This is a genomic window from Aequorivita viscosa (genome assembly GCF_900106795.1).
Classification (GTDB): domain Bacteria; phylum Bacteroidota; class Bacteroidia; order Flavobacteriales; family Flavobacteriaceae; genus Aequorivita; species Aequorivita viscosa.
The window spans coordinates 57,672-173,014 of record NZ_FNNS01000006.1; the positions used below are offsets into that span (position 1 = coordinate 57,672).

At 36.8% G+C, this 115,343-nt stretch carries 103 protein-coding genes and 1 pseudogene (2 of these 104 cut by a window edge); 50 read left to right on the forward strand and 54 right to left on the reverse strand.

The window, feature by feature from the left end; translation table 11 throughout:
* The 5 genes from gcvP to BLW28_RS04815 all read left to right on the forward strand — a co-directional run.
* Positions 1-1,451, forward strand: the 3' portion of a protein-coding gene (gene gcvP, locus BLW28_RS04795) for an aminomethyl-transferring glycine dehydrogenase (protein WP_073215923.1). 1,399 nt of this gene lie to the left of the window's left edge; only the last 1,451 of its 2,850 coding nucleotides appear in the window; its start codon lies beyond the left edge, outside the window; it ends in the stop codon at positions 1,449-1,451.
* Positions 1,452-1,590: 139 nt separating this feature from the next.
* Positions 1,591-2,649, forward strand: coding sequence for a 3-oxoacyl-ACP synthase III family protein (locus BLW28_RS04800; protein WP_073215920.1), 1,059 nt, complete (start codon positions 1,591-1,593; stop codon positions 2,647-2,649).
* A gap of 33 nt (positions 2,650-2,682) precedes the next feature.
* Positions 2,683-3,648, forward strand: a complete 966-nt coding sequence (locus tag BLW28_RS04805; RefSeq protein ID WP_073215917.1) for a T9SS type A sorting domain-containing protein — start codon at positions 2,683-2,685, stop codon at positions 3,646-3,648.
* A 92-nt stretch (positions 3,649-3,740) separates the two neighbouring features.
* Positions 3,741-4,595 carry an FkbM family methyltransferase gene (locus BLW28_RS04810; RefSeq protein WP_143036839.1) on the forward strand — a complete coding sequence of 285 codons (855 nt, stop codon included), beginning with the start codon at positions 3,741-3,743 and terminating at the stop codon, positions 4,593-4,595.
* A gap of 5 nt (positions 4,596-4,600) precedes the next feature.
* On the forward strand, positions 4,601-5,473 hold the full coding sequence (locus BLW28_RS04815) for a glycosyltransferase family 2 protein (RefSeq protein ID WP_073215908.1): 873 nt from the start codon (positions 4,601-4,603) through the stop codon (positions 5,471-5,473).
* A gap of 11 nt (positions 5,474-5,484) precedes the next feature.
* Here BLW28_RS04815 and BLW28_RS04820 read toward each other — a convergent pair whose 3' ends face one another.
* Both BLW28_RS04820 and BLW28_RS16045 read right to left on the reverse strand, forming a co-directional pair.
* Positions 5,485-5,850: an ORF6N domain-containing protein gene (locus BLW28_RS04820; protein WP_073215905.1), complete on the reverse strand. Its 366-nt coding sequence runs from the start codon at positions 5,848-5,850 to the stop codon at positions 5,485-5,487.
* A gap of 254 nt (positions 5,851-6,104) precedes the next feature.
* A complete protein-coding gene (locus BLW28_RS16045) occupies positions 6,105-6,248 on the reverse strand; it encodes an ORF6N domain-containing protein (RefSeq protein WP_262481098.1) in 144 nt (47 codons plus the stop codon).
* Between the two features lie 143 nt (positions 6,249-6,391).
* Here BLW28_RS16045 and BLW28_RS04830 point away from each other — a divergent pair, with 143 nt between their 5' ends.
* The 3 genes from BLW28_RS04830 to BLW28_RS04840 all read left to right on the forward strand — a co-directional run bounded on the left by BLW28_RS04830 (position 6,392) and on the right by BLW28_RS04840 (position 9,186).
* Complete coding sequence (locus BLW28_RS04830) at positions 6,392-7,504, forward strand: alkaline phosphatase (RefSeq protein ID WP_073215902.1); 1,113 nt, start codon at positions 6,392-6,394, stop codon at positions 7,502-7,504.
* 180 nt (positions 7,505-7,684) lie between these two features.
* A complete protein-coding gene (locus BLW28_RS04835; RefSeq protein ID WP_073215899.1) occupies positions 7,685-8,422 on the forward strand; it encodes an MlaE family ABC transporter permease in 738 nt (245 codons plus the stop codon).
* The gene (locus tag BLW28_RS04840) at positions 8,422-9,186 is read left to right on the forward strand and encodes an ABC transporter ATP-binding protein (RefSeq protein ID WP_073215897.1); all 765 of its coding nucleotides are present in this window, start codon (positions 8,422-8,424) and stop codon (positions 9,184-9,186) included. The genes BLW28_RS04835 and BLW28_RS04840 overlap by 1 nt, the downstream gene beginning before the upstream one ends.
* Here the strand turns inward: BLW28_RS04840 and BLW28_RS04845 are convergent.
* From BLW28_RS04845 to BLW28_RS04855, 3 genes are all read right to left on the reverse strand, one after another.
* Positions 9,183-10,616 (reverse strand): DUF389 domain-containing protein, encoded by a 1,434-nt coding sequence (locus BLW28_RS04845; RefSeq protein WP_073215894.1) that lies wholly within the window; start codon positions 10,614-10,616, stop codon positions 9,183-9,185. The two genes, BLW28_RS04840 and BLW28_RS04845, sit on opposite strands and share 4 nt — an antisense overlap.
* A complete protein-coding gene (locus tag BLW28_RS04850; protein WP_073215891.1) occupies positions 10,617-11,699 on the reverse strand; it encodes a mannose-1-phosphate guanylyltransferase in 1,083 nt (360 codons plus the stop codon).
* Between the two features lie 169 nt (positions 11,700-11,868).
* Entirely contained in the window at positions 11,869-12,465 is a 597-nt protein-coding gene (locus tag BLW28_RS04855) for a SprT-like domain-containing protein (RefSeq protein ID WP_073215888.1), read from the reverse strand.
* A gap of 247 nt (positions 12,466-12,712) precedes the next feature.
* On the opposite strand from BLW28_RS04855, the gene BLW28_RS04860 reads away from it, so the two are divergent.
* Both BLW28_RS04860 and BLW28_RS04865 read left to right on the forward strand, forming a co-directional pair.
* Positions 12,713-15,091, forward strand: coding sequence for a TonB-dependent receptor (locus tag BLW28_RS04860; protein WP_073215886.1), 2,379 nt, complete (start codon positions 12,713-12,715; stop codon positions 15,089-15,091).
* A gap of 134 nt (positions 15,092-15,225) precedes the next feature.
* Positions 15,226-16,377 (forward strand): PepSY-associated TM helix domain-containing protein, encoded by a 1,152-nt coding sequence (locus BLW28_RS04865; RefSeq protein ID WP_073215883.1) that lies wholly within the window; start codon positions 15,226-15,228, stop codon positions 16,375-16,377.
* Here the strand turns inward: BLW28_RS04865 and BLW28_RS04870 are convergent.
* From BLW28_RS04870 to porU, 7 genes are all read right to left on the reverse strand, one after another.
* Positions 16,367-17,047 (reverse strand): SDR family NAD(P)-dependent oxidoreductase, encoded by a 681-nt coding sequence (locus BLW28_RS04870; protein ID WP_073215880.1) that lies wholly within the window; start codon positions 17,045-17,047, stop codon positions 16,367-16,369. The genes BLW28_RS04865 and BLW28_RS04870 overlap by 11 nt on opposite strands.
* 133 nt (positions 17,048-17,180) lie before the next feature.
* Positions 17,181-18,845, reverse strand: a complete 1,665-nt coding sequence (locus BLW28_RS04875) for a pyruvate dehydrogenase complex dihydrolipoamide acetyltransferase (RefSeq protein WP_073215877.1) — start codon at positions 18,843-18,845, stop codon at positions 17,181-17,183.
* 3 nt (positions 18,846-18,848) lie between these two features.
* On the reverse strand, positions 18,849-19,847 hold the full coding sequence (gene pdhA / locus BLW28_RS04880) for a pyruvate dehydrogenase (acetyl-transferring) E1 component subunit alpha (RefSeq protein WP_073215874.1): 999 nt from the start codon (positions 19,845-19,847) through the stop codon (positions 18,849-18,851).
* A gap of 345 nt (positions 19,848-20,192) precedes the next feature.
* A complete protein-coding gene (cdd, locus tag BLW28_RS04885; protein WP_073215872.1) occupies positions 20,193-20,678 on the reverse strand; it encodes a cytidine deaminase in 486 nt (161 codons plus the stop codon).
* 18 nt (positions 20,679-20,696) lie between these two features.
* Positions 20,697-21,257 (reverse strand): outer membrane beta-barrel protein, encoded by a 561-nt coding sequence (locus BLW28_RS04890; RefSeq protein ID WP_073215869.1) that lies wholly within the window; start codon positions 21,255-21,257, stop codon positions 20,697-20,699.
* A 60-nt stretch (positions 21,258-21,317) separates the two neighbouring features.
* On the reverse strand, positions 21,318-22,532 hold the full coding sequence (gene porV / locus BLW28_RS04895) for a type IX secretion system outer membrane channel protein PorV (protein ID WP_073215866.1): 1,215 nt from the start codon (positions 22,530-22,532) through the stop codon (positions 21,318-21,320).
* 34 nt (positions 22,533-22,566) lie between these two features.
* Positions 22,567-26,421: a type IX secretion system sortase PorU gene (gene porU, locus BLW28_RS04900; protein ID WP_073215863.1), complete on the reverse strand. Its 3,855-nt coding sequence runs from the start codon at positions 26,419-26,421 to the stop codon at positions 22,567-22,569.
* 209 nt (positions 26,422-26,630) lie between these two features.
* Between porU and gldJ the strand changes: the two genes are divergently transcribed.
* Both gldJ and BLW28_RS04910 read left to right on the forward strand, forming a co-directional pair.
* Entirely contained in the window at positions 26,631-28,307 is a 1,677-nt protein-coding gene (gene gldJ / locus BLW28_RS04905; RefSeq protein WP_073215861.1) for a gliding motility lipoprotein GldJ, read from the forward strand.
* Between the two features lie 67 nt (positions 28,308-28,374).
* Entirely contained in the window at positions 28,375-29,655 is a 1,281-nt protein-coding gene (locus BLW28_RS04910) for a UDP-N-acetylmuramoyl-tripeptide--D-alanyl-D-alanine ligase (protein ID WP_073215859.1), read from the forward strand.
* A 207-nt stretch (positions 29,656-29,862) separates the two neighbouring features.
* Here BLW28_RS04910 and BLW28_RS04915 read toward each other — a convergent pair whose 3' ends face one another.
* From BLW28_RS04915 to BLW28_RS04930, 4 genes are all read right to left on the reverse strand, one after another.
* Positions 29,863-30,408 (reverse strand): NUMOD4 domain-containing protein, encoded by a 546-nt coding sequence (locus BLW28_RS04915; protein WP_073215855.1) that lies wholly within the window; start codon positions 30,406-30,408, stop codon positions 29,863-29,865.
* 87 nt (positions 30,409-30,495) lie between these two features.
* A complete protein-coding gene (locus tag BLW28_RS04920; RefSeq protein ID WP_073215852.1) occupies positions 30,496-30,747 on the reverse strand; it encodes a hypothetical protein in 252 nt (83 codons plus the stop codon).
* Positions 30,748-30,852: 105 nt separating this feature from the next.
* A complete protein-coding gene (locus tag BLW28_RS04925; protein ID WP_073215849.1) occupies positions 30,853-31,065 on the reverse strand; it encodes a hypothetical protein in 213 nt (70 codons plus the stop codon).
* Between the two features lie 274 nt (positions 31,066-31,339).
* Positions 31,340-31,855 (reverse strand): DUF6646 family protein, encoded by a 516-nt coding sequence (locus BLW28_RS04930; protein WP_073215845.1) that lies wholly within the window; start codon positions 31,853-31,855, stop codon positions 31,340-31,342.
* Between the two features lie 521 nt (positions 31,856-32,376).
* Between BLW28_RS04930 and BLW28_RS04935 the strand changes: the two genes are divergently transcribed.
* The 13 genes from BLW28_RS04935 (at position 32,377) to BLW28_RS05005 (ending at position 50,842) form a co-directional block, all read left to right on the forward strand.
* Positions 32,377-33,129, forward strand: coding sequence for a hypothetical protein (locus tag BLW28_RS04935; RefSeq protein WP_073215842.1), 753 nt, complete (start codon positions 32,377-32,379; stop codon positions 33,127-33,129).
* 172 nt (positions 33,130-33,301) lie between these two features.
* Positions 33,302-35,263, forward strand: a complete 1,962-nt coding sequence (locus BLW28_RS04940) for a tetratricopeptide repeat-containing sensor histidine kinase (protein WP_073215840.1) — start codon at positions 33,302-33,304, stop codon at positions 35,261-35,263.
* Between the two features lie 17 nt (positions 35,264-35,280).
* Positions 35,281-36,042, forward strand: coding sequence for a LytR/AlgR family response regulator transcription factor (locus tag BLW28_RS04945; RefSeq protein ID WP_073215837.1), 762 nt, complete (start codon positions 35,281-35,283; stop codon positions 36,040-36,042).
* Positions 36,043-36,127: 85 nt separating this feature from the next.
* A complete protein-coding gene (locus tag BLW28_RS04950; RefSeq protein WP_073215834.1) occupies positions 36,128-38,239 on the forward strand; it encodes a T9SS type A sorting domain-containing protein in 2,112 nt (703 codons plus the stop codon).
* Between the two features lie 1,531 nt (positions 38,240-39,770).
* Positions 39,771-41,045 carry a ribonucleotide-diphosphate reductase subunit beta gene (locus tag BLW28_RS04960; protein ID WP_073215827.1) on the forward strand — a complete coding sequence of 425 codons (1,275 nt, stop codon included), beginning with the start codon at positions 39,771-39,773 and terminating at the stop codon, positions 41,043-41,045.
* Positions 41,046-42,836, forward strand: a complete 1,791-nt coding sequence (locus BLW28_RS04965; RefSeq protein WP_073215824.1) for a ribonucleoside-diphosphate reductase subunit alpha — start codon at positions 41,046-41,048, stop codon at positions 42,834-42,836.
* Positions 42,837-43,138: 302 nt separating this feature from the next.
* Positions 43,139-44,425 carry a hypothetical protein gene (locus BLW28_RS04970; protein ID WP_073215821.1) on the forward strand — a complete coding sequence of 429 codons (1,287 nt, stop codon included), beginning with the start codon at positions 43,139-43,141 and terminating at the stop codon, positions 44,423-44,425.
* A gap of 322 nt (positions 44,426-44,747) precedes the next feature.
* Complete coding sequence (locus tag BLW28_RS04980) at positions 44,748-45,848, forward strand: CNNM domain-containing protein (RefSeq protein WP_073215816.1); 1,101 nt, start codon at positions 44,748-44,750, stop codon at positions 45,846-45,848.
* Entirely contained in the window at positions 45,848-46,324 is a 477-nt protein-coding gene (locus BLW28_RS04985) for a methylated-DNA--[protein]-cysteine S-methyltransferase (protein WP_073215813.1), read from the forward strand. The genes BLW28_RS04980 and BLW28_RS04985 overlap by 1 nt, the downstream gene beginning before the upstream one ends.
* Position 46,325: 1 nt before the next feature.
* Positions 46,326-47,477 (forward strand): serine hydrolase domain-containing protein, encoded by a 1,152-nt coding sequence (locus tag BLW28_RS04990; protein WP_073215810.1) that lies wholly within the window; start codon positions 46,326-46,328, stop codon positions 47,475-47,477.
* 315 nt (positions 47,478-47,792) lie between these two features.
* Positions 47,793-48,506 (forward strand): 3'-5' exonuclease, encoded by a 714-nt coding sequence (locus BLW28_RS04995; protein WP_073215807.1) that lies wholly within the window; start codon positions 47,793-47,795, stop codon positions 48,504-48,506.
* A gap of 84 nt (positions 48,507-48,590) precedes the next feature.
* Positions 48,591-48,998, forward strand: coding sequence for a hypothetical protein (locus tag BLW28_RS15695; RefSeq protein ID WP_073215804.1), 408 nt, complete (start codon positions 48,591-48,593; stop codon positions 48,996-48,998).
* A 155-nt stretch (positions 48,999-49,153) separates the two neighbouring features.
* Positions 49,154-50,842, forward strand: coding sequence for an ABC transporter ATP-binding protein (locus BLW28_RS05005; protein ID WP_073215801.1), 1,689 nt, complete (start codon positions 49,154-49,156; stop codon positions 50,840-50,842).
* Positions 50,843-51,099: 257 nt separating this feature from the next.
* Here the strand turns inward: BLW28_RS05005 and BLW28_RS05010 are convergent, their stop codons facing one another.
* The 6 genes from BLW28_RS05010 to trhO form a co-directional block, all read right to left on the reverse strand.
* Complete coding sequence (locus BLW28_RS05010; protein ID WP_073215798.1) at positions 51,100-51,756, reverse strand: CoA transferase subunit B; 657 nt, start codon at positions 51,754-51,756, stop codon at positions 51,100-51,102.
* A gap of 90 nt (positions 51,757-51,846) precedes the next feature.
* Entirely contained in the window at positions 51,847-52,545 is a 699-nt protein-coding gene (locus tag BLW28_RS05015; protein ID WP_073215795.1) for a CoA transferase subunit A, read from the reverse strand.
* A 133-nt stretch (positions 52,546-52,678) separates the two neighbouring features.
* Positions 52,679-54,994, reverse strand: a complete 2,316-nt coding sequence (locus BLW28_RS05020; RefSeq protein WP_073215792.1) for a penicillin-binding protein 1A — start codon at positions 54,992-54,994, stop codon at positions 52,679-52,681.
* Positions 54,995-55,003: 9 nt separating this feature from the next.
* Positions 55,004-55,489, reverse strand: a complete 486-nt coding sequence (locus BLW28_RS05025) for a gliding motility lipoprotein GldH (protein ID WP_073215787.1) — start codon at positions 55,487-55,489, stop codon at positions 55,004-55,006.
* Complete coding sequence (locus BLW28_RS05030; RefSeq protein ID WP_073215783.1) at positions 55,482-56,735, reverse strand: PSP1 domain-containing protein; 1,254 nt, start codon at positions 56,733-56,735, stop codon at positions 55,482-55,484. The genes BLW28_RS05025 and BLW28_RS05030 overlap by 8 nt, the downstream gene beginning before the upstream one ends.
* Before the next feature lie 362 nt (positions 56,736-57,097).
* The gene (gene trhO, locus BLW28_RS05035) at positions 57,098-58,129 is read right to left on the reverse strand and encodes an oxygen-dependent tRNA uridine(34) hydroxylase TrhO (RefSeq protein ID WP_073215780.1); all 1,032 of its coding nucleotides are present in this window, start codon (positions 58,127-58,129) and stop codon (positions 57,098-57,100) included.
* 314 nt (positions 58,130-58,443) lie between these two features.
* Here trhO and recA point away from each other — a divergent pair, with 314 nt between their 5' ends.
* The 3 genes from recA (at position 58,444) to BLW28_RS05050 (ending at position 61,729) form a co-directional block, all read left to right on the forward strand.
* Entirely contained in the window at positions 58,444-59,451 is a 1,008-nt protein-coding gene (recA, locus tag BLW28_RS05040; protein ID WP_073215777.1) for a recombinase RecA, read from the forward strand.
* 128 nt (positions 59,452-59,579) lie between these two features.
* A complete protein-coding gene (locus BLW28_RS05045; protein WP_073215774.1) occupies positions 59,580-60,116 on the forward strand; it encodes an RNA polymerase sigma factor in 537 nt (178 codons plus the stop codon).
* A gap of 56 nt (positions 60,117-60,172) precedes the next feature.
* Entirely contained in the window at positions 60,173-61,729 is a 1,557-nt protein-coding gene (locus tag BLW28_RS05050; RefSeq protein WP_073215771.1) for a porin family protein, read from the forward strand.
* A gap of 203 nt (positions 61,730-61,932) precedes the next feature.
* Here BLW28_RS05050 and BLW28_RS05055 read toward each other — a convergent pair whose 3' ends face one another.
* The 3 genes and pseudogenes from BLW28_RS05055 to BLW28_RS05065 form a co-directional block, all read right to left on the reverse strand.
* Positions 61,933-62,691, reverse strand: coding sequence for a hypothetical protein (locus BLW28_RS05055; RefSeq protein ID WP_073215769.1), 759 nt, complete (start codon positions 62,689-62,691; stop codon positions 61,933-61,935).
* 395 nt (positions 62,692-63,086) lie between these two features.
* Positions 63,087-63,860: pseudogene (locus BLW28_RS05060) on the reverse strand (glucose 1-dehydrogenase).
* A gap of 14 nt (positions 63,861-63,874) precedes the next feature.
* Positions 63,875-64,621, reverse strand: a complete 747-nt coding sequence (locus BLW28_RS05065; protein ID WP_073216071.1) for an SDR family NAD(P)-dependent oxidoreductase — start codon at positions 64,619-64,621, stop codon at positions 63,875-63,877.
* A 322-nt stretch (positions 64,622-64,943) separates the two neighbouring features.
* On the opposite strand from BLW28_RS05065, the gene BLW28_RS05070 reads away from it, so the two are divergent.
* On the forward strand, positions 64,944-66,986 hold the full coding sequence (locus BLW28_RS05070; protein ID WP_394331654.1) for an amino acid carrier protein: 2,043 nt from the start codon (positions 64,944-64,946) through the stop codon (positions 66,984-66,986).
* Between the two features lie 292 nt (positions 66,987-67,278).
* Here the strand turns inward: BLW28_RS05070 and BLW28_RS05075 are convergent, their stop codons facing one another.
* The 8 genes from BLW28_RS05075 to BLW28_RS05110 all read right to left on the reverse strand — a co-directional run bounded on the left by BLW28_RS05075 (position 67,279) and on the right by BLW28_RS05110 (position 75,330).
* Complete coding sequence (locus BLW28_RS05075; RefSeq protein ID WP_073215763.1) at positions 67,279-67,917, reverse strand: HdeD family acid-resistance protein; 639 nt, start codon at positions 67,915-67,917, stop codon at positions 67,279-67,281.
* A gap of 229 nt (positions 67,918-68,146) precedes the next feature.
* Positions 68,147-68,440: a hypothetical protein gene (locus tag BLW28_RS05080; protein WP_073215761.1), complete on the reverse strand. Its 294-nt coding sequence runs from the start codon at positions 68,438-68,440 to the stop codon at positions 68,147-68,149.
* 171 nt (positions 68,441-68,611) lie between these two features.
* Positions 68,612-69,355 (reverse strand): succinate dehydrogenase/fumarate reductase iron-sulfur subunit, encoded by a 744-nt coding sequence (locus BLW28_RS05085; protein ID WP_073215758.1) that lies wholly within the window; start codon positions 69,353-69,355, stop codon positions 68,612-68,614.
* 7 nt (positions 69,356-69,362) lie between these two features.
* Positions 69,363-71,273, reverse strand: coding sequence for a fumarate reductase/succinate dehydrogenase flavoprotein subunit (locus BLW28_RS05090; protein ID WP_073215756.1), 1,911 nt, complete (start codon positions 71,271-71,273; stop codon positions 69,363-69,365).
* A 7-nt stretch (positions 71,274-71,280) separates the two neighbouring features.
* Complete coding sequence (locus BLW28_RS05095; protein ID WP_073215751.1) at positions 71,281-71,934, reverse strand: succinate dehydrogenase cytochrome b subunit; 654 nt, start codon at positions 71,932-71,934, stop codon at positions 71,281-71,283.
* A 348-nt stretch (positions 71,935-72,282) separates the two neighbouring features.
* The gene (locus BLW28_RS05100; protein WP_073215749.1) at positions 72,283-73,659 is read right to left on the reverse strand and encodes a flavin-containing monooxygenase; all 1,377 of its coding nucleotides are present in this window, start codon (positions 73,657-73,659) and stop codon (positions 72,283-72,285) included.
* 269 nt (positions 73,660-73,928) lie between these two features.
* The gene (locus tag BLW28_RS05105; protein ID WP_073215747.1) at positions 73,929-74,345 is read right to left on the reverse strand and encodes a DUF2141 domain-containing protein; all 417 of its coding nucleotides are present in this window, start codon (positions 74,343-74,345) and stop codon (positions 73,929-73,931) included.
* Between the two features lie 169 nt (positions 74,346-74,514).
* On the reverse strand, positions 74,515-75,330 hold the full coding sequence (locus BLW28_RS05110; protein ID WP_073215743.1) for an META domain-containing protein: 816 nt from the start codon (positions 75,328-75,330) through the stop codon (positions 74,515-74,517).
* A gap of 228 nt (positions 75,331-75,558) precedes the next feature.
* On the opposite strand from BLW28_RS05110, the gene BLW28_RS05120 reads away from it, so the two are divergent.
* Positions 75,559-77,127 (forward strand): serine hydrolase, encoded by a 1,569-nt coding sequence (locus BLW28_RS05120; RefSeq protein ID WP_073215737.1) that lies wholly within the window; start codon positions 75,559-75,561, stop codon positions 77,125-77,127.
* A gap of 97 nt (positions 77,128-77,224) precedes the next feature.
* Here the strand turns inward: BLW28_RS05120 and BLW28_RS05125 are convergent, their stop codons facing one another.
* Complete coding sequence (locus BLW28_RS05125) at positions 77,225-77,725, reverse strand: GreA/GreB family elongation factor (protein ID WP_073215734.1); 501 nt, start codon at positions 77,723-77,725, stop codon at positions 77,225-77,227.
* A gap of 93 nt (positions 77,726-77,818) precedes the next feature.
* Positions 77,819-78,031 (reverse strand): hypothetical protein, encoded by a 213-nt coding sequence (locus tag BLW28_RS05130; RefSeq protein WP_073215731.1) that lies wholly within the window; start codon positions 78,029-78,031, stop codon positions 77,819-77,821.
* 177 nt (positions 78,032-78,208) lie between these two features.
* Between BLW28_RS05130 and BLW28_RS05135 the strand changes: the two genes are divergently transcribed.
* The gene (locus BLW28_RS05135) at positions 78,209-78,787 is read left to right on the forward strand and encodes a GNAT family N-acetyltransferase (protein WP_073215728.1); all 579 of its coding nucleotides are present in this window, start codon (positions 78,209-78,211) and stop codon (positions 78,785-78,787) included.
* 50 nt (positions 78,788-78,837) lie between these two features.
* On the opposite strand, the gene recO is transcribed toward BLW28_RS05135, so the two are convergent.
* Together recO and porZ are read right to left on the reverse strand one after the other, a co-directional pair.
* Entirely contained in the window at positions 78,838-79,557 is a 720-nt protein-coding gene (recO, locus tag BLW28_RS05140) for a DNA repair protein RecO (protein ID WP_073215725.1), read from the reverse strand.
* On the reverse strand, positions 79,557-81,854 hold the full coding sequence (porZ, locus tag BLW28_RS05145) for a type IX secretion system anionic LPS delivery protein PorZ (RefSeq protein ID WP_073215721.1): 2,298 nt from the start codon (positions 81,852-81,854) through the stop codon (positions 79,557-79,559). Before porZ ends, recO begins: the two co-directional genes overlap by 1 nt.
* A gap of 413 nt (positions 81,855-82,267) precedes the next feature.
* Here porZ and BLW28_RS05150 point away from each other — a divergent pair, with 413 nt between their 5' ends.
* On the forward strand, positions 82,268-83,053 hold the full coding sequence (locus tag BLW28_RS05150; RefSeq protein ID WP_073215718.1) for a THC0290_0291 family protein: 786 nt from the start codon (positions 82,268-82,270) through the stop codon (positions 83,051-83,053).
* Positions 83,054-83,147: 94 nt separating this feature from the next.
* On the opposite strand, the gene BLW28_RS05155 is transcribed toward BLW28_RS05150, so the two are convergent.
* Entirely contained in the window at positions 83,148-84,329 is a 1,182-nt protein-coding gene (locus BLW28_RS05155; protein WP_262481099.1) for a cystathionine gamma-synthase, read from the reverse strand.
* Between the two features lie 109 nt (positions 84,330-84,438).
* On the opposite strand from BLW28_RS05155, the gene BLW28_RS05160 reads away from it, so the two are divergent.
* From BLW28_RS05160 to BLW28_RS05170, 3 genes are read left to right on the forward strand one after another with little or no spacing between them, the layout of a single operon-like run.
* Positions 84,439-85,197: a DUF3298 and DUF4163 domain-containing protein gene (locus BLW28_RS05160; RefSeq protein WP_073215716.1), complete on the forward strand. Its 759-nt coding sequence runs from the start codon at positions 84,439-84,441 to the stop codon at positions 85,195-85,197.
* A 30-nt stretch (positions 85,198-85,227) separates the two neighbouring features.
* Positions 85,228-85,584 (forward strand): arsenate reductase family protein, encoded by a 357-nt coding sequence (locus BLW28_RS05165; protein ID WP_073215713.1) that lies wholly within the window; start codon positions 85,228-85,230, stop codon positions 85,582-85,584.
* Positions 85,584-86,486, forward strand: coding sequence for a DMT family transporter (locus tag BLW28_RS05170; protein ID WP_073215710.1), 903 nt, complete (start codon positions 85,584-85,586; stop codon positions 86,484-86,486). Before BLW28_RS05165 ends, BLW28_RS05170 begins: the two co-directional genes overlap by 1 nt.
* Before the next feature lie 15 nt (positions 86,487-86,501).
* Here BLW28_RS05170 and BLW28_RS05175 read toward each other — a convergent pair whose 3' ends face one another.
* Complete coding sequence (locus tag BLW28_RS05175) at positions 86,502-86,975, reverse strand: acyl-CoA thioesterase (RefSeq protein ID WP_073215707.1); 474 nt, start codon at positions 86,973-86,975, stop codon at positions 86,502-86,504.
* Positions 86,976-87,060: 85 nt separating this feature from the next.
* On the opposite strand from BLW28_RS05175, the gene BLW28_RS05180 reads away from it, so the two are divergent.
* The 5 genes from BLW28_RS05180 to BLW28_RS05200 all read left to right on the forward strand — a co-directional run bounded on the left by BLW28_RS05180 (position 87,061) and on the right by BLW28_RS05200 (position 91,533).
* Positions 87,061-88,026, forward strand: coding sequence for a YheT family hydrolase (locus tag BLW28_RS05180; RefSeq protein ID WP_073215704.1), 966 nt, complete (start codon positions 87,061-87,063; stop codon positions 88,024-88,026).
* A 67-nt stretch (positions 88,027-88,093) separates the two neighbouring features.
* Complete coding sequence (locus BLW28_RS05185; RefSeq protein WP_073215702.1) at positions 88,094-88,951, forward strand: YicC/YloC family endoribonuclease; 858 nt, start codon at positions 88,094-88,096, stop codon at positions 88,949-88,951.
* Positions 88,952-89,036: 85 nt separating this feature from the next.
* The gene (gene gmk, locus BLW28_RS05190; RefSeq protein WP_073215699.1) at positions 89,037-89,621 is read left to right on the forward strand and encodes a guanylate kinase; all 585 of its coding nucleotides are present in this window, start codon (positions 89,037-89,039) and stop codon (positions 89,619-89,621) included.
* 32 nt (positions 89,622-89,653) lie between these two features.
* The gene (gene nadD, locus BLW28_RS05195) at positions 89,654-90,277 is read left to right on the forward strand and encodes a nicotinate (nicotinamide) nucleotide adenylyltransferase (protein ID WP_073215696.1); all 624 of its coding nucleotides are present in this window, start codon (positions 89,654-89,656) and stop codon (positions 90,275-90,277) included.
* Positions 90,278-90,528: 251 nt separating this feature from the next.
* Positions 90,529-91,533, forward strand: a complete 1,005-nt coding sequence (locus BLW28_RS05200; RefSeq protein WP_073215692.1) for an NAD(P)H-dependent glycerol-3-phosphate dehydrogenase — start codon at positions 90,529-90,531, stop codon at positions 91,531-91,533.
* A gap of 12 nt (positions 91,534-91,545) precedes the next feature.
* On the opposite strand, the gene BLW28_RS05205 is transcribed toward BLW28_RS05200, so the two are convergent.
* From BLW28_RS05205 to BLW28_RS05220, 4 genes are all read right to left on the reverse strand, one after another.
* Positions 91,546-92,022: a hypothetical protein gene (locus BLW28_RS05205; RefSeq protein WP_073215689.1), complete on the reverse strand. Its 477-nt coding sequence runs from the start codon at positions 92,020-92,022 to the stop codon at positions 91,546-91,548.
* A 170-nt stretch (positions 92,023-92,192) separates the two neighbouring features.
* Complete coding sequence (locus tag BLW28_RS05210; RefSeq protein ID WP_073215685.1) at positions 92,193-94,340, reverse strand: prolyl oligopeptidase family serine peptidase; 2,148 nt, start codon at positions 94,338-94,340, stop codon at positions 92,193-92,195.
* Between the two features lie 118 nt (positions 94,341-94,458).
* Entirely contained in the window at positions 94,459-94,839 is a 381-nt protein-coding gene (locus BLW28_RS05215) for a DoxX family membrane protein (RefSeq protein WP_073215682.1), read from the reverse strand.
* Between the two features lie 190 nt (positions 94,840-95,029).
* A complete protein-coding gene (locus tag BLW28_RS05220) occupies positions 95,030-96,019 on the reverse strand; it encodes an aspartate-semialdehyde dehydrogenase (protein ID WP_073215680.1) in 990 nt (329 codons plus the stop codon).
* Positions 96,020-96,225: 206 nt separating this feature from the next.
* Here BLW28_RS05220 and BLW28_RS05225 point away from each other — a divergent pair, with 206 nt between their 5' ends.
* Both BLW28_RS05225 and BLW28_RS05230 read left to right on the forward strand, forming a co-directional pair.
* Positions 96,226-96,486: a UPF0175 family protein gene (locus BLW28_RS05225; protein WP_073215676.1), complete on the forward strand. Its 261-nt coding sequence runs from the start codon at positions 96,226-96,228 to the stop codon at positions 96,484-96,486.
* Entirely contained in the window at positions 96,486-96,980 is a 495-nt protein-coding gene (locus BLW28_RS05230) for a PIN domain-containing protein (RefSeq protein ID WP_073215674.1), read from the forward strand. Before BLW28_RS05225 ends, BLW28_RS05230 begins: the two co-directional genes overlap by 1 nt.
* Positions 96,981-97,179: 199 nt before the next feature.
* Here BLW28_RS05230 and BLW28_RS05235 read toward each other — a convergent pair whose 3' ends face one another.
* The 4 genes from BLW28_RS05235 to BLW28_RS05250 form a co-directional block, all read right to left on the reverse strand.
* On the reverse strand, positions 97,180-97,770 hold the full coding sequence (locus BLW28_RS05235; protein ID WP_073215671.1) for an N-acetylmuramoyl-L-alanine amidase family protein: 591 nt from the start codon (positions 97,768-97,770) through the stop codon (positions 97,180-97,182).
* Between the two features lie 141 nt (positions 97,771-97,911).
* Positions 97,912-98,322 (reverse strand): large conductance mechanosensitive channel protein MscL, encoded by a 411-nt coding sequence (mscL, locus tag BLW28_RS05240; protein ID WP_073215668.1) that lies wholly within the window; start codon positions 98,320-98,322, stop codon positions 97,912-97,914.
* 83 nt (positions 98,323-98,405) lie between these two features.
* Entirely contained in the window at positions 98,406-99,515 is a 1,110-nt protein-coding gene (alr, locus tag BLW28_RS05245) for an alanine racemase (RefSeq protein WP_073215666.1), read from the reverse strand.
* A 54-nt stretch (positions 99,516-99,569) separates the two neighbouring features.
* Positions 99,570-100,250, reverse strand: a complete 681-nt coding sequence (locus BLW28_RS05250; RefSeq protein WP_073215664.1) for a thymidine kinase — start codon at positions 100,248-100,250, stop codon at positions 99,570-99,572.
* Between the two features lie 268 nt (positions 100,251-100,518).
* Here BLW28_RS05250 and BLW28_RS05255 point away from each other — a divergent pair, with 268 nt between their 5' ends.
* A complete protein-coding gene (locus BLW28_RS05255) occupies positions 100,519-101,346 on the forward strand; it encodes a hypothetical protein (protein WP_073215663.1) in 828 nt (275 codons plus the stop codon).
* A 20-nt stretch (positions 101,347-101,366) separates the two neighbouring features.
* Positions 101,367-102,038, forward strand: coding sequence for a 16S rRNA (cytidine(1402)-2'-O)-methyltransferase (gene rsmI / locus BLW28_RS05260; protein ID WP_073215662.1), 672 nt, complete (start codon positions 101,367-101,369; stop codon positions 102,036-102,038).
* Positions 102,039-102,354: 316 nt separating this feature from the next.
* Here the strand turns inward: rsmI and BLW28_RS05265 are convergent, their stop codons facing one another.
* The gene (locus BLW28_RS05265) at positions 102,355-102,999 is read right to left on the reverse strand and encodes a carboxymuconolactone decarboxylase family protein (protein ID WP_073215661.1); all 645 of its coding nucleotides are present in this window, start codon (positions 102,997-102,999) and stop codon (positions 102,355-102,357) included.
* A gap of 300 nt (positions 103,000-103,299) precedes the next feature.
* Here BLW28_RS05265 and BLW28_RS05270 point away from each other — a divergent pair, with 300 nt between their 5' ends.
* A complete protein-coding gene (locus tag BLW28_RS05270; RefSeq protein ID WP_073215659.1) occupies positions 103,300-104,496 on the forward strand; it encodes an ATP-binding protein in 1,197 nt (398 codons plus the stop codon).
* 292 nt (positions 104,497-104,788) lie between these two features.
* Positions 104,789-106,480 carry a single-stranded-DNA-specific exonuclease RecJ gene (recJ, locus tag BLW28_RS05275; RefSeq protein WP_073215656.1) on the forward strand — a complete coding sequence of 564 codons (1,692 nt, stop codon included), beginning with the start codon at positions 104,789-104,791 and terminating at the stop codon, positions 106,478-106,480.
* A 97-nt stretch (positions 106,481-106,577) separates the two neighbouring features.
* Here recJ and BLW28_RS05280 read toward each other — a convergent pair whose 3' ends face one another.
* Positions 106,578-107,336 (reverse strand): UDP-2,3-diacylglucosamine diphosphatase, encoded by a 759-nt coding sequence (locus BLW28_RS05280; RefSeq protein ID WP_073215654.1) that lies wholly within the window; start codon positions 107,334-107,336, stop codon positions 106,578-106,580.
* A gap of 54 nt (positions 107,337-107,390) precedes the next feature.
* Positions 107,391-107,840, reverse strand: coding sequence for a 6-pyruvoyl trahydropterin synthase family protein (locus BLW28_RS05285; protein WP_073215651.1), 450 nt, complete (start codon positions 107,838-107,840; stop codon positions 107,391-107,393).
* Between the two features lie 164 nt (positions 107,841-108,004).
* Here BLW28_RS05285 and BLW28_RS05290 point away from each other — a divergent pair, with 164 nt between their 5' ends.
* The gene (locus BLW28_RS05290; RefSeq protein WP_073215648.1) at positions 108,005-108,640 is read left to right on the forward strand and encodes a 2OG-Fe(II) oxygenase; all 636 of its coding nucleotides are present in this window, start codon (positions 108,005-108,007) and stop codon (positions 108,638-108,640) included.
* Between the two features lie 29 nt (positions 108,641-108,669).
* On the opposite strand, the gene BLW28_RS05295 is transcribed toward BLW28_RS05290, so the two are convergent.
* Together BLW28_RS05295 and BLW28_RS05300 are read right to left on the reverse strand one after the other, a co-directional pair.
* The gene (locus BLW28_RS05295) at positions 108,670-108,993 is read right to left on the reverse strand and encodes a hypothetical protein (RefSeq protein WP_073215645.1); all 324 of its coding nucleotides are present in this window, start codon (positions 108,991-108,993) and stop codon (positions 108,670-108,672) included.
* Between the two features lie 90 nt (positions 108,994-109,083).
* Positions 109,084-110,412, reverse strand: a complete 1,329-nt coding sequence (locus tag BLW28_RS05300; protein ID WP_073215642.1) for an MATE family efflux transporter — start codon at positions 110,410-110,412, stop codon at positions 109,084-109,086.
* Positions 110,413-110,771: 359 nt separating this feature from the next.
* Between BLW28_RS05300 and atpD the strand changes: the two genes are divergently transcribed.
* The 3 genes from atpD to BLW28_RS05315 all read left to right on the forward strand — a co-directional run bounded on the left by atpD (position 110,772) and on the right by BLW28_RS05315 (position 113,790).
* Entirely contained in the window at positions 110,772-112,277 is a 1,506-nt protein-coding gene (atpD, locus tag BLW28_RS05305) for a F0F1 ATP synthase subunit beta (RefSeq protein ID WP_073215638.1), read from the forward strand.
* Positions 112,278-112,352: 75 nt separating this feature from the next.
* A complete protein-coding gene (locus BLW28_RS05310; RefSeq protein WP_073215635.1) occupies positions 112,353-112,628 on the forward strand; it encodes a F0F1 ATP synthase subunit delta/epsilon in 276 nt (91 codons plus the stop codon).
* A 295-nt stretch (positions 112,629-112,923) separates the two neighbouring features.
* A complete protein-coding gene (locus tag BLW28_RS05315) occupies positions 112,924-113,790 on the forward strand; it encodes a cupin-like domain-containing protein (RefSeq protein WP_073215631.1) in 867 nt (288 codons plus the stop codon).
* Positions 113,791-113,854: 64 nt separating this feature from the next.
* Here the strand turns inward: BLW28_RS05315 and BLW28_RS05320 are convergent, their stop codons facing one another.
* Complete coding sequence (locus BLW28_RS05320; protein ID WP_073215628.1) at positions 113,855-114,331, reverse strand: regulatory protein RecX; 477 nt, start codon at positions 114,329-114,331, stop codon at positions 113,855-113,857.
* A 197-nt stretch (positions 114,332-114,528) separates the two neighbouring features.
* Positions 114,529-115,343 carry the 3' portion of an Rne/Rng family ribonuclease gene (locus BLW28_RS05325; protein ID WP_073215624.1) on the reverse strand. The gene runs 730 nt beyond the window's last position, so only the last 815 of its 1,545 coding nucleotides appear in the window; its start codon lies beyond the right edge, outside the window — the gene reads right to left on this strand; its stop codon occupies positions 114,529-114,531.

Sequence of the window (115,343 nt, forward strand, 5' to 3'; positions counted from 1 at the left end):
AACAAGACGTTTTTAATAGCTACCACAGTGAAACCGACTTAATGCGTTACATTAAGAAATTGGAGCGCAAAGATCTTTCATTAACGCATTCTATGATTTCATTAGGTTCTTGTACTATGAAACTGAATGCCGCAGCCGAAATGCTTCCTTTAAGCGATCCAATGTGGGGCAATATGCACCCTTTCGTACCAGTAGAACAAGCAGAAGGCTACCAAATAGTTTTGAAAAAGCTTGAAAAACAACTTACCGAAATTACAGGATTTGCAGCTACTTCCCTTCAACCAAATAGTGGTGCACAAGGTGAATTTGCTGGCTTGATGGTAATTCGAGCCTATCATGAATCAAGAGGAGAAGCACACCGGAATATTTGTTTAATTCCAGCATCAGCCCACGGAACCAATCCTGCAAGTGCCGTTATGGCTGGAATGAAAGTAGTTGTTACAAAATCGACTGCCGAAGGAAATATCGATGTTGACGACCTTCGTGAAAAAGCACTTAAACACAAAGACAATTTATCTTGTTTGATGGTTACCTATCCATCAACACATGGCGTTTACGAATCTGCAATTCGCGAAATCACAAGTATAATTCACGAAAATGGCGGACAAGTTTATATGGATGGCGCCAATATGAATGCGCAAGTTGGTTTAACAAATCCAGGCGCTATTGGAGCCGATGTTTGCCATTTAAATCTACATAAAACCTTCGCAATACCACACGGTGGTGGAGGCCCAGGGGTTGGTCCAATTTGTGTTGCCAAACAATTGGCTCCTTTCCTACCATCAAATCCTATTATAAAAACAGGTGGCGAACAAGCTATTACTGCTATTTCTAGCGCACCTTACGGAAGTTCGTTAGTTTGCCTTATTAGCTATGCTTACATCTGTATGCTAGGCGTAAATGGATTGAAAAAAGCGACTCAATATGCCATTCTCAATGCCAACTACATCAAAGAACGCCTAAACGGACATTACGAAGTTCTTTATGCAGGAGAACGAGGCCGTGCAGCTCACGAAATGATTGTAGATTGCAGACCTTTTAAAGAAAAAGGAATTGAAGTTACCGATATCGCAAAACGATTAATAGACTACGGTTTCCACGCACCAACAGTCTCCTTTCCAATTGCAGGGACTTTGATGATAGAACCTACGGAAAGTGAAAGTAAAACCTCACTTGATCAATTTTGTGATGCAATGATTTCAATCCGAAAGGAAATTGAAGAAGCAGATAAAGATCATCCAAACAACGTTTTGAAAAACTCGCCACATACATTACAAATGCTTACTGCCGATAATTGGGAATATCCATATACAAGGCAGGAAGCAGCTTTCCCAATGGATTACATTGCGGATAACAAATTTTGGCCATCGGTAAGACGAGTTGATGATGCTTATGGAGATAGAAATTTAATTTGTACTTGCGATCCAATTGAAAGCTATATGGATGCTTAATTGTGTTGTGAGTTGTAACCAAAAGTCATAATAACCGAAAATTGAATTTCAAAAACTGATTTCTGTTCACTGCTTACTCATTTACTTGACACTAAATATTAGTTAACAAAAATTCCGTATTTTTAATAAAATTTCCCGTATGAATATAAAAATAACAGGAATAGGCAGTTACATCCCTAATACCATTGCCAAGAATGAAGCGTTCGGTTCTCACGAATTTTATAACTCAGACGGCACGCCTTTTGGGCAAGAAAATGAGACTATAATTGAAAAGTTTAAAGCAATTACAGGAATTTCGGAACGAAGATATATTCCTAAAGAGCACAGCACTTCAGACATAGCAACTTTTGCCGCTGAAAAAGCAATTATTAATGCTGGAATAGATAAGGAAGAGCTTGACTATATTATCGTCGCTCATAATTATGGCGATATAAAACACGATTCGGCTCAAAGCGACACAGTACCGAGTATTGCCACACGCGTTAAACATAATCTAAAAATCAATAAACCCACTTGCGTGGGATATGACATGCTTTTTGGCTGTCCAGGATGGATTGAGAGCATGATTCAAGCCAATGCTTTTATAAAATCTGGGATAGCCAAAAAGTGCTTAGTCATTGGCGCCGAAGCACTTTCACGCGTAATAGATCCGCACGATCGCGACTCCATGATTTATAGCGATGGTGCTGGAGCAGCAATAGTCGAGGCAACAGACGAAGAAGGTGGAATTCTATCACACTTCAGTGCAACCTACGCTTTTGAAGAAGCCCATTTTATCTTTTTTGGCGAAAGCAATAATTTAGAAAAGAAAGATAATCGACGTTATATTAAAATGTACGGCAGAAAGATTTATGAGTTTGCTTTAAACCACGTTCCCGACGCCATGAAAACTTGTTTGGAGCAAAGCGGCCAAGAAATTGATGATGTAAAAATGATTTTCATACATCAAGCCAACGAGAAAATGGACGAAGCTATCATAAACCGTTTCTACAAGCTTTTTGACAAACCTACACCAAACAACATCATGCCTATGAGCATAAACAAACTAGGAAACAGCAGCGTGGCTACCGTTCCTACTTTGTACGACATGGTTCTAAATGGCAAAATTGAAGGATATTCAGTAAAAAAAGGTGACGTTGTTATTTTCGCGAGCGTTGGAGCCGGAATGAATATTAATTCAATAGTCTATAAAATGTAAAGTTTTTGTTATATTTAATAAAATTTTGCACTCATGAAGATTATTACTTTCCTTTTTATTTTAATGTCAATCTCTTGCTTCTCTCAAATAGAAGAAAATTTGTTGGTGCATTATAAATTTGATGGGAGCACGCTTGACGAAACTGAAAACGGTTTTGATGGCACTGCAAACAACATCACTTACACTGCCGATCGTTTCGGAAATGAAAATTCCGCCGCCTATTTTAACGGAGTAAACAGCTTTATAGATTTACCAAACCTTGTGGAACTTAAACCACAATTACCCGTTACATTTGCATTTTGGATTGAGTACGACAGCAGCGACTACCAGGACAGAGCGGTTTTCAACACTTCTTTTGAAGATGACGTTAGTTCTGGCATATACTTTAACACACAAATTGCCACTGGCAATTATGCTGTAAACTTTGGTGATGGCTCACCTTTCTATAATCCAACTTCTCGCAGATCATATACAAGCAACCATACTATTGAAAATCATAAATGGGTTCACGTTACAGTAATTGTAAAAACCGCTTTGGATATGGATATATACATCGATTGCAAGGAAGATGGCGGAACTTATTCTGGAGAAGGAGATGATATATTTTATTCATTAACCCCAGGGAGCATTGGACGAAATGACAGAAACTTAAATGTTCCAGCACATTATTTTAAAGGATCAATTGATGATTTTAGATATTGGGACAGAGCTTTAAGTGAAGATGAAGTCGTTCACAACCTATGTTCTGTACTTCACACTTCAGAGTTTTTGGAAAGTAAATTTCTTGTTTACCCCAACCCAGCACAAAATATTTTAAATGTACAGTCAAATTCCAAAACTGATTTTCATCTTAACATTTTTAATAACGTCGGTAAACTTGTTTTATCAACATACTCAACCAATGAAATCAACATCGGAAATTTATCAAATGGCCTCTATTTTTTACAATTTACTTCAGAAAAAAACACCCAAACAAAAAAATTAATCATAAACAGATAAGTAAGCACATCCTAATCTTTCTAAAAATTCATTAATTGAGTTTAACTAATTTTTTCTTCAAGATAATTTATAACGGTCAAATCAATTTTCTTTTGAGGAATACAATGTATCCGTTTCATAAACTTCTCAAACCATCCATCCAAATCCCTCCATCAGGAATAATTAGTTTAAAAACTGATTCTGGACATATTAAAATTGCCACAAATCAAACAAGTTATCTTACAAAGTTACTATTTTGGGAGGGCTATAAAAGTTTCGAGTATTCTGAAATATTTGAAACGCTTTCAAAAAAAGCAGATTGTTTTTTCGATATTGGTGCAAATATAGGTTACTACTCGCTTCTTGCTTCAAAAGCAAACCCAAGCCTAAAAATTTTTGCTTTCGAACCCGCAACTGGACCGAAGTATTATTTAAAAAAAAATATTTCTTTAAATAATTTAAATAACAGCATTATTCCTGTCGAATATGCACTATCCAAAGAATCCCACGATATTGATTTCTATGAAGTGAAAAGTAGTAAATACGACTATCTGGATAAAAATTTATCAGGAGAACACAATACAGGTACAAAAACGAAAACAAGGAATTTTGTAAAAACCACGGTTAAGGCAATAAGCTTAGTCAATTTCATAAAAGACAAAAACATACAAAAAATCGATTTAATAAAAATTGATACTGAAGGAACAGAAGTCGAAATTTTGGAATCGGGAAAGGAATATATTGAGAGGTTTAAACCCATTGTAATCTGTGAAACGCTATTTAATACAACTGAAAATCTATTGACTGATTTTTTCACTAGGATTGGTTACGATTTCTACAATCATTCCAAGAATGGATTAAAAAAGGTTGATACATTATACAGGTTGCAAGATGATGGAATTAGGAATTGTTTTTTTGTGCCAAAAGAGAAAAGTCATTTAATAGCTGAGTTTCTGTCCGAAAATTAATTCATTTGGATTTCCACATCATCATACCTGCCCATAACGAAGGAGCATATTTACTTCAAACGCTTCAATCTTTAGTAGAACAAACTTTTCTTCCGAAGAAAATTACGATAGTAAACGATGGTTCAACTGACGGAACCCAGAGAATAATCGACAGCTTTTCTGAAGAGTATAGTTTCATCAAAGGCATTTATCACAACCTGCCCATCCAGCAGACGGGTTCAGAAGAAGCGCATGCTCCTGGAAGTAAAGTAATCAATGCCTTTTATCGCGGTTTAGAGGCAAATAATGACAATTTCGATATTATTTGCAAGTTTGACGCCGACCTAATTTTCCCAACTAATTATTTAGAAAAAATTGCTACTATTTTTGAAAGTGATCCCAAAATCGGAATGGCCGGAGGTTTTTGTTATATCGAAAAATCTGGGCAATGGGTTTTAGAAAATCTAACCAATAAAGACCACATTCGCGGTGCGCTGAAAGCATATCGAAAAGCTTGTTTTAAAGAAATTGGAGGTTTGAAAAACGCAATGGGCTGGGACACCGTAGACGAACTTCTAGCTCAATATAACGGCTGGAAAATAAAAACGGATACTTCGCTTCACGTAAAACATCTGAAACATACAGGGAAAGTGTATACCAAAGCCGCAAAATTTAAGCAAGGTGAAGCTTTTTACAAATTGCGTTATGGCTTTTGGCTTACCTTTATCGCTTCAGGAAAATTGGCTTCCAGAAAAAGAAGTTTGCGATTTTTTATGGATTGTATGAAAGGATATTACAAGGCAAAAAAAGATAATCTGGAGTTTATGGTTTCAAAAAAAGAAGGCGAGTTTATCAGAAAACTGCGTTGGCAGAATATTTTACGGAAGATTGGGATTTAACTTTTGACGACTTATTCTGTATCAGGCTTGTAACCTATTTGCTTTCTTGGTTTCTCATTATCTTTCTTTTCAATCAGTTCGTCCAAGTAATTAAAGACCAATTCTATATTTTTAGAATGGCTCGTCAGCTTCTTTTTTATTTCTTCGATATCAAGTTTCAAGCTCAAATTATCAATCAAGGCTTCTCGCATTTGCGCAAAAACTTCAATAATCCTAATACTCATTTGTGTAGCTCTTTCTCCTGTCAGCACTTTGGCTAAGTGCAATACACCGTGTTCTGTAAATACGTAAGGCAATGAACCACCTAGGTGTTGTTTGAAAGGTATCGCATTTTGCGATACCATAAAATCTGTTTCTATTTCCGTCAACCTGAACATTATACCCTGTAAAATAATCACGACATTGTATACTCAAATTAATATTAAATGCTGTGGAAACTTTTCTTTATTTCTTTTTGATTGTCCGCAACACATCATAATGCTGTGAATTGTGACATTATAACAACTTTTATATGTAGTCTCAAATAGTAAATACTTTTTTTATTCTGCATTAATCACCGTAATCTGTGGGATATCTTTCACATTCTCAGATTTTTGGTTCCCGCTGATCTCACAGATACTCGCAGACTTTTTTACTTGTATGGCAAAAAGCGGATATACAAATTTCTTTTTACCAGTTCCCGCAATCGGATGTTCTTTACATCATAAAGCTCCACTAAATCCTTATCTAACATAACTTTCTGACCTCTAACCAAAAAAATTTTATTTCTAATCACTTCATTGGGTATAATATCTCAAATTTAACAATCTTCAATTAGACCCCACAATTTCACCATTTACATTTAACGGACAACAATTCACCAATCCTTCCCGCTCCAAACCCTTCTTATTCCTTATTTTTACAAATAAAAATTTCAGTATGAAAATCAAGGTATCTTTCTTTCTATTTGCGTTATCTTTTAGTCTACTTACGTCCTCCTGTATTTCAGTTAAAGTAAGTGAAAACACAGTTACGGCAGCAGAAACATCGGTCAATGTAAAGATGCCCAAAAACATCATCCTACTTATCGGTGATGGCATGGGATTAAGTGAAGTTTCTGCAGCTATTTATTACAAAGATGGCAAACCAAATTTTGAACGATTTTCAACTATAGGACTTAGCAAGACTTCATCAGGATCTGAATTGATAACTGATTCGGCTGCAGGAGCAACGGTTTTCTCGACTGGCGTAAAAACCTATAATGGCGCCATTGGAGTGGATCGCGACACCATTCCAGTACCAACCATTGTGGAGCAACTTTCTAAGGATGGTTATAGCACAGGTATTGTTGCCACATCCTCAATACAACACGCTACTCCTGCCTCTTTTTATGCACACGTAGAGCACAGAAGAATGTACGAGGAAATCACTGAGTTTGCGCCAAATTCTGGAGTTGATTTCTTTGCGGGTGGTGGACTTAAATATTTTAATGACCGAAAAGACAAGCGGGATCTTTTAGAGGATATGCCCGCGGCTGGCTACACCGTCATCACGGATAAGTTGCCAACCACTAATGTAAGAGGAAAGGAACTCATCCTCTTGGCTGAAAATGGCATGCCCAAAATGAGCGAAGGTCGTGGTGATTTTCTACCGGATGCCACCAAACTGGCTTTGGAAAAACTCTCCAAAAATGAAAAAGGTTTTTTCCTGATGGTTGAGGGAAGCCAAATAGATTGGGGCGGCCACGACAACGATGCAGATTATTTGATCGAAGAATTACTGGACTTTGATAAAACCATAGGCGTGGCGTTGGATTTTGCAAAACATAATGGCGAAACCTTAGTAATTGTTACCGCAGATCACGAAACAGGCGGCTTTACATTGGCCGCAGATGGAAAGGATTACAACAAGATTAAACCTGTATTTTCCACCACAGGCCATTCTGGAACAATGGTTCCCGTTTTTGCCGAAGGTCCAGGCGCATTCTTGTTTAATGGTATTTATGAAAGTAATGAGATATATTTTAAAATGATGGAGGCTATAGGAAAATAGCAAAACCTACTCTCAATAAACTTTTTCATTAAAAGCCAACATTCTCATTATAAGTTGATATTATTACAATTTAGAAGTATAAGAAGACTATTTTTGACCTCATCGCTTAGCGTGTTGTTAACTTTTTTTTATCTAAAAACAGTGAACTAAATTTAGTACTTTAGCCCGAGCAATCATTTTATGAAGTATTTACACGATATTGGCTCCTATTTCTTAATGTTGAAAAGGGTGTTTGGCAGTTTCACCAAAACATCTGTGCTTCGGCATTTAATACTTAAGGAAATCAACGACCTCATTATCACCTCGTTACCTATTGTAGCATTTATCAGTTTTTTCGTAGGTGGGGTTGTAGCAATACAGACTGCACTAAATATGGATAATCCGATTATTCCTAAAACTTTGATTGGTTTTGCTACGCGACAATCGGTTATTTTAGAGTTTGCACCTACTTTTATGTCTATTATTATGGCAGGGAAAGTAGGATCATTTATTACTTCCAGCATAGGCTCTATGCGTGTAACAGAACAAATAGATGCGTTGGAAGTAATGGGAATTAACTCATTAAACTACCTAGTTTTTCCAAAAATTGTAGCTTTAATGTTCTACCCTTTTGTAATTGTGGTTTCCATGTTTTTAGGAATTATGGGCGGATGGGTTGCTGGTGTTCAAGGTGGTTTTGTAAGCTCTTCCGATTTTCTAGCTGGAGTTCAAGAAGGTTTCATTCCGTATCAACTTTTTTACGCCTTCTTTAAAACCTTAGTCTTCTCATTCATATTAGCAACTGTTCCATCGTGGCAGGGGTTTTACATGAAAGGTGGAGCACTCGAAGTGGGTAAAGCAAGCACCAATTCGTTTGTTTGGACTAGTGTACTCATTATCGCTGCAAACTATATAATTACCCAACTCTTACTAAGCTAATGATAAAAGTTGAAAATGTACATAAAAGTTTTGGGGATGAGAAAATTCTCAAAGGAATTAATACCGAATTTGACAAGGGTAAAACCAATCTTATTATCGGGCAAAGTGGAAGTGGTAAAACTGTTTTTTTAAAATGTCTTTTAGGTCTTTTTAAACCAGAACAGGGCCGAATTTATTATGAAGACAAAGCCATTCAAGATATGGATGATGAAGAGCAAAGGCAACTTCGTGAAAAAATCGGGATGTTGTTTCAAGGGGGGGCATTGTTCGATTCAATGAATATTGAAGAAAACGTAATGTTTCCACTTCGGATGTTTACTAATAGAAAAAAGTCAGACCATCTGGATAGAGTAAATGCAGTATTAAAGCGTGTTAAACTTGAAAATGTAAACAAAAAATTTCCTGCAGAAATATCTGGAGGAATGCAGAAACGTGTAGCAATTGCACGAGCTATAGTAAACGAACCACGATTTCTTTTCTGTGACGAACCAAACTCAGGACTGGACCCAAAGACTGCAACTATTATTGATAATTTAATTCAGGAAATAACCCACGAAAATAACATTACCACAATCGTTGTAACCCACGATATGAATTCAGTAATGGAAATTGGCGAAAAAGTAGTCTTTTTAAAGGAAGGCCTGCTAGTTTGGCAAGGTACCAATCAAGAAATTTTTAAGACCGACCATGAAGATGTAACAAACTTTGTTTACTCTTCAGATTTATTCAAAAAAATTAGAGAAGTTCAAAACAAAGAAGCTTAGGGCGATTCTACCAAAAGTGTATCTAACTTCATTTTAAGTTTCATCCACTGTTCAATTTTCTTGGTGTTTGTATTTCGTTGTTTAGCCGAAACATTAGGCTTCCAACGCAAGGTTATAACAGGCAGTGTGTCAATTTTTTTAAAGTTTGTGGTTATTTTATTGGCGTATCCAAAACTTTCAAGATCATCATAATTAATTTTAATCTCTTCGCTTAATTGTTTAAAAGGGACATTTTTAACCTTTACCAATGCTATTTGATCCTCTAAAAAGCGAATCTGTTCGTCCTTATCGTGAATCAGTTTTTCATTTTTCACATAAAGATCTTCCAAAATACCTGCTTTAACTTCGCCTGAAAGTCTCGCTGCCATTTCCCCGCTCTGATCGGCTCCTTGATAAATACGAAGTTTGGTATTCTCCATTTTTTCGGTCTCTTTAAGCTGTGAATGCCATTCAGATATTTTTGATTGCGGAACGGGGCGCCCTATTAAATACACATCGATGTACTTGGTTTTATGGTTTTGAGTAGACTTTACTACTTCTGCCCCATCATATTTAATTGCAGTACGAACAAATTCTTTCGCCTTCGCTTCAAAAAGCTCTTGATCTAATAATTTAACGAATAACCAAACACTAGGCACCATTACTGCAATAGCAATCAAAGATGCTATTTGAGCTGTTCTTTTGCGTCTTTTACTATTTGCATAACGCACCAATGGAAATCGGAGAATTTTGGAAACAATAAAAGTGGCAAGTGCAATAAACACAGCGTTTATAGAAAACAGATAGAGCGCACCAAAGGCGTAGGAGGCATTCCCGATAGCCAAACCGTAACCAACTGTACATAGTGGCGGCATTAAGGCAGTGGCAATTGCAACTCCAAAAATTACACTTGCTATGGTACCGCTTTTTGTTTTTGCTACAATTAGCCCTAAACCTCCAAAAATTGCTATAAGAACGTCTAGAATTGTTGGGTAAGTTCTGGCTAATAATTCGGGTGTTTCCTCAGTTAGCGGCGAAATTTTAAAGTATAGAAAGGCCGTCATTACACTCAGAAATACCATTATTCCAAGGTTAATAAGGGAACGACGCATCATTAATACGTCATTAATGGCAACAGCAAGGCCAATACCAACAATCGGCCCCATAAGTGGAGAAATAAGCATCGCTCCAATTACTACTGCGGTGCTACTTACGTTGAGTCCAATAGAAGCAACAAATATGGAGAAAATCAAAATCCAAGCGGTGTGCCCTTTAAACGGAATATCCTTTTTAACCGATTCAATCGTAGCCTCACGATCCGAATCAGATTGAATATCGAATAATTCCCATAAAAAGTTTTTAATAGCTCCCCAAACATTGCGCTTCTCACTCTCATGTTCGGCGCTATTAGGAGTAGCTTTCACCTCTTCATTATCTACTGAATTCTCCATTTACACATATTTATTTCCGAATTTATCTGAAACATCCTTTAGCAGTTCTTTGATTTCTTGATCCTTTTCCATAGGAAACACAAGCAAAACATCGTTTTTATCTACAACTATATAGTTCTCCAAACCCTCTAAAACTACCAGCTTCTTCGCCGTAGTAAATATCATATTATTTTTTGATTTTTTAAGTACTGTATCTGCATTCACTACAGTATTATTATCACTGTCTTTGGGCAGTTTATCATATAGTGCTCCCCACGTTCCTAGATCGTTCCAATCAAAAGTAGCTCTTTTTACAAACACAGTATCTGAACGTTCCAAGATACCGTAATCTATTGAGATGTTTTCTGCTTTATGATAGTTTTCATCTATAAATTCTCTTTCTTCGGAAGTGTTTAAAACAGGAATTCCTTTCGAGAATAAAGCGTTCATCTCTGGCAAATACTTCTCAAAAGAAGCCACAATACTTTTGGCGCTCCAAATAAAGATTCCAGCATTCCACATAAAGTTTCCACTTGCAAGGAATTGTTTTGCAGTTTCATACTCTGGCTTTTCCCGAAACTGTTTTACTTTTTCAATACCTTGACCATTTTCATTTTTATCACTTTCAATATAGCCATATCCTGTATTTGGAAAAGTAGGCGCAATTCCCAAAGTCATTAAAACACCATCTTTTTGGGCAGTGTTAAAACAAGTTTGCACATCATTGGAATAGGATGTTTCATCTTCAATCCAGTGATCGCTCGGTGCAACAAGCATTAACGCTTCTGGGTTCTCTTTTTGAATTTTTAAAGCCGAAAGCAAAATACAAGGTGCCGTGTTGCGCATAGCAGGTTCTAAAACAACCTGCTTTTCGGTTATTTTTGGTAATTGTTTTAAAGTAACCTCTAAATATCGCTCGTTTGTAAGAATGTATATGTTTTCTGAAGGGATGATTTTATTGAGTCTAGAGAATGTTTTTTGAAGTAACGTTTGTCCAGTTCCCAACATATCGTGAAACTGCTTGGGGAAGTCCTGAGTACTCACAGGCCAAAACCGTGAACCAATTCCTCCTGCCATAATTACTGCGTAATAATTTTTATTCATTCCTAAAAAGGTTTAAGAGTTTATCGGTTTAAAAGTTTAGAAATCATTTCTTTATATTTTTATCTTGAATTAAGTTTCAAATTTTGAGTTTCTCCTTGAGTACAATTCACAATTAAGGTTTCGCTTATAAACTTTTAGAACCTTTAACATATAAACTCGCTTCAAAAACTCACTTCAAAAACTCAACCTCAGCATTCGGATTGAAAAGATAAACCTTTCCTGTGGAGATTTCCACACATTCAAACCGTTTTACTCGTTGACTTCCGCGTTTAAACACCCTTCCGTTGTACAGTCTAAAATGAGCACCATAGGGTATTTCAAAGATATAATTTTTATCGTTCTCAGGGTCGAACTGCTTTAAAGCTAAGGAAAGTGTTGCATCGGTGTCGCTCGAAGCTTTGGGGTTTTTGAAATGACGCGCCAATAAGGGTAATAGCTGACTCGGAAATATCTCAGGACGCAAAAAAGGCAGCATTAATATTTGAAAAGTCCGTTTCCATTCTACACCGTGTGGTTTAATATTGCTTCCAAATTTCATAAAAGCTTCTAAATGTGCAATTTCGTGAACCAACGTTATCAAAAACCGATATTTATTTAACGACGCATTTACGGTAATTTGATGCTGTCCATTTGCCATTTTTCGATAATCCCCGTGACGCGTAACACGTTCATTCACAATTTTAAGATGAACTTTATGCGTTTTAATTAGGTCAAAAATAGCTGCTGTAGCCGCCTGCGGAATGTACTTCTCAAGAATTTCAGTCATAGTGATTTTAAAGGAATCAGATATTTCTAAACATCTCAAAAATACCTAGAGTTATTGAAACAATTACCTTTTTTTCGGTCTAAAAGCTAATTGCACAATTTTTTTTACCCAAAATTTTAACCCCATCTTATTTATCATCAACAGCTTATCTAAGCGCCCCAAAATTGAAGCAAAAATGTCTTTGAAACTTCAAATTTTCAGAATAGATTTGCACCTTGTTTGTAATAAGTCTAAATAAGAATAACACATGAAACTCATCACTTCTCTATTTTTTATGATATGCGCACACTTGCTGTTCGCCCAACAAAAATCTACAATTTCTGGTCAAATTACCGATATAGATAACCTTCCTATCGCCTTTGCTAGCGTTTATATTTCTGAACTTTCGAAAGGAGCTGCGGCAGATGCAGATGGAAATTTTATAATTGATAATATTCCTTTTGGCGAATGGAAACTTACTGCAAGCGCCGTTGGTTATAAAGCAATGACAATTACCATTTTGCCAAACGAACCTTCATTGAACAATGTTAATTTTAAGCTATTACACGACAACGAATTAGATCAAGTAGAAGTTTTTGGAAATCGAAATGATCATCCAGATAAAATTGAATCGATTACTCGATTGCCGTTAAAGCCTTACGAACAGATACAAAGCATATCGGTTCTTTCTAGCAAATTGATTGAAGACCAAGGAGCCCTGAGCATTTCTGATGCAACCAAAAATGTTCCAGGTGTATATACGTTTGCAACCTACGGAAACAAAAGGGAAAGTATGTCTTCACGGGGTTTTCGTGGGATTCCGATTTTGAAAAATGGTGTTAGAATTCATTCTGATTTTAGGGGTGTAGGAATTTTAACCGATATGCAAGGTGTAGATAACATTCAGGTTTTAAAAGGTACAGCTTCTATTACCCAAGGTGTAGCAACCGATTTAGGAAGTCCTGGCGGAGTAATAAACATTGTTACTAAAACTCCAAAATTCACCAAAGGTGGCTCCATTAGCTTGCGTGGCGGGAGTTTTGGCGAAATACGTCCAACTTTTGATGTATATGGACCTTTAAATAAAGAAGAAAATATTGCATTTAGATTGAATGGTGCCTTAGAAAGAGCCGATAGCTATCGTGCAATGATAGATAAAGAAAGTTTTTACTTCAATCCTTCGATTCAATGGCGTGTAGACGACAAAACCAAAATCACTTTAGAGCTGGATCATTATTACGATTCTAGAACCCCCGACTTAGGAACAGTGAACCTTGGTGAAAATGACGTAAACGCTATTTATGACTTGCCACATTCGCAATTTTTAGGTTTTGAAAACGATCGTTCTATTACAGAAAACACAACGTATGCCATCCGAATGGAACGCGAATTGAATGAAAATCTTACCTTACAAGGGGCCTTTTATAGTTCTTCATTAAATTTAGACGATAAAGGCGCTGGGCTCCGAGGAGTTATTACTACTAATGATGTGCCTCAATACAACCTACGACAACGCACTTACGCTACTTCTACAAGAAATGATAAAAACAGTGTTTTACAGTTCGATTTAATTGGCGACAATGTGTACACAGGTGCTATAAAACACACTTTTCAAGTCGGTTTTGATTATCGATCAAATACGTATAGCACAAACAGTCAAACTGCGGGTGTTATAGATACAATCAATGTATTTCAAAATAACACTCATATACTTACCAATCCAACTTTGGGAGCTCCCAATACAAATGGTGGCAAAACCAATTCGTTAGGATTTGTGGTTCAAGATGTAATATCTTGGAACACTTGGCTTAAAACATTCTTAGGCGCACGATATAGCACGACAGAAACTATTTTGGAGATAGCAAACTCTAGAAGCGATGCTTTTAATCCGCTAGGGGGCATTATTATTTCACCAATTGAACACATTAATGTATTCGCTTCTTACACCAACAGTTCATACCCTAGAACAGCCTCAAGATTGGGAGCAAACGGTGAAGAATTAGGTAATGAAAGATATGATCAAATTGAAACGGGACTTAAAACAACCTGGCTCAATGATCGACTTCGGTTTAATTTAACTCTTTACAGAATCAATAATAAGAATATTAACCTCCCTGTTTACGATGATTCCTGGACAAACATTTTATACTATGCTAAAGGCGGGAACGACCAGCGGCAGGGGATTGAAGTTGAACTTACCGGACGTCCGTTTGAAAACCTTGAACTTATTGGAGGGTACGCATACATCGATGCGCAATATAAAGATCACACATCATACGTTTATGGCTCGGCCCCTTTAAATACCCCAAAGCACACTTTTAATGCATACGCCAACTATACGTTCAGACAGTACATACCTGGACTTTCAATTGGCGCAGGAGCTTACTTTACAGGTGAACGCCCTATAAACGACTGGTCTTCGGGACCTGTAACGCATCAAGGAATTGTTCCAAATCAAAAACCATTTAATGTAGACTCTTACACAATGGTAAATCTTCAAGCTGAATATCGCTTTAATCAACATTGGAGTTTGCAAGTTTTGGTTAATAATGTATTTGATACAATTGGCTATAACGCTTATCGTACTAGCTATATAAACCAGACCGATCCACGCAACTTTGCAGGAGTTTTACGCTATAACTTCTAATTGTTTAAATTAGCAAATTGTTAAGGGGCACAACCGAGGTCGTGCCTCTTAACTCAAACCGAATTTATATTGATGTGAATTGAGCCGTACATCATTTAATTAGTGAAACGATTTCGTGTTAACAACACAAGCTAATGAAACCGAAAAAATACACGTTGCGCAAGTTTATAAATGACATCCATCTTTGGCTGGGAATAGGAAGTGGTATTATCTTGTTTATAATTTGTCTCACAGGTACCGTACTAACTTTTGAAAACGAAATAAAAAGTGTTTTTGCTGATGAGGCAATTATTTTGCCAAAACAAGAAGTAGTTTCAATAGAAGAAATGGCGGAAACCCTTTCGGTTGAAGGAGAAGTTATGCGGGTTGCCATAGATGCAGACCAAACAAAACCATATAAATTCGCTGTAAAAACAAATAAGACCGACCGGCGCGGAACAACGTTTTTAGCCAATCAATACACTGGTACTTACGTTAAACTAGCACCTAATGTTTTGGATGGTTTTTTTATGACTATGTTCAAACTGCATCGTTGGTTGCTTCTGGATATTTCAGTAGGAAGACCCATTGTTGGAGTTTCAACAATCATATTTTTAATTCTATCAATTTCTGGAATCGTGCTTTGGTTTCCTAAGAAGAAATTAAAAAAACTAAAATGGCGGCATCTAAAACCTGGATTCAAAATAGCCTGGCACGCAAAATGGAAACGCATAAACTACGACTTACACGTCACGCTGGGATTCTACACCGCTATATTTCTAGTAATTATGGCACTTACAGGACTATTTTGGTCTTTTGAATGGTACAAAGATGCGGGTAGCGCAGTTTTAGGAACCGAAGTCTTTAGCGGTCGCGGTGGAGAGCCAAAAATAAAATCCAATATCTCAGCTAATTCAAACAAGGTTGATTACAACACTGTTTTAAAAATTACAGCGCGTGAGTTACCATTTAAAGGCACTACAATCTTCCAAATTCCAACAGATGAAAATGAAGTATTTAGCATTAAAAAGCTTCACGATAAAGATTTTTTGCAAACTGCCACAGACGAATTAAAAATAGATCTCGATGGAACTGTTATATCGAAACAACTTTTTTCGGAAAAACCAATAAATGTTCAAATTGCACAGTCTATAAAAGCAATTCATATAGGAACAATCTTTGGGTGGTTTTCAAAAACTATTTACTTTATTTCTTGTTTAATTGCCACAAGTCTTCCCATTACAGGAGTGATTATTTGGCTTAATAAGTTGAAGAAAAAGCCTAAAAAGAAATTTATTAAGGCGTAGTACTAGAAACCTGAAGTATTTTTCCATTGTAGAATTTATTCCCTGTTAGAGAAAAATCCACTATATACTTTGCCATTTCTGTTGCAGACAAAGGTGCTTTCAAACCTGGGAATGCTTCTTCAAGCATTTCAGTCTGAACGGAACCAAGTGCCAACGCATTGAAGGATGGGCCAGTCTCTTTGTATTCTTCAGCCAGCAATTCAGTTAAGGTAAGAATAGCGCCTTTACTACTGCTATACGCACTAAGTCCAGGAAATTTTACACTTCCTTGTACGCCTCCCATACTACTAATATTTACAACGTGACCGTCTTTTTTCATAAATGGTACCACTGTTCGCATTAAGGTTGCAGGGCCAAATATATTTACGTCATAGCATTGTTTAAACTCTTCGGAAGTAATTTTAGAAAACGGCTTATTTACTAGAAATCCTGCGTTGTTTATAAGCACATCTACTTCCTTCATTTTAGTTTGAAGGTATCCGCCAAGTTTAACTATTTCAGATTCATCGGCAATATCAAATTCAAGGGCAGAAACGTTTTTCAGTTTTAATGCTAAAATAGGTTTCGAATTCCTTGAAAGTGCCAAAACATTATGACCCGCTTCTGAAAAAAGCTTTGCCATTTCAAATCCTATTCCTCGTGAAGTTCCCGTTATAATTATGTTTTTCATTGAATTTGATTTTTGAGACCCGAAAGGTCGCGGAGTCCTTGTAAGGTACCTTGAAGTCTATGTCGGTCGGACAAGCTTGCAAAAAAAACTATATACCTAACAGGTTTATTAGACCTGTTAGGTATAGATATAGTTATACAAACATCGTAACAGGGTTCTCGATATATTGTCTTAGTGTTTGCATGAATTTAGCTCCAGTAGCTCCATCAACTGTTCTGTGATCGCAGGCTAAGGTTACTGTCATAGTGTTACCAACAGCTATTTGCCCATTTTTCACAACAGGTTTTTGGATAATTGCACCTACTGATAAGATAGCCGAGTTTGGCTGATTTATAATAGAAGTGAATTCCTTAATACCAAACATTCCAAGGTTTGAAACTGTGAAGGTACTTCCTTCCATTTCTTGTGGCGTAATTTTTTTAGTACGTGCTTTCCCAGCCAGTTCTTTTACTTGTGCTCCAATTTGAGAGAAAGTCATTTGATCTGCAAATTTAAGAACAGGAACTAATAGACCTTCGTCTACAGCTACGGCAACTCCGATATGGATGTGGTTCGCAATTTTAGTTACTTCTGGCGACCACTGACTGTTTACTTGCGGGTGTTTGCGAAGTGCCATTGCACACGCTTTTACAATCATATCGTTAAATGAAATCTTGACATTTGGATCTGAGTTAATCGCCTCGCGAGCTGCAATGGCGTGATCCATATCGAGTTCAACAGTAAGATAATATTCAGGTGCAGTGAATTTTGATTCACTTAGTCGCTTCGCAATGGTTTTACGCATTTGCGAGTTTTTAACCTCTTCAAAGCTTTCAGTTCCAACTGGAATATATCCTTGTGCGGAAGCTGCAGGCTGATAGTTTGCGATATCTGCCTTTACGATTCTACCGCTCTCGGCACTTCCTTGAACCAAACGTAAATCGATACCTTTTTCTTCTGCCATTTTTCTGGCAAGTGGAGAAGCAAATATGCGTCTATCTCCAGAATCTTGTGTGGTAGTAGATTTATATTGTGAACTCTCAGGTTTTGCAGGTTTAGTTTCTTTTTTATCCGAAGTTTTCTTTTCTTTCTTTGAAGATTCTTTTGAAGAGTCTTCCGAAGATTTCTTTGCCTTATCGGCACTTTTTCCACCTTTAAGATTGTCAAGAATACTTGAAACATCTGTTCCTTCAGGCCCTATAATTGCTAAAACTTCATCTACAGGAGCCGACTCGCCTTCACCTATTCCAATTTTCAATAGCACTCCAGAGTAGAACGATTCGAATTCCATTGTAGCCTTATCGGTTTCAATTTCGGCAAGAATATCGCCTTCTTCAACCTTATCGCCTTCTTTTTTAAGCCAAGTAGCTACAGTTCCTTCGGTCATAGTATCACTTAACCGAGGCATAGTGATAATTTCGACACCTTCAGGCACATCTGCTTCGCTTGATGATTGATCGTCGCCTTTTGATTCAGATTTCTTATCATCATTTTCTTCTTCATCTTCGTCTTCATCTTCGTCTTCAACTTCAGCTTCATTTTCCGAAGACTTCCCATCAATCAATTTTGAAATATCTTCATCTTCATCACCGATAATTGCCAAAAGCGAATCTACTTTTGCGGTTTCGCCTTCTTCTATTCCAATATAAAGCAATGTTCCTTCATAAAAGGATTCAAAATCCATAGTAGCTTTGTCAGTTTCAATCTCAGCTAGAATATCGCCTTCTTTTACGGTATCGCCTACTTTTTTAAGCCAGGTTGCCACCGTACCTTCTTCCATTGTGTCGCTCAAGCGCGGCATGTTAATTACTTCTGCCATTGCCTATAATTTATGTTTTAAAAACGGATAATCTTCCTGTTCGTACACTGAATCGTACATAACATTCATATCTGGATATGGAGAATCTTCTGCAAACTTTTCGCATTCTGCAACCATCTCCTTTACCTTATCATCTATTGCTGCTATTTCCTTTTCTGTGGCCCATTTGTTTTCGTAAATCTGATGAAGTACGTATGTAATAGGATCTTCTTCCTGCTTTTTAGCAACTTCTTCTTTTGTTCTGTAATGCTGAGCATCGCTCATAGAATGTCCACGGTAACGATAGGTTCGCAATTCTAAGAATGTTGGCCCGTCACCTCTGCGCGCACGCTTGATAGCTTCGTCCATTTCTTTGGCCACTACTTCTGGTTTCATTGCATCTACAGGCTTACACGGCATTTCGTACCCTAAGCCGAGCTTCCAAATGTCGGTATGGTTGGCGGTTCTTGCAACAGAAGTTCCCATAGCGTACCCATTGTTTTCGCAACAGAACACCACTGGCAATTTCCAGAGCATTGCAAGGTTAAACGCTTCGTGAAGCGCACCTTGACGCACAGCACCGTCGCCCATATAGGTTAAGGTTACGGCATCGCGTTCAAAATATTTATCTGCAAACGCCAACCCAGCTCCTAGCGGAATTTGGCCACCAACAATTCCGTGACCCCCATAAAACCTATGTTCTTTAGAGAAAATGTGCATAGATCCTCCCAAACCTTGAGAGGTTCCTGTTGCTTTTCCGTAAAGTTCGGCCATTACTTTTTTAGGGTCTTCGCCCATTCCGATAGGTTGCACGTGATTTCTATATGCGGTAATCATTCTATCTTTAGTAAGATCCATGGCGTGAAGCGCACCAGCCAAGACTGCTTCTTGTCCATTATAAAGATGCAGGAATCCCCGCACTTTCTGATTGATATACACTTGCGCCAATTTATCTTCAAACTTGCGCCAAAAGAGCATGTTTTCATACCAATCTAGGTACGTTTTTTTAGTTATTTTCTTCATCTATTGACTATAAGGCTTCCCACAGGGGAAATTTATTAAACGGATAACAAAAGTACCACTTTATAAGCAGAAATTCCAAATGCCGCTCTTCAAATGACAAAAACAAAATACAAGCGAAAAATTGAAAAACGAATTGCTGTAACTTTCAAAAATATAATCTGAAAATCAATACGTTACAGAAAATATGCGAACACCAGATGTTGGGAATATTTTCCGATCTTGTTTTAACTACAATTTACTGTCATCAAAACCACAGCGTAAAATGACCACCATGAAAATATAACGAGAGCTTCATTTGAACGGTTTGCAATGAGCCCAATACCCTACAAAGCTTTCTCTGATGAATTACAAATATTTGGCATCGAACCCTAACGGAAGTAAATCCTTAACAGAAGCTACTTTTACTATATTGCCCGTTTCGCCCATAAAGTAGATTGCGATAGGTGAATTTTGTCTTTGTTCGTATTCACTGAGTGATTGACGGCAGGCGCCACAAGGACCAATAGGTTGATTTAGCTGGTGGTGTATTGAGCTTGCTGTAATTGCCAAGGCTTTTATAGTTTGATTAGGATACACTGCCCCGCAATGAAAAACAGCTACTCGCTCGGCACACAGACCAGATGGATATGCAGCATTTTCTTGATTGCTCCCCACGGTAATTTCGCCCGATTCTAATAAAATGGCTGCACCCACACTAAAGTTTGAATATGGGGCATACGCTGTGTCGCGTGTTTGTTGCGCACGCTTCATCAATTCTTGAATGTTTGTTGGAAGCTCTGAAATGCTTTCAAAAATTTCTAATTGGATTTCTATCTTCGTTTTTTTCGACATATAAATAAATTAAGCTGACTACAGCATTATTCCCAAACCTAATTTAATAATTGAAACATTGGTTGTTTGAGATGGACTTAAAACGTTTACATCAAATAATGTAATATAATCATACTGAAATTGTGCAAAAAGACTTTTCGTTAAAAGATAATAAGCCCCAACATTTCCGTTCAGCCCTTTTAAGGTAACCGAACTTGAAGCTTGAGAGCTGTGCGAAGCTGCATTGAATACTAGGAAACTATAACCTAAGCCCATAAACGGTCGGAATTTTGGCAAACTCTCTATATTCAGTTCTGCAAATACCCTAGGCAATATTGTAAAGTTATTAATTTCTGCCGCTGCATACGGGTCTTGGAAATCGTCAGGATAAGATGGGAGATAAAGCTGTACTTTCTTTTTAAAATAGCTTCCGTTAACCGAGACTCCCAGATTTATATTTGAAACATTTACAATTCTATATTTTACCCCAATATCCGCAATACCACTAAAATCTTCACCAAAAAAACCACTCCCTACGGCAATAGGGAAATTAGCTTCTACGCTAAATTTAGAATCTTGTGAAAATAAAAATTGCGTCATTAAAAATAATGACGCAATTATACATTTGTTTATACAAGACATATATTAGTTATTAAACAGCTAGTATTCATCATACGTATCTCCAAAGTTGAAAGTCAGTCCAAAGCGAAGCGTTCCGTCTAATGGTGTTACTGCCTTCCCCATTCCGAAAAGGTACGAGATATCGATATTGATTGCGGTATATCTAAATCCAGCTCCAAAGGAAGCAAATTTTCTTCCCCCTTTTTCATCGCTTTCATTAAAATAACCACCTCTAAAAGCGAAAACGTCTTGATACCAGTATTCTGCACCTAATGCCCAAGTAAATTCTTTCATTTCTTCACTAAAACCACCTGGCGCATCGCCAAATGATTGAAACATTCCTTTCACAAAACTTACATTAGGATCTTGTCCTTTATAAATGACATTGTTGTTTACAGGTTGACTTAAGTCTGGTTCTCCGTCAGGACCTACAACATATTCAGTTCCATACATTGGAGGAGTAGGCACTAAAAGTTTATTCACTTCGGCAGATACACCTACTTTATTGTATTCGTCAAGGATAAAATCGAAACCACCTCCTAGTGCTAAATTGGTTGGAAGAAAGTTTTCTTGTCCTACTTCGTCATACTTCAAGGTTGGGCCAATATTTGAGATATTGAAACCCATTCTCCAACGTCCGTCGAAATCATTGTATGCAATTTCTTCACTTTGATAATATCCTGCAATATCCACAGCGAATGAACTAGCAGCGTGCGCATCCTCGGCTTGAGATTGTATTTTTAAATCTGAACGTAAATACCTACCAGCAACCGCCATAGCGAAACGTTCGCTCAACCTAAGCGAGTATGAAACATCAAAAGTCATTTCATTCGGGCTTTGAATTAAAGGAATTTGATCAGCAGTTTCACGCAATTCAATTTCCCCCAATTTAAAGTAACGGAAACTAGCAGCAACTGCACTTCGTTCACTTATTCGATTAAAGTAGGTTAAATTTCCTAGAAATATATCGTTTACTAGTTTACTTAAATATGGAGTGTAGGTAATACCCACACCTTGCTTAGAGGTAATAAAAGCGTATTTTGCTGGGTTCCATTGCTGTGAAAAGGCATCTGCTGAAGTTGTTACTCCAATATCTCCCATACCAGCTGCACGAGGGTCCGCGGCTATCAGGACAAAGGGTACACCTGTTGTAATAACTCTAGAGTCAGTATCGTTTGGAACAACAACGGTTTCTTGTGAATGAGCCTGAAAAGCGAACAAACCTAACAAAATTGGTATAATTACTTTCTTCATATTTTTTAATTTTGGGCAAATATAATTTTAATTATTAAAGGATAACAAGTTTCTCGAATTTTTCAACTCGCTGATTGGTTAACGTTGACTTTACGGTTATCTTATATACATACACACCTTTTCCGATACGATCGCCAAAATCGTCACGACCATCCCAAACAATATCGCGAGACAAGAAGCCGTCGGTATTAATTGTATCGTTTTTAGTCCAAACAATTTTTCCGGTAACGGTAAAAACCTGTACCTGTACATCTAAAGGCTCGTACGGACGGTTATGATTAAACCAAAACTCGGTATAATTTACGAACGGATTGGGGTAGTTAAGTACTCGTGTAATTTCTAATTTATCGTTTCCTGCAACGACAAATTGTATTTCGGTAGTAGATGAGTTATTGTACACATCCCATGCTTTTAGGGTTAATGTGTGCAAACCATCGGAAAGGTCACTGAATTTATATTGTGTGGTTCCTCTAGTAAAATCGTCTACTTCGGTTTGATAAAATTCGTTTAATACAAAAGGATTTGCTTCATCGCCATCAAGAATTGCGACTATATCGTGACCAATCCCGCTAGTGGTGTTAATACCATTTTCATCTTCAAGTTTGGCAATTAATACGGGTTTGTTATTGGTAACTCCTCCTGAAACGAAACTTTCATCATTCATATAAAGTTTAATTAACGGGCCTTCGTTATCAATAGGTGCGTTTTCATCGAGTCCACCTACAGCGATATCTAAGTTAACACCTGTTCGGTCTTCAAGTTGATTTTCTTGTTTTCCATATAGGCTAATTCGTCCTTTACCTACTGGAATTTGAATATCGCGAGGCACTACAAATTCAAATTGAAAACGACCATTTGTGATGCTTGAACGGCCATTATACATACCTTCTCCTAAGGTTATAAAGTCCATAAAAACATTGTTATTGTCGTTATCCAAAGTTCTTCGCATTACATTTTTATCGAATACCTTAGATTCCAATGTTCCATTGTAGTTTGTTGCTACTTGCCCTGATTCATTTAAAACCTCCCCTTCTACTTTCACTCTACTCAATGCTTTTAACGTATCGGTTGCTTGCTCAATAGGTATTCCGTTAAGTTTTGTAATTCGAATATCTTTTTTAGGAAATGCTAGAGGTAGCGCTGGGTCTCCTACATAAAAAATTACGCGTCGGGATTTATAAGTAATATCGTTTTTAGTTAGGCGTAATGCTTCGGCAGGAACAATAGGCACATCCATATTATAGCCAAACATGGGGTTCGCCAGTTTTCTATTAAATTCAATTCCCACACCAATATATACAGCGCGTGTAGTTGTTACCAATGAAATTGCTCCACCTTCTTTATTCTGAAATGTTAATTCACCTGCAGTTATTCGAAGCGGATTATCAAATTTTGTGAATTCGCAAGTTACAGTAACAAAACAAGGAAGGTTGTTTATGTTTCTTAATTCTTCAGCCATTTCTTTGGTATAAATTGCTTCGTGGGCTAATCCATCTTCTCCTCCATGTCCAAAATAATTTAATACAATGGCGCCTACATCTAAGGCATTTTTAATAGCTACGTTTACATCGGGATATCTATTACCTCCAGCAGAGGTTTGTTGTTGATAGGCATCGGAATGTATTTTCTTTACATTTATAAAGGGTTTGTTTTCTGAAATTTCATCTCCCAAATCGTCTAGGCTTTGCTGCAAAGAACCCTCCGACGGATCGTCTGAATCGTCTGAAACAAGTACAAAGTTGGTTCGCCAATTACCATAAGAGCTTTTTGAAGAATAATTAACTATTTTATCGACTAAAGCGTTTGCCAAGGTAACATTGTCTGCGATTATCCTTCCCATAGCAATGTCGAGCCTATCAATATCGGCAAGTTTAACACCATTTTCGTCGTACGTCTCTCCTCCAATGGTACCTTCAGATTCATCCATCCCGCCATAAAAATCATCGGACATAAATGAATTAACCTCATGCTTTCCTTCGAGTGCGTGAAAAGTAGGCACGATATTATTATTGTTAGGCAATCGGTTTTTATAGTCTACAGATGTATCGCCAAGGATACCGACATATTTAATTCGTTTTGAAGAGCTCGATGCATTATAATATACGTAACGGATAAAGTTCCGAATAGCACCAATATCTTGTTTTCCTGAGCTGAACTCCTCATAAATTTTGTCGGTTGTAACCACCTTAACATTTAATCCTCGCTCATTTTTATGGAATGATGCAAGTCTTAAGGCTGATTGTATTAAAAAAGGAGCTGTAATAATAATGTAGTCGACATCTTTAAAATTACCCGATTCGTCTTTAAATATACTTCCTTTCAAATCTTGATTAGCAACAATTGGATTTGGAATTTTAACCGGAATGAGATAATCGTTTGGGTTAATAGCAACAAATTCGTGAACCTGCCCTAAATTTTGTTTAAACGCAATTGAAGATGCATTATCTACATTTTGTTTTGATGTAATAAAATAAGGATCGGTAACGTCCCACACCTGCGAAAATTGCGACGCATTGCTTATTTGATATTCACCAATTCCCATTAATCCAGCTGCTTTTTTGTATCTAAAAGCAAGCTGTCCATCTACTCCCATTAATTTTCGTATTGCCTCTACACTCACATAATCTAGATACGCTACACTTGAAGGATTCCCGGAGTTATTGTAAACAAAATTTACGTTAACCGTTTCTCCCGCAACTGGAATATCTCCAATAAAGTTTTTTGTATTTAAAAGCGTTCCAGACGGCAAAGCGGAATACACAAGAGGGTTGACCCCCGTTCCATTTATCGTTATTGCCATGGATGTCTGACTTTCAGACGCAGCTCCAGTTTTAATAACAACCTTCATAGGTTGTCCCGTAACTATATTAGGAAAAGAGAAGTCATAGTTTTGTTCTTTCTTTATATCAAAGCGATCTCCGTACCACACACGGCCCATTTTTGTTGGACTCTCTTCATCCTTTTCGTGAAATTGATAGTCATTAAATTCAGTTATAATATGATTTGCCGTTCCCGAAGGCTCCACCATTGCAGTTACTCTTTTACCTGAACCTCCATCGGCAGTTACATAATAGTATGATTCGTCGCTATACGGGTTTAAATTTGAATCATTATCTGCAACATAGCCTTTGGTACTTGTTGCGTAAAACAGAATGTGATCGCTGCTGCCAAAACTGCCATCTTCTTCACCCACCACTTGAATGGCATTTTCAGGAAGATCAAAAACTGTATTGCGCGAATTTAGCAAGGGGAGCGTTTGCCCACCATTTCCATATATTTTTAGGTTACGCGGATTGATGTTTTGCGTATTCATCCCCAAACTTTCCAGAAATGACTTATCTATTTTATGAACTCCTGTTTCTTCTACTTTAAATTTAAACCATTGGCCCGTTGCCAGAACAGAATTAGTTAACGATGGCGGCACGTTTCTTTTTTGTGGCCCATAACTGTAATCTACCGAAAAAGAAAGTAACTTTTTATAAATTCCGTTCTCCTTAATAATAGGTGAAATAGTGAAGATTGTATATAGAATATCTCGAGCACTAGTTGTGGCAATTGAGTATGTAAGTTGTTCAGGAATTAAATTATCATCAATTTTAGCAAGCTCTGTCGATGAAGGCGAACCATATTTCACGTTAAAAACCCGTACAGAATTCTTATCGGCAAAATTGGAGTCTTCCCATTGCGTGGTATAACTGGGCACACCTGAACCAAGATCTAAGTTTAAAAGATCCCACGAAGGCTCATTCGCCTTTTGGGCAGAATTGTTTTGATACATATCGGAATGTTTCGGACTAGAGCCTTCCCAATATATATTAATCGTTTTGGTCTGTGATGCCCCTAAAAAAGGCAGGACCAATAAAATCAAAATGGATAGTGTTTTTCTCATCAATACTTTATAACGCTTCAAATATACACTTAGTATAACTGAAAATTGAAACAGAAGGTTAAAAGTACATTAGGATAATAAATTTAAAACTAATACGTTTGTATACCTGTAACTAATCATAACTCCCCAATCGCAATAATGGTGAAATATTATTGTGGATTTATCGTTAATTACTATATTGCAAACCCAATTTTATCATAATTGAATCTATGATGTTAAGAAAAAAACTAGCAATAAAGCTACTTATTACTGTTGTTGCCGCATCGTTATTTGTATCGTGCAACAAATCTAGAGACTACAAAAATAGTTCTCGTGCCACTGGTTGGAAGATGAATGCCAAAGAAGGAGGCTTTCAATACAACCCAAAGGTTAGGGAACAAGAAACAGGACCCGGTCTTGTTTTTGTAGAAGGTGGAACTTTTACTATGGGTAGAGTTCAGGATGATCCAATGCACGATTGGAACAACACCCCTACACAACAACACGTTCAGTCGTTTTATATGGACGAAACTGAAGTAACCAACCTAATGTATCTTGAGTACTTAGACTGGTTAAAAAAGGTATTCCCACCAAGTGATGAAAATTACCGAAGAATTTATGACGGTGCCGTTCCAGATACGTTGGTTTGGAGAAATCGCTTAGGGTATAATGAAGTTATGACTAACAATTACCTGCGTCATCCTGCCTATGCAGAATATCCTGTTGTGGGTGTTAGTTGGATTCAAGCAGTTGAATTCAGTAATTGGAGATCAGACAGAGTAAATGAAATGCTTCTTGAAAAAGAAGGGATTACTGCTAAAAATGGCCGTTACAACACCAAACCAGGTGAAATTTTTAGTACTGAAACTTATTTGAGCGCCCCAACCCTTACCTATGGTGGAAATGACTCAATTACTCGCGGTGGAAAGGTATCTGAAAACATTAAGAAGAAAAGTACAGATAGCACCAATTTATACATACAACGTAAAGACGGAATTTTACTTCCTGCATATAGGCTACCAACAGAAGCTGAATGGGAGTTTGCTGCTTTAGGACTTTCAGGTCTTCGTAACTACAATGTATATCGTGGAAAGAAAAAATATCCTTGGGAAGGACAATATACTCGTTCAGGAAACAAGAGAAGCCGGGGAGATCAATTAGCAAACTTTAAGCAAGGTGCTGGGGATTATGGTGGAATTTCAGGATGGAGTGACGATGGTGCCGATATTACAGCACAGGTAAAATCATATCCACCGAATGATTTTGGTCTATATGATATGGCTGGTAACGTTGCCGAATGGGTAGCCGATGTGTATCGCCCTATAATTGATAACGATTATAACGATTTTAACTACTATCGTGGAAATGTTTACACTAAAAATGCAATTGACGAAAACGGAAAAGTTGTAGTAATTACAGCAGACTCTATAGTATACGATACCTTAAGCAATGGAAAGATAGTTGCTAGAGGCCTTCCAGGACAAATTTTACAAGTTCCTATAGACGAAAACGAAACGTATTTGCGTACCAATTTCTCGAAAAGTGACAACCGTAACTATAGAGATGGTGATAAACCTTCAACTCGTCATTACCAATCATTTGGAGGTGAGACTGAAGAAATAGAAGAAGATGATAAGCGTATGTACAACGCGCCAGTTCCTAAAGTATATGCAGACAGCACAGGTGCTTTAGACAGACAGTATGATAAAGCTTCTAGTCGTACTACCTTAATAGACAATGAAGTTCGTGTTTACAAAGGTGGTTCTTGGAGAGACCGTGATTACTGGTTAGACCCAGCACAAAGACGCTATTTCCCTCAAGATATGGCAACCGATTATATCGGATTTAGATGTGCAATGAGCCGAGTAGGTTCAAAATCTAAACAAGGAAAACGCCCACGTGGGTAAGATTTCATAATTAATAAAAACAACCCTCCGTGAGTAAATCTTCGGAGGGTTTTTACATGCTACACCTATGGATAAGGAAGTTCTTTACCGTCATTATTTAGAAAGCAGCGGTGTTTGTACTGATACCCGAAATATCACAAACAACTGTCTGTTCTTTGCCCTTAAAGGCGATAATTTTAATGGAAATTTATTTGCACAAGAAGCTTTAGACAGCGGAGCTCGTGTGGCCGTTATAGACGATCCGAAATTTCACAAAACAACAGGCGAAACTTTTCTTGTACACAACACACTTCTTGCGCTCCAAGAACTTGCTCAGTTTCACCGCACGCATTTAACGGCAAAAATAATTGCGCTTACTGGGAGTAACGGTAAAACTACCACCAAGGAGCTCATTAACGCTGTGCTATCTCAAGAATTCAATGTAACAGCAACGAAGGGAAACCTGAATAATCATATTGGAGTTCCATTAACCCTACTATCCATGACTGCTGAAACCGAATTAGGAATTGTAGAAATGGGCGCAAATCATCTAGGTGAAATTAAGATGTTGAGTGACATAGCGCAACCTGACTATGGGTATATTACAAATTTTGGAAAGGCACACCTTGAAGGCTTTGGGAGCCTTGAAGGTGTAGTAAAAGGTAAAACCGAATTATACACTTTTCTAAAAAAGAATGATAGAAAAATTTTCATTAATGCGAATGACCCGAAACAATTAGAATATTCAAATGGCATAAAACGCATAACCTTTGGCACTTCAACTAGTGATTACAGCATAGACTTACTTGACGCCCACAATAAGCTGTTATTAGAGTTTGAGGGTACAAAGATTCAAAGTAATTTAGTTGGGGCTTATAACTTCGTAAACATTTCTGCCGCAATTGCAATGGGAGCGTATTTTGGAATTTCTACAGCTAAAATAAAAGAAGGGATTGAAAGTTACATCCCCTCAAACAATCGCTCTCAACTTCTAAAAAAAGACACTAATACAATCTTAATGGACGCTTATAATGCCAACCCGACCAGCATGATGGCAGCCCTAGAAAATTTTAAACAAGCCGAAGGAAATAATAAAATATTGTTCTTAGGCGATATGTTCGAACTGGGTACCGATGCAGCAGGGGAACATCAAGCTATTGTCGATTTTCTTGCTACAAACGCATTTGGAAAAGTATTTTTTGTAGGTGAAAACTTTTATAAAACCAAGCATGAAGCCGAGCATATAAAACTATTTAAGACTTTTGAAGAATTAAAAAAGGAAATCCAAGCCCTGGCCCCAACCCATGCTTCAATTTTAATAAAAGCATCACGTGGAATGGCCATGGAGCGAATTTTAGAAATTTTGTAAGCTAGTTTGAAACCGCCTAGACCTTATATGACGTTTCTGTTACTGCCCTTGGTTTGTTTTTGATGCTCAAATAGACAATTAATAAAGCATGCTTACCCGTGGTACATTTTGAACAGAATTAAACAATTTTTGCCGAGCTTCCTGATATCGGTATGGTTGGCGGTTCTTGTAACAGGTGTAGGCCGCTTTTTTTTTAAAACCCAGACACTATTCAGTTACAGAACTCCAATTTTCTCCTGTTTTTATCCTATGAATTTGCGTATCAGATACCCCAAAACGCTTAGCAATCATATTAATTCTGGTTCTATTATTCTTTAATTGGCGTTTGATGATTTTTACTTTTCCTTCGCTTAATTTACCAATGTTTCTACTTCTTCTTTCAACCACCTCTTCCCAATTTGGATTGTTGAATTGATGAAGTTCTTTTTCTCTTTTAGTGGCCCACTTCAGGTTTTCCACGCGATTATCGGTTTTATCATAATTTAAATGGATAACACAAATTCCGTCGTTTTTTTCAAGAAAATGTTCGGCAACAAGCTTGTGTACGTATCTACTTGTTTGCTTTCCGTTCTTTTTTTGTTTGACAGGTAAATTCTGATAGCCATTAATAAAATATTCTTTAACCAAAAATTCTTCTTCAGTTTTACAATTAATAATTCTACCGTAATTTGATATTTTAAATTTTTCATCTTCTGAAATTTTTTCGTCAAACTGAATGTCTTTCCATTCCTCATTCCATAAATTTCGTATCATTCTCGCTAAATTTTTAAATTTCTAACTAAGGGTACTATATTGTTTATTCTTAATTTCTATTATTTTTAAATTCTATTTTCTTCAAAGTTATTGACTTAACCAAATATAAACATGCTCAATATATGTGCACTCATCATTTATTAAATTATAAATTCCTAATTCGCCTCCCGACGGGCAACCACCTACTGCTATTGCGGCAATATCATAAGTTTCATTGAAAACTGGCGGCGATATACTTAATTTTCCTGTTGGACATTTTTCCCAAAGAACTTCCCTATAATTTTGACTTCCTACATTTTGATGAATCGAGTCTAACTGACTTAAATTCAATAATTCCATGTCAAAATTTAGATTAAGCTGAAAAATCCGAAACTGTTTATCATTTCAATTCAACTATAGCCAACCAATTTATATATGAAACAGCAACACAGTGCATATATTTCATTATTCCTTATTAACATCGACACTATTGTTTTGGTCGTCTGAGTCAAGGTTTTTTCCTTTTAAATACTCAGGCAATTCCATTCCCGCCATATTGAACATTTCCTGAAGTGGTGGCACCGAACCATACATTCCAGAAATGAAGCTTGAGGTCGCAGTTTTACCATCTTTAGAAGAATAATAAATATACCAGAGGCTATTAACGCAATTAGCCAATAAACTTTTTCAAAGGGTGAAAATGCTGAAAACCATTCGTTCATCAATAAGTTCGATTTACCACCACTCTCTAAAACTGTTGTATTAAGAAACTAAGTGATGTGGATTATTGTGGGAAGATAAGAACTTTCTAACCAGAGTGCAATAGTATGAAATATTATTATTGGAATAATGTTTTGAAAATTCTCAACAGCAATTTGGATTAATCACACTGCAAGCAGATTCGAATTACATATTTAGGAAGACTTTTGCATGTTTTAAAAACGAAAAGATATTAAATACAGAATGAAACACCAATATTTGCAGTAACCTGATTGTGTAGTTCCTCAGCTTTTGTAAGTGTATCGGTATTGTATTTGGAAATTGGCACATTAACTTCGGTGAAAATCCCAAAACCTTGCGAGAAGAAATAACGTGCTCCAAGGTGTCCCCCAAAGTTTTTTAAACTCACATAGAGCCCTGGATACACATCAAAATTATCATCTATATTAATTACGTTTCCAAGATTGGCATTAAAACGTGCTTTTAAATCGAAGCGATCTTTAAAGTCAGCAAAGGGAACATCTTTTCCCTCCGAATTTTTCACTTTATCAATTCCCAAGAGATATGATGAAGCAAATCCTACAGAAATATTCTCGCCAAGGCCAAAATCCAAGCTACTCATAATTCCGGTTCCGTTATTTTGGAGGTTTGCACCAATTTGGAATTTAATATCACCCGCACCGTGATAAGCCTGAGCTACAGCAAATTGTAATGAAAGAAATGCAATAAAAGTGAAGAGAGTTTTCATTTAAAAATTTTTCTGAAAGATAAATATTTCTTTTTGATCTATAAAGTTCTGATGGTTTGAAAAAATGTGTTGTTTTATCTCCGCTATAAATCGAATAGTTTTTCACTCCTCTCTATTTATTGCAGGTTCCAGATTCTAACAGAAGCTCTTTGTAAAGGATGAAGACTTTTTTAAGAAGAAATTGGAGTGTTTTGTATGCTTCGGAAACGATTGAAAAGTATGTGATATGGTTTTAGCATCTATTAAGAAAGTAAATCGTGTTGTACTAAAGCTTTGCGAAGTCTAGGTTTATTTTTAAAGAAAAGGGGTGGATTTAAGGGTTGAGAGGGGTTTTTTATATTGGAAACATAGATTTTGCCCGCTATAAATATGCTATAAACACGCTATAAACACGCTATATACTCACTGTATAGATGTTATAGACTACCCGTAAATACACTTTATACAAGAAGCAAATATTATGCTTTTGTTGTTTGGATATGATTTTTTTGTATATTTAGTCATCTTAAAACCAACGTATTATGGCAAAGCAAGTAGGAATTATTCGGTTAAAGGGCACTATTGATGGTATAAACTATTATAAGCACAAGACTGCGGGGGATTTGGCTCGTAGAGCTGGAGGTGGGTTTAGTGCCGAGACCCACAAAAAGGGAGGTAATAACCGGCCTAGGGAGAACGCATCAGAATTTGGGCACTGTAGTATTGTGAAGCGAAGGTTTAGGTTTGCTCTGTCTCCTTTTTTATGTGTACGGAAGGAAGGAGGGCTTCACGGGCGGTTAATGCAGCTGTTCTTAAAATTAAAGGTACTGGACCGGGTGAATATTCGAGGGCACCGAAAAGTGGCTCGTGGGCTAGAGGTACCACTGGGGAGGCAGTTATTACGCAATCTTGTGTTTACGCCTCAATGCAGTGTTATTGATATTTTGGGAGCTCCTATAAATTTTGATTTTACTTCCAGGACGCTGGAGGTTACGAATTTGGATATTAAGAATGTGAAGTTTCCCTCGGGAGCCACTCATTTGTCATTTAGTTTGGGGCTTTTACATTTTGATTTTGACACTCTTGAATATCAATTAAAAACTAGTGCTCCGTTGTATATGGATAGGAATTTTAGCGGGTCTTCTTTTGAAATGAATGTGGCTTTGCCTGAAGGGAGTGGGATGGCGATGGCAGTTTTGGGAATGAAGGCTTATCAGGAAGTGGAGGGGACTTATTATCTGCTTAAGAGTGCGAATTCGGTGGGGGTGGAGAATTTGGGGATAAAGGATTTATGATTGACGATTTACGATGTTTGATTTATGTATTCCCTGATATGGGGCTCAATTGTGATGTTGTGCTTGCTATCTTGTTGTTTCCTCGAATTCTAAATCAAATCCTTCAAATTCTAAATTAGAAAACTGGAATTGTCTAGTTTCATATACATTCGTTTCTTAAATTCACACGTATATGAGGTTAGCGGTAATTTTTGTTGTTCTTTTTCTTTGCATCGGCAATCTTTTTGGGCAAGATAAGGTTGTAGATAGCTTGGAAATCAGGCTTTCTGAGGCTTCAACAGAATTGGAACAAGTGCAGCTCTACAATGCTATTTCCGATCAATATAAATATAGCGATCCCAACAAAATGCTTTCGTTTGGCAGCAAGGCTTTCAAATTGGCCGAAAAAAATCAAATGAAACTCGAGATGGGGGTAGCCTATTTAAATATGGGAACTGCTTATATCATTTTGGGGGATTATGAAAAGGCGATGGATCATTTTGTATGGGCGAAATCGGTTTTTGAGGAATTATCTAAATCTTCACAATCGAACCGAGAAATTGACCAAGGTATCGCTAGAGCCTTGGGAAGTATGGGGATAGTCTATTCGGAACAGAGCAATTATTCCAAAGCACTTCAATACTATTTGGAAGGTGCAAAAGTGTACGAGAAACTCAATGATAAGGGGGCGGCTTCAAAGTTTTACAACAATATTGGAGTGGTTTATAAATCTCAGGACGAGCTTGAAAAAGCGTTGGAATATTTCTTGAAAGCGGAAGCGATACAGAAGGAGCGAAAAGACCCGAATAGTGGTATTACTCAAACGAATATTGCCAACATTTACTTTAAGCAAGGCAAATTGGATGAGGCTTTTAAATATTACAGTGCCGCAAAAGTTAATATAGGCCTGCACCCGAATCCGCGGGCATTGGGCGAATGGTATAACAATATTGGAGCCTATTACAACACACGGAAATACCCAGAGATGGCCTTGGAGAATTGGGAAAAGGCTGTGTTGACCTTTAAGGAGATAGACGATAAATTTGGATTGGCAGACACCTATCTTCATTTAGCTGAGTTTCACACCCTTCAAAACAATAAAACAGAAGCTTTGGAAGCTGCCAATAACGCCTTGGCACTTGCAAATAAAACTCAGGTGCTGGAACAAATCGTTGTGGCGGAAAAGTTGTTGAGTGAGATTTATTCGCAAAGTGGGAATATGGAGAAGGCGTTGCTTCATTTTAAAAATCACAGTGCTGCGAAGGATAGTCTTTACAAACAAAATGACGTTCGAAAAGCGGTGGAAACTGCGATGAATTACGAATTTGAAAAAAAGGAGCTGCTTCAAAAGGAGGAAAACCAGAAGCGCGAGTTACTGCTAAAGGAAGAGGCTAAAAGCACCAATTTAAAATTGCTTTTTGGGGCGTTGATTGCTTTGCTTCTTTTCGGGATTGGGTTTTTAATTTACAACCGACATCAGTTAAAAAAGACGCTTACACTTCAAAAGGAATTGGCGGAATATGAGCAAAAAGCCTTACATCTTCAAATGAATCCGCATTTTGTATTTAACTGTTTGGGGTCTATTTCTAGTTTTATAGTTCAGAATGGAACTGACTCTGCGATTAAATATCTTTCCAAGTTTTCGAAATTAATGCGGTTGACCTTGGAGTATTCAAAAGAGTCTTTAATTCCTATAGATAAGGAGATTGAGAGTCTTCAGAATTATTTGGAATTGGAGCAACTTCGGTTTAATGATAAATTTAATTTCAGCATAACTAAAGACTCCAATATTGAGGATGATGTTGCGCTTCCGCCCTTATTGATTCAGCCATTTATTGAAAATGCCATTATTCATGGGGTTGTTCCAAAGAGTCAAAACGGGAATATTTCCATCGCATTTTCGGTGACGAATGTATCTTTGATATGCACAATTGTAGATGATGGGGTGGGAATTAATCAGTCTATTAAGAACAAAGAAAATTCAGTATTGGCACATAAGTCCATGGCTTTGGGAATCATCAAAAAGCGTTTGGAAATGATTGCCGAAACCACCGGCAAGGAAGCCCTGATAACAATTGAAGAAATAATACATAATGAGGAAATATCAGGCACCAAAATAAAACTAACATTGCCGTTACAATACGCAACTAATTAATTAGAAGAAACTCATTTATGATAACTGCAATTTTAATAGACGACGACAAGAATTTAAGGGAAGGGATGAAAAAGCTCCTTGATCTTTTTGCTCCTACGATTAAGATAATTGGAGAAGCAGACAGTGTGGCTTCGGGTATTGTAGCTATGGATTCCCTGCGGCCGCAAGTGGTTTTTTTAGATATACAGTTAAACGATGGAACTGGATTTGATATTCTTGAAAAAGCTGCGGAGATAAACAACACTATAACTTCTCATATTGTTTTTATAACGGCACACGAGCAATACGCGATAAAAGCTTTTAGGTTTAGTGCGTTAGATTTTTTATTAAAACCAGTAGATCCTGATGACTTACAAAAAGTGATACAAAAGATTGAAAAGGTTGTAGAGCGAAAAAACGATTTTTCGCATATCGATTTGCTTTTAGAGAACATTCGAAAAAACGTAGATAATTTTAAACGGATTGCGTTATCAACTTCAGATGGAATCCATTTATTCGACATCAGCGATATTATACGTTGTGAAAGCGAAGACAATTACACCAAATTCTATATCAAAAACCATAAGCCTATTCTAATTTCAAAGACATTAAAGGAATATGAAGAACTCTTGGCGGAACACAATTTTGAGCGTATTCATCAGTCTCATTTAATCAACCTGAAATATTTAAAGTCGTATATTAAAAGTGATGGTGGCTATGTAGTGATGGCCGATGGAAGCAGGTTGTCCATTTCACAGCGAAAAAGAGAACGATTGCAGAATATTTTAAAAACGATGTAGCGAATTCTAAATGAGATATGGCGAATACTCATTTAGGCATACAAAACTAACAAAGCATCCCTAATTTTATTAAAAATTAACGACCATGAAAAATCTACTTATACTATTCTTATTGCTAACAACTAGTTTTGTTAGTGCTCAAATTGTAACCATCCCCGATGCTAATTTTAAGGCAAAACTAATTGCTGAGGGTGTCGATACAAATTCTGACGGCGAAATCCAGGTTTCGGAGGCGCAAGCTGTTACAGATCTAAATTTGAACAATGCAAGTATTGCCGACACAGACGGCCTTCAGGCTTTTATCAACCTAGAGAATTTAATTATTAAGAACAATCCGCTTACTGCCCTTGATGTTAGTGCTAATGGCGCGCTGGAGACCTTAAATTGTAGTGCTAACAATTTGGCATTCTTGAATATTGGTTCCAATATGAATTTGACTTCCTTGATTGCCAGCGGGAATAATCTTGCTAGCTTAAATGTTTCCGATATTCCGAGTCTTACATATTTAGATTGTAGCAGTAATGTTTTGACCGATTTGGATGTTACAAATAACCTTCTTCTAGAATCTTTAGATCTCTATAGTAATTCGTTAGTAACGTTAAATTGTAATTTCAATACAAGCTTAACTGCGTTATACCTAGTTCAAAACCCATTCCTTGAAACGGTTTTCATTAAAAACGGAAGTGATGAAAGCTCGAATATGGATGGCGGAAGTTGGTTTGAAAATTGGATATTGAACAATAATCCGAGTTTGGTTTATGTATGCGCAGATGATTTTCAAACCGTAGAAATCCAGCAATTTGCAGGAACTGAGTATCCCGTAGATTCATTTTGTTCATTTCCGCCGGGTGGGAATGTTAATACAATTACGGGAGTGAGTCAATTTGATACCGATGGAGATGGTTGTGATGCTGGGGCTAGCAGTATACCTTATACGAGTTATACTGTTGACTTTAATGGCGTCGCTACCAATACGATAGCATACAGCGATAGATTTGGAATTTATAATGTGTATGCTGGGCAGGCTGGAACCTATATCCTGACTCCTACCCTAGAGAATCCAAGTTATTTTAGTGTAAGTCCGTCGCCAGCAGATGTGGTTATTCCTGTGATTGACAATAGTATTATTACGCAAAACTTTTGTGTGGAAGCAGTAGGCGTACGACCAGACCTTGAAGTGGTTATTGCTCCCCTCCTTCCGGCTAGGCCAGGTTTTGAAGCTAGTTATGCGTTGGTGTATAGAAACAAAGGAAACCAAACACTTTCTGGCGAGGTGCAGTTTAATTATGACGATAATCGAATGGAGTTTGTGTCGGCTACAACCACTCCAGACATTCAAGTCCCTGGGATGCTAACGTTTAATTTTACAGACTTACAACCCTACCAAACTGAAGTTACTGAAATAGTACTTGATGTAAACAGTCCTACCGACACACCTCCAGTTAACATTGACGATGTTTTAGTACTGTTTGCAGACATCAACCCCATTGCGGGTGATGAAACTCCGCTAGACAACAGTTTTACCTTAGATCAGATAGTGATAGGCTCATATGATCCGAACAATGTGGTTTGCCTTCAAGGTGCAGAGGTGTCAACAACCTATATTGGAGACTACCTGCACTATGTAATCAATTTTGAAAACACAGGAACCGCCGCAGCGGAGAATGTGGTGGTTACTATGGAAATAGATCCAACTGATTTTGACCGAAACACTTTACAGATATTGAGTGCGTCTCACGAGATGCAGGCGGTTATCAATGGAAATATAGCCGAATTTCATTTTCAGAGTATTGATTTAGATACTGGAGGGCACGGGAACATTCTCTTTAAAATAAAAACCAATGGGAATTTATTGGATACAGATGAGGTTGGAGTGGAAGCCAATATTTACTTTGACTATAATTTCCCTATACTGACTAATGAGGCATTGACTTCGTTTACAACTTTGGGAGTTGATGGGTATGACTTGTCACAAATAGCGGTGTATCCGAATCCTGCAAGTGACATTGTGAACATTCAGTCGACTTCAACTATAAATAGCATTACGATTTATGACGTTCAAGGAAGAAAGATTCAAGCTACTAAGGTTAATTCACAAACCACAGAAGTGAATATTGCAGGGTTGAATTCTGGGATTTACTTTGTCTCTATTGAAACTGATAATGGGAGAAGTATGAAGAAGGTATTGAAGCGGTAATGTTATAAATTGCATCAATATCTGAAGTTCAAAACAAACCAGTCTTTAAGTAGGCTGGTTTTTGAGGTTGTAGTAATATTTGGATTGGTTGTGGATTTCAATGGACAGTGGTTAAACCTTACAGGTTGGAAAAAACCTGTCAGGTTTGGAGGTTGTAGCAATATTTGGATTGGTTGAGGGTTTCAATGGACACTGACTGATTAAACCTTACAGGTCGAAAAAACCTGTCAGGTTTGGGGGTTGTAGCAATATTTGGATTGGTTGTGGATATTGATGGACAGTGGTTAAACCTTACAGGTTGGAAAAACCTGTCAGGTTTGGAGATTGTAGTAATATTTGGTTTGGTTGTGGGTTTCAATGGACACTGATTAAACCTTACAGGTTGGAAAAACCTGTCAGGTTTGGGGGTTGTAGCAATATTTGGATTGGTTGTGGATATTGATGGACAGTGGTTAAACCTTACAGGTTGGAAAAACCTGTCAGGTTTGGAGATTGTAGTAATATTTGGTTTGGTTGTGGGTTTCAATGGACACTGATTAAACCTTACAGGTTGGAAAAACCTGTCAGGTTTGGAGGTCATCAAATTCAGAAAGATTGTGAGGTTTTTTTCGATGCATGAATATAAAATTCTCTTTATTACCAAACAGCTCTATGACTTCGGTTCTTTTCAAATTAGTCGGCTTATTTGATAACATAGAAGCATAGGAACTATATGGATATAGTTCAAAATCATTAACAATTCCGTGGTTTTCAGGATTTAGATGAATATAGATTATAAGTTGTCTTAAATAATCCTCCTCTATAATTCTTTTCCGCTTGAATGGACGTTGAAACAAACTACCGATTCGATTGTGTCTTTTATTGAAAGCTTTGGAATAACTATTAAAAAGGTTTGAAAAAGATTGAGAAGGATTTTTTTTACACTCATCATTTATTCTCACAAGAAAATGAAAGTGGTTGCCGAGAAGGCAATAGGAATAGATATCTGCAACCGGCAGGATATGTTTTTTGACTAGTTTTAAAAAATGTAAATAATTGTCATTGTCCAGGAAAATAGATTGTTGATTATTACCCCTATTAAAAATGTGATAAAAATATGTCTCTTCCAGGAAATCCATAAAAATAAGAGTTTGAAAAAATAAAGATAACACTCTTTCGATAAACTCATCAGATTTAGGATAATAGCAATATTAGATGGATTCGCATAAATTAATTGGACACTGGTTACACCTTGTAGGTTGGAAAAACCATTTGTCTCTGATTAAACCTTACAGGTTGGAAAAAACCTGTCAGGTTTGGGAGTTGTGGATATCGATGGCCTTTGATTAAACTTACGGGTTGAAAAAACTTGTCAGGTTTGGGTTGGAGGTTGGGGTGTTGTGTGTTGGGGATTTAGAGCCATTTCTAAATGATAATTTTTAAAATTGTTGATAACCATTGGACAACATATTGGGGTGTCATTGAAATCCAATCGATATATTATTGATATTTACGACTTGCATATTTAGACTAATCCAAGACCCCGAATACCATGGAAATTACCCACGTTATTAAGAGAGACTTTACTACAAAACCCTTTCATTTACAAAAGATTACAGATGCCATTTTAAAAGCTATGACCGCTGCCAACCACGGCGATGAAGCAGATGCGCAACGTATTTCTGAGAAGGTTTATGAAGCCTTATTGGACAGAAAAAGACAGGACGGGAAATATATTCCAACCGTTGAGGAAGTACAGGATTTCGTAGAAAACAAGTTGATGGAAAGCGGCTTTTTTGATGTTGCCAAAGGGTATATTCTCTACAGAAATCAGCAAACCCAAAAGCGAAAGCTGAACATTTTTGAAAAGCGTATAAATTTAAAGCCTTATGAGTATCCAGCGCTCTATGAATACGTGCCAGCAATTCGCCATTCGTATTGGATACATACCGAATTTAATTTTACAAGTGATATTCAGGATTTCAAAACCCGTTTAAATGATGTAGAGCGAAACGCTATAAAAAACACCATGCTTGCCATCTCACAAATTGAGGTAGCGGTAAAAAGTTTCTGGGGCGATATCTACCACAGAATGCCAAAACCAGAAATTGGTTCGGTAGGTGCAACTTTTGCAGAGAGTGAAGTGCGTCACCACGATGCATATTCGCATTTACTTGAAATACTAGGTTTAAATGAGGAATTTAAAAACCTTAAGAAAAAACCGGTAATTATGATGCGGGTTCACTATTTGGAAACAGCACTAAAAAATGCAAAAAGTGACGACAACAAAGAATATGCAGAATCAATTTTACTGTTTTCGCTCTTTATTGAACACGTTTCTTTATTCTCTCAGTTTTTGATAATTATGGCATTTAACAAGCATAAAAACATGCTTAAAGGGATATCAAACGTTGTGGAAGCTACTTCAAAAGAGGAGCAGATTCATGGGGATTTTGGAATTGACATTATCAAAATCATCAAAAACGAAAATCCAGATTGGTTTGATGAGGGCTACAACAGCATGATTCAAGAAATGTGCAAAGAAGCATTTACCGCAGAAAGCCGAATTGTGGATTGGATATTTGAAGATGGCGAACTCGATTTCCTTCCAAAAGTGGTAGTAAATGAATTTATTAAAAACAGATTTAACAATTCCCTTGAAAGTATTGGAATTGAAAAAATATTTGAGGTAGACGAAAGCCTTTTGGCTCAGACCGAATGGTTTGACGATGAAATTATCGGCACCAAGCACGGGGATTTCTTCGTAAAGCGCTCTATCAATTACAGTAAAAGAACCCAAAGTATAACCAGTGATGACCTTTTCTAAATGAACAACAAAGATTTAACCCTCGACCCCCAAACTTCAAAAACAGTGTCCGATACTGACAACCTTGTAAACGCTCGAAAAGAAGCGCTACATAACTCGGAAGAAAAAGAATCAAAAGGATTTGAATGGCTTACAGAACACAGCCGCAACTTTTTAGCTTCGGGCTATCTATCGCCTGGTGTAAAAGCGGAAGAACGCATTCGTGAAATTGCCGATAGAGCGCAGGAAATATTAGGAATTCCTGGTTACTCAGACAAGTTTTACAACTATATGTCTGAAGGATTTTTCTCTTTAGCTTCCCCGGTTTGGTCTAACTTCGGAAAAAAGAGAGGTCTTCCTATCAGCTGTTTTGGGTCGCATATTGGCGATGATATGGGGAATATTCTTTACACCCAGTCTGAAGTTGGGATGATGTCTAAACTCGGAGGAGGAACATCAGGATATTTCGGAAAAATCCGTCATCGCGGAGCTGAGGTTAAAAACAATGGGCAGGCTTCTGGAGCGGTTCATATTATGCAGTTGTTCGAATCTATGGTAGATGTTGTTAGTCAAGGTTCGGTAAGACGTGGTCGATTTTCACCATACCTTCCTGTGGAGCATCCAGACATTATGGAGTTCTTGGAAATTGGTACAGAGGGAAATCCTATTCAGGAATTGACTCACGGGGTTACTGTTACCAACGAGTGGATGCAGGAAATGATAGATGGCGATGTAGAAAAACGTTCAATTTGGGCAAAAGTACTTCAGCGCAGAGGTGAAATGGGCTATCCTTATATCTTCTTTAAAGACAATGCCAACAATTCGGCAGCTGATGTTTATAAGGACAAGAATCTTCCTATCTACGCGAGTAATCTTTGTACTGAGATTATGTTGCCTTCAAATGACGACTGGTCGTTTGTTTGTGTGCTTTCTTCTGTAAACTTATTACATTATGACAAGTGGAAAGATACCGACGCTGTAGAAACCATGGTATATTTCCTAGATGCTGTTATCACGGAGTTTGTTGACAAACTTGAAGCATATCGCGACTCTGATAGCCGCGAGGACAGGCAAACTTTCCTATTTATGGAGCGCGCTTATAATTTTGCAAAAGACAACCGCGCGCTAGGTCTTGGAGTGCTAGGATGGCACTCGTTACTACAATCTAAAATGCTTCCGTTAAACAGTGAGAAAGCATATAGTTTGAACAGTGAGATTTTTAAACTTATTAAAGAAAAATCATATAAGGCTTCAGAAGAATTGGCTGAGAAATTCGGCGAACCTGAAGTTTTAAAAGGCTACGGAAGACGCAATGCTACGCTAAATGCGATTGCACCTACAACCTCATCGGCTTTTATTTTAGGACAGGTTTCACAGGGGATTGAGCCAATATGGTCTAATGTTTATGTGAAGGATATTGCCAAGATAAAAACTACGATTAAAAATTCATATTTAGAAGCATTATTGGAAGAGAAAGGGCAGAACACTACTGAAGTGTGGCGCGATATCCGAAATAATGACGGATCTGTGCAGCATCTCGATTTCTTGACAGATCACGAGAAGGACGTGTTTAAAACGTATTCTGAAATAGACCAAATGGACTTGATTTACCAAGCGGCAAACCGCCAGAATCATATTGATCAGGGACAGTCGGTAAATATTATTGTGCACCCTGAAATGCCAGTGAAGGACATTAATAAAATTCACGTTACGGCGTGGAAGTTAGGCTTGAAATCGCTTTACTATCAGCATAGTATGAATGCCGCACAGAAGTTTGCGCAGAAAAAAGATTGTGCAAGTTGTGAGGCGTAAATTTTAAACGATATTTTTTAGTAAAGAAACAGCCTCGATTTTGATTGGGGCTGTTTTTTTGATATGACTTAAGACGGTAAGACTTAAGACGTAGGACTTTTTCACCGCGGATTCGCGGAGGGTTTTTGTTTGTGGAAGTGACGTAGGGCTTTTTCACCACATAGGCAATGAGGATGTAGAGTTAAAAAGGAGTCGGTTTTTGCGATTACTTAAAACCATATTCACCGAAAACCGTCCATCGCGGCGGTTTTTTCAATAGAGTTTTAATAAAAATTGATTATTTTTAACACAAAATAAGAAACATGACAGCAGTAATTGGAATTTTAAATAAGAATGCCGTTGCTATCGCAGCAGATTCGGCCGTTACAGTGTCGGGATCAAATGGTAGCAAAATATATAATACGGCCAATAAAATATTTACCTTGTCCAAGTTTCACCCCGTCTCGATAACCATCTACAATTCAGCTAACTTCATTACGACTCCGTGGGAAATTATTATAAAAATATATCGAAAAGAACTTGGAGAACGGTCGTTTCCGAGATTAAGAGACTACTCCGACGATTTTTTCAGGTTTTTAAAAACAAATAACTTTTTTTCTTCTGAGGATCTTATAGACCACTTTTTTAAATCATTAATATTTTATTCCATTGAAGATTTTGTTCGTAAATCGTATGAAAGAGCAATGATGGAAGAAAATGACTTAATATTATTGTCAAAGGAAAAAAGATTACAAGTATTTAGAAAACATTTAATAAATCTCATTGATTTAGAAATTGAAAAAACCCAAAACGTAGAGCAGTTAGAAGATTTTAAGACATTAACAAAAAAGGAGTTCAATAGTTTAACCAAAAAAGATATTAACGATATTTTTGAACAAAACTATAAAGAATTGGCGAACAAAGATTTGAGAGATAAATATTCAACTTTTCTTTATAATTACATTAAAAGTAAATTATTTTACGGTCCGTGGAGCGGCCTAATCTTTGCCGGTTATGGTGATGATGAGATATATCCCACCACAATAAGTACAAAAATTGCTAGTGTCTTCGATAAGAAAATAAGGTTTTATACTGATGTTGTGGAAACTATTAATAATAATAACACAGGGTCTATAATGCCTTTTGCTCAAAGGGACGTAATTGATACGCTAATCACTGGAATTAGCCCAGATATCAATGCAACTTTATTTGGCACATTTAACAATATATTAAATGGATATAATGAATATTTAATTAAATTAACAACCAAAGATAATCCTGAACTCGCAGCAAAACTTTCTAGATTAGATATAGATAAGGTTTGTGAAGAGTTTGTTGAAGAGATTGATAAGATAAAGAAAATTAAACACATTGAACCTACAGTCAATACCGTTTCTATTCTTTCTAAAGAGGATTTAGCGGAAATGGCAGAAAGTTTAATATATTTGACCTATCTTAAAAGAAGAATTAGTTCTCACGAAGAATCCGTTGGAGGTCCGGTTGATGTTGCCATAATATCTAAAGGAGATGGTTTTATTTGGATAAAAAGAAAACATTATTTCGAAGAAAAATACAATCCTCAGTTTAACTATAAATACTTTAACTCTTAATTAATTTCAAAAAATGCATCATTCCAAAACTGATTATAAAAATCATTGTCTGAGCCTAGCTTTTATAAAGGAATTTTCTAAAAACCGGGAAGATTTCAATAAAAAAAAGATTACTAGCCAAACTAAGTCTACAGAAATTTCAAAAATCATATCTGAAAGACTTTTGGAAAATATTCAAAAGCAACTTACATTGTAACACTCCAACTTAAAATTTAAAATTAATATAAACCGTCCATTGTGGCGGTTTTTTGTTTATTTAACAAGATGTTAGAACAAGGAAAGTGATTAATTTCCTTATTTTAGAAAAATAATTCAACTCGATATGACTTTACTCGTAGTATACGCACTACTTTCAATTCTCTTTTCATTTTTATGTTCTATTCTTGAGGCAGCTTTATTGAGCTTCACTCCTACGTTCCTTCGAATGAAAGTTTCGGAAGGCAAGAAGTATGCAATAACGTTGACGAATTTTAAAAAGGATATAGACAAACCTTTAATTGCCATACTTACCATCAACACCATTGCGCATACTGTTGGCGCCATACTCGTTGGAGTTGAAGCCGAAAAACTTCCGTATAAAGTTGAAGTAATGGGAATGAACATCGTTGGGATTGTGTCTGCAATAATGACGATGCTTATTTTGGTGGTTTCAGAAATCATTCCAAAAACCATTGGTGCAACCTATTGGAAAAAATTAGGGCCATTCACCGCAATGTTCTTAAACATCATTATCTTCCCTTTAAAATACACTGGAATTTTATGGTTGTTGATGATTGTAACAAAAATGGTCGGCAAATCTGCCCACGTTAGTACCATGAGCCGAGAGGAATTTATAGCGATTACTGATGCCGCAGAAGAAGAAGGGGTTTTTGAAGAAAATGAAACCACAGTAATTAAAAATCTGTTGGTTTTTAAAAGTGTTCAAGCGCAGGATGTAATGACGCCGTTCACCGTTGTAACACTTGAAGACGAGACTAAAAGCTTAAATGAATTTCATCAAAATCATAAAAGCCTGCGTTTTTCACGAATTCCTGTTTATAAAGGGAAAACCCATAATATTACGGGGTTTGTACTTCGAGATGATGTGTTAGAAGAGATTGTGGAAGACCGCGGCGACAAGTTATTGAGTGACATGAAGCGGGAGATTTTTGTGGTTTCTGCAGAAAAGCCGATACCCGAACTTTTTGAGATCTTCATAAAGCAACGAATGCATATAGCAGCTGTTGTAGACACTTTCGGAAACACAATTGGCGTTGTTACGATGGAAGATATAATAGAAACCTTGCTAGGTTTAGAGATTATGGATGAAAGCGATAATATTGAAGATATGCAGCTTCAGGCGAGAAAAAATTGGGAAAAGCGCGCCAAACGTATGGGAATACAAATAGACGAGGAAGCCGCACCAAAAAGAGCTGAAGAGTAATGGAAACGTGTACCATCCACACACCAATTGGTTTTTTAGAAATCACAGGGAATTCAGAAGGGCTTTCCTCTGTAATTTTTTCAGATATTGAAAATGAAAATAGTTCTCAAAATATTCCTGAACCACTGAAAATTGCAGTTTTCCAGCTTCAGGAATATTTTGATGGAAATAGAACGGAATTTACTTTAGCCCTTAACCCAAAAGGAACAGATTTTCAAAAACGGGTTTGGGAAGAATTGGAGAAGATTCCTTACGGAAAAACTGTTAACTACCTTGAAATAGCAAAGCAATTGGGCCATCCAAAAGTTATACGTGCTGCCGCTTCTGCAAATGGAAAAAATCCAATTTCAATAATTATTCCTTGTCATCGTGTAATTGGCAGCGATGGGTCATTAACGGGATATGCGGGCGGTCTGCACCGAAAAAAATGGTTATTGGAGCACGAAAACCCTTCACCACAACAAAGTTTATTTTAAAATGAAAGTAATAAAGCGAATTTTAAAATGGGCTCTAATCCTGATATTCTCAGTAATTGTAGGGCTTTATATTACGGGTAATGGTTATGTTGTGAAAGCATTTTGGGTCGTTTACCTTCACGGACATACTTCGGCATATATTGATGATTTTCAATTTTTTGAAAACGATACAATTCCTGCAAGTTCAAATCCGCAACCATGGCCAATCCACAAAAATTACAACACAGGAAAACCTAGTCAAAAATTGCGCGAAACCAATTTAGAATTAGGGACAATTGCCTTTTTAATAATCAAAAATGACAGTATTTGGTTTGAAGAATATAAAGATGGTTTTAATCAGGATTCTCATACAAATTCGTTTTCAATGGCAAAGAGTATTACTTCCGCCATGTTGGGAAAAGCAATTGAAGATGGATTTATAAAGAGTCTTGACCAGCCTGTTGGAGATTTCTATCCGCATTTTTCAGGAACAGGATTAACAGTGGGCGATCTTTCATCCATGTCATCAGGACTAAATTGGAATGAGGCGTATAAAAATCCGTTCGGGATGACTGCTCGAGCCTATTATGATGGTGATTTGGCTGAAAATATTCTAAAGTTAAAAGTTGTGGATACGCCAGGGGTAGCATTCAAATATTTAAGTGGAAATACTGAATTATTGGCAATGGTGCTCGAAAAAGCAACTAAAAATAAACTGTCAACTTATTTATATGAAAGCTTTTGGAACCCAATTGGCGCCAAAAATTACGCCCTGTGGCAAGTAGACGACAAAGAAAATAGATTAGCAAAAGCATATTGCTGCTTAGGAAGCAATGCTCGCGATTTTGCCCGGTTTGGCAAACTATATAGAGATTATGGAAAATGGAATGGACAGCAATTATTAGATTCTGCTTTCGTGGCCAAATCGATTACCCCACGTTTTGAAGAAAGTCCGGAATACGGTTACGGATTTTGGCTCAGCGACTTTATGGGAAAGGAAATTTTTGCAATGCGCGGCATTTTAGGGCAATATGTAATCGTAATCCCTGAAGACGATATAATAATTGTTCGGTTAGGCCGCAAAGTAGGAAAACGAACTGATTTGCCGTTTAGCTCTGATTTTTATACTTATATAGAAGAGACTTATGAGATGTTTCAGAATAGAAATTTGTAACCCTAGAATTTGATATGTATATTTACTTGTAAAGTAATTAGAATCAAATGAATACAACAACCTTAAAAAAAGAACAATACTGCTCGAAAATCCAGAATATAATTTTAAGGAAGCTGGCTCTATTTACGATTCTTTTTCACATTTAAAATTTACGTACAAAAAACGTATTGAAGGTTATCGCCAAATGACTTATCGCATAAGAAAAACCAAAATAGATATTGTTCGGGTCTTCGATATTAAACAGTATTCATCCAATACCCTATAAAAAATATTTTTTGTAGTTTTAGACTCCTCCCCGTCTTAAAATTTTATTATATGATAAAGCGGATAAAGCTGGAGCATATCTTATTTCTTGATATAGAAACCGTTCCACAGCATCAATATTTTGACGACCTCGACGATGTTTCAAAAGCACTATGGGAGCAAAAAAGCCAGTATCAACGTAAAGAAGATTATTCGGCAGAAGCGTTTTATGATCGTGCCGGAATTTGGGCAGAATTTGGAAAAATAGTCTGTATTTCGGTTGGATATTTTGTTCTAAAAAATAATGCCCGAAATTTCAGGGTTACGAGTTTTTATGGCGAAGAAATTAAAATTTTAACAGACTTTAAAAACTTGTTAGAAACCCACTTCAACAAATCGCATCACCTGTTATGTGCCCACAATGGCAAGGAATTCGACTTTCCTTATATTGCTAGACGGATGATTATTAACAAGATTGACATTCCGTTTAAATTAGATTTGTTTGGAAAAAAACCGTGGGAAGTTCCACATTTAGACACGTTAGAGTTATGGAAGTTCGGTGATTACAAAACCTTCACTTCCCTTAAGTTAATGGCGCACGTTTTAGGAATTCCTTCTCCAAAAGACGATATAGACGGCAGTGAAGTCTGTAAAGTTTTTTACGAAGAAAAAGATATTGAGCGAATTGTGGTTTATTGCGAAAAAGACACTGTGACGGTCGCACAAATTCTGTTACGATTGCGAAATGAAGACATTTTGCTTGACAGTGAAATACTTTCGGTGTAAGAAACTCTAGTTAGTTTGTTTACAATTATGGTGTTCTGTTTTAATTTTAGTAGTTTTACCAGTCAAATTTAAATCAATACTTTTATGACCGTTTCAAAATTTATCCCAAAATCCTTCTTAATGTTTATTTTAGTGGCAGCCCCACTTTTTGTAGCGTGTAAGGACAATAAGGAATCTACTGCAGAACAAACAACTGAGGCTGTGCAAGAAGCCACCCTAGAAGACAAAAAGAATGCTCTTAACAATGTTGTACCTGCAAACAATGCCAATACAAACAATAGTGCCACTGGCGCTGTAAACCCTCCTCACGGACAACCAGGACACAGATGTGATATCGCTGTAGGAGCTCCATTAAACGGTGCGCCAGCAGCAACGCCAAAAGTAGCGCCTGTTCAAACAAATGCAACGCCTGTAAAGGTTGCAGATGGAATGAATCCACCACACGGTCAGCCTGGACATAGATGTGATGTAAAAGTAGGCGATCCACTTTAATTATTTCAACTCCTAAAATATCAAGAGGCTCAGTTCAAAATTGAATTGTGCCTCTTTTTTTTGTGCTATTTTGTAGCTATAAACCTGTGTTCAAGTACGCTTATTGAGCCTTCATTTAAAAATTATTTCATTCAGTTTGTATTATCTTTGAAACGATGACAAAATCACCTCTCTTATCGGTTCAAGAACTCGTGGTTTCCTTTGGAAAAAAAGGCAAAGCCACCGAAGTTTTACATACAATTTCTTTTGATGTTCACGAAAATGAAATATTGGGAATTGTAGGAGAATCCGGGTCTGGAAAATCTGTTACTTCATTATCAATAATGGGATTGCTCCCAAAAAAGACAGCTCATACTTCAGGAAGGATTTTGTTTGAAAATAAGGATCTGTTAAAAACCGATGAAAAGGAATTTAGAGCGATACGCGGCAAAGAAATCGCGATGATTTTCCAAGAGCCTATGAGTGCCTTAAACCCATCTTTAAAGTGTGGAAAACAGGTTTCTGAAATTCTTAAACTTCATTTAAAGCTAAATTCTTCCGAAGCAAAAAAAGAGACAATTTCACTGTTTGAAAAAGTAAAACTGCCTCGCCCCAACGAGATTTACAATAGCTATCCGCATCAAATTAGCGGTGGGCAAATGCAACGGGTAATGATTGCTATGGCGATTGCCTGCAAGCCAAAGCTTCTTATTGCAGATGAACCTACAACAGCTTTGGATGTAACCGTTCAAAAAGAAATAATGTCTCTTTTAAAATCCATTCAGCAGGAAACCAAAATGGCAATGCTGTTTATTTCGCACGATTTAAACTTAGTTTCGGAAATTGCCGATCGGGTTATGGTGATGTATAAAGGTGATGTTGTTGAAAATGCTACAACCTTCGAAATTTTCAAAACTCCAAAAGCCGAATATACCAAAGCTCTTTTGGAAGCAAGGCCAGCGCTGGATGTTCGGTTAGCCACGCTGCCGACCATTGCTTCTATCGCAGACAAGAGTTTTGTTGCGAAGGAGATAAAACCAACCGAGCGCGCTAAGAAACACAAACAGATTTACACACAAACGCCTATTTTAGAAATTTCCAACCTGAAGAAGTACTACTACAGTAGTATGGGAATTTTTTCGAAATCGGAAAGTGTGAAAGCCGTTGACGATATCAGTTTTTCAGTTTTTGAAGGAGAAACCTTGGGATTAGTAGGAGAATCTGGTTGTGGGAAATCGACTTTGGGAAAAACCATTCTACAACTTGAAAAAGCCACTTCGGGAAGTATAAAATATAAAGGAAGAGAGCTTACCAAACTCACTAAAACAGAAATTCGAAATCTTCGGAAAGAGATTCAGATTATCTTTCAAGACCCGTATTCATCGCTTAATCCGCGTTTACCTATAGGCGAAGCTTTGATGGAGCCTATGGAAGTACACCAATTGGGAAAATCTAGAAAAGACAGAAAAGAAAAAGCACTATTACTCCTTAAACGCGTTGGATTAGACGATAGTTATTTTAACCGTTATCCACACGAACTATCGGGTGGGCAACGCCAAAGAGTAGGAATTGCAAGAACAATTGCTGTTGAGCCCAAGCTAGTGATTTGCGACGAATCTGTTTCTGCCTTGGATATTTCGGTGCAAGCGCAAGTATTGAATGTGTTAAATGAACTGAAGAACGATTTTGGGTTTACCTATATATTTATCTCACACGATTTGGCCGTGGTAAAATATATGTCCGATCAACTTTTGGTAATGAACAAAGGAAAGATTGAAGAGTTAGGCGATGCCGATGAAATCTACGCCAATCCACAAACGGAATACACCAAAAAACTTGTGGGCGCAATTCCGAAAGGAATATAGCCCACAATATGATTTAGGTTCGAGAATCCGTTGAATTTTATATTTTGTCCGAGGAAAGAAACAAGACCGCTGCACTACAAGAACCAAGAGCCAAGACTAAAAACGTAAACTAGTGTAAATGAAGATTTAAAGATTTTAAATCAGCTTGCCTCCTAAATAAGATGAAAAGGAAGGTCATCACTACGCTAAATTGCTTTAAGTCTATATTGTTCTGGCTTTAATAGGATAGTCTAAATTTTAATCGGACAACAGTGATTTTAAAACTTCATTTCTGGAATTTCGCCATCTACTACCATTTCACCTTCAGTTGCTTTCTGAATTTCTTCAACTGAAACTCCAGGTGCGCGTTCTAACAGATGAAATTTTCCATCTCTAATTTCTATTACAGCGAGGTTGCTCACAATTTTCTTCACGCAGGCAACACCTGTTAGCGGTAGGCTACATTGTTTTAAAAGTTTGGATTCGCCAGCGCGGTTTGTGTGCATCATAGCGACGATAATATTTTCGGCAGAAGCTACCAAATCCATTGCGCCACCCATTCCTTTTACCATTTTTCCTGGTATTTTCCAGTTGGCTATATCTCCATTTTGCGACACTTCCATAGCGCCCAAGATGGTTAAGTCTACGTGTTGTCCACGTATCATCCCAAAGCTCATTGCAGAGTCAAAGAAAGATGCTCCTGGCAGTGCAGTAATGGTTTGTTTTCCGGCATTTATTAAATCTGGGTCTTCTTCGCCTTCAAAAGGAAATGGTCCCATTCCGAGAATACCGTTTTCACTTTGAAATTCGACATCAATATCATCACGCACAAAGTTGGCTACCAAGGTTGGGATTCCAATCCCTAAGTTTACATAGTAACCGTCCTTTACTTCTTTTGCAATTCGTTGTGCTATTTGTTCTTTTGAAAGTGCCATAATTTAATTTGAAGATGTTTTTATTTCCGTTGTGATTTTTGTGCCTTTTTGGTTTTAAATTTTTACCACGGAGACACAGAGCGCACAGCGTTATTTTTTTCTAACAGTCAATTGCTCAATACGCTTTTCATATTTCTCACCTTGAAAAATACGTTGCACAAAAATTCCTGGAATATGAACTTGGTTTGGGTCTAATTCGCCAGCAGGAACCAGTTCTTCTACTTCGGCAACTGTAATTTTTCCGGCGCCACACATTGCAGGATTAAAGTTTCTTGCTGTACCTTTAAATATTAGGTTACCAGCCTCATCGCCTTTCCAAGCTTTTACGAAGGAAAAATCTGCTTCGAATGCTTTTTCCATAATGTGCATTTTCCCTCCAAATTCGCGAGTTTCTTTGCCTTCGGCTACTTCGGTTCCGTAGCCTGCTGGGGTGTAAAATGCAGGAATACCTGTTCTGGCTGCTTCGCAACGTTGTGCCAAGGTTCCTTGAGGCACTAACTCTACTTCCATTTCTCCGCTTAGCATTTGCCTTTCAAACTCGGCATTTTCGCCAACATAGGAAGAAATCATTTTCTTGATTTGATGTTTTTTCAGCAGAAGTCCAAGTCCAAAATCGTCTACGCCTGCATTGTTTGAAATGCAGGTTACATTCTGGATATTTCGTCTAACCAATTCATTTATAATATTTTCAGGGATGCCGCAAAGACCAAACCCTCCCAACATAAAAGTCATTCCGTCCTCAATGCCTTCACAGGCTTCACGAACGTTTGCTACTGTTTTATTTATCATTTTTCAATTTTTATTAAAATTACAAAAATTCGATATATAAAAAAATCATATACCAGATTGCTTCTTTGTATAGCCATCAGGATTGCAATGCAATACTGTTATTCCCCGTCTCTTAGTGAGGGTTTAGATGGGGCTAAAAATCAAACTCATCTGAAATTTCTTCCACATCTGTAGGGGTTGTCTCACGCCATTTAGCGCAATCTGTTTCAATAGAGACGTTTTCAGGTTTTGGAAATTCTCCTGTGGATACATCAAGGTCTTTATCTGCATAACATTTTTGCATATAGAGTCCCCAAATTGGAAGTGCCATTGTCGCTCCTTGTCCATAGGTGATAGATCCGAAGTGGGTAGCCCTATCTTCACCTCCAACCCAAACCCCGGTTACTAAATTTGGTACCATACCCATAAACCATCCGTCACTTTGATTTTGGGTAGTTCCGGTTTTTCCCGCTATGGGGTTTTTAAAGTCGTACGGATATCCGGTAATCGCTTTTTTATAAACGGGTGAGTTTACTGCCCAAGTACCTCTTAACCTTGTTCCCGTTCCCGATTGTGTTACACCTTCCATTAAACTAACTGTAACGTAAGCCGACTCTTCGCTAATTACATCTCTAGTTTTTGGCACATTTTGATAGAGTATTGTTCCGTTTTTATCTTCAATTCGTTGAATTAAGATAGGCTCAACAAAAACCCCTTGGTTTGCAAAAGTACTGTACGCTCCTACCATTTCGTAAACAGAAATATCGGCAGTACCTAGCGCAATAGAAGGAACTGCGGGCATATTTTTGGTGTTAATCCCCATTTTGTCAATAAGGTCAATCACAGGCTCCGGACCTACTCTATCGATTAATCGTGCTGTAATAGTATTAATTGAGTTAGCCAATGCATATTTTAAAGTAACCATGCCACCGTACGAATTTCCTGAGTTTTTTGGTGTCCAAGGCTCCAATAAATGGTGTCTTCCTTGTGGAATTGTATAAATGGTATTTGGAAGAGTATCGCAGGGCGACATATGCATTTGGTCTATTGCCGTGGCATAAACGAAAGGCTTAAAAGTAGAACCTATTTGACGTTTTCCTTTTTTAACCATATCGTATTTAAAACGCTTGTAATCTATTCCGCCTACCCAAGCCTTTACTTCACCTGTTTGTGGTGTCATTGACATCATGGCTGCGTGCAAGAAGGATTTGTGATACCTTATAGAATCCAATGGGGTCATTACCGTATCTATTTCGCCTCTCCAAGAAAACACGCGCATCGGCACTTTTTCTTTAAAGCTTTGGATAATTTCTTCTTCGTCTTTCCCTTGTTTCGTCATTTCACGCCAACGATCACTAACACGCATTGCGGAGTTTAGAATACCTGCAGTTTCTTTTTCGGTAATGTGGCGGAATGGCGCTGTTTTATTGTTTTTATTTTGATCGTCGAACACCTCTTGAAGGCGTGACATGTGGCTAGTTACAGCATCTTCTGCATATTCCTGCATTTTACTATCAATTGTAACATACACTTTTAGTCCATCTTGATAGATGTTGAAATTACTGCCATCAGGTTTTGGATTTTTCTTAATCCAATCTTCCATAAAATGGCGTGCGTATTCACGGAAATAGGTTGCGATACCCTCGTCGTGCCCTTGTGGCGTAAATTTAATTCCCAACGGAAGCGCTTGAAGCGAATCTTTTACTGTTTCAGATATAAACCCATATTTTTCCATTTGATCGAGGACGACATTTCTTCGATTGGTAACTCCCACAGGATTTCGTAATGGATTGTAAAGAGAAGCATTTTTAAACATTCCTACTAGCATTGCAGATTCTGCAGTGGTAAGGCTCGCTGGAGATTTATCGAAATAAATATGGGAGGCCGATTCGATTCCAACAGCTTGGTTCACGAAGTCGTATTCATTAAAATACATGGTAATAATCTCTTCCTTAGTGTATCTTCGTTCCAAACGTGTGGCAATAACCCATTCCTTTATTTTTTGCATTCCACGTTGAAATTTGTTTCTAGAAACCTGTTCTGTAAAAAACAGCTTTGCCAATTGCTGAGTTATAGTACTTGCACCACCTTTTGATCCTAAGTAAACTAAAGCTCTTAATGTTCCTTTGGCATCTATACCTGAGTGATCGTAAAAACGAACATCTTCGGTAGCAATTAATGCATTTACCAAATGGTCAGGTAAAGAATCGTATTGCGCTGGTGTTCGGTTTTCTTTATAAAATTTACCAATGGTTTTTCCATCGGAAGAAATGATTTCGGTAGCGAGGTTTTTTTCCGGGTTTTCCAGACTAGTTTCATCAGGTAGGCTTCCAAAAACACCCCAAGATGCTAAGAGAAAAATGAAGATAATTGTTAAAATACCACTTCCTACTAAAATCCAAAATGTTCTGATATGACGGCTTAGGCCTTTCGTATCTTTCTTTTTTTGTTGTACTTTTTTTGTTGCCATATCCTACTTTTACAAATTGGTAGATTCTTCTATACTTAAACCAACATCTGTAATACCTTCGAGCTTTAAAACGCCCTCTACTGCACCGTTATTGCGCATTGCCTGTTCTATAGTTACGTTGTATATTCCATTCTCGAAGAACCTAACGTTTTCTTTATACCACAATTTGTTTTCCTTTATGCTCCCTACGCCTTGTCCCATCCAGGAGCCATCTGGATTGGCCATACGATATTCAAGGGTGTCTGTGACCGTTTTTCCGTACGGGAAGTTAATTGAGACAATCAAAAATATGTTATTGTACTTATACTCGTTGGAGTTTCGGATATTTACAAATAGATTGTAATTTTTCAGAGAATCCAGTTGCGGCAGTTTGAAATCCACTACCTCATCTTGCCCCCAATATCCATCCATAGCCCTTGTTTCACTAAAAACGATATTCGATTCGCATGAAGCTAGGAGTACGACTGACAAAAAAAGCATCAACACTTTATTCATTCTTATTCGGCTTATTTGGCTTGTTTGGCTTTCTATTTTTGTTCGATTTACGAGGTCTTTTCTTAGCTGGGCTAGCAGCAGGCGTAGCCGTTACAGCATTTTTACTCTTAGATTTATTTCTACTTTTATTGCGACGACTCTTTCCTTTTTGCTTTGGTTGATCAAATCTAGTAAGGCTATCCTGCCCTACAACATCATTAAAAGGTGTTTTTTCTGGATTTGGAATTTCAACAGCGAATTCTTCTAATGCCATTGGTTTTTTTCCGATTTTATTTTGTTCAATAATGTGGTTTGCCTTTTCTGCAGAAAGTTCGTGCCAGTTCATGCCTTCCTTTTCATACGCATACCAAAGTCTGCCTTTAAAAATATCGATTTTCTGACAACTAGCAGTTCCTTTTTCTGTTTGAAGTTTGGTTTCGGTATTTGGAAAGGATTCTAAAGCTTCTAAATATGTATCAAGTTCATAATTGAGACAACACTTTAACTTACCACATTGACCAGCAAGTTTTTGTGGATTTAAAGATAATTGTTGGTAGCGGGCGGCAGTAGTGTTTACCGAGCGAAAATCTGTTAGCCAAGTTGAGCAACAGAGTTCTCTTCCACAACTTCCGATTCCTCCTAAACGCGCAGCTTCTTGTCTGAAACCCACTTGTTTCATTTCGATTCGCGAATTGAAGGTTCTCGCAAATTCTTTAATTAATTCGCGAAAATCTACTCTTTCATCGGCGGTGTAATAAAAGATCACTTTAGAGCCATCACCTTGAAATTCAACATCGCTAATTTTCATTTGAAGTCCGAGACGAATAGCAATTTCACGTGAACGCTTTTGAACACTACTTTCCCGTTCGCGATAAGACTGCCAAATATCTATATCTTTCTGTGAAGCCTTTCGATAGATTTTTGGTAAAGCTTCAATTTTTAATGGAATTCGTTTCTTTTTCATTTGCACACGTACCAGTTCTCCAGTTAGTGTGATAATTCCTATATCGTGCCCAGGTGAAGTTTCAGTAGCGACAATATCACCGATACTTAAAGTAAGATTTTCAGGATTTTGGAAAAATTCTTTTCTTCCGTTTTTAAAACGCACTTCCACCGCATTAAAAGGTTCCATACTGGCAGGTAGCGACATATTCGAAAGCCAGTCGAACACTGTGAGTTTATTACAGCCATCCGTTCCGCAAGTACCATTGTTCTTGCATCCTTTAGGTTGGCCGCCAGTGCTTGAGGCACAGCTATTACAGCCCATATTTTCTATATATAAAGCCCTTCTTTAAAAGAAAGAGGGACGAAGATTAAACTAATAATTCAATCAGTAAAGATACCAATAAAATTTTCGATTTTAGATTTACGATTTTAGATTTTTGAAATCCGCATGTAACCCCTGCGTGCGATAGGAAAGAAGCTTAGGGTATGCGTTTTGAAAATTAAAAAGCTTATTGATTGAATCTCAATTTTAAAAGAGGAATAAAACCCTATTATAATATTGGACGATTTTCGATTGTTGATTTAGGATTTTTTTTGATTTTTGAAATCCTCCTCAAACTTTTTATGAGAATAGCATTCAGGAAATTTAGGTGTTCCCCCTATGCTCCATAGGGGGATTGTGACCTAATTTTTAAATTTCAATTTTTCGGAACGTCCTTTTTTGAAAATTTTATTGCTGTTTGGAATGCCTTGCCGTAGTCTTTTTTGTTCTTCTTCTGGCAAATGAATAATCTCGATACACTCATCGGAGCAACAGTTTTCCATTTTCACTTCACAACTTTCACATTGGATAAAAAGCAAATGGCAAGCTTGGTTTGCGCAGTTTGTATGCGTGTCGCAAGGCTCACCACATTGGTGGCAATGGCTAATAACGTCTTCGGTAATTCGCTCCCCTCGACGATGGTCAAAAACGAAATTTTTTCCGATAAATTTATTTTCTAGACCAAGGTTCTCAACTTGCCGAGCATATTCAATAATACCACCTTCCAGCTGGAATACATTTTTAAATCCCTTGTGTTTATAATAAGCACTGGCTTTTTCGCATCGGATTCCACCGGTACAATACATAACCAGTTTTTTGTCTTCTTTATGGTCTTTCAGATCTTTTTCAATAATATCTAAGGAGTCGCGAAAGGTATCAACGTCGGGTGTAATGGCATTTTTAAAATGGCCAATTTCACTTTCGTAATGGTTTCGCATATCAACTAGAACCACATCTGGATCTTCAATAAGCTCGTTGAATTTTAATGCATCTACGTGAATTCCTTTATTCGTTACGTCGAATGTATCATCGTTTAAGCCATCGGCTACAATTTTATGACGGACTTTCACTTTTAGTTTTAAAAATGATTTTAAATCATGTTCAATTGCGATGTTTAAACGGACATCTTTTAGGAAGTTAATTCCATCAAGAAATTCTTTAAATTCATTAAAGCGTTTTGCGGGAACAGAAAGCTGGGCATTTATTCCTTCGTGGGCTACATAAATACGTCCGAGGACTTCCATTTGGTCCCAAGCGATAAAAAGATGATTTCTAAAAAGATGTGGATTGCCAATTTTGGCATATTGATAAAAAGAAAGGGTAAGCCGTTCTTCCCCGGCTTGTTCTAAAAGATTTTCCCTTTCTTTCGCACTTAATTTATTGTACAGTTGCATGCTATACTTTTTTAAGGTGAAAAAAATGATTTACAAAGCGCAAAAGTAAGAATTTTGAAGAGATGACATTTTAAAATTGGAAAAGATGTAAAAACTCGTCATTTCTAGCATCTATAAGCAATATTGTTTTAAAGCTTTCCGAATATAATCCCGTTAGATTTAACAAGTCACTAATTAAAAACCTACTCTTGACCGCAATAATTCGAGAACCTTTTTGTTAACAAAAATCCTCGTGCAATCCATTTTACTTTTGCGCCTCTACCAAAGAAACAGTACCTTAGCTACATATTTTTAGCATTTAAAACACACTGATAATGAGCACAGAAAAAGACGCAAAACTAAAAGCTTTAAAGCTTACGCTTGATAAATTAGACAAAACATACGGTAAAGGAACTGTAATGAAAATGGGCGATAAAGCCGTAGAAGATGTAGATGTAATTCCAACTGGTTCATTAGGGCTAGATGTGGCGCTTGGCGTGGGTGGCTATCCACGCGGAAGAGTAATTGAAATTTATGGACCTGAATCTTCGGGTAAAACGACATTAACGCTGCACGCTATGGCAGAAGCACAAAAAAAAGGAGGAATCGCTGCCTTCATTGATGCCGAACATGCTTTTGACCGAGTGTATGCAGAAAAATTGGGTGTAGACATTGAGAACCTCATCATTTCTCAACCTGATAACGGGGAACAAGCCTTAGAAATTGCCGATAATTTAATTCGAAGCGGCGCAGTTGATATTGTGGTTGTCGATTCGGTTGCCGCTTTAACGCCTAAGAGCGAGATTGAGGGTGAAATGGGTGACAGTAAAATGGGGCTTCACGCTCGTTTGATGAGTCAAGCCTTACGAAAGCTTACTGGCTCTATTAGCAAAACAAATTGTACGGTAATTTTCATTAACCAATTGCGTGAAAAGATTGGGGTTATGTTTGGAAATCCGGAAACAACAACTGGAGGAAATGCCTTGAAATTTTACGCTTCGGTGCGATTAGACATTCGCCGTTCCACTCAAATAAAGGATACGAACAGCAACGCCACAGGAAACAAAACACGTGTAAAAGTTGTAAAGAACAAAGTCGCTCCACCTTTTAAACAAGCCGAATTTGACATTATGTATGGCGAAGGAATATCGAAAGTTGGAGAGATAATCGATTTGGGAGTGGATTTTGAAATAATCAGAAAAGCTGGGTCTTGGTTTAGCTATGACGATACCAAATTGGGGCAAGGAAGAGATTCTGTTAAAGCCTTACTTTTAGACAATCCAGAGTTAATGGAAGAGCTTGAAATTAAAATAAAAGATAGCATTGCTGCATTAACACAGTAATTTTTTTAAATAATAGCGCAACCCTTTTGATTCTGTGGCATCTACATATTGTAGGAACCTTGAATAAAAGGGTTGCCCTCTTATTAGCCTAGAGGTATTTACAACGACTATAATTCACGGTACTACACTTGACTTTAGACGAGCTCATCATACAATGCAAGAAGCACGATTCGAAGGCGCAAGGAGAGTTATACAACAGGTATAACAGCATCCTTTTCGCTATTTGTCTTCGTTATTCGCCAAATTTTGTAGAAGCTGAAGACAATTTGCAAGATGCTTTTTTAACTATCTTTAAAAAAATTGAGCAATACAACGGCAAGGGTTCTTTTGAAGGATGGATAAAACGGGTTACAGTGAATACTGTGCTTCAAAAATATCGAAAACAACGAACTTTCGAAATAGTCGATGAAGGGCAAATAGAAGATGAAGAAGATTTAATTATTGAAGAGGAGGAAATACCACTTCAGTTTTTATTGAAAATAATACAAGAATTGCCGGATAGATATAGGTTAGTATTCAGTATGTACGTGATGGATGGTTACCAACATAAAGAGATTGCCGAAATGTTAGGCATTAGCGACGGCACTTCTAAATCAAATTTGGCAAGAGCTAGAGCGATTTTAAAAAATAAAATAGAGGCTTTTAACGCATCCCGTAACACGTAAAGCATTATTGACTAATTAGTTTAAAACATCAAATTCCCTTTTTAATTAGGGTGAATATGAAAGACAAGAAAAACATAGACAAACTTTTTGATGACAGCTTTAAAAACTTTGAGGCTACACCTTCGCCGCGCGTTTGGGAGAACATCCAAACAGAGCTTAACAAAGAGAAGAAGGAGCGCAAAGTAATTCCTCTATGGATAAAGTATGGTGGCATAGCTGCGTTGCTTGCTTTGTTATTGACTGTTGGAAATTGGGTTTTCAATCCACTAGACTCCCTGCCGAATGCTATTACCAATAAAACCATTGTAGATTCGGTTGAAGGAACACAAACCAATACCGAATTTGTGGACCCTGAACAATCCGAGATAGAAGTTGCCACAGAAAACACCAATACTGAAAACATTCAAAACACTTCAGCACAAGAAATCATCGCAGCAAAGGATAAAGTTTCCAATGACAAGGATAATCAACAATCTGTTGAAAATTCAGTAAAAACAGTAATTGCTTCAAATGTTGTTGAAGCTAATACTTCAGGCAAAAAAACAAATCAACGTAGTAATATAAACAAAGAGAAACAACCAAAAAGTGGAGCTGAAAAGCGTTTAGCGATTTTGGAAACTACTACTGATTTACCTTCCAACAATATTAAACCTGACAACTATAAAAACCCTCAAGAGGAAAAGAGGATAATTAAAAAGAACGATAAAATAGTTTCTGAAGAATTTGGTGATAGAATTGTGATTACTGAAAACTCAGAAAACCCTGGAGAAAAGCAAATTGATTCAGAAACCATATTAGAAGCTAATAACAAAAAGTCGATTCTTGATGCTATAGCTGAAAAAAAGGAGGCCGATAACAATCTAATTGAAATTGAAAAGCAAAAGCCTGAACATCGCTGGAATGTTACACCAAATATAGCTCCAGTTTATTACAGTAGTTTTGGAAGTGGCTCTTCCATAGATCCAGATTTCGCTAACAACCCACAAAAAGGCGATGTGAATATGAGCTACGGTTTGCAAGTAAGTTATGCGTTAAGCAAGCGTTTAAGCGTGCGTTCTGGTGTTAACAACGTAGATTTGAGTTACAGCACATCAGATATTGTAATTGGCACGGGACCAGTATCAAAAGCCTTAAGCTCGGTTGATTATGGTGGCAAACAAGTTGTTGTTACTGCAATAAATCGTTCATCTTTAAATAGTAGCGGCTATCCGTCTAATGGTTTTGGCGACATAAGCTTAAAATCGACGAGTGGTGATGCGCGATTAATTCAAAGCATAAATTATTACGAAGTACCCGTAGAGTTAAAATACGCTGTATTGGACAGTAAATTCGGTTTGAATATTATTGGTGGTGTGAGCACTTTGTTTTTAGGAAATAATGAAATTTCGGTTAAATCCGACAATTTTAGTAGTGTATTAGGAGCGGCTAACAACCTAGCAAACGTTAGTTTTTCTACAAATGTAGGATTGGGGCTTGATTACAAATTATCAAAAAAGTTCATTTTCAATATAGAGCCGATGTTCAAATATCAACTAAATCCCTACACCGACTCATCAGTAAACTATAAGCCTTATTACCTAGGGGTTTATAGCGGTTTAAGTTTTAAGTTTTAGGTTAGTTTTAAGTTAAATTTGTTTGATTGCTTCAAACATTGTACTTGAGAAAACCGTCCTTTTCGCCAAAGGCCGGTTTTTTTGTTTTTTTACCTTGGCAGGTTATCTTGTTTGATGCCAGTAAATATTTAAAGTATTGAAAAAACAGAGACAAACGTGTTAATTACAAACTAAACCAACATTGTGCTTAGCACAGCAAATTCTTAGTCTTTTGCTGTATCTAGCCACCGATAAAAATCTTCTCTTGTAAAGTTTTCGACACTTGCTTCAATGGTGTGTACCATTTTGTACAAGTCTAAATCGACCCAATCTGTTAGTTGTAACACCCCTTTTTTATCGCGTAACGTAAGTTGCTCTTCATTGTAAAACAAGCCCATATTTTCACCAGAATACATCACTTTGGTTCTAACTAGAATTTTGTCTAAACTAAATTTAATTTCCTCAATACTTTGTAACATTACATAATACTTATGATGCGTTCTGTCGCTAGAAAGGTTTTTAACCCTTCCCTGACTATACCTAGCGTTTTTACTGGTTAACGCGTGGAAATTCTCAAGGTCAAATTTTACATCGCCATATTCATATTGTCTAAGATTTTCTTCTTCAGAAAATTCTAAGGAACTATAAAAAGCATTTACAAAATTTGTGATTCTGGAGTAGTCACCAATTGAATCTAAACTAGCATTTAATTGCATAATCGAATCGGTTAACCGTGTATTTTTATCTCGAACCGTGCTAAGTTCATTAACCTGAGTATTTAGCAGTCTATTTAATCCTTTAACTTCGGAAAGTTCAGAATTGAGATTAGAAATAAGAATTTCATTTTCGCTAATCTTTTTTTCGAATGCAGTTGAATCAGATTGAAGCCTTGAAACGGTTAGCCTAAGTTCTTTTTTACTTTGACCAAACCCAAAATTACGGGTAAGCGCTAGTAATACTATTACAGAAAGTGCAGTTTTCATGATGTAGAGTTTTAACAGTTCAGTATAGAGACCAAACAAGCTATTTACAGTACTGCTTTAGTAGGGACAACAAAAATGGCTTGCTAAAGGGTAGCTGCAAGAAAACTTATTATTAGTCATACAACAACAATGACCCTGAATAGAATGGGTACATTAATGTTTAAAATGGGGAGAGTAAAAGCCAAAAGCTTTAGTTCAAATTTATCAAAAATATTTAAACTTATCACCTTGATTTTGTTAAAACTTTAACAGGAGTAGACAGAATAACAAACTATAATGAACCGATAATCGAAATAATGAAGCTTAAGATTATAATTTCGAATGATTGATAAAAAAAACCACCTCAAAATTGCTTCTGACGCGGTTTTTTTCAATAATTTCAATTTCTTATAATCCTATTCCAATGTCTGCTGTCCTCCTCCATTTACAAAAATAGTCTGTCCACTCACCCACTCAGAAATTGGGGAAGCGAAATATAACATCGCACCCGCTATATCATCAGCAGTTCCTAATCGTTTAATTGGAGTATGCTTCAACATTGTTTCTTCAATTTCTGGTGTCAACACACTTTCCAAAGCAGCGGTTCGTGTAGCTCCTGGGCCTACAGCGTTAATTCGTACTTCTGGTCCAAAATCGTGTGCTAAGTTTGCGACCGTATGATTAACAGCAGCTTTAGAACCTCCATATCCACTCATATTAGGACTCTTGTTTACGCTGGACATTGAGGTTGTAAAAACGATAGCACCGTAGCCGTCTTTTTTCATATGCGGCACTACCAATTGGCAAAGTCGCCAGCCACTGAACACATTAAGCTCGTAATCCCGTTTAATATCATCTACGGAAATTTTAAATGGATTTTCACGTCCGCCACCGCCACCGCCGGCATTGTTTATTAATATATGAATTCCGCCTAATTCTTTAACGGTTGTATCAACAAGGTTTACTAGGTTATCATCTTTTAGTACATTACATTCCACGGCAATAGCTTTTACGCCTTAAGCTTCAATTTCTTTAGCTGCTTTTTTAGCATCTTCAAGGTTGAAATCCCCAATAGCGAAATTTGCACCATGCTTTGCCAAAATTAAAGCTGTCGCTTTTCCTATTCCATTTGCACCGCCTGTAACTATTGCGGTTTTTCCTTTTAAATTGAATAAATCTTTCGTTTTCATATTCGTTGTCGCTACTATCTTAATTTTATATCTCCACCATCGGCCATAAGAGTTTGTCCTGTCATATATTGACTATCACTACTCAATAAAAAAGCAACAATTGGAGCGACATCTTCTTGTGGGTCTCCGAAACGCTGCATCGGATTTTTGCTGATAATTTCTTCGTATTGTTCTGGAAAATTTTCTTTCCATTGTTTTACACCATCAGTAAATGCTAACGGACAAACCACATTCGCACGAATCCCTTCTTCTGCCCATTCATTAGCAGCAACACGAGATAATCCTCTAATAGCCTCTTTGGCCGCCGCATAGCTCCCTTGGTTTTTCTGACCCAATAATCCAGCTCCAGAACCAAAATTCACAATGGATCCCTTAGTTTTTTTAAGCTCAGGATAAGCTGCTTTCATAAAATTTAAAGTCCCATTAAGGCCCGTATTCATGGACAATGCCCAATCGTCTTCGGTGAGTCCCATCAATGGTTTTTGGCGAGAGGCGTGTGCATTATTTACTAGACCCGTTAGTTTTCCAAATTTTGAAACAGCTAATGCTACAGCTTCATTTGCTACTGATTCTTTAGAAACATCACCTTTTAAAAAGGCTATTTTTTCTGGATGCGAGGCTTCTTTTTCCTTTCCAGCATCTTCATTTAAGTCTACTTCAATTATCGAAGCACCTCTTTCAGTAAGTTCAGAAGTCATTGCACCTCCAATTCCTGCGGCTCTTCCTGTTACAATTATTACTTGACCTTCTAAATTCTTCATATTATTTTGATTTTTAAATTTTAAAACTATTAACAATCTCAAAGATAAGGTTTCCCAATGCCTAATTTGACTCAGAACCAAACTCTTAGTGACTATTTAACAGCTAAAATCAGTAATTTGAACAAAGTGAAAGAAAGCCACATAAGAAGGGGATAATAGCACAAACTCAATGTTGGAGGGGATAGAAAAATAAGAAAACAAAGAAATAGCTTGGGAGAGCCTTCTCTAATTGCTAAATTGGGGTTTTTCGCAAACAACCTTTAAATTCCATTAAACTTTAATGATGAAATTACTGATTTCTCTTTTCACTTCTTTTATTCTAATGTCGAGCTCCAACGCTCAAAATAAAATTGATGTTAGTGATGAGCTATCAATCACTCTTGAATTAAATAATCCTTCTTCCGTAATTAACAATGCTACTGCGCAAGTACGTATTCAAGGAGGTGCTCCGCCTTATCAGTACAAATGGAGCAACCAAAACACTTCCTTAAACTCTAACCGTGCTGAGGGATTAATTGAAGGAATGGATCATTCGGTTACAGTTTCCGATTCAAACGGGAATACTGTTTCAAAAACGTTTAAAATTCCGGCAAAATCTATAACTGAAATATTTAACAGTAATGTACAGCCCGCAGTAGATTTTCTAGGAGCTTTTTTATTTTGGGATCCATTTGCTTCCTTTGGATTATATGACCCCGTAGTTTATATCGCAAAAGATGACATTGGGTTGCCACATATAAAAAACACAGCCCAAGAATATCATTTAAAGCAGTGGTTGGTAGCTGATGGAGCTGAAGTAGTTAAAAATCAAGAAATCGCAATCCTAGAAATTGATGGGTTGGAAACAAAAATAATTACTGATTTTGATGGAAAGCTTGAACACATTGCCAGTGAAGGAGCCCATATTTCAATAAGAAGGAAACCCACTTCTACCGATGAACCTTTACTGGGAACTATTCAATTTGAAAACCCAAGACCTTTATTACATCCCAATGGCGATGTGGTAAAAAACACAATACCCTTTATTGTGATTTGGCTCATGTTGGGGAGTATTTTCTTCACTTTGCGTTTAAAATTCATCAATATTCGTGGATTTCGCCATTCGTTAGGTTTGGCAAAAGGTAAGTATGATGATCCAAATGCTCCTGGAAGTATTACCCATTTTCAAGCTATGGCAACGGCAGTATCTGCTACAGTCGGTTTAGGAAATATAGCCGGTGTAGCAGTTGCAATTTCTTTGGGAGGCGCAGGTGCTACTTTTTGGATGTTTATGGCCGGGTTTTTCGGGATGTCTTTAAAATTTGCCGAATGTAGTATGGGTGTGAAATATCGATTTATCGATGCAGAAGGCAGGATTTTTGGTGGCCCTATGAACTATTTACGCTACGGTCTTGAAAAACGAAATTTAAAAAAATTAGGGAAATTTTTGGCTGCTCTTTTTGCTATTTTGGGCGTAGGAGCATCATTTGGAGGTGGAAATATGCTTCAGTCCAATCAAGCTTTTAAAATAGTATCTGAGCAAATTCCCATTCTAGAGGGACAAGGATTTTGGTTCGGGATTGGCTTTGCCGTACTTGTAGGAATTGTAATTATTGGCGGAATAAAGAGTATTGCCAAGTTTACCGAAAAGGTTGTTCCAATAATGGCAATATTATATATTTTGGGATGTTTGGTTGTAATTGGGGGCAATATCGATAATATTGGCGGTGCGTTTCTCGCTATTATCGACGGAGCATTTTCTGCCGACGCACTTAAAGGTGGATTTATTGGAGTATTGATTGTGGGATTGCAACGCGCTGCATTTTCGAATGAGGCAGGGGTTGGATCGGCCGCAATTGCACATAGCGCCTCCAAAACGAATAATCCTATAGCAGACGGATTTGCGTCTTTAATAGAGCCTTTAATCGACACCATGTTAGTGTGTACTATGACTGCCTTGGTTTTAATATTTACCGGGATTCATAAAGAAGGTGGCGGTATGGGCGGTGTAGAACTCACTTCGGCTGCGTTTGGAAGCGTGGTTTCGTGGTTCCCAGTCGTGCTTGCTGTAGCTGTCTTTCTATTCGCTTTCTCGACTATGGTGTCGTGGTCTTATTACGGAATGCGTTCTTGGACTTATTTATTTGGAAGGAGTAAAAACGGGGAGCTGTTATACAAACTTTTGTATTTAGTGTTCGTGGTGTTAGGAGCATCTGTAAGCCTTGGCGCTGTGCTGAGTTTTGCCGATATGATGATCTTGGCAATGTCATTCCCAAACATAGCTGGTTTATTTATTCTTGCGCCTGAGATTTATGCAGATATGAATGTTTATTTGGACAAGCTGAAAAAAGGGAAATTATACATAAACCCAAAGTTTGCGAAATAATGATTTATAAAAACTAAAGGGTAATGCCTTCAAAAGGCTAAAATCTTCTTGCTATTTGAGCAGTCGGAAACAACTTAATCTTTAAGGTTAGCTTTCGACTGCCCAGAAACTATTTAGCAGATGTTTTAGCTAGCCCGTTGAGCATTTTGACATTAAATTACATTAAAGAACAAAATCTTTATTTTTTTCCGCTGTTCTAAAGGATAAAATATAGATTTTGAAGATAATCTCTTTAAGGTTTGGGGTAATACTGTCAAAATCTGTTCAAAACACACAACGGGGTTAGGTATATTTAATCATCCCATTCGGTGCGAATTTCTTCCATAAGATTATCGTAACGCTCCTTTAACTTAGCCGATATTTGTTTAGAAGATTTATGCAATTTTCGAAGCTGTAATGACAGAAGAATGCTGAAAAGTCCTGCAAATAAAAAGCTAATTGCAACAAGAACAACAACGCTTAATCCTGCAACCAAAGGATTCCAGATTAGGATGAATGAAGCAATTGCTCCCAAAATTCCGAAGATTAACAAGCCTCCCCAATTTTTACCTCCATGTTTTTTTACATCCAAAGCAAAACTGATAGAAGCAATAGAACGAAAAAGAAGTAAAAAACCGATGTAAAAAGCTAGTACGCTTAATGATAACGCAGGGTGACTAACAAGGGAGATACCTACAATAAAAGTAATTATTCCAAAAGCCAACGACCAGCCCCAATTTTCCAATTGATCTCGGTTAGCGATAGCAAAAACAATTTCTGAAATACCCCCAAATAAAAATGAGAGCGCAAAGAAAAGGGACAACGTAAGCAACGACCCCATAGGCGAAGTAAACGTTACAATACTAATAATGATAAATAAAATTCCAACTAACAACGGTATGTACCAGTGTTTAATCGAATTTCTGATTGAATTTAAAAATGGTAGGCTCATAATGACAAGGGTTTAAGGTTGATTAATTAATTTATATATTATTCGTCTATATTACACGACTTTAGGATGATAGTATTCAAAACCGCCTTAATCCTAAAAATTGATTTTATTCTTCCCAGTTTCTTTTCTTGTAAACAATATACTCTATTTCACTGAAAGTTTTATGGTGAATTTTATAATTATTGGCACTTAAAATATTCTTCATATTCAGATTCAATTCGGTAACCAATTAATCAAATTTTTCCTTTTTTTCATTGTTGTTGTATTGATATTTAGGCGAACCGATACGGGACATCCTAAAGGTATAATGATTAAGATGAGAAAAATACGTATTGCGATCTTCTTCACTTAAATCCATTGTCAAAACTTGCTTATAATGCCATTGTTGTAAAAAATCTTTGTCTTTAGATGAGAAAACTTCTTCAGTCTCCCCCTCTTTAGATTCCCAAGAGGTTTCTGATGCGAAACCGCCCAAGGTCGATAAACAAAGAATACTCGCTAAAATAATATGTACAATTTTCATGTGTTGATTTTTATTATAACACAAAGATACGATTAGTTCGGTTAATTGCGAACCAATCGGACTGTAATGTTTTGTTAAAAGAAAACGCTATAATAATCAAGTGAATTCTAACGTACAAAAAGATAGTTTTAGGTAATACTGATCAAGAAACATCTTTTGCTATTTGCCTTATTATCCAAAGAGTTTTGCCTTTACGTACCGGGCATTCATTTCGGCAATATTGCTAATTGAAATATCCGCAGGGCATTCTATCTCACAGGCACCTGTAAATGTACAACTCCCAAAATTTTCAAATTCCATTTGAGCAGTCATATCCAGTAAACGTCTATGTGCTTCAGGCTGTCCTTGTGGTAATTTATTGAGGTGATTAATCTTTGCAGCGGTAAATAATGCTGCAGAAGCATTTTTGCAAGTCGCTACACAAGCCCCGCAACCTATACAAGCCGCTGCATCCATAGCACTATCCGAAACTTCTTTGGATACAAGAATTGCATTCGCCTCTGCTGCAGTACCTGTTTTTGCTGTAATATATCCTCCTTGTTGAATAATTCTGTCAAAGGCCGAACGATCCACTACCAAGTCCTTTACTATAGGAAACGAGCTCGCTCTCCAAGGTTCTACAACAATGGTATCGCCTTCTTTAAAACTTCGCATATGCAATTGGCAAGTCGTTGTATTATTATGAGGTCCGTGTGCTCTCCCGTTTATAAAAACGCCACATTGTCCACAAATTCCTTCTCTACAATCGTGTTCAAAAGCAATTACCTTTTCATCTTTCAAGACGAGTATTTCATTAAGATGATCTAATGCTTCCAAAAAGGACATATCTTCTGAAAGTCCATCAACCTCATAAGCCTTGAGTTCTCCTTGAGCATCTGTATTTTCTTGTCGCCAAATTTTAAATGTTACTTTCATAGCTGCATTATTTATAACTCCTTACTGTAGGTTGCACATATTCAAACATCAGCTTTTCCTTGTGTAGCACAAAGTTTCCTGCATTGTATTCCCAGGCAGAAACGTAGGCAAAATCTTCATCATTTCGCATAGCTTCTCCTTCTTCAGATTGATATTCTTCTCTAAAATGTGCGCCGCAAGATTCGTCACGTTGCAATGCATCAAGGCACATCAGCTCTGCTAATTCAATAAAATCGGCAAGTCGCAGGGCTTTTTCCAATTCGGGATTCATTTCATTGTCGCTTCCTGTAACTTTCACATGTTTCCAAAATTCATTTTTAATATGTTTTATTTCGCCAATTGCATTCTCCAAGCCTTTTCTATTGCGACTCATGGCACATTCTTGCCACATCACTTTTCCTAATTCGCGATGAAAATCGTCCACAGTTCTAGTTCCGTTTACTTCCAGTAGCTTTTTGATTTGCTCTCTAACTTCGTCTTCAACTTTAGAAAATTCGGGATGATCTATTCCATACTGTTTAGCTTTTAACTCTCCTTCAAGATAGTTGTTGATTGTATTTGGCAAAATAAAATAGCCATCAATACTGGTTTGCAATAATGAATTTGCCCCCAGACGATTAGCTCCGTGGTCTGAATAATTACATTCGCCAATGGCATATAGACCTGGAATGGTTGTCATTAATTCATAGTCTACCCAAAGTCCACCCATCGAAAAATGAGCAGCTGGCGAAATCTTCATAGGTTCTTCGTAAGCGTTTATACCCGTGATTTTCTCGTACATATTGAAGAGGTTTCCATAGCGATCTTCAACAACTTTTTTTCCAAGTTTTTGAATGGCGTGTTTAAAATCAAGGTAAACAGCATTCTTAAATTGTCCTACTCCGTGTCCCGCATCAATTCGCTCCTTTGCAGCACGGGAAGCAATGTCTCTAGGCGCTAAGTTGCCATAGCTAGGATAGCGGCGTTCAAGATAATAATCGCGTTCGGCTTCGGGAATGTCTATTGCTTTTCTTTTATCACCTTTCTTCTTTGGAACCCATATTCTCCCGTCATTTCGAAGCGATTCGGACATCAACGTAAGTTTTGACTGTGCCTCGCTAGTTTGAGGCAGTGCGGTTGGGTGAATTTGAGTAAAACTAGGTGCTGCGAAATAAGCTCCTCTTTTATGGGCTTTCCATATCGCACTTCCATTGCAGCCTATGGCAAGTGTAGATAACCTAAACACTCTAGAATATCCTCCTGTGGCAAGCACCACTGCATCGGCCGCAAAGCGTTTGATTTCGCCTTTTGCCAAGTTTCTTGATATAACACCCTTCGCTTTACCATCAATAATAACAATATCGAGCACTTCATGCCTAGGCAACATTTCTACCTTTTTTGCTCTAACCATTTTATACAGTTGAGAGTAGGCTGCTAGCAACAACTGCTGTCCCGTTTGTCCTCTAGCGTAAAAAGTGCGTTGTACCTGTACGCCTCCAAAGCTACGGTTTGCTAGAACACCTCCGTATTCTCGGGCAAAAGGCACTCCTTGTTGCACAAAATGATCAATTAACGGAGCGGAAAGCTCTGCCAACCTGTATGTATTAGCTTCACGCGACCTGAAATCGCCTCCTTTAAGTGTATCGTGAAACATGCGCCAAACGCTATCTCCATCGTGCTGATAGTTCTTCGCGGCGTTAATTCCGCCTTGAGCCGCCACAGAATGAGCCCTCCTGGCAGAATCCTGATAGCAAAAACATTGCACCTCGTAACCAAGTTCAGCCAAGGTTGCTGCAGCTCCAGCTCCTGCTAACCCCGAGCCCACAACAATTATTTTCAACTTCTTTTTATTGGCAGGGTTTATAAGATGCGACTTAGCTTGATAATTCTTCCATTTATCTTCTAGCTTTCCTTCTGGTATTTTTGCATTTAATTTCATTGTCTAGCTATTTGAAATAAACGAATAATGGGATAATTCCAAAGCCCACACTCATTATAATTGCATACGCGAGCGATATTTTGGCCAATAATCTCAGTCCCTTTTTATGATAAAATCCAAGTGTCATAAATGCACTTTTAAGTCCGTGATATAAATGAAATCCTAACGGTATCATCAAAACAGAATAAAAAAGCATAAAATACATATTGTGGAATAAGAAGGAAGTAACTTCATATACATCAACATTTCCATTTACATCTACGCCGACATCTTCACCGATTCCCAGTTTTATTTTAGCCCAAAAATTAGCCAAGTGGACGACTATAAAAAGTAAGATAAACACGCCCAAAAACCCCATGTTTTGTGACATCCATGTACTGTTTTTATTATTATGATTGACCTTATATTTTTCTCCCTTAGACTTGGTGTTTCTAAAGGTGATAATAGCAGCATAAACAACATGAAGGATAATAGAAATGTATAAAAGATAGGCAATTAGCGTAATAAACAAATTCTCTCTTAAAGCTGTTGAATAGGAATTGTATAATTCTCTTGCTGTAGTTTCAGGCAGCAACAATATAGCGTTTGCCGATAAATGGACAATTAGAAAGATACATAGAAACAAACCCGTGGCGGCAACAATACTCTTTCTGAAAAACATATTTCTAAATTAATTGATAAGTCAAAAAGTTCGATTCGTTTACTCAAGAATACGAAATTTTCACGGATGCTAAGGCTGAAAAAGTATGTTTTTAAACCAAATTGTATTTCTGATTGTGTAAAAGTAATTCGATCAAAGGCTATTTTCTGGTAAATCGCAAGTGACTGATACCTTATAACTGATAAAATAGAAAAAAGCTGTTCAAAAAGTAACTTGGAATATCAGTTTTGTGCACAGTTACTAATTATAAATATGAATTTACAATTAGATATCGACAGCGTTGAATCTAACAAACACAATAATTATTTACTTTTTAAACAGCCTAATTTATAAAGCTATAGCTTCAGGTTATAACTTATCTGGAATAAGCTCTTCCTCTTCTGGTTCGTATAAATAGCGTTCTTTACTATCGTCCAGTTCGTCCATCCATTCTGTGTGGTGTTCGGCGGCCATTGTACCTGTTACAACACTCTGGAAGGTTTTATCGCGGTAGGTCAAAATTCCTTCTTCTTTATCGCGCAGCCATTGTTTAAACATCTCACCGACTTTATCCACGTCGAAAGCTGGATAATCGGAGAGTGATAATAAGTCTTTGATATAGTCGGACTGGAAATCGACATCGTCGAATCCTGTTTCTAATTTGTCATTTTTCTTTAGCCACTTATCAATATCTATTCTTCTTTTTGCTTCAGAAGGAAGTTTAAAACGTCCAATCATATAATCTCTTGCCACCCATGCTTGCGCATCAAACATATTGAAGGTATAGTATTGATCCTGCATTCCTAAATAAATGAGCTGCGGAAGATTATTAAAGAAAACACCTTTGTAAAGATGATCAGGATATAAATTATTTTTGGTTTTTAACCTCAGCTCATCTGGCAAAAACGGGAACTTATGTTGATAACCAGTACACATTATCACGGCATCAAATTTTTCTGAAGTGCCATCTTTAAAGTAGGCTGTATCTTCTTCAAAATGTGTTACTAGCGGCAATTCTTTAATTCCTTCAGGCCACGCGACACCAATTGGATTGCTTCTATAACTTAAGGTAACAGAATTTGCACCGTGTTTATGGCATTGCACCCCAATATCTTCGGCTGAATAACTACTACCAATCAACAATATATTTTGACCCTTAAATTGATCTGCCCCTCTAAAGTCGTGTGCGTGAATTGCTGTTCCAGGGAAATTCTCAATCCCTTTGAAATAGGGCATATTAGGTGTAGAAAAATGCCCAGAAGCTACAACTAGGTAGTCAAACTCTTCCGAATACGTTTTATCAATTTTTAAGTCGTCAAGAATGACGGTAAATTTCTTTGTTTTTTCATCAAAACTGACCCAACGAGCGGTTGTGTCGAAACGAATAAAATCGCGTGCTTCGCTTTTTTTAATTCGACCTTGAATATAATCGAATAAAACAGGACGCGGCGGGTAAGACGAAATAGGTTTTTTGAAGTGATCGTCGAATGAATAATCGGAAAACTCTAAACACTCTTTTGGCCCGTTAGACCACAGGTATTTATACATACTTCCGTGTATAGGCTCTCCGTATTTTCCAACTCCGGTTCGCCATGAGTAATTCCACATTCCTCCCCAATTGCTCTGTTTTTCGAAACAGACAATTTCAGGAATTTCTTCCCCTTGATTTTTCAACGCTTCAAAAGCTCTAATTTGTGCCAAGCCACTGGGGCCAGCGCCAATAATACCAATACGTTTTTTCTTCATAAAAGATTATATTTATCTAGCGGAGATTCTTAGAAGAAGCCGCTTTAATGTTAATATTCAAATGTAAAATATTGCGAATCGCAACAGGAAAGCCTAAAAAATAGGCTTTAATTGAGGTAATGGATGAAAACTTACTATAATAACCTCAATGGGCTTGTTTTCTTAAAACAATAGCGCGAAGATACCAATTTTTAGCGAATTGAGCAATTACCGCCATTTTACACCCTGAAGCAATGGACTTTAAGCTAAAATAGAGCGGTAAAAATTGATTAATTGATTAATTCTATATTTATAGATTTGTCTGCTATTAAATCGAATTTGCAATCGTTAAAAGTAGGTGGGGAGAATTTAGGTTTAAAGTTGTTCGAAAATGCGTAAGGCTCTTTTGGAATTCCGAAAAAATTACGATCGCACTCACCATTTGAGTTTTTATCGTGATAAAGTGAAATGGCGTATGTTCCCGTTGGCAAATCTTTTATCACTATTTTTTCTGTACTATTTTTTACCTCAACGGAAATTGCTTTGTATGCTTGTCCTGATTCCATAAAACGTTCGCCTCGATTAAAAAGACCAATTTCAAGTGTTCCCCCAATGTGTTCAATATTGCTAATAATTATGGTTAACTCCCTAGTTTCTGTAGAAGTATTTATTAAAATGAAGGCAAAAAATGTTATCAAGTAATTCATTTCTTCTAAATTAAATTTAAGAACTCACAAGATATAAAAAAATGAATAGTTTATACATAACTATATAATCTTGAATAGAATAAGTTGCATTACAAGCGATGTTATGTGGATTGATTGTGATTAGAGAAATCGAGGTAGTGCGTTAATTAGTGCTCGTTGCTGAATGAGTTTAAAAATATACCGCTTCAAAAACAGCTAAAGGAGCTCTTCGTCCAACATATAACTCTAAGGTATCGCCAGAAATTTTATAGCTGTCGGTTAACTCAAAAACTTTAAAAAAATCTGATTCATTGAAATCGACGTCTGGACATATTTTTAATGTAGATCCCATTTTTGAAAAACGGATTCTATCACCTTTTTCAAGGGTATAAGTTCCAAAAAAGTCATTACAACCTGCAAATCCTGTTACTGCAGTTTCATTTTCCTTAAGTATAAAATACACCTCTTTTTCTTGGTTTTCTCCCATTTTTATATCCTTTCCTTCTAAAGTCTTTAGTTTCCAATATTTCTCGGTAATACCTGTTTTAGATTTTTCAACTTTTTTGAAAACAGCAAGAGGTGCTCTTCTCCCCACATTAAGAGATAAAGTATTTCCTTTCAAGGTATAATTATCGGCCAAACCGAAAATCTTTAAAAACTCATTTTCATTAAAATCATTATTAAAGCAAGCCATTTTTGTTGCGCCTAATCCTGAAAACCCGATTCTATTACCTTCCTCAAATTTATAGGTTCCAAAAAAGTGATTACATCCAGCAAATCCAGAGATTCTGTTATCTTCTTTAAACAGCGTAAACCCAATCTTACTGCCATTTTTTTCGAAATTGGAAAAATCTTTCCCTTCTAAGCTTTCCAATTGCCAAAAAGTTTCTGTTGGAATTTCGGAAAATGCAGAATTATCTGTATTCATTGAATCACTATTTTTTGTAGGACCACAGCTGTTTAAAACGATAGCTGCAAAAATGAAGGTTATAAAATGTAGTTTCATATAATTTAATTTTTATTACGTTGAATAAGGAAGTGGAAAACTAAGGTTTTGAGATGATATAGTGTCCTATAGAAACGCTAAAATATTCGCAAAACCCCGTTCTTCATAATATAGTGGTACACAAAGTAGACCATAATTTGAAACATTGAAAATTTTAATACAATCTTAAGCTTTAGAACAAAACTTGAAAATTTTAATATCTTTAAACGCAAAATAAAAACTCCGTATATGAAATCGTATTTATTTCCTGCTCTAGCCATTGTCATTGCTATTTCAGGCCTTAATCAAAATCTTTTTGCTCAAGCTTTAAACGGCGCTCAAATTGATAGTTTAGTTCAGAAGTCGATGGAAACGTTTGATGTTCCAGGTATGGCGGTAGCGGTTTTGAAAGATGGTAAGATTTTTTATAAAAACACCTACGGCGTTCGATCGTTAAAATCCGGAGCTAAAGTTGATGAAAACACCCTTTTTGGAGTGGCTTCAAACACCAAGGCGTTCACAACTGCTGCTCTCGGGCAACTTGTTGATAAAGGAAATCTAGACTGGGATACAAAGGTAACAGATATTATTCCAGAGTTTAAACTTTATGACGCATATGTAACAAGCCAATTTACGGTACGCGATTTAATTACTCACAGAAGTGGTTTAGGGTTGGGAGCGGGTGACTTAATGGTGTTTCCTGCTTCAAACACAACTACTTTGGATGAAATGATTCATAATTTACGGTACCTGAAACCTGTTTCGTCATTTCGTTCAAAATATGATTACGACAACTTACTTTATATTGTTGCCGGTGAAATCGTAGCACGGGTTTCGGGAAAAACGTATGATGATTATATTTCAGAAAACTTCTTTGTTCCGTTAGGGATGAATCGATCAAAACTATCCATTCCAGAAATAGAGGCGGATCCCAATCGAATTGACGGACACGCTCCCGTAAACGGAAAACTTGAAACAACGGTTCTTACCTTTACACAGATAGCAACTCCTGCTGCGGGCATTTATGCTTCTATTAACGACATGAGTAAATGGGTTCAAGCTATGTTGAATAATGGAAAATATGGGCCAAAACTTCAGGATAGTCTGTTTAGCAAAAAGGTGCATCGCGAAATGTGGACACCACAAACGCTTTTACGAAGAACGGGAGGTCCATACAACACACATTTTTCTGCTTACGGTTTGGGTTGGTTTTTAAGTGATGTAAGCGGTTATTTTCAAGCCACCCACACAGGAGGATTGCTAGGAATTGTAAGTCAGATAACGATAATCCCTGAATTGGAACTTGGAATTATCGTGCTTACCAACCAACAATCGGGCGCGGCTTTTAGTGCTATAACCAATTCAATAAAAGATGCTTATTTCGGTATTGAAGGAGAAGATAGAATTAAAGATTATAACGAAAGGCGATTAGCAGGTGAAGCAAAAGAAGATAGTATTAACAAAGCTGTGGAAATTGCAATTAAGAAGCAGTTAAAAAATAAAGCTCCTAAACCTAATCCAGCAAATTACATAGGAAAATACAAAGATTCTTGGTTCGGAAATGTTTCGATAACCGAAAAAAAAGATGTGTTACATTTTAGATCTGAAAAATCTTCAGACTTAACCGGAACAATGACATTTTATAAGGGAACAACCTATGTGGTACGTTGGAACGATGTATCGTTAAAAGCAGATGCTTTTGTAACCTTTAGTCTAGATACGGAAGGAAAGGCAAATGGTTTTACTATGAGTCCTATTTCGCCATTAACCGACTTTAGTTATAACTATCAAGATTTGGATTTTAAACGGATAGAGTAATTAATAGGTATAATTCGACACCTAAAATTAGTTATTAATAACTCCGTTGTAAAATACTTCGATTTTTGGTAAGCAACCGACGCTAATTTAAAATAAGTTAATACTTGATTTCTAAAATTTCGAGTTTTCTGGTTTCGTTTCCAAGTTTAAAGTCAATAACGTTGCCTACCTTATATCCAGTAATTGCCACAGCAATTGGTGCTACAAACGCAATTTTATTCAACTTTAAGTCGGCTTCATCTACACCTACTATCTGAAAGGTATTAATTGCCTTATTTAAATGTGTGCGATAGGTAACGGTTGCTCCAAATCGGATTTCATCTTTGGGTTGTTGTTCAGGATCTAAAACGCGCGCTGCAGCAATACGCTCTTGCAGCAAATCTAGTTTGCCGTTTAGAACTGTCAATTCGCGTCGGCGTTCCGTTTCATTCGTGGTAGAAAGTTGGGCAATTTCATTTTCCAACGCTTCCAATTCATTTTTTAGTTGCTTTAACCCTATAGGTGTTACATAATTAATAACACCGTCTGGCAAAGCAGCTCTTGGGGGAATAATTGGTGGTTCTTCTTGGTCACCTTCTCTAACAAAGCCTCTACTCATTTTTTATAAAAAATTTAGAACAGAAAGATACCCAATTTGAAAGGATTTTTGAAAGAATTGAAATCCTAATCCTTATTATATGTTATAATAAACTTATTCTTCCTCATTTTTCTTTTTCTTCTGATCAGATTTAATATCACTAAATTTTTCAGAAGCATTCTCGTTTGGACTATCTTTTTTATCCTCTTTCATTTTTCCATCACGTTGTTCGCGATATTCTCGCTCCTGTTGGGCATTATGTTTTTGTGCATCTTCAGGACGTTGCTGAGAATTAACTTTGCCGCTTGTTTTCTTTTCAGGTTGCATAATTTACTTTATTGTTGTTCCATAAAGATACAATAGACTAATCTAAAACCTTTTGTTATAACAAAATCTTGGCATTTTATTTTACAAAATTAACTACTACGCTACTCGTCTAAACAAGAATGACTTGAAAAGGGAATTATACCTTTAAAAATGGAAGTTTTCAATTAATTTTGCACTATGGAAAAATTTTTAAACCCCGAAATCAGACAAGCTTATCCGAATGATTATGGACAAGTTGCGCCACTAATAGTACAAGCTATGGAAGATTTGGCGTGTACTTTTGTGAATACTAAGAATGTAAAAGAGACGTATCCGTTATTTGAACATTTTTTTCAGCAACCCACAAATCAATACAGCTATGAAAACACTTTGGTTTATGAAGAAAATGGTGAAATAGCAGGCTCTATCGTTGCTTATGATGGTGGTTTATTACCTGTATACCGTGAACCTTTTTTAAAGTACATAGCCGAACATTACGATGTAAAAGATTTGATAATTGAAAATGAAACACTAGAAGGAGAGCTTTACATTGACACTATTAGCGTGTATGCGGCACATCAGGGAAAAGGTATTGGCAAGAAACTCTTAGCCGCAATTCAGGCTAAAGCAAAATATGAAGGGCACGAAAAAATTGGATTACTAGTAGACTTAAACAACCCAAACGCCAAAAAATTATATTTAAGCCTAGGCTATAAAGCAATTGGCTCTAAACAATTAGGAGACGGGATTTACGAACATTTGCAGCTATCTTTATAGTGTTCTGAAAAAGTCGTTTTCTCAATCTTTTTTCTATTAACTAAAGGAAATTATACGAAGAGCTGATTTATAATCGAAAGCGATTTAGGTCTTTGATAACCTTGAACGTGAAGCTTAAAATAAGTTAGTAAAAGCTCTAACAAGTTTGCCCTTGAAGTTTTGGATAGTTTTATTGAGCTGATATCGTCGACACTAATATTAAAAAAATGTTTAAAGTTTTCAACTGTTTCGCCTTCTAGACAGTACTCACTCGTTTTGGTTTCTTGAAAATTACCTTCTAAAATATTGAAGTAATCATGTTTCATATTAGAGGCATCTGGATAGAATCCTATAAAATGGCTTAATCTAAGTAAAAAATAAATATGAAAATTTCCCACACCTTCATGTTCATCGAGCCATTGAAGAGATTCCTCTAAAAACATATACAGTATAGGGTTTGGCTCTTCTTCTCGAAGACAGTTTTTAAGCATTTCTGCCAAAAACAACACCAAGCTAGATTTTACAATATTAGTGTGTAAACTCGAGTACGGAAGCAACACTTTAGCTTCACGAATATATTCAAGAGTTCCTTTATCTTTATTGGTAGCAACAATATCTAGCTGCGTTAATGGTTGGAAATAAGATGTCTTTAAGTTAGATTTCTTAGACTTGAGAATATTCCGTAGCAGGTATGTTTTTATACCTACATCTTGCGTAAAGCAACAAACAATAAGATCGGCTTCTGAATATTTAATAGCAGAAAAAACGATTGCCTTTGTCTTAACAATCATTATCGAATAATCATTATTTTTGACACTTTGGTTTCGGCATAGTCTTCAGTTGTAACCAACACGAGATACACACCCGAGCGAACTTTATATTTTCCAAAGGCGGTTGTATCCCAAAGAACACTTCCACCACTAGAAATAGTTTCAAAAACGAGATTCCCTGTAATGTCTGTGATTTTAACATTGGCTTGAGCTGTTAAGCCATCGATTGTTACATTACCTTCGAACCCAGGTCGCACCGGATTTGGAAAAGCATGCAGTTTATCGAGATTTTCACGAGGTGCTGTTGCTGTTCCTTTGTAGGCAACAAGCCCTTGTGTAGTTGCAAAATAAACAACCCCAGTAAATGGATCTATTGCAATATCCTGAACGTTATTTGTAGGTAGTGGAGAATTATCTTTAGTAAACCTCAACAAAGTTTCCTGGCCATCTGCCGATAGATAGAAGACTCCAGAACTGGCTGTTGAAATCCATTTATTATTAGAACCATCTACTTCAATATCTGTGATAGATTGTTGGTATAACAACTCCTGAGGCACTCCATCTTCAAGAATAATTATAGCTTGAGATTCGGGACGTGTACCTTCCTGAAAAAAGCTACCTGGACTATATACCACTCTTAAACCGCGCAATGTTCCAATCCACAATCGATTTTGCGCATCAATTGCAAGAGCTCTAACATTGGCAGAAGGTAGATTTCCATTTCCAGCATTTTCGCCAATTTTATTTATTGCGCCTGAGTTTGGATTATAGCCAATCACTCCATTAAAATAGGAACCAAAAAACACAAAGTTTTCACGACTAATAGCAAGTTTTGTTAGCGCCAATTCGGAGCTAGGATTCATAAAGTTGGACAAGTCAACTTTACGAAACTGTCCTTCGGGAGACAATTTAATTAGTCCTTTATCAATTTTGCTCTGTACAAACCACAGATTGCCTTCTTTATCAAATTCTGATCCATATAAACGAATTCCGGCATCACCACTTCCCGCTCGAGCTCTATCTAATGGGCTATTGGTGTCGTCATATAAAGTTACGGGTTCATCATCTACTATTTTTATTAAACCATTCTGAAATGAACTCATAAAAACCTCCTTGGAATTAGCTGGGTTAATTGTAACCTCCATTAAATCGGTCGGCTCTCCATTTACAGCAGTACTCAGTTGTTCATAAGAAATATTATTCCAGGTAGTATCTTTTAAATGGCTAACACCAAATCGTGAAAGCGGATATGGGTTGAAGTTGACGGTAGTTTCACCAAAACTCACCCATAATTCGCCCGCTACAGCATCCAAAGAAAAGGGTCTATTTCGTATCGGGCCATTGGGCAAAACTTGGGTAGGCTGATTACTTTGAAAAGGAACTACTAAAAGTCCATCTTCTTCTGTACCTAAATATAAATTAGAGTTGAATGCGTATCCTGTATTTAAGGCAAGGTCAAACCCTTGCACATTTCTCACTTCGGCTTCCGATAAAAACCCGGGAGAATATGCCTGTACTGAGTTGTTTGTGGTAATAGTTAGTAAGTCATTCGAAGATTTAAAACTTAAAATAGTACTTGAAAAATTTTGCACAATAGTTGCGCTGCCACTTGGAGTAAATCTTAACACGGAATTAGAAAGGTTAGAAGCATACAGTTCGCCGCCAAGACTTTCCAATGCCCTGAAACCTCCATTCATTACAGTTGTCCAATTTTGGAAGTCGATAAGATTATCATCTGCTACTAAAGCTCGTCGCATACCGTTTGCTTCGCTAGCCGCAAAAATATATGGTTCTTGAATTGTAGTTTGAATTATATTTATTTGACTGCCACCATCTCCAATAAAAAAAGTGTCTCCAAATTCGAGACGATTGAGGTTAAACATTGAAATTCCATATTTTGTAGCAATATATAGGTTACCGTTATATTCGTTAAAGTTATTTATTCGTTTTTTATCTGGTGCAATTGTTTGTTTTTCCTTTATATCTACAACTTTAAACACATTGGTTTCACCTTCCTTAACAATATCGATGAGTCCATTTTCGTAACCTATAACTAAAATATTAAAGTCTTCGCTGTAATGAATTGCTGTTATGAATTCTCCTGAAAGCCCGTCAATAGTTGAAAGTGTTTGAATGTTTTTAGAAGAAAGATCGTATGTAAACACGGCATTTTCGGAGGCAACAAAAATTTTATTATCACCTTCCGAAATGTCTTTTATTGAAACATAAGAAAAATGTCCTGTCCATCTGTCTTGGTAATTTTGAGCAACAAGTAAGGTGGGTAAAACAAAAAACAGAAAAGCGACCAGTCGCGTCATAGAAGTAATTTTGATTAATAACACGCTAAAATAGTATTTATTGCGGGATATGACAGGAAAAATTTTATCTGAAATCTATTGAGAAACGTATAAATTATATTATATTGCTCGAATACCTAATTGAGCACATCCCCAAAACATTATCATTACAATTTCATTTGTGATAGTAACAATACGTCTTTTTTATATTAAACGTAGCGTTATAACTATTACAAAATATCTTTATCCTATTTTACTAATAGTATGACTTAAATAAAAGTTGATTACAATAAAGTAAAAATATGGCTGAAAAATTTAAAAATACAAGTAAATAATCACTATTTGCTGAATACTTAACAAAATCAAGAATTTTATTTCAGTGTTAATTATGTTTTTATATATTTGTACTGTCGGAAATTAAACCTACTTACCAAATGAATATCAAATTATTTATAATAGCTTCACTCTTATTTGTTTTTGTAGGACAAGAAGCATACAGCCAATATGGCGTTTCTAATGAATTGGGTGTATTCGTAGGTCCCGTTTTATTTAGATCCGATTATGGACAACGAAAAGATTCAGAAACCAACATGAAGAACTCTGGTTTTGCATTTGGAGTTGCCCACTACCTCAACTTTGCATATCAAGCACCTAGTTTTTTCAATGAGCATTTTAAAATAAAAACAGAACTAGACTATATTACAGCTAGTTTTGAACATTACGGAGAATGGGTTGCTGACGATAAACAATCTATTGGAGCAGATCAGCTTCGGGCTATGTCCGGATCAACCACTGTTATTGAAATAGGATCGATGCTTGAATATTATCCATTAAGCATCATAGATTTTGAATATCAAAATTACAAGCTCGCACCTTATATTGGACTTGGAGTACATTGGGTTAACTTTTCGCCAAAAGCTGAAACTTCTTATGGCACTAAAGATATTCGTGATCCAAATAACTATCCGGATAAATATAGAAATGCTTTTCAAACAGAATCGGGTTCTACTTGGGCTTTGGTAGGGAGTCTAGGTGTACGGTATAAACTCACAAAAACGAGTGATTTAGTGCTTGATTCACGATGGAGCATGTATGCTAGTGATTATGTTGACGGTTTAAATCCAAGTTTAAAAAACAATGGATCTACTCCCGTACCTGAGAACAAGGCTAATGACTGGGTATGGTGGTTAAACTTTGGATACGTATTTTATTTAGATTAAGACTTAAGATATTTGAAGTCACGCTTCAAACTATAAATTTAACTCATAGCACATTTGTTCTATGAGTTTTTTTATTTCAAAAAAAATAATATTACTATCCAATTGCCTGTTTCAAATCTTCAATAAGATCTTCTACATCCTCGATTCCAACACTTAATCGAATTAATGAATCAACAATTCCTATTTTATCGCGCTCATCTTTTGAGATACTCGCATGAGTCATACTAGCAGGATGACCCGCAAGACTTTCTACTCCGCCAAGGCTTTCTGCCAACGTAAATACCTTTAAACTTTCTACTATTCTAATAGCACGTTCAAAACTATTTCCTTTGGTTTCAAACGAAATCATTCCTCCAAAATCCTTCATTTGTTCCCTTGCTATATTATGATTTGGATGATTTTCAAACCCAGGCCAGTAAACTCTTTCGATTTTTTGATGTTGCGCTAAGTATTCAGCCACCGTCCTACCATTTTCACAATGCCGCTGCATTCTAACGTGAAGTGTTTTCAACCCACGTAAAACAAGAAAGCTATCCTGAGGCCCACAAACAGCACCACTAGCTTTTTGAACAAAATAGAGTTTATTAGCAAGTTCGCTATCCTTTACAATTAAGGCCCCCAACAAAACATCACTATGCCCACCAAGATATTTTGTTGCGCTGTGCATCACTATATCCGCTCCTAAATCTAATGGTTGCTGAAGGTATGGTGTGGTAAACGTATTATCCACTCCCAGAAGAACATTGTGCTTTTTAGCAATCGTAGCGACAGCTTTTATGTCTATGATTTTCATCATAGGATTGGTTGGTGTTTCCACCCAAATAAGCTTGGTATTACTGTTGATATACTCTTCTATCTTATTCGTATTTTCCATGTTGACGAAATGAAACTTAATACCAAAACCTTCAAAAATTTTTGTAAATAATCGGTAAGTCCCGCCATATAGATCATTGGTCGAAATTACCTCATCGCCTGCTTTCAACAATTTTAAAACTGCATCTATTGCGGCTAGACCACTTCCGAAAGCGATACCAAACTCACCATTTTCGATACTTGCTAAAGCACTTTCTAAGGCAGAACGCGTTGGATTTCCGCTTCGGGAATATTCAAACCCTTTATGACCACCAGGAGTTGTTTGCGCGTAGGTCGATGTTTGATAAATTGGTGGCATAACCGAACCATAGGCTGGGTCTATATTTTGCTGTCCTCCGTGTATTGTTTTCGTGTTGAATTTCATATGTTTTTCCTTAATTTTAGCACAATAACTGCTATTCATTACTATTTAATATAACCTTCACAATAGCTGACCTCAAAGTTATTACTTTTGAATAAGCAAATTACATCAGTTTCAGTTGTGGTTTCTAATCATCAATTCCCGCTATCGTATGTATACCAAAATAATCACTTTAGTACTGCTTGGATTACTTTTAGCAGCCTGTAATCAAGAAAGAAATATTGAAATCGATTCAGAGAGTCTAACAGAAAATGATTTAGAAATTTGTCAAAACACTAAATGTCCAGAAATAACTATCAACTACTTGAGCGTACAGGGAGATGGCGTGGTTTCAAAAAAAATAAACAGTAAAATAAGAAACTTTATTATTTCATCGCTTGAAATAGGAGAAGATGAAAACGAAAGAGTAAATACGATTAATGAAGCTGCAACAAATTTTATTGAATCATACAACGATGACAAGTCACGTTTCCCTGATATGGCTGCCGATTATTTTGCAGAAATATCAGTTACCGAGCTATATAATTCAGCAAGGCACATTTGTTTTGAAATGCGCCAATACCTTTATACTGGTGGAGCGCATGGGTATGGAACCACTTCTTTCATCAATATTGATCCTAAAACCGGCAACCAACTAACCGATGACGATTTGTTTAAAAACAAAAAAGATTTTATTGCCTTCGCTGAACAAAAATTTAGAGAGCAACAAAAAATAGATGAAAATCAGTCTATTAATGCTTCAGGGTTTTGGTTTGAAGACGACAACTTTTATCTTCCCGAAAGCGTTGGATTTACGCATGACACCCTTATCTTTGTTTATAATCAATACGACATTGCCAGTTATGCCGAGGGACCCATTGAACTTAAAATAACACTCAACGAAGCCAGACGCTTTTTAAAGATTGATTAACTTCCTGTAAATTTTATTAAATCTGTTTCTATGCAAAAAGTGTATTATTTATCTACCTGCGACACCTGTAAAAGAGTAATGAATGAAGTTGAAATCCCTTCTTCTTACATAAAACAAGACATCAAAAAACAAGGAATTACAAAGGATGAGCTTAAGGAATTATCGACTCTAACTGGAGATTATGAAACACTTTTCAACAGAAGAGCAAAGCTTTATAAAGAGCGAAATTTGAAGGATAAGAATTTATCTGAAGAAGATTTTAGAAATTTAATTTTAGAACACTACACTTTTCTAAAACGTCCAGTTATTTTGAATAATAAAGACATTTTTATTGGAAGTGCTGCAAAAACTGTTGCTGCCGCCAAAAAATCAATACATGGTAACTGATGGACAAGCGTTTGGTTGCCATACTTGCTGCAACAGCAACCGAGACTATTTATGGTATTAATCATACCGTTGCTAAAGGATTAATGCCACTTATCATTCAACCTTATGGCTTTATCGTTTTACGTGTTGGAGGTGCCGCTATTCTATTTTGGCTACTCAGTTTGTTTACTAAATCCGAAAAAATTGAACGTGGGGATTATTGGCGAATATTAGCTTGTGCCTTATTTGGGATGGTTTTGAATATGCTAATGTTCTTTAAAGGATTAAGTCTTTCAACACCCATAAACAGTGCGGTTTCCATGACCATTACCCCAGTGTTATTGTTATTGCTTACAGCTGTAATTTTACGCGAACGAATAACTTGGATAAAAAGCTTAGGAATAGTATTTGGTCTTTCGGGAGCCTTGGTATTGATTCTATTTCAGGAAAAAACACAAAGCAATGCGCCTAATATTCCCTTAGGAAATTTATTATTTGTACTCAATGCTATATCGTATTCGTTTTACTTAATTCTTGTAAAACCATTGGTAGCAAAATACAATGCGGTTACATTATTAAAATATTTCTTTCTGATAGCTTTCTGTATAAATCTACCAATTGGTTATACAGAGTTAATTCAAGTAGAATGGATGCAACTAAGCTTTTCAGACATAAGCTCTATGTTGTTCGTAATTGTTGCTACAACATTTTTAACCTACCTCTTCAATATTTTTGCCCTTAAACAATTAAGCCCATCCACCGTAGGTGTTTTTATATATCTTCAACCAGTTGTGGCTACAATTTTTGCAATTTTAGTGGGTGCAGACACATTAAACGCACTTAGGGTGGGGGCTGCTTGTATGATATTTTTAGGCGTATTTCTTTCAACTAGAAAACCTAAAAATGTTGTGGTTTCAAACTAAACTTTTACGTTGCAATTATAAATTTTTCGGGCGCACGTTGTTTTTTCGAGTGTCTTCCTTGGTAATTACTTCAAAATCGTCTGTTTTTTCAAAAGCATCGAATTTCGCATATATTTCCTTTGGAAGACCTGTTAGTTTTCGTTCGTTAAGGTCTATCCAACCGCCCATCATTTCGCAACTTGCAAAATTATTTCCTTCCATATCATAGAAATTATGTAGGAATTTGAAGTACATTCCATCTTCCGAAAGCCCTTTCAATTGAAGGGAAACCTTCACTGGTTTTCCAGGAAACGCTTCTTTGAAGTAATACATGTGTTCATAAAATGCCACAGGCCCTAAATTATGTTTTACCAATTGCTTTTGATCTAGCCCGTTTTCCATCATAAAAGCCATACGCGTATGGCTCATATAATCAATATAAGCACTATTTCGCAAGTGACGGTTTGCATCTACATCACTCCAGCGGATTTCGAATTGTTTTGTATACATATTGTTTTTTTGTGCAAATTTAGCCTACTTTTGTTATGCAAGCATAGTAAATTTGTTTAGCTTGTGTTAAAACTTATTTTAAAAAATGCCACTTATAAAAAGCGCCTATAATCCTATATTTCCATTTAAAAATGGGCACTTTTCAACTATTTACTCTTCAAAATTTCGCCCAACGCCAAAACTAGCACAAGAGCGGGAACGTTTAGAGCTAATCGACGGAGATTTTATGGATGTTGATTGGTCTTTTTCAAAAAAGCAATCCCAAAAAGTCGCAATTCTGCTTCACGGTTTAGAAGGAAACGCTCAACGAACTTATATCGTAGGACAAGCTAAAATATTAGTAGAAAACGGTTGGAACGTTGCGGCTGTAAATTTCCGCGGTTGTAGTGGAGAACCGAACCTTTCATATCAATCATATAATGCTGGAAAAACCGATGATTTGGAGGCAGTAATAAATTTAATTCTCAACAAAAACAAATATTCTGAAATTGCCTTGGTCGGATTTAGTCTTGGTGGGAATTTATTATTGAAATATTTAGGCGAGCGCGGAACTTTTCCTAAGGAAATTAAAAAAGCGGTCTCCATTTCAACTCCCGTAAGTTTGCGAGGTTCGTTAGAATCATTAAACGAGTTTTCAAATTGGGTGTACCGAAAATCATTTTTGATAAAGCTTAGGGAAAAATATCGAATGAAAATGAAGGATTTTCCTGAGAAAATGACTGCTTTAGATTATAAAAAAATCACTTCACTATTGGCGTTCGATAATTTATATACAGCGCCAGCCCACGGCTTTAAGGATGCTTATGATTATTATGAAAAAAACAGCAGTCTACAATTTATTCCAAATATCAATATCCCTGTTTATCTTTTGAATGCTGAAAATGACAGTTTTCTATCTGCCGCGTGTTATCCGGAACAATTGGCTTCAAAAATGAAAAACTTACATTTAGAAATCCCGAAATACGGAGGTCATGTTGGCTTTCATCAAACTAACGCGCAGTATTACAGTGAAGCGAGAACTGTAGCATTTTTAAATGAAGGAATTTACTAACCTCTATAGACTATCCACAGTCCGCTAACGACTATTTTATTACCTTTGCCTTCAATAAATTAAGAATATGATCCAATCTATGACGGGTTATGGCAAGGAAGTTGTCCAATTGCCATCCAAAACGATTACCATTGAAATTAAATCGCTTAACAGTAAGGGGCTCGACATCAACACACGCGTGCCTTCTGCTTATAGGGAAAAAGAGCTTGAAATCCGAGATTTACTTGCAAAGTCGTTACAACGAGGGAAGGTAGATTTTTCACTGTATATAGAGGTAACTGGCGAAGAAGTTTCTACTCAATTAAATGAAATCGCTGTAAGGCAATATATAAAACAACTCGCAAACGTTGTAAATGGCGATCCAGTTGAGCTCTTAAAAATGGCTGTTCGTATGCCCGACGCATTAAAAACCGAACGTGAAGAAATTGACGACAAAGAATATGAAGCAATTTTAAAAGGAATTGAAAAAGCACTAGAGGCAATTAATAAGTACAGGTCGGATGAAGGTTTAGTTCTGGAAAATGATTTTATCGAGCGTTCAAAAACGATTTCCAAGTTGCTAGAAGATGTTGTTGCAATTGATCCCGAACGTATAGATGCCGTAAAAGAAAGATTGCGAAAAGCAGTCGCTGATTTAAAAGAAAAGGTAGATGAAAACCGTTTTGAACAGGAATTAATCTACTATTTAGAAAAGTACGACATCACAGAGGAAAAGGTTCGGTTGAAAAACCATTTAGATTACTTTAATCAAACTTTAAAATCTGCTGATTCTAACGGAAAGAAGCTAGGATTTATTACCCAGGAAATCGGTCGAGAAGTCAACACCATTGGCAGTAAGGCAAATTATGCGCCTATGCAACAAGTGGTTGTACAAATGAAAGACGAACTCGAAAAAATAAAGGAACAGGCTCTAAACGTGCTTTAATTTAGCAAAAGGAATCTTCCTTTTCAACTTCAAGCATACTACTCAGTAAATAAAATCAGCCCAAATTAAAGTCTTAAAGCAACGAATGGATTCAAAAAAAGGAGGCAAATTAATAGTATTCTCAGCACCTTCCGGAAGCGGAAAAACCACAATAGTGCAACATTTATTAAAACAGGAAAATCTAAACTTAGAGTTTTCAGTTTCATGTACTTCCCGCGAAGCTCGTGGCGATGAAGTGGATGGAGAAAATTACTATTTCATATCATTAAAAGATTTTAAGCAGCATATTAAAAATGGTGATTTTCTGGAGTGGGAAGAAGTATATCGCGACAATTTTTACGGAACCTTAAATTCGGAAGTTGAGCGCATTTGGAGTAATGGAAAGAATGTTATTTTTGATATTGATGTAGTGGGCGGACTGCGGATAAAAAAGAAGTTTCCAGAAAAAACCCTAGCTGTATTCGTTAAACCCCCGAGTATTGACGAATTAAAAATACGCCTTAAAAAGCGTAAAACAGAAAGCGATGATCGTATCAATATGCGAATTGCGAAAGCTTCAGTAGAACTTGCAACTGCCCCTCAATTTGATTATATTATTAAAAACCATGATTTGGAAACCGCTTTAAAAGAAGCGGAAGAACTGGTTGAAGATTTTATTAAAAATAAATAATCGGGGTTATTAAACTTTAAATTCAGAGCACCATCAAATTATCACCAAAAAAAATAGGGCTTTTCTTCGGTACGTTCAATCCCATACATATTGGGCATTTAATTATCGCCAATTATATTGTAGAATATAGCGATTTGGATGAAGTTTGGTTTGTAGTTACCCCGCACAATCCTCATAAGAAAAAGAAGAATCTGCTAGAAGATTATCATAGGCTTGCCATGGTCGAAATGGCAATTGAAGATTATCCCAAACTAAGGGCTAGTAATGTTGAATTTAAACTTCCGCAACCCAATTACACCATAAACACCTTGGTTCACTTAGAAGAAAAATATCCGAGACAACAGTTTTGTTTAATCATGGGTGAGGACAACTTAAAGAGTTTTCCAAAATGGAAAAACTACGATGTTATTCTAGACCGCTATCCTATTTACGTGTATCCAAGGATTTCAGAAGGTGTCATAGATAACCAATTCTATACTCCTGTTGAAGGAGGTAAAGGGGTTTATCACGAAAAGATAACTATGGTTAACGCGCCGATAATTGAGCTATCTTCTACTTTAATTAGAAAAGGTGTAAAAGAAAAAAAGAACATACGCCCTATGCTTACTAAAGAAGTATGGAAATATGTGGACGAAATGAATTTTTACCGAAAATAAGTCTCCTTTCGTTTATTCACTTTTTCATAAACTAAGAGTTGTACTTAAAATTTCACAAGCTGCTTATACAATGTGCTTGACAGTTTCAGTAAGAATTGTGTATTTTTGATTTATCATTAAATTCCATCCTATTTTAAGGGTATAATAGTGAGAAATAAATCACATTGGAAATAGGCTCATAAGCCTACTATCTCAAACCCAAAACCAATGGGTGTAAATTTCCAAATTAATATAATTTTTAAATTATCTAGATGTCAGACAAACCAAAATTTGCAGTGTTTGGAGGAGGAAGTTGGGCCACTGCCATTGTAAAAATGCTATGCGAAAACGCAAAGGAAGTGGGTTGGTATATGCGCAGCACTTCCGCAATAGACCATTTAAAGAAGCACGGTAATAATCCTAATTATCTAAGCGCTGTAGAGTTCGACCTTGGCCAGTTAAAACTTAGCAACAATATTGATGAAACTGCTTTATGGGCGGATTACCTCATTTTTGTGATTCCCTCTGCATTTCTACATCAGGAACTTGAAAAACTAACAGTTTCATTAGAAGAAAAAGTCATTTTCTCTGCTATTAAAGGGATTGTTCCGGAAACCAGCCTGATTGTTGGCGATCATTTTAATACGTATTACAAAGTTCCCTTTAATAATATTGGCGTTATTTCTGGTCCTTGCCACGCAGAAGAGGTTGCTCTTGAAAGATTATCATATTTAACCATTGCAAGTGCCGACAATGAAAAGGCTGAGGTAGTTGCCGATGCTTTGAGAAGTGATTACATTAAATGCACCACAAGCGATGATGTATTAGGAACGGAGTACGCAGCCATGCTTAAAAACATTTATGCTGTAGCAGCGGGAATAGCACACGGACTTGGCTACGGAGATAACTTTCAGAGTGTACTAATGAGCAATGCCATTCGGGAGATGAAAAAGTACGTGAAAAAAGTGCATAAAATGAAACGAGACATCAATGACTCCGCTTATTTAGGTGATTTATTAGTAACCGGATATTCAATCTTTAGTAGAAATAGAATGTTTGGAACCATGATAGGAAAAGGCTACACTGTAAAAAGTGCTCAAGTTGAATTAAGTCAAATTGCAGAAGGATATTATGCCACGAAAAGTGCCTATCAGCTAAACCAACAAAAGGGTAAGAAAAAAGCTAAAACCCCAATAATAGATGCTGTTTATCAAATTCTTTATGAAGGCAAAGACCCTAAAAAGGTGTTTAAAAAATTAACGGAAAAACTGGATTAATAGACGGAAAAATTACTCTCCATAAATTCGTTTTAATGCTTCAAAATCTATCCTGTCTTGTATGTTTTGAGGTTTAGATTTAGAAACAATCAAATCTTCTAATGCCAGAACCTTCCATTTTAAACTCGAGTCTTGTGATGAAAAGGCTTCAACACTATCGTCATAAGCCCAAGAAAAGGATTTGTTAACAATAAAATTTGCAATCAACTCAAGTTTAGGTGAAGTAGATGAAAACTGAAGTGATATATCTTGTTTTCGGATTAATACAGGAGCAGAAAAACCTGTCAAGTTAGTGCTCATTTCCTTGAAAACCAACATTAGCATACTCAAGTTTTTAGAAGTATCGGCTATCCAGAAATGCACGTCTGAAGTATGACTTTTTACACCATAAAAGCCCATTGCTCCGCTACCGACCATAATCATTCTTACCTCATGATTGTTGGCCAATTGAATAAAGGAGCTGATATTTTTATCCCAATTCGATTCCATCTTTATATTTTTAGAGCATCACTTCAAATTTGATTAATAAGTTTAAAAACCAATATTTTTCGTGGGGAACCGCTTGGTTTATCGTAAAGAAGAAAAAGTTAGAAAGTGCATTTAATCAAGAGGCATTTTCTAACTTTTTCAAATTACTTTATTAGCGCTATATTATTTTTTTACTTGCTAGTGCTCGGCAATTCTTTATACCCCATATTGAAAAGGGTAAATCCGTAAATATCTGCGTACTGTTCAATAGTTTTACTCACTGGAGTTCCTGCACCGTGACCAGCATCTGTTTCAATTCGGATTAAAACCGGGTTGCTTCCTGTTTGTTTTGCCTGTAATTCGGCAGCAAATTTAAAACTGTGTGCTGGCACTACTCTATCATCATGATCGGCAGTAGTTATAAGTGTAGCTGGATACTCCACTCCTTCTTTTACGTTATGTAGTGGCGAATACCCTTTTAAGTATTCAAACATTTCTTTACTGTCTTCTGCAGTACCGTAGTCATACGCCCAACCTGCTCCGGCAGTAAACGTATGGTAACGCAGCATATCTAAAACCCCAACAGCAGGAAGTGCTACTTTCATTAAGTCTGGTCGTTGAGTCATTGTTGCTCCAACTAGTAAACCTCCGTTAGAACCTCCTCTAATTGCTAAGTAATCGCTAGATGTAAAGTTATTGTCGATTAAGTATTGTGCTGCTGCTATAAAGTCGTCAAAAACGTTTTGTTTTCTCATCTTTGTTCCAGCATCGTGCCATTTTTTACCGTATTCACCACCGCCACGAAGGTTAGGAACTGCATAGATACCGCCTTGCTCCATCCATACAGCATTGGCAATACTAAAACTTGGAGTTAGACTAATGTTGAACCCTCCGTAGGCATACAGGATTGTTGGATTTTTACCATCCATTTTTAGGCCTTTTTTGTGGGTAATAATCATTGGTACTTTTGTTCCATCCTTGGAGGTATAGAAAACTTGTTGGCTTTCAAAATTATCTGGATTAAAGTCGATTTCAGGCTTTATAAATAATTCTGAGTTACCACTTGCAATATCGTATTTATAAATACTACCTGGAGTTACGTAGTTAGTAAACGAGTAATACAGTTCGGTTTCTTCTTTTTTCGCACCAAAACCCCCTGCAGAACCTACTCCTGGAAGTTCAATTTCACGAATTAATTTTCCGTCATAATCGTATTGTTTCACTTTTGAAACAGCATCGACCATATAGTTAGTGAATATATTGCCACCACCTGTACTTGGCGAAAGCACATTTTCAGTTTCAGGAATTAAATCTTTCCAATTTTCTGGTTGCGGCGTTGCTGCATCTACAGTAACAATTTTCTTGTTAGGTGCATTTCTATTCGTAACGATATATAATTTTGAACCTACATTTTCTAATACATAAGAATCGGAATCGGTATCGTTCAGGATTGTTACAAATTTTGAATCTGGTTTACCAAGATCTTTAATAAATAGTTTGTTTCCAGATGTTGAAACACTTGCGCTTATTACCAGATATTTATCATCTTCTGTAACCGAAGCTCCAATGTAGCGATGCTTTTCTTCAGGAGTACCGCCAAAAACTACTTTATCTTCACTCTGTGGAGTTCCCATTTTGTGGTAATACACTTTGTGTTGATCTGTTTTTGCCGAAAGCTCACTGCCTATTGGCTTATCGTAGCTAGAGTAATAAAATCCGTCTTCGCCTTTCCAAGAAAGACCACTAAATTTGATATCTTTTAATGTATCTCCAATTAATTCACGAGTTTCAGCATCCATAACTAAAACTTTACGCCAGTCGCTTCCGCCTTCAGAAATACTGTATGCTAATTTACTTCCATCTTTAGAAAAACTAGTTTCACCTAATGAAACTGTTCCATCTTCTTTAAACGTGTTTGGATCTAAAAATACGGTTGCCGAATCTGGGTTTTCTCCTGTTTTGTAACGATATAGTACAAATTGGTTTTGCAAGCCATCGTTTTTATAAAAATAGGTGTAATCCCCTTTTTGAAATGGTGCTCCTACTTTTTCATAATTCCAGAGGCCCGAAAGGCGTTCTTTTAATTCTGCACGAAACGGAATAGTATTTAAGTAATCATAAGTAACCTTGTTTTGTTCTTTAACCCATTCTTCAGTTTCAGGGCTTCGATCATCTTCTAGCCAACGGTAGGAGTCTTTTACTTCAACACCAAAATAAGTGTCTACTGTGTCGACCTTTTTTGTCTGTGGATAGTTCAAGGAAAGTGTTTCTTTTTTAGGCTCTTCTTTACAGCCAATAAGTGCAAGTACCAAAATTGCCGGGATAATTGTAATTTTCATATTTTTTTCAACTTAAGTAGGTGTAAATGTACTGTTTTTTATATTGAAAGTAAATAAGGTTAAATTGAAAAAAGGCTTCCTTAATAGAAGCCATTTTTAAATTACTGTACATTTTTTCTCATCTAAATAACAATCGGTACACCCTCCAATGTTTATAGATGAGGATAATATTTAATACTATTACGACGATAGCTATTAGAAGCCCTGGGGTGTCCAAGAACAGGTGAAAAAGTAAAATATTTACTGAAATTGGCGCCAATAAAAGCAGTGCAAAGGGCACCCATTTTCCAAATACTAGCATTAAGCCGATAAAAACTTCAAAAACAGCAACAACTTTTAAAATATAACCTGAGTTACTAAGGGAGTCTATAAAAAGAGCTGCATCACCAGTATAGATATGAACTGGCATGAAGTTAAAGTGAACTAGCTTACTAATTCCAAAGAAAAGTAAGCCTAAACCTAAAATGAGCCTGATAATTTTTGTAAAAGTAGAGTTCATGAGGGATTAGTTTAAGGTTAATTCCTTAAATATAATCAAAATAACACCAACCCCTACTTTTTGCCTAAATGTTTTTAATAAAACATTAATTACCGCAATGGATTATTAATTTAATCGATTTAATCAATACTTTTTGCGAATTTACGAACTCAAATATTCATTAAAAATAAGGTAAGCTAGCATCAAAAAGTTAAACCAACTTCTTTTCTATTAAGTATTCAGCAATTTGAATTGCATTTGTCGCTGCGCCTTTCCGAAGGTTATCGCTTACAACCCACATATTTAGGGTATTCGGTTGCGTTTCATCCCGTCGGAGTCGCCCTACAAATACTTCATCTTTCCCATGTGCATAAAAAGGCATAGGATACGTATTGGTGTCTGGATTGTCCTGCAGTTTAATTCCTGAGGTTTTATGTAGCATCATTCTAACTTCACTTAGGTCAAAATCATTTATAAACTCTACGTTTACGGCTTCGCTATGCCCACCTATGGTTGGGATTCGCACTGCGGTTGCCGTTACTGAAAAACTACGGTCATCAAATATTTTTTGAGGTTCGCGAGCTAATTTCATTTCTTCTTTAGTGTATCCGTTATCCTCAAAAACATCACAATGCGGAAGTGCATTTTTGTGAATAGGATACGGGTAAGCCATTTCACCTTTTGTACCAACGATTTCATTTTCCAATTGCTGAACTGCTTTCACACCAGTACCAGAAACCGATTGGTAGGTTGAAACCACCACTCTTTTCATTTTATATTTTTTGTGAAGAGGCGCCAAAGCCATCACCAATTGAATTGTAGAGCAATTTGGGTTGGCTATTATTTTATCATCTTCTGTTAGTAGATGCGCATTAATTTCGGGAACTATCAGTTTTTTATCGGGTTCCATTCGCCACGCGGAGGAATTATCAATTACGGTTGTTCCAGCCTCGGCAAATTTAGGGGCCCATTTAAGAGAAGTAGCACCACCAGCAGAAAAAAGGGCTATATCGGGTTTTGCAGCCACCGCTTCTTCTAAACCTATTACTTTAAAAGCTTTCCCTCTAAAAGAAATTTCCTTTCCTATAGATTTTTCTGAAGCTACTAATAACAATTCATCTACGGGAAAATTGCGTTCTTCCAAGACTTTTAACATTACTTCGCCAACCATTCCGGTGGCACCAATCAGTGCTAATTTCATATGTAATCTTTTAATTAATCACTCTTTAAAACGAATTACTAAGTATTCGAATATTTTACATAAAACAAAATTACATCTTGCATTGCTGATATCCCTGAATTAACGCGAAAAAAGAACCCTTCAAAACTGTTATGCCACATGTTCAAAAAACCGAGATACCACAAATTACCATAAAATGATTAAATTTGGAAGTAAAACTAATTGAGATGAGTATTCAAACAATATCACTAGATTTTCCAAATGACATTCTCCTGGCACTGAATGAATCAGAAACTGAATTGAAAAAGCGGATTAAACTGATGTTGGCCATCCATTTGTACAAACTTCAAAAACTCACAATTGGGAAAGCCGCTCAACTTTCAGGTTTGTCAAGACTCGAATTTGAAATAGAGCTTTCAAAAAACGAAATTCCCATTTCAAACCTGACGGAAGAAGATGTTTTAAATGATTCGGAGAAGTTGACATAATGAAAAACGGAATTGTAATTGCGGATGCAGGACCTATTTTTTCATTGGCAATTATTAATGAATTGGAATTGTTGAATCATCTTTTTGATGAAGTTAAAATATCAAAAGCTGTTTGGGAAGAAATAAGTTTAGACAAAACTACCGGATTCTATGAGCAAATAGAACTTTTCTTTAAACCAAAAATTGTCAATATCAAAGGCTTTAATGAACTCACTTTTGTTATGGATTATGGAGAATCAGAATCTGTGACTCTCTATAGAGAACTGGATGCCGACTTTCTACTTATTGATGATAAAAAAGCCCGAAACATCGCTGAGAATTTTAATATAAAATGTATCGGTACACTTGGAATTCTGTCAGTCGCAAAAAGCAAGGGAATTATTAAGGATCTTAAACCTATATTTGAAAAATTCCTGAAGCACAATCGATATTATTCCATAGAACTAATAAATTCGCTATTGGAAAAGCATCACGAAACGAAAATAAATCAATAAAGTATAGGATAGTATTAATGAAATAGCGGGTAAGTGAAAAGTCTCAAAAATACTTTCCTATTTAAACAAAATTGCATCTTGCATTGCTGCTATCCCTGAATTAACGCGAAAAAAGAACCCTTCAAAACTGTTAGCGGTTATTTTGAAGGGTTTAGAGTTAAACTAGTGGTGTAGCGGATTGTCCTTTGAAACTAAGGATTTACTTTAATACATTATATATAGCTTCAGCAATTCTATGCTGTCCATATTCTGAAGTTAACAAATATCTATTTCCAGGATTGCTGAGATAACCTAATTCAAGGGTAACTGATGCCCTATTTACATTTTTTAGAATATAGAAATTAGACTCCTTTATTCCATTGCTCGTAAACTCCTTAGACAGTGAGGTTTCAATTCTTTCAGCCAATTCTAATGATTCTAGGTTTTTAGTATTTTGAGGACTTACAAAAAGATCGAATCCATTAACACGAGTATTGGGATCTGCATTAATATGAAGCGAAATAACAAAATCTGGATTTAAGGATTTGATGTAATCCACTCTATCTTTAAGTGATAAAGAAACATCCGACTCTCTTGTTAAAATGATTTTAAACTCAGCATTGGCAGTTAGAGCTTGAATTTTCTGTGCGATTTCTAAAACTAAATCTTTTTCAAAAACGCCCTCTACCTCAACGCCATTATCTTTTCCGCCGTGCCCTAAGTCAATAACTATAATTTTTTCACCCGCATACGAAAATGAGAATGTGAAGAGCAATAATGTTAAACCGAAAATTTTTAAATAGTGTATCATAGGTGTATTTAATAAACTGCTCAATAAAAGTAATTGATTTTCAATTAAATAAAAAACCCTCTTTCATATAAATTGAAAGAAGGTTTAGGATTATAGTATAAACAGCGTTAATACTGTATTATATTAACTAAGTTAAAAAAATTATTTTTTCCTGAGTTCATCACGAATTTCCATCAAGATATCTTTTTCGGATGGCCCTGGATCTGGAGCGGGAGCCGCTTCTTTTTTCTTACGTACTTTAGAATATCCTTTAACTATTATAAACAATACAAAACCAACAATTACAAGGTTTATAATAGAGTTAACCCATTGTCCCCACATTATAGCGTTTTCAGGTTTTGTTACTTCGCCATCGGCATCGACTACGGCTTCATCTAAAACAAGTTTAAGATCGGCAAAATCCATTCCTCCAGTAAAATGACCTACAACTGGCATAACCATATCGTTAGTAAATCCTTTGACTACTAGACTAACAGCTCCAGCCAAAATTACAGCAACGGCAAGATCTATAACGTTGCCAGTCATAATAAAATCTCTAAATTCTTTTAACATATTATTTGGTTTTAGGGGTTATAATTTAGCAAAACTACGGGAAAATAATTAAATCACTAATGTGAATCTAAAAACAGAATGCTCTATTTTCTACACACAACCCTTTTAACTCGTTGAGAAATAGCGGTAATCAATTCATACGAAATAGAATTAATTGCGGCAGACAATTCATCAGCTTTAGCAGAGGGACCAAAAACTATGGCTTCATCGCCTTCTTCACATTCAATATGAGTTACATCGACCATAATCATATCCATACAGACATTTCCTAAAATTGGAGCTTTTTTGTCATTAATAGTCACCCAACCTTTTCCTTTCCCGTAAGATCGTGGGATTCCGTCGGCATGACCAATAGGCAGTGTAGCCGATCGGGTTGGTTTTGATGCAAAAAAACCTCGGTTATAACCAACACTCTCTCCTTCTGCCACATTATGAATTTGGGAAATAATGGTTTTTAGCGTGCCAATCGGCTTCAGGTGTTTATTGTGTTCTTTATCATTTCCAAAGCCATAAAGTCCTATTCCCGAACGCACCATATCAAAATGGGCTTCGGGATAATTTAAAATGCCCGAAGTATTTGAACAGTGAAGCAACGGTTTATATCCTATTTGGGAAGTCAATTGTTCAGATATTTTTCTAAAACTATTTATTTGTCCCACAGAAAAATCTTTTTCACTTAAATCTTCACTCGCGGCCAAGTGTGAAAAAGCTGATTTCACTTTAACACTGTTGGTTTTTGATAGCATTTCAGCAATAAAAGGAATCTCGTTTATCTCAAAGCCCAATCGGTTTAACCCAGTATCAAACTTTAGATGAATAGGGTAGTCAATTTGATTTTTCGATTCGGCAACAGCTATAAACTCTTTTAATATTTTCTTTGAATAGATACTGGGTTCTAAACAACGATTCACAGTTTCTTCAAAATTGGCTGGCACTGGATGAAGAACCAAAATTGGGGTTTTAATTTGAGCATCTCGCAATGCCACTCCTTCTGTCGTATATGCAACCGCAAAATAATCTACATTTAGAGTTTCTAATTCTTTTGCAATAGCGACCGAATCGCTTCCATATGCGAAAGCTTTAACTACAGCCAATAGTTTTGTAGCTGGGGAGATTTTGGAAATTATGTATTTGTAATTATTATCAAGAGCATTTAAGTCTAGCTCCAATATAGTGTCGGTGGCTTTAGGCATTTAAAAGTGGGGTCTTTAATTTCAATTAATTCTATGGATCAATAAATTAATCGCTCAAGTGGAAGGACTATCTTGAATGTCTGTTTTTTCAGGAGTATTAGATTCAGAATTAGAAAAAAGATTCTCGGTTCCTTTTTTTTCTTGCTTTGCAGTTTTGTCTCGCATAGAAGCTTTAAAAAATGCTGCTCGGCTTAATGGTTCATATTCTTCAGTTTCACCTAGAAGCACAAGAGCTTCACTTTTCGCTTTTCGATAACTATAATGCGCGAGATTGCCGGTACGGGTACAAACAGCGTGAACTTTAGTTACATACTCGGCAGTTGCCATTAAAGCAGGCATAGGTCCAAAGGGATTGCCTTTAAAATCCATATCCAACCCAGCAACAATCACCCGGACGCCACGATTGGCAAGGTCATTACAAACCTTTACAATTTCGTCATCAAAAAACTGAGCTTCGTCAATACCCACAACATCACAGCCATCAGCAAAAATAGGGATGTTCGCTGCTGCTGGCACAGGAGTAGAACGAATTTGATTACGATCGTGGCTAGTCACGGCATCTTCGGCGTAGCGAGTATCTACGGAGGGAGTGAAAATCTCAACTCTCTGACGCGCAAATTGAGCGCGCTTAAGTCTTCTGATTAGTTCTTCTGTTTTTCCTGAAAACATAGAACCACAGATAACCTCAATCCAACCAAATTGTTCTTTCTGATTTACGGTATTTTCGAGAAACATAGTTTAAATTTACGCGAAACATTCAGCATCACATTATTTCTAAATGAATGTTCAACTTGAGAATTGTTTGCAACTGACACATAACAAAACGTTTACGCAGGAAAACAAAAAAAGTTGACGTTTACATAAAGGATGCGTAAATTTATAAAAACAAAATAGAATTTCAGTTTAATTTAAAAAGATATGGAATGCCCTTTACGTTATTAAATTTTGAACAAAAATTTTATAACGCAGACCTTATTTCTTATAAGATAAATATTCAGTCAAAATGAAAAAGAAACTCCGTGAGCACTTGATAATGCTAGCAAATCAGATTTTAGAAAAAGAAAGAACGTTCGAAACCTCCTCAATGAGAAAATTGGTGATAGAACTTCACGAAAAACTGACAGTGCTTGAATATCTCGAAAATCAACTTGAAGATATTCCCGAAGTAGGACATAAAGAATCACTTGATTCAAAAAGCTTTCGCGAAGAAAATTGGTTTACCGAGCCCGAACCTGTTCCACAACCAGAACATAAGGAGGACCTTATAGAGCCTTTAATGGAAAAAATAAAGGATATTGTGGCACAAATGCCTGAAGAAAGTGAACGTATTGATGGATTGTTGGACGAAATGCTTCCTAAAAGCAATAAACAAACTGCAGTAGAAGAGAAAGTTGAAGAACCAGCAGCTGAGCCTATTGAGAAGAAAGTTGAGGAGAAAAAATTCACGAAAAATGATTTAGAAGAATTTGCCGCAAATTATCAAACAACGCCCGAATTTGAACGAAAGCAAGTTCAACAACACACCCCACCTCCTACCGGGACAAAGACGCCGAGTAGTAATTTTACTGATACCCGAAAAAAATCTTTAAACGATACCTTAAACAAAGGACTAAATATTGGTCTAAATGATCGTTTGGCATTTATAAAACACCTTTTTGAAGGGCAAACTGAGGATTACACTCGGGTACTTTCTCAAATTAACACCTTGGATAACTACGAAGAAGCACATAGTTTCATTAACCAAAAAGTAAAACCAGATTATAATAATTGGGAAAATAAAGAGGAATATAGTAATCGTTTTATGGCTATTATAGAAAGAAGTTTTAATTGATAATATCCGTAAACTAATTTATGGGAAAACTATATTTGGTACCCACGCCCATTGGTAATTTAAAAGACATGACTTTCCGCGCCATCGAAGTGTTGAAGGAAGTAGATTTAATACTTGCTGAAGACACTCGAACCAGCGGGAAATTGCTAAAACATTACGACATATCCACACAAATGCATTCCCACCATATGCACAATGAGCACAGGACAGTTGAGGGTATTGTAAAGCGAATTCAGGGAGGCGACAATATTGCACTTATCAGCGATGCGGGAACTCCTGCAATAAGCGATCCTGGATTTTTACTTACACGCGCCTGCGTGGAAGCAGGAATTGAAGTTGATTGTTTACCTGGTGCTACGGCTTTTGTCCCAGCATTAGTAAACAGTGGCTTCCCCAATGACAAATTTATTTTTGAAGGATTTCTTCCCGTAAAAAAAGGACGACAAACAAGGTTTGAGCTTTTAGCTGAAGAGACCCGAACTATGATTTTTTACGAATCACCGCATAAGCTACTTAAAACCCTGGCTCAGTTTATTGAATATTTTGGGGCTGATAGACAAGTTTCTGTTTCGCGTGAAATATCAAAACTTCACGAAGAAACTGTTCGCGGAACTGCTGAAGAAGTTTTAAAGCATTTTGAAAATAAGCCACCCAAGGGGGAGATTGTGATTGTAGTTGCTGGGAAGAAGTAGAAATTCACTTTTCAATATTTAGAAATCTAAAATCGTAAGTCGTGAATCTAAAATCATAAATCACCCATGTTTCCCTTTATTCCACCCGTGCTTTCCGAGATACTGCTCACCGCTTTCTACAGCGCCTTCATTTTAACAACGCAACGGAAAGTTTTAAAAAAACAAGAAGAAAAAATTTCTTGATTTTTTAAAACAACCACCATAATCCATGGGAACTGAATATGTTTCCCTTTATTCCATCCGTGCTTTCCGAGATACTGCTCACCGCTTTCTACAGCACCCTCTTTTTAACAACGCAACGGAAAGTTTTAAAAAATCAAGAAGAAAAAATTTCTTGATTTTTTAAAACAACCACCATAATCCATGGGAACTGAATATGTTTCCCTTTATTCCACCCGTGCTTTCCGAGATACTGCTCACCGCTTTCTACAGCACCTTCTTCAATTGAGGTTCCCATGGAGTCGTTCCATCGGTTTAAGTAACCGAAGAGTGAAATAACGCCGAGCATTTCCACAATCTCACCCTCATTCCAGTATTTGTAAAGTCTTTGTTTTATTTCATCATCAACAGCATTTGGCACCTGGCTGGCTGCCAGAGAAAAATCAAGTGCAGCGCGCTCGGCGTCCGAAAATGCTGGATGCGTGCGGTATTCCCAGATATTGTCGAGTTGCTCCTGCTCTGCTCCGTAGCGTTCTGCCGCGCGAATTGCGTGGGCTTGGCAATAACGACACCCAGTAGCATTACTACTTACCCAAGCAATCATTCTTTTTAAGGCTGAAGTAACACGACCTTCATTTGCCATAACGGCTTTATTGAGATTGATAAACGCCTTACTTATGGCTGGGCGATGCTGCATTGTGAGCACACTATTTGGACAAAAACCAAGTGTTTCGTTGAAAAATTCGGCTAGTTGTTTGGTGTCTGCGTCGTGGTTTGGGGACAGTGGAGTTACTAATGGCATCGGTGATTTTAAATTATTTTACCCGAAGATAGGAATTACCAATGGCAAATACCAAAAGACAAGCACCAAATTCCAAAAATGCATTTAAATGTTCAGCAATCTAAACACAAACTACTGAAAATATCAGCTCATTTTGTAAAACATCTAGAGAGCAAGCTATCCGCGGGAATATTGACATTGTGATTACTGGGAAGAAATGATTTGACCACCATATATGTTTTCGGTCAAAAACAATATTAATTCTTTTTTGTTTTTCAATAAAAACAATTTTTAATATATTTGTTCTTCACGAACAACAATATGCGAGAGTTAATTATTTTAAGTGAACGTATCCTTGACAATTTAAACATTCGTCAAGAGCGGTATCTATTGGCACAGATAGATTGGTCACAAAGGCTCATTGGCGTAAAAGGTGCCCGTGGTTCCGGGAAAACGACATTATTGTTACAACGGATAAAATTTCATCTTACGGAATCAGAAAAGCCGCTGTACACTTCGTTGGACAACTTATACTTTATGAATCACACATTGATAGGTTTGGCGGAGGAATTTGCTTTACAAGGAGGAACTCATTTATTTTTGGATGAAGTCCACAAATACCCCAACTGGTCTCGCGAGCTAAAATTAATCTACGACCAATTACCTTCACTAAAAGTGGTATTTACATCTTCTTCAATTCTTGAAATAAACAAAGGCGAATCCGACTTGAGTCGGCGTGCAGTCAAATATATCTTGAAGGAGATATCGTTTCGGGAATATTTAAACATAAAACACAAACTGGATTTGCCTGCTTTTGATTTTGAACACATCCTGAACAACCAAAAGGAAGTCGCTTTAGCGTGTAAAAAACAGGTAGAATTTCCCATTGCTGAATTTAATGAGTATTTAAAATATGGTTGCTATCCCTATAGTTTTGAGGGTATCGAGCGATATTATCCCAAACTTTTGGACACCGTTAACCTAATGCTTGAAGTGGACGTAAGTTCGGTAGAAAACATCCCATTCCAGGAAAGCCGAAAAATAAAGAAGCTCCTTGTCGCCATCGCTCAAAGTGCGCCATTCACCCCCAATGTCTCCAAACTGAGTGAACGCTTGGGGTTTTCAAGAAATTTCTTATTGAATTCGCTGAAAATATTAGACCGTGCCGAACTTATACACGAGTTTTTTACGCCTTCAAAAGGAATCGGTGCATTTACGAAACCTGAAAAACTGTACCTAAATAATACAAATCTGATTTATGCATTGGGTCAAAGTCAAATAGAACAGGGCACTTTAAGAGAAACTTTTTTCGCCAACCAACTAAAACACAACTACGAAATACATTTGGCTCCAAAAGGAGATTTTATTGTCAACCGAAAATACACTATTGAAATTGGAGGTAAGAACAAAACCACGCAACAGATTACAGGCATAAAAGATGCTTTCGTACTTCGGGATGATATTGAAATTGGGGCATTGAACATTATTCCCTTATATCTTTTTGGGATGCTTTATTGATATTGAAATACCAAAACCCAAATTCCAAAAGCTAGTCCGAAAAATTAAATCTGTCATCCTATTTAGGTCACTGAGCGGAGCCGAAATACCAAATACCAAGAAAAAATCAATTCTTCAGCAATCTAAACACACTATTTGATGTCTTCAGAAAATAAACCCCGCTTTGTAAAGGAGAAAGAGCGTAAACAATTATCATAATTTTGTAATTTTACAACTCTCCCCTTTTGATTATAAGTCAAAATCAACCCATTTCTGGAATTTGTATCTTTAAAAAATAGAATTTACGAAGTATATGCGCTGGACTCTAAAACCAAAACCTGATTCTGAAAAGGTGAAATCACTCTCAAGTGCCTTGAGGGTCGAGCCGATAATTGCCTTACTTTTAGTGCAACGTGGTGTGAAAACTTTTGAAGAAGCTCAAAAGTTTTTCCGTCCGAGTTTAGAAGATCTACACGATCCGTATTTAATGAAAGATATGGACAAGGCCGTATGGCGAATTGAAAAAGCCATAGCCGAAGGAGAGAACATTATGGTTTATGGCGATTATGACGTAGATGGAACCACCAGTGTTGCCTTACTTTCTTCTTTTCTGAAAAGTTATTATCCCGATGTTTCAACATACATACCGGATCGTTATGACGAAGGGTATGGCATTTCATACAAAGGAATTGATTTTGCCCACGACAATGATTTCACCTTAATTATTGCACTAGATTGTGGCATTAAGGCTATTGACAAGGTTGCGTATGCTTCCAAAAAAAACATCGATTTCATTATTTGCGATCACCACCGACCAGGGAGTGAAATTCCGAAAGCTGTTGCGGTCTTAGATCCAAAACGCGATGATTGTAAATACCCCTACAAGGAACTCTGTGGGTGCGGGGTTGGTTTTAAATTGATTCAAGCCTTAGCTGAAAAACGGGGTTTACAAATAAACGACTTGCTACCTTATCTCGATTTGGTTGCCACCGCTATTGGTGCGGATATTGTGCCTATAACAGGAGAAAATAGAGTGCTTGCCTTTTACGGTTTAAAAGTTATAAACAGTTACCCTCGAACTGGTTTTAAAGCCATTTTAAACCAAATCAAAAAAGAAACTCTTACAATTACAGATGTAGTGTTTATTATCGCCCCACGCATCAACGCCGCTGGAAGGATGAAACACGGAAATCACGCGGTAACATTGCTCACAGAAACCGATTCAGAAAAGGCCGAAATGTACGCTGCCGAAATTGAAACCTATAACACAGATCGAAGAGAAGCGGACAAACGAATTACCGAGGAAGCCTTGCAGCAAATTATCGAAAATAAGGAAGAAGAAAAAATGACAACAGTTGTCTATCAAGAAGATTGGCACAAAGGCGTTATTGGAATTGTAGCTTCGCGATTAACAGAAACTTATTATCGACCTACCTTAGTTTTTACCAAGAGCGGTGAAAGGTTGGCAGCCTCTGCCCGTTCCGTAAAAGATTTCGATGTTTATAATGCATTAGAAAGTTGTTCGGAACATATTGAACAATTCGGAGGACATAAGTATGCCGCAGGACTAACCTTACTTGAAGAAGATTTTGAAAAATTTAAAGCCGCATTTGAACGTGTGGTTTCAGAAACTATAGAGCCCAGACTGCTCTCTCCAGAAATTAGCATCGATGCCGAGATAAATTTGAATGATATTACCCCTAAATTTTACCGAATATTAAAACAATTCGGCCCATTTGGCCCTGGAAATATGACCCCTACTTTTATGACTCAAAACTTAATGGATACGGGCTTCGGAAAATGTGTAGGCAAAGATGAATTGCATTTACGAGTTGTAGTAAAACAAGGAAACTCAAATCAATTTACGGGAATTGGATTTGGAATGGCAGATAAAAGCGACATAGCTTGTAACGGTAAACCATTTAAAGCAGTTTACAGCATCGATGAAAATGAATGGCAGGGGAATGTGAGTTTACAACTTCGGTTGAAGGATATTCGGGAGTGATTTGACAATTAGTTTAAAGACCTACTAAGTTTTGAAAACCTTGCAGGAAGTGTCTTTGTCTTCGATACATCGAAGGAAATCTTGAGTTTACAGAAATTTATTCCTTAAATTCTTTCAACTCAAATTTTTCGCCATCAAAAACTCCGTAGGTGAAAAAGTTAATCCAATCGCCAAGGTTGAAGTAAGTTGATTTTTCTCCCACCTTGATTTCCATTGGTAAATGGCGATGTCCGAATATGAAATAATCATAGTGCTTGCTTTCCAATTTTCGCTTTGCGTATTGCGCCAACCACTCTTTTTCTTCACCTAGGAATTCTTTATCATCATCACCAGAAATCAGCTTGTTCTTTACCGAAAGATGTTGGGCAAGTCGGACTCCGATATCAGGATGTAACCAACGAAAAAACCATTTTGAAGCGGGATTGGTAAAAACTCTTTTCATCCGTTTGTATCCTTTGTCGCCTGGTCCTTTTCCATCGCCGTGACCTACAAAGAAATGCTTGTTATTGAATGTAAATTCTTTCGGATTGTGAAAAACTGGAATGTTGAGTTCGGTTTCAAAATAATCGTGCATCCACAAATCGTGATTTCCAACAAAAAAATAAATTTGAATCCCACTGTCTCGTAATTCTGCCAATTTCCCTAGTGTTCTAACAAATCCTTTTGGAACAACAGTTTTGTATTCAAACCAAAAATCAAACAGGTCGCCAAGCAGAAATATCGCTTCCGCATCGTGTTTTATGGTATCCAACCATTCAACAAAAATCTTTTCCCGCGGTCGACTCTCGGCATACGTTGGAGCTCCAAGATGATTATCGCTGGAAAAATAAATTTTCTTGCCTTGTGGAATTTGCATATTCAAATATATAGAAAAAGATCCTTCAGCTACGTTCTGGGCACCAATGTAAATTTAATTATCCGAAGCATACCACTCTGCATAACTGCTATCAGTTTCTTGAAGTCTAAGGGAATGCAACTTTATACTTTCAGGCAAACGTTTTGCTATTTTTTCTGAAAAATCAATCACCATCATTTCGCTGGTTGGTTGATAATCTACCAACAGCACACTGTGATCGCGATCACTCAATTCCTTTGCCAAATGAACGTGCGGTGTGTTTTTGTTGAAAACTGTGGCGTGATCAAAAACATCCACGATTTCTTCTTTTACAATTTTTTTCAGATCGCTAAAGTCTATCACCATTCCAAATTTCACATTATTGCTATCCGAAATTGGGCTTCCAATAACTGTTACAGAAAGCTTGTAGCTGTGTCCGTGCACGTTCCTACATTTGCCATCGTAGCCAAAAAGTGCGTGGCCCGTTTCAAAAGAAAAAATCTTGGTAATTCGAATTTGTTTCATTGCTAAAAATTGGACGACAAAGATACAACTTTCTTTTCCTTCGGTTAGACTTGAAATTTATGAGATAAAACTCCTCTTTAATTCGAGTAAAAAACATAAAACCTAAATGTAAATCGAACCCATTTCTGCATTACATTTACAACCAGCTTTTTAAATAATCGAAAATGACCGAAGAACTTTATGAACAATTGAATTTCATTGAGAATCAGCTGTTTGAATCAATTATCAACGATTTAATCACTCAACAATACAGCATTGTAAACGACTTTTTTTCTTCAGAAGAAGTTGAAGTTTTGCGAAATTCACTTGTTGCAAAATACGAAGCAGATAAGTTTAAAAAATCGGCTATCGGGAATCGTGTAAATGAAGAAATAGATAAAACAATTCGAGGCGATTTCATTTTTTGGATTGATGAAAAAAACGCAAACGAGTCGGAAACACTTTTCTTTAATAAGATAAATAACTTAGTGAATTATTTGAATCAAACGTGTTTTTTAGGAATCCTACACAAAGAATTTCATTATGCCGTTTACCCAAAAGGAACGTTTTATAAGCGACATTTAGATACGTTTCAAAACGACGACCGACGAAAACTTTCGATTGTTTGTTATTTAAACGAAGCAAATTGGCCTCGGGAAAACGGGGGCGAACTTACCATTTACACCGAAAAAGACGCGTTAGATGTTTTACCACTTCCGGGAAGGGTTGTAATTTTTGAAAGCCAGATTTTAGAACACGAAGTAAAAGTTGTAAAAGAATCGGAACGAATGAGTATTACAGGTTGGTTGAAGACACGGTAAGCAGTTTTTTGTCTCTAGTCTCTAAATACCTAAAGGTAAATTTTGTGATCGCGACAGTAATCATTTATATAATCTCGCAAGTTTTCAGTTGCTTTTTTAAAATTGACGCGTTCACTTTCACCAAAACGTTCAGCTTCCAAATCGCAATTCAATTCCATCGAAATACTTTCACGAATTTCACGAACCAAAATTTGCAAGTATTTCTCCTTGCTCATTTCTGAAACTTGCTGCAAATCTATAAGCGTATCGCAAACTTCCTCATACTCGGAAACGAGTTTCTTAACCTCGGGATTTTCGAGAAGCTCGGGCTTGTTTTTGAATATTTCGTAAGGCGTTTTCAAATCAGTAGTCAAAATTAAAAAACTACTCTTGATTCTCTACTTTTGCTCTTTGTTCTTTGCTCTTTCTTCTTTGTTCTTCTTTCTCCTATAAAAACACCAATTCTAAATCAAAGGAATATATTTTCTGCGGAATTTAATGATTAGTGCCACTCCTCTATATGCTACCCAGACGTTCATTGCAATCCAAATTCCCAAAAGCCCCCAATCCATATATTTAGAAAAATATAGCATGGGAATAAAGCCAAAAATAGTGGCGCCCAAAAGTACATTTCGAAGATAGCCCATTTCGCCCAATCCTTTAAAAATGGAATCGAATGTAAAGGCAATTGCATTCAGCGGAAGTGAAATAAGCACCATAAAAAACATTCCGTAAAAAACAGAAAGCACTTTCTCGTCTTTATTAAATAGGAACCCGACAGGTTCATACAGTATCAAACCGACTAATACCAGCACACTAGCGACGATTATATTATATAAATTGACTTTTTTGGTAAGCTCCCAGAGTGATTTAAAATTGCGTTCGCCCAAGAGTTTTCCGGAAAGAATATTGCCCGCAGCTCCATATCCATCGAGGAAAAATGCCGTGAAAATCCAGATATTAAAAGCGATGGTGTGTGCTGCTATGTATTCATTTCCCAAAGCGGCAGCTTCACGAGTTGCGAGTATCAAGGCCGTATTTAGCGCAACCGAACGCAGAAATAAATTAAGACTCATAGATACAAGTCGCCTAATTTCGTGATGTAGCGGAAACCTAAGTTTTAGAGAAATATTCGTCTTTTTCATTAAAAAAACAAAAGCAATAACGGCCATCGAAAATTGAGAAATAAGACTTGCCCATGCGGCACCTTTTATGCCCAATGGTTCAATTATTCCATCTATGCCATATACCAAAGCAAAATCGAGGCCGATATTCAGACCAGCTCCAACAGCAGCAATAATCATGGGCCAGAAAGTGTTTTGCAAGCCTCGGAAGATTCCAAATACAGCAAAAGTGAATAAAGTAAGCGGAAAACCCCAAACCCGAATGTTGTAATAATCAATACTGAAATCCAATACAATTCCGCTTGCATTCATCATCGAGAAAATTTCTTCTACAAAGAAATAGGTAGAAAATAGTACGATTATGCTAAGTGCAATATTGAAATAAATAGCTTGAGCTGGAAAATTCTGTAAATCCTTTAATTTGCCTGCCCCTAGATTTTGCGAAACGATGGTGGAAATAGCGCTACGAGTTTGTGCCAAAATCCAGATAAGTGCTGAAAGAAATGAGCCAACAATACCAACTGCGGCGAGGGATTCCATACCAAATTCTGGAATATTCCCTACTATGGCAGCATCGGTAGCAGAAAGCACTGGCTCGGCGATTCCCGAAATTATTGCAGGGATAGCGAGTTGCTGAATACGCTTGAAGGAAATGTCGGTTATGGTCATAAATAACTGGTAAAATTACAGAAAACAACAGAACGCTTCACCTTGGTTGAAACATTAAATAGAATAAACTATTCCAAACTAAGATTTGCATTTTAAACATTCCCAAATCACAGTACATCACTATACTCCAAAATTAAGTTGAGGCTAAAAATTGTTTCCGTTATTACGGGTTTCTTGTGTATATCTTTCAGTATACGCTTATTTTAAACGGTTTTAAAGCAATTTAAAGTCTAGAGATATAGCTTGAAAATTTTTCAGCAATGACGTTGCAACTTTAATCAATAAAAAACTATCTTTGCACCGTTCAAAACAGGGGTGGTATATTCATCTCTAGATAACTATAAAATAAACAGTTAGAAATGTCACAAGTTACAGGAAAAGTTGCTCAGATTATTGGCCCAGTAGTTGACGTTGCGTTCGACAGCGGAGCTGAACTTCCAAGAATATACGATTCTTTGGAGGTTAACAACAACGGAAACCTATTGGTTCTTGAAGTTCAATCTCACATTGGTGAAAACCTAGTTCGTACCATATCAATGGATTCCACCGATGGTTTAAGCCGTGGAGTAGAAGCCGTTGCAACGGGAGCACCAATTCAAATGCCAATTGGGGATGCTGTTTACGGCCGACTTTTTAATGTAATTGGAGATGCTATTGACGGTATTGGAAACTTGCCTAAAGCAGGCGATAATGGTTTACCTATTCACCGTGAAGCTCCAAAATTTGAAGATCTTTCAACTTCTACCGAAGTACTTTTTACAGGTATTAAAGTAATCGACCTTATTGAGCCTTACGCAAAAGGTGGTAAAATTGGTCTTTTCGGTGGTGCTGGTGTAGGTAAAACAGTACTTATCCAGGAGTTGATTAACAATATTGCGAAAGGTCACGGTGGTCTTTCAGTATTCGCCGGTGTAGGGGAACGTACTCGTGAGGGGAACGACTTACTTCGTGAAATGCTTGAGTCTGGTATTATCCGTTATGGGGAAGACTTTATGAAATCGATGGAAGAAGGCGGATGGGATCTTTCTAAAGTAGATAAAAATGCAATGAAAGAATCGAAAGCTACTTTCGTATTCGGACAGATGAATGAGCCTCCTGGAGCGCGTGCCCGTGTGGCACTTTCAGGATTGACTATTGCTGAATATTTCCGTGATGGTTCTGGAGAAGGACAAGGAAAAGACGTACTCTTCTTCGTTGATAATATTTTCCGTTTTACTCAAGCCGGTTCTGAGGTTTCTGCACTTCTTGGACGTATGCCTTCAGCGGTAGGTTACCAACCAACTTTGGCAACAGAGATGGGGGCAATGCAAGAGCGTATTACTTCAACAAAAAGAGGATCTATTACATCTGTACAAGCGGTTTACGTTCCTGCGGATGACCTTACGGATCCAGCGCCGGCAACCACGTTTGCTCACTTAGATGCTACCACAGTACTTTCCCGTAAAATTGCAGAATTAGGTATTTACCCAGCAGTAGACCCATTAGATTCTACCTCAAGAATCCTTACTGCAGAAATTTTAGGAAATGAGCATTACGATTGTGCTCAAAGAGTGAAAGAGCTTTTACAACGATATAAAGAATTACAAGATATTATTGCTATTCTTGGTATGGAAGAATTATCTGAAGAAGATAAAATGGCAGTAAACCGTGCTCGTAGGGTACAGCGTTTCCTTTCACAACCATTCCACGTAGCAGAACAGTTTACAGGTATTCCTGGAGTTTTGGTTGATATTAAAGAAACAATCAAAGGTTTCAACATGATTATGGACGGCGAATTAGACCACCTTCCAGAAGCAGCTTTCAACCTTAAAGGAACCATTGAAGAAGCTATTGCTGCAGGAGAAAAAATGCTTGCAGAAGTTTAAAAACAAGTTCAGGGTTATGAGTTGTGAGAGCAATGTTGCCCATAACTCATAACGCATAACTCATAACTATAAAATATGTATCTTGAAATAGTAAATCCCGAAGCATCCTTAGTTGCTGGAGAAGTAGAAAGTGTTACCGTTCCTGGTGTGGAAGGAGAATTCCAAATGCTGAACAATCACACACCTATTGTTTCTGTGTTACAGGAAGGAAAAGTGAAGTTTAGGGGAAACCCAACAATTTCTAAAGCTTTCAAGGATAAATTTTCAAAAGAAGGCGATAAATGGATTCTTCATATAACGGGAGGAACCGTTGAGTGCAACAAAAACCGAGTGATGATATTGGCGGACTAGCTTCGGTACAATTTCGATTAAGTATAAATTTTAATAAGCCTTAAGAGAAAATCAACTAAAAAATACAATCCCAAATTCCAAAATCACGGAGTTTGGGATTTTTTAATGCTTCATTTTAGCTTTTAAAATCGCGTAAAAACAAATAACCTCGCTTTCTTGATTCCCTTCTCGGTATCTAAAAAGAGAACTAATTCTCACATTGCTTCAGAAAAGCTAACTTTAAAACCTAAAGTTATATTAACGTCCTGTTTATCAACATAACTGCTTTGTAAATTTGTATAAATCGTTATTTTTTATGCAATTACAAGAAATAGATAGGGTAAAGTCAATTACGAAAAAGGACTTTTTAGAAAATTATTTCAAACCGCAAAAACCAGTTGTAATTGAAAAGCTTAAAGAAGATTGGCCGGCTTTTTCAAAATGGAATCTGGATTATATGGCCGAAATGGCAGGCGACAAGATGGTTCCGCTATACGACGATCGCCCCGTGAGCCATAAAGACGATTTTAATGAACCCCACGCTGAAATGAAAATGACGGAGTACGTCAATCTCCTAAAGAAAGAACCTACCAAATACCGTATTTTCCTTTGGAACATACTTAAAGAAGTGCCACAGCTTCAAAAAGACTTTACCTACCCTGATTTTGGGCTGAAATTAATGAAAAGCCTTCCTATGTTATTTTTTGGTGGCAAAGATTCGTACACCTTTATGCACTACGATATCGATTTGGCAAATATTTTCCATTTCCACTTCCAAGGTAAAAAGGAAGTTATTCTTTTTGACCAAAAACAAACCGATCATCTCTACAAAATACCACATTCATTGATAACCCGTGAAGACATAGATTTTCATAATCCCGATTTAAAGAAATGGCCTGCCCTGAAACAAGCAAAAGGGTATGTCGCAAATCTGGAACACGGAAACACCTTGTATATGCCCGAAGGGTATTGGCACTACATGCGCTACCTCACCCCTGGGTTTTCAATGAGTTTAAGGGCAATTCCAAGAAAACCAAAAAATTTAGCGAAAGCTGTATATAACATTGCGATTATGCGCTATTACGATCAATTGATGCGAAAATTAAAAGGCCAGAAATGGATTGACTGGAAGAATGAACAGGCAGTAATTAGAACAAATAGAAGGTTACTTCAGAACAAATAACTTTAGAGAGCAAGCGAGTTTTCCCTTTCAGGTTCTTGGTTAACCTTTCAAGCAAAAAAACATATTACTCGAGAATTTCATTCACCTTCCCATAAACCAACTCACTCTCCCACCCGCGATAAAACAGATAGTCCGCAAGTTTTTTTCGTTTCTTTTGAAGATTAGTTTCAGAAGCTAATTGCTGCAATCGCTTTTCGGCCAAGGCTTCAAAAGTTTTGAAATACTCATCATTTGGTATTTCTTTTAAGGCAATTTTTATATTAAACTTTGAAATCTGCCGAAGCTTCAACTCGTTCACAATTCTATTTCGCCCCCACTTTTTAGTTCGGAATTTTCCCCTGGCAAAAGCTTGCGAAAACCTGGTTTCATTTAAAAAATTGTGTCGCAACAAGTGATCTATTATCTCATCTATCGCTAATGGAATCATACGCATTTCATAGAGCTTTTGATGCACTTCCTTATGGCAACGCTCCTGATAGACACAGTAACGCTCCATGCGCCTCTTAGCCTCTTCTACGGTGTATGTTTTGTGAGTATTCAAAGTCAGTATTAAAATAGTATGTGAAGGTAAAACTTTTTCCTTCCACCTAAAAGAACTGTGACAATTTTACGTTTTGAAACAATGCCTTTGCAGAAAGACCTCACAGGTCTTTGAGGCCTGTGAGGTCTGATTTCAGCATTAAAAATTGGTAGAAAGCAAAAACCCCTCCCGAAGATATACTTCAAAAGGGGTTTTAATTATTTTATCAAATTTCCGTCTTTATCATGGAAATGATATTCAAGATATGTATAGGCATCTCGCGGTTGGATTTTTACCCATTTTTTGTGTTCTAAGAACCATTTGGTTCGTACACTTGGGAATCCTTTTGTTAAAAATGCAGCTATAAAAGGATGCGTATTAAGCGTTATCTTTTTATGATCTTTTTTAAAGAGGCGTTTCACCTCTTCGTTTATTCTATTAACAACGATAATAGGCGCTTCAATTTCTCCATCGCTCCCAACATTTGGGTTTTCCTCGCGAGTTTTGATATTTATTTCTGGCCTAACGCGTTGACGAGTAATTTGTATTAACCCAAATTTACTTGGGGGTAGTATTTTATGTTTGGCTCTGTCATCCTTCATTTCTTCCCGAAGGTGATTATAAAGCTCTTTTCTGTGTGCGGCACTAGCCAAATCAATAAAGTCTACTACAATAATTCCACCCATATCACGTAACCTCAGTTGTCTTGCTACTTCGGTAGCTGCAATTAAATTCACTTCAAGCGCTGTACCCTCTTGTGTTTTTTGCTTATTGCTTCGGTTTCCGCTATTCACGTCTATTACGTGCATGGCTTCGGTGTGTTCAATCACCAAGTAAGCACCTTTGCTACTTGATACTGTTTTACCGAAAGAAGTTTTTATCTGTCTTTCTATGCCAAATTTTTCAAACATTGGCACATTAGAATCGTAAAACTTAACGATATTGTCATTTTTTGGTGCAATTTCCTGCACATAATCTTTTATTTGCAAGTATAGGGTCTCATCGTCAATATGTATTGCAGAGAAGGAGTCGT

Excerpts from the sequence above, each read along its gene's own strand:
- BLW28_RS04800 (WP_073215920.1), top strand. The coding sequence starts at position 1,591 with ATGAATATAAAAATAACAGGAATAGGCAGTTACATCCCTAATACCATT.
- BLW28_RS04805 (WP_073215917.1), top strand. The coding sequence starts at position 2,683 with ATGAAGATTATTACTTTCCTTTTTATTTTAATGTCAATCTCTTGCTTC.
- BLW28_RS04820 (WP_073215905.1), bottom strand. The coding sequence starts at position 5,850 with ATGTTCAGGTTGACGGAAATAGAAACAGATTTTATGGTATCGCAAAAT.
- BLW28_RS04830 (WP_073215902.1), top strand. The coding sequence starts at position 6,392 with ATGAAAATCAAGGTATCTTTCTTTCTATTTGCGTTATCTTTTAGTCTA.
- BLW28_RS04835 (WP_073215899.1), top strand. The coding sequence starts at position 7,685 with ATGAAGTATTTACACGATATTGGCTCCTATTTCTTAATGTTGAAAAGG.
- BLW28_RS04840 (WP_073215897.1), top strand. The coding sequence starts at position 8,422 with ATGATAAAAGTTGAAAATGTACATAAAAGTTTTGGGGATGAGAAAATT.
- BLW28_RS04845 (WP_073215894.1), bottom strand. The coding sequence starts at position 10,616 with ATGGAGAATTCAGTAGATAATGAAGAGGTGAAAGCTACTCCTAATAGC.
- BLW28_RS04850 (WP_073215891.1), bottom strand. The coding sequence starts at position 11,699 with ATGAATAAAAATTATTACGCAGTAATTATGGCAGGAGGAATTGGTTCA.
- BLW28_RS04855 (WP_073215888.1), bottom strand. The coding sequence starts at position 12,465 with ATGACTGAAATTCTTGAGAAGTACATTCCGCAGGCGGCTACAGCAGCT.
- BLW28_RS04860 (WP_073215886.1), top strand. The coding sequence starts at position 12,713 with ATGAAACTCATCACTTCTCTATTTTTTATGATATGCGCACACTTGCTG.
- BLW28_RS04865 (WP_073215883.1), top strand. The coding sequence starts at position 15,226 with ATGAAACCGAAAAAATACACGTTGCGCAAGTTTATAAATGACATCCAT.
- BLW28_RS04870 (WP_073215880.1), bottom strand. The coding sequence starts at position 17,047 with ATGAAAAACATAATTATAACGGGAACTTCACGAGGAATAGGATTTGAA.
- BLW28_RS04875 (WP_073215877.1), bottom strand. The coding sequence starts at position 18,845 with ATGGCAGAAGTAATTAACATGCCGCGCTTGAGCGACACAATGGAAGAA.
- pdhA (WP_073215874.1), bottom strand. The coding sequence starts at position 19,847 with ATGAAGAAAATAACTAAAAAAACGTACCTAGATTGGTATGAAAACATG.
- cdd (WP_073215872.1), bottom strand. The coding sequence starts at position 20,678 with ATGTCGAAAAAAACGAAGATAGAAATCCAATTAGAAATTTTTGAAAGC.
- BLW28_RS04890 (WP_073215869.1), bottom strand. The coding sequence starts at position 21,257 with ATGACGCAATTTTTATTTTCACAAGATTCTAAATTTAGCGTAGAAGCT.
- porV (WP_073215866.1), bottom strand. The coding sequence starts at position 22,532 with ATGAAGAAAGTAATTATACCAATTTTGTTAGGTTTGTTCGCTTTTCAG.
- porU (WP_073215863.1), bottom strand. The coding sequence starts at position 26,421 with ATGAGAAAAACACTATCCATTTTGATTTTATTGGTCCTGCCTTTTTTA.
- gldJ (WP_073215861.1), top strand. The coding sequence starts at position 26,631 with ATGATGTTAAGAAAAAAACTAGCAATAAAGCTACTTATTACTGTTGTT.
- BLW28_RS04910 (WP_073215859.1), top strand. The coding sequence starts at position 28,375 with ATGGATAAGGAAGTTCTTTACCGTCATTATTTAGAAAGCAGCGGTGTT.
- BLW28_RS04915 (WP_073215855.1), bottom strand. The coding sequence starts at position 30,408 with ATGATACGAAATTTATGGAATGAGGAATGGAAAGACATTCAGTTTGAC.
- BLW28_RS04920 (WP_073215852.1), bottom strand. The coding sequence starts at position 30,747 with ATGGAATTATTGAATTTAAGTCAGTTAGACTCGATTCATCAAAATGTA.
- BLW28_RS04930 (WP_073215845.1), bottom strand. The coding sequence starts at position 31,855 with ATGAAAACTCTCTTCACTTTTATTGCATTTCTTTCATTACAATTTGCT.
- BLW28_RS04935 (WP_073215842.1), top strand. The coding sequence starts at position 32,377 with ATGGCAAAGCAAGTAGGAATTATTCGGTTAAAGGGCACTATTGATGGT.
- BLW28_RS04940 (WP_073215840.1), top strand. The coding sequence starts at position 33,302 with ATGAGGTTAGCGGTAATTTTTGTTGTTCTTTTTCTTTGCATCGGCAAT.
- BLW28_RS04945 (WP_073215837.1), top strand. The coding sequence starts at position 35,281 with ATGATAACTGCAATTTTAATAGACGACGACAAGAATTTAAGGGAAGGG.
- BLW28_RS04950 (WP_073215834.1), top strand. The coding sequence starts at position 36,128 with ATGAAAAATCTACTTATACTATTCTTATTGCTAACAACTAGTTTTGTT.
- BLW28_RS04960 (WP_073215827.1), top strand. The coding sequence starts at position 39,771 with ATGGAAATTACCCACGTTATTAAGAGAGACTTTACTACAAAACCCTTT.
- BLW28_RS04965 (WP_073215824.1), top strand. The coding sequence starts at position 41,046 with ATGAACAACAAAGATTTAACCCTCGACCCCCAAACTTCAAAAACAGTG.
- BLW28_RS04970 (WP_073215821.1), top strand. The coding sequence starts at position 43,139 with ATGACAGCAGTAATTGGAATTTTAAATAAGAATGCCGTTGCTATCGCA.
- BLW28_RS04980 (WP_073215816.1), top strand. The coding sequence starts at position 44,748 with ATGACTTTACTCGTAGTATACGCACTACTTTCAATTCTCTTTTCATTT.
- BLW28_RS04985 (WP_073215813.1), top strand. The coding sequence starts at position 45,848 with ATGGAAACGTGTACCATCCACACACCAATTGGTTTTTTAGAAATCACA.
- BLW28_RS04990 (WP_073215810.1), top strand. The coding sequence starts at position 46,326 with ATGAAAGTAATAAAGCGAATTTTAAAATGGGCTCTAATCCTGATATTC.
- BLW28_RS04995 (WP_073215807.1), top strand. The coding sequence starts at position 47,793 with ATGATAAAGCGGATAAAGCTGGAGCATATCTTATTTCTTGATATAGAA.
- BLW28_RS15695 (WP_073215804.1), top strand. The coding sequence starts at position 48,591 with ATGACCGTTTCAAAATTTATCCCAAAATCCTTCTTAATGTTTATTTTA.
- BLW28_RS05005 (WP_073215801.1), top strand. The coding sequence starts at position 49,154 with ATGACAAAATCACCTCTCTTATCGGTTCAAGAACTCGTGGTTTCCTTT.
- BLW28_RS05010 (WP_073215798.1), bottom strand. The coding sequence starts at position 51,756 with ATGGCACTTTCAAAAGAACAAATAGCACAACGAATTGCAAAAGAAGTA.
- BLW28_RS05015 (WP_073215795.1), bottom strand. The coding sequence starts at position 52,545 with ATGATAAATAAAACAGTAGCAAACGTTCGTGAAGCCTGTGAAGGCATT.
- BLW28_RS05020 (WP_073215792.1), bottom strand. The coding sequence starts at position 54,994 with ATGGCAACAAAAAAAGTACAACAAAAAAAGAAAGATACGAAAGGCCTA.
- BLW28_RS05025 (WP_073215787.1), bottom strand. The coding sequence starts at position 55,489 with ATGAATAAAGTGTTGATGCTTTTTTTGTCAGTCGTACTCCTAGCTTCA.
- BLW28_RS05030 (WP_073215783.1), bottom strand. The coding sequence starts at position 56,735 with ATGGGCTGTAATAGCTGTGCCTCAAGCACTGGCGGCCAACCTAAAGGA.
- trhO (WP_073215780.1), bottom strand. The coding sequence starts at position 58,129 with ATGCAACTGTACAATAAATTAAGTGCGAAAGAAAGGGAAAATCTTTTA.
- recA (WP_073215777.1), top strand. The coding sequence starts at position 58,444 with ATGAGCACAGAAAAAGACGCAAAACTAAAAGCTTTAAAGCTTACGCTT.
- BLW28_RS05050 (WP_073215771.1), top strand. The coding sequence starts at position 60,173 with ATGAAAGACAAGAAAAACATAGACAAACTTTTTGATGACAGCTTTAAA.
- BLW28_RS05055 (WP_073215769.1), bottom strand. The coding sequence starts at position 62,691 with ATGAAAACTGCACTTTCTGTAATAGTATTACTAGCGCTTACCCGTAAT.
- BLW28_RS05065 (WP_073216071.1), bottom strand. The coding sequence starts at position 64,621 with ATGAAGAATTTAGAAGGTCAAGTAATAATTGTAACAGGAAGAGCCGCA.
- BLW28_RS05070 (WP_394331654.1), top strand. The coding sequence starts at position 64,944 with ATGTCGAGCTCCAACGCTCAAAATAAAATTGATGTTAGTGATGAGCTA.
- BLW28_RS05075 (WP_073215763.1), bottom strand. The coding sequence starts at position 67,917 with ATGAGCCTACCATTTTTAAATTCAATCAGAAATTCGATTAAACACTGG.
- BLW28_RS05080 (WP_073215761.1), bottom strand. The coding sequence starts at position 68,440 with ATGAAAATTGTACATATTATTTTAGCGAGTATTCTTTGTTTATCGACC.
- BLW28_RS05085 (WP_073215758.1), bottom strand. The coding sequence starts at position 69,355 with ATGAAAGTAACATTTAAAATTTGGCGACAAGAAAATACAGATGCTCAA.
- BLW28_RS05090 (WP_073215756.1), bottom strand. The coding sequence starts at position 71,273 with ATGAAATTAAATGCAAAAATACCAGAAGGAAAGCTAGAAGATAAATGG.
- BLW28_RS05095 (WP_073215751.1), bottom strand. The coding sequence starts at position 71,934 with ATGTTTTTCAGAAAGAGTATTGTTGCCGCCACGGGTTTGTTTCTATGT.
- BLW28_RS05100 (WP_073215749.1), bottom strand. The coding sequence starts at position 73,659 with ATGAAGAAAAAACGTATTGGTATTATTGGCGCTGGCCCCAGTGGCTTG.
- BLW28_RS05105 (WP_073215747.1), bottom strand. The coding sequence starts at position 74,345 with ATGAATTACTTGATAACATTTTTTGCCTTCATTTTAATAAATACTTCT.
- BLW28_RS05110 (WP_073215743.1), bottom strand. The coding sequence starts at position 75,330 with ATGAAACTACATTTTATAACCTTCATTTTTGCAGCTATCGTTTTAAAC.
- BLW28_RS05120 (WP_073215737.1), top strand. The coding sequence starts at position 75,559 with ATGAAATCGTATTTATTTCCTGCTCTAGCCATTGTCATTGCTATTTCA.
- BLW28_RS05125 (WP_073215734.1), bottom strand. The coding sequence starts at position 77,725 with ATGAGTAGAGGCTTTGTTAGAGAAGGTGACCAAGAAGAACCACCAATT.
- BLW28_RS05130 (WP_073215731.1), bottom strand. The coding sequence starts at position 78,031 with ATGCAACCTGAAAAGAAAACAAGCGGCAAAGTTAATTCTCAGCAACGT.
- BLW28_RS05135 (WP_073215728.1), top strand. The coding sequence starts at position 78,209 with ATGGAAAAATTTTTAAACCCCGAAATCAGACAAGCTTATCCGAATGAT.
- recO (WP_073215725.1), bottom strand. The coding sequence starts at position 79,557 with ATGATTGTTAAGACAAAGGCAATCGTTTTTTCTGCTATTAAATATTCA.
- porZ (WP_073215721.1), bottom strand. The coding sequence starts at position 81,854 with ATGACGCGACTGGTCGCTTTTCTGTTTTTTGTTTTACCCACCTTACTT.
- BLW28_RS05150 (WP_073215718.1), top strand. The coding sequence starts at position 82,268 with ATGAATATCAAATTATTTATAATAGCTTCACTCTTATTTGTTTTTGTA.
- BLW28_RS05155 (WP_262481099.1), bottom strand. The coding sequence starts at position 84,329 with ATGAATAGCAGTTATTGTGCTAAAATTAAGGAAAAACATATGAAATTC.
- BLW28_RS05160 (WP_073215716.1), top strand. The coding sequence starts at position 84,439 with ATGTATACCAAAATAATCACTTTAGTACTGCTTGGATTACTTTTAGCA.
- BLW28_RS05165 (WP_073215713.1), top strand. The coding sequence starts at position 85,228 with ATGCAAAAAGTGTATTATTTATCTACCTGCGACACCTGTAAAAGAGTA.
- BLW28_RS05170 (WP_073215710.1), top strand. The coding sequence starts at position 85,584 with ATGGACAAGCGTTTGGTTGCCATACTTGCTGCAACAGCAACCGAGACT.
- BLW28_RS05175 (WP_073215707.1), bottom strand. The coding sequence starts at position 86,975 with ATGTATACAAAACAATTCGAAATCCGCTGGAGTGATGTAGATGCAAAC.
- BLW28_RS05180 (WP_073215704.1), top strand. The coding sequence starts at position 87,061 with ATGCCACTTATAAAAAGCGCCTATAATCCTATATTTCCATTTAAAAAT.
- BLW28_RS05185 (WP_073215702.1), top strand. The coding sequence starts at position 88,094 with ATGATCCAATCTATGACGGGTTATGGCAAGGAAGTTGTCCAATTGCCA.
- gmk (WP_073215699.1), top strand. The coding sequence starts at position 89,037 with ATGGATTCAAAAAAAGGAGGCAAATTAATAGTATTCTCAGCACCTTCC.
- BLW28_RS05200 (WP_073215692.1), top strand. The coding sequence starts at position 90,529 with ATGTCAGACAAACCAAAATTTGCAGTGTTTGGAGGAGGAAGTTGGGCC.
- BLW28_RS05205 (WP_073215689.1), bottom strand. The coding sequence starts at position 92,022 with ATGGAATCGAATTGGGATAAAAATATCAGCTCCTTTATTCAATTGGCC.
- BLW28_RS05210 (WP_073215685.1), bottom strand. The coding sequence starts at position 94,340 with ATGAAAATTACAATTATCCCGGCAATTTTGGTACTTGCACTTATTGGC.
- BLW28_RS05215 (WP_073215682.1), bottom strand. The coding sequence starts at position 94,839 with ATGAACTCTACTTTTACAAAAATTATCAGGCTCATTTTAGGTTTAGGC.
- BLW28_RS05220 (WP_073215680.1), bottom strand. The coding sequence starts at position 96,019 with ATGAAATTAGCACTGATTGGTGCCACCGGAATGGTTGGCGAAGTAATG.
- BLW28_RS05225 (WP_073215676.1), top strand. The coding sequence starts at position 96,226 with ATGAGTATTCAAACAATATCACTAGATTTTCCAAATGACATTCTCCTG.
- BLW28_RS05230 (WP_073215674.1), top strand. The coding sequence starts at position 96,486 with ATGAAAAACGGAATTGTAATTGCGGATGCAGGACCTATTTTTTCATTG.
- BLW28_RS05235 (WP_073215671.1), bottom strand. The coding sequence starts at position 97,770 with ATGATACACTATTTAAAAATTTTCGGTTTAACATTATTGCTCTTCACA.
- mscL (WP_073215668.1), bottom strand. The coding sequence starts at position 98,322 with ATGTTAAAAGAATTTAGAGATTTTATTATGACTGGCAACGTTATAGAT.
- alr (WP_073215666.1), bottom strand. The coding sequence starts at position 99,515 with ATGCCTAAAGCCACCGACACTATATTGGAGCTAGACTTAAATGCTCTT.
- BLW28_RS05250 (WP_073215664.1), bottom strand. The coding sequence starts at position 100,250 with ATGTTTCTCGAAAATACCGTAAATCAGAAAGAACAATTTGGTTGGATT.
- BLW28_RS05255 (WP_073215663.1), top strand. The coding sequence starts at position 100,519 with ATGAAAAAGAAACTCCGTGAGCACTTGATAATGCTAGCAAATCAGATT.
- rsmI (WP_073215662.1), top strand. The coding sequence starts at position 101,367 with ATGGGAAAACTATATTTGGTACCCACGCCCATTGGTAATTTAAAAGAC.
- BLW28_RS05265 (WP_073215661.1), bottom strand. The coding sequence starts at position 102,999 with ATGCCATTAGTAACTCCACTGTCCCCAAACCACGACGCAGACACCAAA.
- BLW28_RS05270 (WP_073215659.1), top strand. The coding sequence starts at position 103,300 with ATGCGAGAGTTAATTATTTTAAGTGAACGTATCCTTGACAATTTAAAC.
- recJ (WP_073215656.1), top strand. The coding sequence starts at position 104,789 with ATGCGCTGGACTCTAAAACCAAAACCTGATTCTGAAAAGGTGAAATCA.
- BLW28_RS05280 (WP_073215654.1), bottom strand. The coding sequence starts at position 107,336 with ATGCAAATTCCACAAGGCAAGAAAATTTATTTTTCCAGCGATAATCAT.
- BLW28_RS05285 (WP_073215651.1), bottom strand. The coding sequence starts at position 107,840 with ATGAAACAAATTCGAATTACCAAGATTTTTTCTTTTGAAACGGGCCAC.
- BLW28_RS05290 (WP_073215648.1), top strand. The coding sequence starts at position 108,005 with ATGACCGAAGAACTTTATGAACAATTGAATTTCATTGAGAATCAGCTG.
- BLW28_RS05300 (WP_073215642.1), bottom strand. The coding sequence starts at position 110,412 with ATGACCATAACCGACATTTCCTTCAAGCGTATTCAGCAACTCGCTATC.
- atpD (WP_073215638.1), top strand. The coding sequence starts at position 110,772 with ATGTCACAAGTTACAGGAAAAGTTGCTCAGATTATTGGCCCAGTAGTT.
- BLW28_RS05310 (WP_073215635.1), top strand. The coding sequence starts at position 112,353 with ATGTATCTTGAAATAGTAAATCCCGAAGCATCCTTAGTTGCTGGAGAA.
- BLW28_RS05315 (WP_073215631.1), top strand. The coding sequence starts at position 112,924 with ATGCAATTACAAGAAATAGATAGGGTAAAGTCAATTACGAAAAAGGAC.